Origin of the sequence: Allorhizobium ampelinum S4 (assembly GCF_000016285.1) — a bacterium.
In the GTDB taxonomy this organism is placed as follows: Bacteria; Pseudomonadota; Alphaproteobacteria; order Rhizobiales; family Rhizobiaceae; genus Allorhizobium; species Allorhizobium ampelinum.
On record NC_011989.1, the window covers coordinates 235,663 to 348,645 of the forward strand.

General features: G+C 58.8%; 109 protein-coding genes and 1 pseudogene (2 of these 110 cut by a window edge). 54 read left to right on the forward strand and 56 right to left on the reverse strand.

The features are described 5' to 3' along the window. From AVI_RS01130 to AVI_RS01185, 12 genes are all read left to right on the forward strand, one after another. Positions 1-20, forward strand: the end of a protein-coding gene (locus AVI_RS01130) for an alpha-D-ribose 1-methylphosphonate 5-phosphate C-P-lyase PhnJ (protein WP_012654705.1). Its footprint begins 889 nt before the window's first position; the window shows 20 of its 909 coding nt (coding positions 890-909); its start codon lies beyond the left edge, outside the window; it ends in the stop codon at positions 18-20. Next, positions 17-793 (forward strand): phosphonate C-P lyase system protein PhnK, encoded by a 777-nt coding sequence (gene phnK / locus AVI_RS01135; protein ID WP_012654706.1) that lies wholly within the window; start codon positions 17-19, stop codon positions 791-793. The genes AVI_RS01130 and phnK overlap by 4 nt, the downstream gene beginning before the upstream one ends. A 12-nt stretch (positions 794-805) precedes the next feature. Next, positions 806-1,534: a phosphonate C-P lyase system protein PhnL gene (gene phnL / locus AVI_RS01140; protein ID WP_012654707.1), complete on the forward strand. Its 729-nt coding sequence runs from the start codon at positions 806-808 to the stop codon at positions 1,532-1,534. A gap of 75 nt (positions 1,535-1,609) precedes the next feature. Beyond that, positions 1,610-2,233, forward strand: coding sequence for a DapH/DapD/GlmU-related protein (locus AVI_RS01145; RefSeq protein ID WP_012654708.1), 624 nt, complete (start codon positions 1,610-1,612; stop codon positions 2,231-2,233). 116 nt (positions 2,234-2,349) lie between these two features. Beyond that, positions 2,350-3,189, forward strand: coding sequence for a phosphonate ABC transporter ATP-binding protein (gene phnC, locus AVI_RS01150; protein ID WP_012654709.1), 840 nt, complete (start codon positions 2,350-2,352; stop codon positions 3,187-3,189). 156 nt (positions 3,190-3,345) lie between these two features. Continuing rightward, a complete protein-coding gene (gene phnD / locus AVI_RS01155) occupies positions 3,346-4,254 on the forward strand; it encodes a phosphonate ABC transporter substrate-binding protein (RefSeq protein WP_012654710.1) in 909 nt (302 codons plus the stop codon). Between the two features lie 76 nt (positions 4,255-4,330). After that, entirely contained in the window at positions 4,331-5,293 is a 963-nt protein-coding gene (gene phnE, locus AVI_RS01160) for a phosphonate ABC transporter, permease protein PhnE (RefSeq protein ID WP_012654711.1), read from the forward strand. Between the two features lie 9 nt (positions 5,294-5,302). Then, complete coding sequence (gene phnE, locus AVI_RS01165; protein WP_012654712.1) at positions 5,303-6,802, forward strand: phosphonate ABC transporter, permease protein PhnE; 1,500 nt, start codon at positions 5,303-5,305, stop codon at positions 6,800-6,802. A 112-nt stretch (positions 6,803-6,914) separates the two neighbouring features. Beyond that, on the forward strand, positions 6,915-7,616 hold the full coding sequence (locus AVI_RS01170) for a DUF1045 domain-containing protein (RefSeq protein WP_012654713.1): 702 nt from the start codon (positions 6,915-6,917) through the stop codon (positions 7,614-7,616). Next, entirely contained in the window at positions 7,616-8,767 is a 1,152-nt protein-coding gene (locus tag AVI_RS01175; protein ID WP_012654714.1) for an alpha-D-ribose 1-methylphosphonate 5-triphosphate diphosphatase, read from the forward strand. The genes AVI_RS01170 and AVI_RS01175 overlap by 1 nt, the downstream gene beginning before the upstream one ends. Further along, the gene (gene phnN, locus AVI_RS01180; protein WP_049777116.1) at positions 8,767-9,378 is read left to right on the forward strand and encodes a phosphonate metabolism protein/1,5-bisphosphokinase (PRPP-forming) PhnN; all 612 of its coding nucleotides are present in this window, start codon (positions 8,767-8,769) and stop codon (positions 9,376-9,378) included. Before AVI_RS01175 ends, phnN begins: the two co-directional genes overlap by 1 nt. 204 nt (positions 9,379-9,582) lie before the next feature. Continuing rightward, entirely contained in the window at positions 9,583-10,212 is a 630-nt protein-coding gene (locus AVI_RS01185) for a LysE family translocator (protein ID WP_012654716.1), read from the forward strand. An 83-nt stretch (positions 10,213-10,295) separates the two neighbouring features. Here the strand turns inward: AVI_RS01185 and AVI_RS01190 are convergent. Continuing rightward, positions 10,296-11,117, reverse strand: a pseudogene (locus AVI_RS01190) (tetratricopeptide repeat protein); the annotation flags it as partial. Between the two features lie 274 nt (positions 11,118-11,391). Between AVI_RS01190 and AVI_RS01200 the strand changes: the two are divergent. From AVI_RS01200 to AVI_RS01220, 5 genes are all read left to right on the forward strand, one after another. Then, positions 11,392-12,780 (forward strand): leucyl aminopeptidase, encoded by a 1,389-nt coding sequence (locus AVI_RS01200; protein WP_012654718.1) that lies wholly within the window; start codon positions 11,392-11,394, stop codon positions 12,778-12,780. A gap of 648 nt (positions 12,781-13,428) precedes the next feature. Further along, complete coding sequence (locus AVI_RS01205) at positions 13,429-14,076, forward strand: YceI family protein (protein ID WP_049777117.1); 648 nt, start codon at positions 13,429-13,431, stop codon at positions 14,074-14,076. Between the two features lie 187 nt (positions 14,077-14,263). Further along, a complete protein-coding gene (locus tag AVI_RS01210) occupies positions 14,264-15,637 on the forward strand; it encodes a YceI family protein (protein WP_041696103.1) in 1,374 nt (457 codons plus the stop codon). A 90-nt stretch (positions 15,638-15,727) separates the two neighbouring features. Continuing rightward, positions 15,728-16,078, forward strand: a complete 351-nt coding sequence (locus tag AVI_RS01215) for a MarR family winged helix-turn-helix transcriptional regulator (protein WP_012654721.1) — start codon at positions 15,728-15,730, stop codon at positions 16,076-16,078. Positions 16,079-16,080: 2 nt separating this feature from the next. Beyond that, positions 16,081-16,941, forward strand: coding sequence for a C40 family peptidase (locus tag AVI_RS01220; RefSeq protein WP_012654722.1), 861 nt, complete (start codon positions 16,081-16,083; stop codon positions 16,939-16,941). A gap of 125 nt (positions 16,942-17,066) precedes the next feature. Here AVI_RS01220 and polA read toward each other — a convergent pair whose 3' ends face one another. Then, complete coding sequence (gene polA / locus AVI_RS01225; protein WP_012654723.1) at positions 17,067-20,045, reverse strand: DNA polymerase I; 2,979 nt, start codon at positions 20,043-20,045, stop codon at positions 17,067-17,069. A gap of 386 nt (positions 20,046-20,431) precedes the next feature. Between polA and AVI_RS01230 the strand changes: the two genes are divergently transcribed. From AVI_RS01230 to AVI_RS01240, 4 genes are all read left to right on the forward strand, one after another. Next, entirely contained in the window at positions 20,432-20,881 is a 450-nt protein-coding gene (locus AVI_RS01230; RefSeq protein WP_012654724.1) for a MarR family winged helix-turn-helix transcriptional regulator, read from the forward strand. A 72-nt stretch (positions 20,882-20,953) separates the two neighbouring features. Further along, a complete protein-coding gene (locus tag AVI_RS01235) occupies positions 20,954-22,342 on the forward strand; it encodes a dipeptidase (RefSeq protein WP_012654725.1) in 1,389 nt (462 codons plus the stop codon). Between the two features lie 65 nt (positions 22,343-22,407). Then, positions 22,408-22,572 (forward strand): hypothetical protein, encoded by a 165-nt coding sequence (locus tag AVI_RS30925; protein WP_156554009.1) that lies wholly within the window; start codon positions 22,408-22,410, stop codon positions 22,570-22,572. 230 nt (positions 22,573-22,802) lie between these two features. Then, entirely contained in the window at positions 22,803-23,261 is a 459-nt protein-coding gene (locus AVI_RS01240; protein WP_012654726.1) for a YbaK/EbsC family protein, read from the forward strand. Between the two features lie 128 nt (positions 23,262-23,389). On the opposite strand, the gene AVI_RS01245 is transcribed toward AVI_RS01240, so the two are convergent. Beyond that, positions 23,390-23,713, reverse strand: coding sequence for a hypothetical protein (locus AVI_RS01245; RefSeq protein ID WP_012654727.1), 324 nt, complete (start codon positions 23,711-23,713; stop codon positions 23,390-23,392). 214 nt (positions 23,714-23,927) lie between these two features. Here AVI_RS01245 and AVI_RS01250 point away from each other — a divergent pair, with 214 nt between their 5' ends. The 4 genes from AVI_RS01250 to dnaJ all read left to right on the forward strand — a co-directional run bounded on the left by AVI_RS01250 (position 23,928) and on the right by dnaJ (position 30,275). Beyond that, on the forward strand, positions 23,928-26,429 hold the full coding sequence (locus AVI_RS01250) for a transglycosylase domain-containing protein (RefSeq protein WP_012654728.1): 2,502 nt from the start codon (positions 23,928-23,930) through the stop codon (positions 26,427-26,429). A gap of 321 nt (positions 26,430-26,750) precedes the next feature. Then, entirely contained in the window at positions 26,751-28,667 is a 1,917-nt protein-coding gene (gene dnaK / locus AVI_RS01255; RefSeq protein ID WP_012654729.1) for a molecular chaperone DnaK, read from the forward strand. Then, entirely contained in the window at positions 28,667-29,128 is a 462-nt protein-coding gene (locus AVI_RS01260) for a hypothetical protein (RefSeq protein WP_012654730.1), read from the forward strand. Before dnaK ends, AVI_RS01260 begins: the two co-directional genes overlap by 1 nt. 4 nt (positions 29,129-29,132) lie before the next feature. After that, positions 29,133-30,275, forward strand: a complete 1,143-nt coding sequence (dnaJ, locus tag AVI_RS01265) for a molecular chaperone DnaJ (protein WP_012654731.1) — start codon at positions 29,133-29,135, stop codon at positions 30,273-30,275. Positions 30,276-30,316: 41 nt separating this feature from the next. Here dnaJ and AVI_RS01270 read toward each other — a convergent pair whose 3' ends face one another. Further along, positions 30,317-30,541: a SlyX family protein gene (locus AVI_RS01270; protein ID WP_012654732.1), complete on the reverse strand. Its 225-nt coding sequence runs from the start codon at positions 30,539-30,541 to the stop codon at positions 30,317-30,319. 162 nt (positions 30,542-30,703) lie between these two features. Here AVI_RS01270 and recF point away from each other — a divergent pair, with 162 nt between their 5' ends. The 3 genes from recF to AVI_RS01285 are packed head-to-tail and all read left to right on the forward strand — an operon-like array spanning position 30,704 to position 33,153. Continuing rightward, complete coding sequence (gene recF / locus AVI_RS01275; RefSeq protein ID WP_012654733.1) at positions 30,704-31,828, forward strand: DNA replication/repair protein RecF; 1,125 nt, start codon at positions 30,704-30,706, stop codon at positions 31,826-31,828. A 20-nt stretch (positions 31,829-31,848) separates the two neighbouring features. Further along, positions 31,849-32,634: a molybdopterin-synthase adenylyltransferase MoeB gene (locus tag AVI_RS01280; protein ID WP_409065465.1), complete on the forward strand. Its 786-nt coding sequence runs from the start codon at positions 31,849-31,851 to the stop codon at positions 32,632-32,634. A 42-nt stretch (positions 32,635-32,676) separates the two neighbouring features. Further along, positions 32,677-33,153 carry a GNAT family N-acetyltransferase gene (locus AVI_RS01285; RefSeq protein ID WP_012654735.1) on the forward strand — a complete coding sequence of 159 codons (477 nt, stop codon included), beginning with the start codon at positions 32,677-32,679 and terminating at the stop codon, positions 33,151-33,153. A gap of 78 nt (positions 33,154-33,231) precedes the next feature. Here AVI_RS01285 and AVI_RS01290 read toward each other — a convergent pair whose 3' ends face one another. Beyond that, the gene (locus tag AVI_RS01290) at positions 33,232-34,236 is read right to left on the reverse strand and encodes a 2-hydroxyacid dehydrogenase (RefSeq protein ID WP_012654736.1); all 1,005 of its coding nucleotides are present in this window, start codon (positions 34,234-34,236) and stop codon (positions 33,232-33,234) included. 288 nt (positions 34,237-34,524) lie between these two features. On the opposite strand from AVI_RS01290, the gene AVI_RS01295 reads away from it, so the two are divergent. Then, the gene (locus tag AVI_RS01295; RefSeq protein ID WP_012654737.1) at positions 34,525-35,064 is read left to right on the forward strand and encodes an SH3 domain-containing protein; all 540 of its coding nucleotides are present in this window, start codon (positions 34,525-34,527) and stop codon (positions 35,062-35,064) included. Positions 35,065-35,107: 43 nt separating this feature from the next. Here the strand turns inward: AVI_RS01295 and AVI_RS01300 are convergent, their stop codons facing one another. The 4 genes from AVI_RS01300 to AVI_RS01315 all read right to left on the reverse strand — a co-directional run bounded on the left by AVI_RS01300 (position 35,108) and on the right by AVI_RS01315 (position 42,106). Next, complete coding sequence (locus AVI_RS01300) at positions 35,108-36,100, reverse strand: adenosine kinase (protein ID WP_012654738.1); 993 nt, start codon at positions 36,098-36,100, stop codon at positions 35,108-35,110. Positions 36,101-36,211: 111 nt separating this feature from the next. Then, complete coding sequence (locus AVI_RS01305) at positions 36,212-37,774, reverse strand: putative bifunctional diguanylate cyclase/phosphodiesterase (RefSeq protein WP_156762461.1); 1,563 nt, start codon at positions 37,772-37,774, stop codon at positions 36,212-36,214. Positions 37,775-38,088: 314 nt separating this feature from the next. After that, complete coding sequence (locus AVI_RS01310) at positions 38,089-40,515, reverse strand: YbcC family protein (protein WP_012654740.1); 2,427 nt, start codon at positions 40,513-40,515, stop codon at positions 38,089-38,091. Positions 40,516-40,534: 19 nt separating this feature from the next. Next, entirely contained in the window at positions 40,535-42,106 is a 1,572-nt protein-coding gene (locus AVI_RS01315) for a proton-conducting transporter transmembrane domain-containing protein (protein ID WP_012654741.1), read from the reverse strand. Positions 42,107-42,215: 109 nt separating this feature from the next. Here AVI_RS01315 and AVI_RS01320 point away from each other — a divergent pair, with 109 nt between their 5' ends. Continuing rightward, positions 42,216-43,100 (forward strand): LysR family transcriptional regulator, encoded by an 885-nt coding sequence (locus AVI_RS01320; RefSeq protein WP_012654742.1) that lies wholly within the window; start codon positions 42,216-42,218, stop codon positions 43,098-43,100. Between the two features lie 39 nt (positions 43,101-43,139). On the opposite strand, the gene AVI_RS01325 is transcribed toward AVI_RS01320, so the two are convergent. Continuing rightward, positions 43,140-44,255: a lipocalin-like domain-containing protein gene (locus AVI_RS01325; protein ID WP_139192439.1), complete on the reverse strand. Its 1,116-nt coding sequence runs from the start codon at positions 44,253-44,255 to the stop codon at positions 43,140-43,142. A 43-nt stretch (positions 44,256-44,298) separates the two neighbouring features. Next, on the reverse strand, positions 44,299-44,511 hold the full coding sequence (locus AVI_RS30410) for a hypothetical protein (RefSeq protein WP_139192440.1): 213 nt from the start codon (positions 44,509-44,511) through the stop codon (positions 44,299-44,301). A 162-nt stretch (positions 44,512-44,673) separates the two neighbouring features. Between AVI_RS30410 and AVI_RS01335 the strand changes: the two genes are divergently transcribed. Beyond that, positions 44,674-45,360, forward strand: coding sequence for a TetR/AcrR family transcriptional regulator (locus tag AVI_RS01335; RefSeq protein WP_197436511.1), 687 nt, complete (start codon positions 44,674-44,676; stop codon positions 45,358-45,360). Between the two features lie 157 nt (positions 45,361-45,517). On the opposite strand, the gene guaA is transcribed toward AVI_RS01335, so the two are convergent. The 13 genes from guaA to AVI_RS01400 form a co-directional block, all read right to left on the reverse strand. Continuing rightward, complete coding sequence (gene guaA / locus AVI_RS01340) at positions 45,518-47,080, reverse strand: glutamine-hydrolyzing GMP synthase (RefSeq protein ID WP_012654745.1); 1,563 nt, start codon at positions 47,078-47,080, stop codon at positions 45,518-45,520. Between the two features lie 84 nt (positions 47,081-47,164). Continuing rightward, positions 47,165-47,803 (reverse strand): 5'-methylthioadenosine/S-adenosylhomocysteine nucleosidase, encoded by a 639-nt coding sequence (locus tag AVI_RS01345; RefSeq protein ID WP_012654746.1) that lies wholly within the window; start codon positions 47,801-47,803, stop codon positions 47,165-47,167. Then, complete coding sequence (locus AVI_RS01350) at positions 47,800-48,237, reverse strand: PaaI family thioesterase (protein ID WP_012654747.1); 438 nt, start codon at positions 48,235-48,237, stop codon at positions 47,800-47,802. Before AVI_RS01350 ends, AVI_RS01345 begins: the two co-directional genes overlap by 4 nt. A 123-nt stretch (positions 48,238-48,360) precedes the next feature. Continuing rightward, positions 48,361-48,825 (reverse strand): TspO/MBR family protein, encoded by a 465-nt coding sequence (locus AVI_RS01355; RefSeq protein WP_012654748.1) that lies wholly within the window; start codon positions 48,823-48,825, stop codon positions 48,361-48,363. A 48-nt stretch (positions 48,826-48,873) separates the two neighbouring features. Further along, positions 48,874-49,947, reverse strand: coding sequence for a DUF1513 domain-containing protein (locus tag AVI_RS01360; protein WP_012654749.1), 1,074 nt, complete (start codon positions 49,945-49,947; stop codon positions 48,874-48,876). Between the two features lie 5 nt (positions 49,948-49,952). After that, complete coding sequence (locus AVI_RS01365; RefSeq protein WP_012654750.1) at positions 49,953-51,077, reverse strand: imelysin family protein; 1,125 nt, start codon at positions 51,075-51,077, stop codon at positions 49,953-49,955. Further along, positions 51,077-52,663, reverse strand: a complete 1,587-nt coding sequence (locus AVI_RS01370; protein ID WP_012654751.1) for a di-heme oxidoreductase family protein — start codon at positions 52,661-52,663, stop codon at positions 51,077-51,079. The genes AVI_RS01365 and AVI_RS01370 overlap by 1 nt, the downstream gene beginning before the upstream one ends. 17 nt (positions 52,664-52,680) lie before the next feature. Beyond that, positions 52,681-53,958: an imelysin family protein gene (locus AVI_RS01375; RefSeq protein ID WP_012654752.1), complete on the reverse strand. Its 1,278-nt coding sequence runs from the start codon at positions 53,956-53,958 to the stop codon at positions 52,681-52,683. Positions 53,959-54,075: 117 nt separating this feature from the next. Beyond that, positions 54,076-55,362, reverse strand: coding sequence for an RsmB/NOP family class I SAM-dependent RNA methyltransferase (locus tag AVI_RS01380; protein WP_012654753.1), 1,287 nt, complete (start codon positions 55,360-55,362; stop codon positions 54,076-54,078). 309 nt (positions 55,363-55,671) lie between these two features. Beyond that, positions 55,672-56,007, reverse strand: coding sequence for a septal ring lytic transglycosylase RlpA family protein (locus AVI_RS01385; RefSeq protein WP_409065484.1), 336 nt, complete (start codon positions 56,005-56,007; stop codon positions 55,672-55,674). Between the two features lie 373 nt (positions 56,008-56,380). Further along, on the reverse strand, positions 56,381-57,253 hold the full coding sequence (locus AVI_RS01390) for an SDR family oxidoreductase (RefSeq protein ID WP_041696112.1): 873 nt from the start codon (positions 57,251-57,253) through the stop codon (positions 56,381-56,383). Continuing rightward, on the reverse strand, positions 57,250-58,422 hold the full coding sequence (gene queG / locus AVI_RS01395) for a tRNA epoxyqueuosine(34) reductase QueG (protein WP_012654756.1): 1,173 nt from the start codon (positions 58,420-58,422) through the stop codon (positions 57,250-57,252). The genes AVI_RS01390 and queG overlap by 4 nt, the downstream gene beginning before the upstream one ends. 11 nt (positions 58,423-58,433) lie before the next feature. Beyond that, positions 58,434-59,126, reverse strand: coding sequence for a glutathione S-transferase family protein (locus AVI_RS01400; RefSeq protein ID WP_012654757.1), 693 nt, complete (start codon positions 59,124-59,126; stop codon positions 58,434-58,436). A gap of 173 nt (positions 59,127-59,299) precedes the next feature. Here AVI_RS01400 and AVI_RS01405 point away from each other — a divergent pair, with 173 nt between their 5' ends. After that, positions 59,300-60,106: an undecaprenyl-diphosphate phosphatase gene (locus tag AVI_RS01405; RefSeq protein ID WP_012654758.1), complete on the forward strand. Its 807-nt coding sequence runs from the start codon at positions 59,300-59,302 to the stop codon at positions 60,104-60,106. 735 nt (positions 60,107-60,841) lie between these two features. Here AVI_RS01405 and AVI_RS01410 read toward each other — a convergent pair. Together AVI_RS01410 and AVI_RS01415 are read right to left on the reverse strand one after the other, a co-directional pair. Beyond that, positions 60,842-61,819: a complex I NDUFA9 subunit family protein gene (locus AVI_RS01410; protein ID WP_012654759.1), complete on the reverse strand. Its 978-nt coding sequence runs from the start codon at positions 61,817-61,819 to the stop codon at positions 60,842-60,844. A 134-nt stretch (positions 61,820-61,953) separates the two neighbouring features. Further along, positions 61,954-62,244: a DUF1330 domain-containing protein gene (locus AVI_RS01415; protein ID WP_012654760.1), complete on the reverse strand. Its 291-nt coding sequence runs from the start codon at positions 62,242-62,244 to the stop codon at positions 61,954-61,956. A gap of 219 nt (positions 62,245-62,463) precedes the next feature. On the opposite strand from AVI_RS01415, the gene AVI_RS01425 reads away from it, so the two are divergent. Further along, on the forward strand, positions 62,464-63,648 hold the full coding sequence (locus AVI_RS01425; protein WP_049777118.1) for a right-handed parallel beta-helix repeat-containing protein: 1,185 nt from the start codon (positions 62,464-62,466) through the stop codon (positions 63,646-63,648). Positions 63,649-63,667: 19 nt separating this feature from the next. On the opposite strand, the gene pyrF is transcribed toward AVI_RS01425, so the two are convergent. The 4 genes from pyrF to dnaN all read right to left on the reverse strand — a co-directional run bounded on the left by pyrF (position 63,668) and on the right by dnaN (position 66,918). Further along, a complete protein-coding gene (gene pyrF / locus AVI_RS01430; RefSeq protein ID WP_012654762.1) occupies positions 63,668-64,363 on the reverse strand; it encodes an orotidine-5'-phosphate decarboxylase in 696 nt (231 codons plus the stop codon). After that, positions 64,363-64,950, reverse strand: coding sequence for a histidine phosphatase family protein (locus AVI_RS01435; protein WP_012654763.1), 588 nt, complete (start codon positions 64,948-64,950; stop codon positions 64,363-64,365). Before AVI_RS01435 ends, pyrF begins: the two co-directional genes overlap by 1 nt. A 13-nt stretch (positions 64,951-64,963) precedes the next feature. Then, the gene (gene pmtA / locus AVI_RS01440; protein ID WP_012654764.1) at positions 64,964-65,557 is read right to left on the reverse strand and encodes a phospholipid N-methyltransferase PmtA; all 594 of its coding nucleotides are present in this window, start codon (positions 65,555-65,557) and stop codon (positions 64,964-64,966) included. A 242-nt stretch (positions 65,558-65,799) separates the two neighbouring features. After that, a complete protein-coding gene (gene dnaN / locus AVI_RS01445) occupies positions 65,800-66,918 on the reverse strand; it encodes a DNA polymerase III subunit beta (RefSeq protein ID WP_041697382.1) in 1,119 nt (372 codons plus the stop codon). A gap of 299 nt (positions 66,919-67,217) precedes the next feature. Here dnaN and rsmI point away from each other — a divergent pair, with 299 nt between their 5' ends. The 9 genes from rsmI to AVI_RS01490 all read left to right on the forward strand — a co-directional run bounded on the left by rsmI (position 67,218) and on the right by AVI_RS01490 (position 76,553). Further along, complete coding sequence (gene rsmI / locus AVI_RS01450; RefSeq protein WP_012654766.1) at positions 67,218-68,138, forward strand: 16S rRNA (cytidine(1402)-2'-O)-methyltransferase; 921 nt, start codon at positions 67,218-67,220, stop codon at positions 68,136-68,138. After that, positions 68,135-68,521, forward strand: a complete 387-nt coding sequence (locus tag AVI_RS01455; RefSeq protein WP_012654767.1) for a YraN family protein — start codon at positions 68,135-68,137, stop codon at positions 68,519-68,521. Before rsmI ends, AVI_RS01455 begins: the two co-directional genes overlap by 4 nt. Positions 68,522-68,668: 147 nt before the next feature. Continuing rightward, positions 68,669-69,967, forward strand: a complete 1,299-nt coding sequence (locus AVI_RS01460; protein WP_012654768.1) for an extracellular solute-binding protein — start codon at positions 68,669-68,671, stop codon at positions 69,965-69,967. Between the two features lie 75 nt (positions 69,968-70,042). After that, on the forward strand, positions 70,043-70,924 hold the full coding sequence (locus tag AVI_RS01465) for an ABC transporter permease subunit (protein ID WP_012654769.1): 882 nt from the start codon (positions 70,043-70,045) through the stop codon (positions 70,922-70,924). 10 nt (positions 70,925-70,934) lie between these two features. Continuing rightward, positions 70,935-71,777, forward strand: coding sequence for a sn-glycerol-3-phosphate ABC transporter permease UgpE (gene ugpE, locus AVI_RS01470; RefSeq protein WP_012654770.1), 843 nt, complete (start codon positions 70,935-70,937; stop codon positions 71,775-71,777). Between the two features lie 11 nt (positions 71,778-71,788). Then, the gene (locus AVI_RS01475; protein ID WP_012654771.1) at positions 71,789-72,895 is read left to right on the forward strand and encodes a sn-glycerol-3-phosphate import ATP-binding protein UgpC; all 1,107 of its coding nucleotides are present in this window, start codon (positions 71,789-71,791) and stop codon (positions 72,893-72,895) included. Between the two features lie 151 nt (positions 72,896-73,046). Next, positions 73,047-73,538 carry a cupin domain-containing protein gene (locus AVI_RS01480; protein WP_012654772.1) on the forward strand — a complete coding sequence of 164 codons (492 nt, stop codon included), beginning with the start codon at positions 73,047-73,049 and terminating at the stop codon, positions 73,536-73,538. 86 nt (positions 73,539-73,624) lie between these two features. Then, a complete protein-coding gene (gshB, locus tag AVI_RS01485; RefSeq protein ID WP_012654773.1) occupies positions 73,625-74,572 on the forward strand; it encodes a glutathione synthase in 948 nt (315 codons plus the stop codon). Positions 74,573-75,020: 448 nt separating this feature from the next. Continuing rightward, positions 75,021-76,553: a YifB family Mg chelatase-like AAA ATPase gene (locus AVI_RS01490; RefSeq protein ID WP_012654774.1), complete on the forward strand. Its 1,533-nt coding sequence runs from the start codon at positions 75,021-75,023 to the stop codon at positions 76,551-76,553. A gap of 283 nt (positions 76,554-76,836) precedes the next feature. On the opposite strand, the gene cysK is transcribed toward AVI_RS01490, so the two are convergent. Together cysK and AVI_RS01500 are read right to left on the reverse strand one after the other, a co-directional pair. Then, entirely contained in the window at positions 76,837-77,805 is a 969-nt protein-coding gene (cysK, locus tag AVI_RS01495) for a cysteine synthase A (protein WP_012654775.1), read from the reverse strand. Between the two features lie 135 nt (positions 77,806-77,940). Further along, positions 77,941-78,558 carry a LysE family translocator gene (locus tag AVI_RS01500; RefSeq protein ID WP_012654776.1) on the reverse strand — a complete coding sequence of 206 codons (618 nt, stop codon included), beginning with the start codon at positions 78,556-78,558 and terminating at the stop codon, positions 77,941-77,943. Positions 78,559-78,688: 130 nt separating this feature from the next. Between AVI_RS01500 and AVI_RS01505 the strand changes: the two genes are divergently transcribed. After that, on the forward strand, positions 78,689-79,321 hold the full coding sequence (locus AVI_RS01505) for a LysE family translocator (protein ID WP_012654777.1): 633 nt from the start codon (positions 78,689-78,691) through the stop codon (positions 79,319-79,321). Between the two features lie 2 nt (positions 79,322-79,323). On the opposite strand, the gene AVI_RS01510 is transcribed toward AVI_RS01505, so the two are convergent. Further along, positions 79,324-80,214, reverse strand: a complete 891-nt coding sequence (locus AVI_RS01510; RefSeq protein ID WP_012654778.1) for a GNAT family N-acetyltransferase — start codon at positions 80,212-80,214, stop codon at positions 79,324-79,326. An 8-nt stretch (positions 80,215-80,222) separates the two neighbouring features. Further along, a complete protein-coding gene (gene dut / locus AVI_RS01515) occupies positions 80,223-80,687 on the reverse strand; it encodes a dUTP diphosphatase (protein ID WP_012654779.1) in 465 nt (154 codons plus the stop codon). 84 nt (positions 80,688-80,771) lie between these two features. On the opposite strand from dut, the gene AVI_RS01520 reads away from it, so the two are divergent. Beyond that, entirely contained in the window at positions 80,772-82,355 is a 1,584-nt protein-coding gene (locus AVI_RS01520; protein ID WP_012654780.1) for a peptide chain release factor 3, read from the forward strand. A gap of 65 nt (positions 82,356-82,420) precedes the next feature. On the opposite strand, the gene otsA is transcribed toward AVI_RS01520, so the two are convergent. Together otsA and otsB are read right to left on the reverse strand one after the other, a co-directional pair. Then, positions 82,421-83,824, reverse strand: a complete 1,404-nt coding sequence (gene otsA / locus AVI_RS01525; RefSeq protein ID WP_012654781.1) for an alpha,alpha-trehalose-phosphate synthase (UDP-forming) — start codon at positions 83,822-83,824, stop codon at positions 82,421-82,423. Positions 83,825-83,853: 29 nt separating this feature from the next. After that, positions 83,854-84,654 (reverse strand): trehalose-phosphatase, encoded by an 801-nt coding sequence (otsB, locus tag AVI_RS01530; protein ID WP_012654782.1) that lies wholly within the window; start codon positions 84,652-84,654, stop codon positions 83,854-83,856. Between the two features lie 212 nt (positions 84,655-84,866). Between otsB and thiD the strand changes: the two genes are divergently transcribed. Next, positions 84,867-85,724, forward strand: coding sequence for a bifunctional hydroxymethylpyrimidine kinase/phosphomethylpyrimidine kinase (gene thiD, locus AVI_RS01535; protein ID WP_012654783.1), 858 nt, complete (start codon positions 84,867-84,869; stop codon positions 85,722-85,724). Positions 85,725-85,735: 11 nt separating this feature from the next. On the opposite strand, the gene AVI_RS01540 is transcribed toward thiD, so the two are convergent. The 3 genes from AVI_RS01540 to AVI_RS01550 all read right to left on the reverse strand — a co-directional run bounded on the left by AVI_RS01540 (position 85,736) and on the right by AVI_RS01550 (position 87,898). Beyond that, positions 85,736-86,140, reverse strand: coding sequence for a GFA family protein (locus AVI_RS01540; protein ID WP_012654784.1), 405 nt, complete (start codon positions 86,138-86,140; stop codon positions 85,736-85,738). A 152-nt stretch (positions 86,141-86,292) separates the two neighbouring features. Next, a complete protein-coding gene (locus AVI_RS01545; RefSeq protein ID WP_012654785.1) occupies positions 86,293-86,868 on the reverse strand; it encodes a tyrosine-protein phosphatase in 576 nt (191 codons plus the stop codon). Positions 86,869-86,986: 118 nt separating this feature from the next. Then, on the reverse strand, positions 86,987-87,898 hold the full coding sequence (locus tag AVI_RS01550) for a pirin family protein (protein ID WP_012654786.1): 912 nt from the start codon (positions 87,896-87,898) through the stop codon (positions 86,987-86,989). Between the two features lie 276 nt (positions 87,899-88,174). Between AVI_RS01550 and AVI_RS01555 the strand changes: the two genes are divergently transcribed. After that, positions 88,175-88,990, forward strand: coding sequence for a class II glutamine amidotransferase (locus AVI_RS01555; RefSeq protein ID WP_012654787.1), 816 nt, complete (start codon positions 88,175-88,177; stop codon positions 88,988-88,990). Between the two features lie 137 nt (positions 88,991-89,127). Here the strand turns inward: AVI_RS01555 and AVI_RS01560 are convergent, their stop codons facing one another. Continuing rightward, positions 89,128-90,057 carry a LysR family transcriptional regulator gene (locus tag AVI_RS01560; protein WP_012654788.1) on the reverse strand — a complete coding sequence of 310 codons (930 nt, stop codon included), beginning with the start codon at positions 90,055-90,057 and terminating at the stop codon, positions 89,128-89,130. A 96-nt stretch (positions 90,058-90,153) separates the two neighbouring features. Here AVI_RS01560 and AVI_RS01565 point away from each other — a divergent pair, with 96 nt between their 5' ends. Both AVI_RS01565 and AVI_RS01570 read left to right on the forward strand, forming a co-directional pair. Further along, on the forward strand, positions 90,154-90,747 hold the full coding sequence (locus AVI_RS01565) for a chromate transporter (protein WP_139192441.1): 594 nt from the start codon (positions 90,154-90,156) through the stop codon (positions 90,745-90,747). Then, positions 90,744-91,265 (forward strand): chromate transporter, encoded by a 522-nt coding sequence (locus AVI_RS01570; RefSeq protein ID WP_012654790.1) that lies wholly within the window; start codon positions 90,744-90,746, stop codon positions 91,263-91,265. The genes AVI_RS01565 and AVI_RS01570 overlap by 4 nt, the downstream gene beginning before the upstream one ends. Here the strand turns inward: AVI_RS01570 and coaBC are convergent. The 6 genes from coaBC to ubiE form a co-directional block, all read right to left on the reverse strand. After that, positions 91,262-92,479 (reverse strand): bifunctional phosphopantothenoylcysteine decarboxylase/phosphopantothenate--cysteine ligase CoaBC, encoded by a 1,218-nt coding sequence (coaBC, locus tag AVI_RS01575; RefSeq protein ID WP_012654791.1) that lies wholly within the window; start codon positions 92,477-92,479, stop codon positions 91,262-91,264. The genes AVI_RS01570 and coaBC overlap by 4 nt on opposite strands. A 94-nt stretch (positions 92,480-92,573) precedes the next feature. Continuing rightward, positions 92,574-93,608 carry a sensor histidine kinase gene (locus tag AVI_RS01580; protein ID WP_012654792.1) on the reverse strand — a complete coding sequence of 345 codons (1,035 nt, stop codon included), beginning with the start codon at positions 93,606-93,608 and terminating at the stop codon, positions 92,574-92,576. A gap of 15 nt (positions 93,609-93,623) precedes the next feature. After that, positions 93,624-94,061 carry a response regulator gene (locus AVI_RS01585; protein WP_012654793.1) on the reverse strand — a complete coding sequence of 146 codons (438 nt, stop codon included), beginning with the start codon at positions 94,059-94,061 and terminating at the stop codon, positions 93,624-93,626. A gap of 2 nt (positions 94,062-94,063) precedes the next feature. Beyond that, on the reverse strand, positions 94,064-95,551 hold the full coding sequence (locus AVI_RS01590; RefSeq protein ID WP_012654794.1) for a sensor histidine kinase: 1,488 nt from the start codon (positions 95,549-95,551) through the stop codon (positions 94,064-94,066). 6 nt (positions 95,552-95,557) lie between these two features. Then, positions 95,558-97,141 (reverse strand): 2-polyprenylphenol 6-hydroxylase, encoded by a 1,584-nt coding sequence (gene ubiB / locus AVI_RS01595; protein WP_012654795.1) that lies wholly within the window; start codon positions 97,139-97,141, stop codon positions 95,558-95,560. 41 nt (positions 97,142-97,182) lie between these two features. Then, positions 97,183-97,959, reverse strand: a complete 777-nt coding sequence (ubiE, locus tag AVI_RS01600) for a bifunctional demethylmenaquinone methyltransferase/2-methoxy-6-polyprenyl-1,4-benzoquinol methylase UbiE (RefSeq protein WP_012654796.1) — start codon at positions 97,957-97,959, stop codon at positions 97,183-97,185. A gap of 190 nt (positions 97,960-98,149) precedes the next feature. Here ubiE and mutM point away from each other — a divergent pair, with 190 nt between their 5' ends. Beyond that, positions 98,150-99,043: a bifunctional DNA-formamidopyrimidine glycosylase/DNA-(apurinic or apyrimidinic site) lyase gene (gene mutM / locus AVI_RS01605; RefSeq protein WP_012654797.1), complete on the forward strand. Its 894-nt coding sequence runs from the start codon at positions 98,150-98,152 to the stop codon at positions 99,041-99,043. A 225-nt stretch (positions 99,044-99,268) separates the two neighbouring features. After that, positions 99,269-99,535: a 30S ribosomal protein S20 gene (gene rpsT / locus AVI_RS01610; protein ID WP_012654798.1), complete on the forward strand. Its 267-nt coding sequence runs from the start codon at positions 99,269-99,271 to the stop codon at positions 99,533-99,535. Positions 99,536-99,891: 356 nt separating this feature from the next. On the opposite strand, the gene AVI_RS30930 is transcribed toward rpsT, so the two are convergent. Beyond that, complete coding sequence (locus AVI_RS30930; RefSeq protein ID WP_156537843.1) at positions 99,892-100,041, reverse strand: hypothetical protein; 150 nt, start codon at positions 100,039-100,041, stop codon at positions 99,892-99,894. Between the two features lie 427 nt (positions 100,042-100,468). Between AVI_RS30930 and dnaA the strand changes: the two genes are divergently transcribed. Both dnaA and AVI_RS01620 read left to right on the forward strand, forming a co-directional pair. Beyond that, positions 100,469-102,043, forward strand: a complete 1,575-nt coding sequence (gene dnaA, locus AVI_RS01615; protein ID WP_012654799.1) for a chromosomal replication initiator protein DnaA — start codon at positions 100,469-100,471, stop codon at positions 102,041-102,043. 196 nt (positions 102,044-102,239) lie between these two features. Next, a complete protein-coding gene (locus AVI_RS01620; RefSeq protein ID WP_234895210.1) occupies positions 102,240-103,157 on the forward strand; it encodes a DMT family transporter in 918 nt (305 codons plus the stop codon). Between the two features lie 19 nt (positions 103,158-103,176). Here AVI_RS01620 and AVI_RS01625 read toward each other — a convergent pair whose 3' ends face one another. From AVI_RS01625 to rph, 5 genes are read right to left on the reverse strand one after another with little or no spacing between them, the layout of a single operon-like run. After that, the gene (locus tag AVI_RS01625) at positions 103,177-103,917 is read right to left on the reverse strand and encodes a class I SAM-dependent methyltransferase (RefSeq protein WP_012654801.1); all 741 of its coding nucleotides are present in this window, start codon (positions 103,915-103,917) and stop codon (positions 103,177-103,179) included. Positions 103,918-103,957: 40 nt separating this feature from the next. Next, the gene (gene hemW / locus AVI_RS01630) at positions 103,958-105,139 is read right to left on the reverse strand and encodes a radical SAM family heme chaperone HemW (RefSeq protein ID WP_012654802.1); all 1,182 of its coding nucleotides are present in this window, start codon (positions 105,137-105,139) and stop codon (positions 103,958-103,960) included. A 6-nt stretch (positions 105,140-105,145) separates the two neighbouring features. Further along, entirely contained in the window at positions 105,146-105,790 is a 645-nt protein-coding gene (gene rdgB / locus AVI_RS01635; RefSeq protein ID WP_012654803.1) for an RdgB/HAM1 family non-canonical purine NTP pyrophosphatase, read from the reverse strand. 9 nt (positions 105,791-105,799) lie between these two features. Beyond that, positions 105,800-106,216, reverse strand: a complete 417-nt coding sequence (locus AVI_RS01640; protein ID WP_012654804.1) for a VOC family protein — start codon at positions 106,214-106,216, stop codon at positions 105,800-105,802. A 13-nt stretch (positions 106,217-106,229) separates the two neighbouring features. After that, positions 106,230-106,949, reverse strand: coding sequence for a ribonuclease PH (gene rph / locus AVI_RS01645; protein WP_012654805.1), 720 nt, complete (start codon positions 106,947-106,949; stop codon positions 106,230-106,232). Between the two features lie 287 nt (positions 106,950-107,236). Here rph and hrcA point away from each other — a divergent pair, with 287 nt between their 5' ends. Together hrcA and grpE are read left to right on the forward strand one after the other, a co-directional pair. Next, a complete protein-coding gene (hrcA, locus tag AVI_RS01650) occupies positions 107,237-108,319 on the forward strand; it encodes a heat-inducible transcriptional repressor HrcA (RefSeq protein ID WP_012654806.1) in 1,083 nt (360 codons plus the stop codon). A 99-nt stretch (positions 108,320-108,418) separates the two neighbouring features. Continuing rightward, positions 108,419-109,033 (forward strand): nucleotide exchange factor GrpE, encoded by a 615-nt coding sequence (grpE, locus tag AVI_RS01655; protein WP_012654807.1) that lies wholly within the window; start codon positions 108,419-108,421, stop codon positions 109,031-109,033. 149 nt (positions 109,034-109,182) lie between these two features. On the opposite strand, the gene ptsN is transcribed toward grpE, so the two are convergent. The 4 genes from ptsN to lptB all read right to left on the reverse strand — a co-directional run. Beyond that, positions 109,183-109,647, reverse strand: coding sequence for a PTS IIA-like nitrogen regulatory protein PtsN (gene ptsN, locus AVI_RS01660; protein WP_012654808.1), 465 nt, complete (start codon positions 109,645-109,647; stop codon positions 109,183-109,185). A gap of 72 nt (positions 109,648-109,719) precedes the next feature. Continuing rightward, positions 109,720-110,286 (reverse strand): ribosome hibernation-promoting factor, HPF/YfiA family, encoded by a 567-nt coding sequence (gene hpf / locus AVI_RS01665; RefSeq protein ID WP_012654809.1) that lies wholly within the window; start codon positions 110,284-110,286, stop codon positions 109,720-109,722. A 334-nt stretch (positions 110,287-110,620) separates the two neighbouring features. Continuing rightward, positions 110,621-112,210 carry an RNA polymerase factor sigma-54 gene (gene rpoN, locus AVI_RS01670; protein ID WP_041696119.1) on the reverse strand — a complete coding sequence of 530 codons (1,590 nt, stop codon included), beginning with the start codon at positions 112,208-112,210 and terminating at the stop codon, positions 110,621-110,623. Between the two features lie 208 nt (positions 112,211-112,418). After that, on the reverse strand, positions 112,419-112,983 hold the 3' portion of the coding sequence (gene lptB, locus AVI_RS01675) for an LPS export ABC transporter ATP-binding protein (protein WP_085946582.1). Its footprint extends 227 nt past the window's final position; the window shows 565 of its 792 coding nt (coding positions 228-792); its start codon lies beyond the right edge, outside the window; the stop codon is at positions 112,419-112,421.

Consider the following 112,983-nt stretch of genomic DNA (forward strand, 5'->3'; position numbering starts at 1 on the left):
AGGGGGAGGCCGCCCAATGACCCAGCAACCGCTTTTGAAGGTCCGCGACCTGTCGAAATTCTACGGACGGCGGATCGGCTGCGCCAATGTTTCCTTCGATCTCTGGCCGGGTGAAGTGCTGGCTGTGGTCGGTGAATCCGGTTCCGGCAAGACGACGCTGTTGTCCTGCCTGTCCACCCGGCTGATGCCGACCACCGGCAGTGTCGATTACCGGATGCGCGACGGCGCTTACCGCGAGCTTTATCACATGAGCGAGGCCGAGCGGCGCTTTCTGATGCGCACCGACTGGGGCTTCGTTCACCAGAACCCCGCCGATGGCCTGCGCATGACCGTTTCAGCCGGGGCCAATGTCGGTGAGCGGCTGATGGCGGTGGGCGAACGGCATTATGGCAATATCCGCGCCACCGCCACCGATTGGCTGGACCGGGTGGAAATTGCCGCCGACCGGATTGACGACCAGCCGCGTGCTTTTTCCGGCGGCATGCGTCAGCGCTTGCAGATCGCCCGCAATCTCGTCACCAATCCGCGTCTGGTGTTCATGGACGAGCCGACCGGCGGGTTGGATGTCTCGGTCCAGGCCCGGTTGCTGGATCTGGTGCGTGGGTTGGTGGCTGATCTTGGTCTTTCCGTCATCGTCGTCACCCATGACCTGGCTGTTGCAAGGCTTTTGTCACACCGGATGATGGTGATGAAGGATGGTCATGTGATCGAGCAGGGCCTGACCGACCGGGTGCTGGACGATCCACGCGAGCCGTACACGCAATTGCTCGTCTCCTCGATTCTTCAAGTGTGATTGGATCATCAGATGCCCACACCTCTTATCGTTTCCGATGTTGCCAAAAGCTTCACCATGCATCTGCGCGACGGGCTTGTCTTGCCGGTGGTGCGCAATGTCAGCTTTTCCGTCAACAGTGGCTCCTGCTCCGTGCTGGGCGGTCCGTCCGGCATTGGCAAAAGCTCAATCCTGAAAATGCTCTACGGCAATTACGCCGTCGATAGCGGCCAGATCCTGGTGCGCCATCACGATACGGTGGTGGATCTGGCGTCCGCCATGCCGCGCATGGTGCTGGATATCCGCCGCGATACGATGGGCTATGTCAGCCAGTTCCTGCGCACGGTTCCAAGGGTGTCGGCGCTGGATGTCGTGGCCCAACCGCTGACGGCGCGCGGTGTGGGTATCGACGAGGCAAGATCGGTGGCAAGTGATCTGCTGGCTAGACTGAACCTGCCCAAGGCACTCTGGCAATTGCCGCCCGCCACCTTTTCCGGCGGCGAGCAGCAGCGTGTCAACATCGCCCGCGGCTTCATCACCGACCATAAAATCCTGCTGTTGGATGAGCCGACGGCCTCGCTCGACGCGCAAAATCGTGCCGTGGTCATCGAGTTGATTGCTGGCAAAAAGGCTGAGGGCGTCGCCATGCTCGGCATTTTCCACGACGAGGAAGTGCGCGAAGCGGTTGCCGACACCATTCTCGATGTCTCGCAATTCTCACCTAGAGGCCGTCAGGTTCAGATTGAACCAGCCATCCTCTAGCTTTCTTGTTTTCGTTTGTCTTTTCGGGAAAACCGGTACCCACTTTTCCCTGACAAACTCTAGGAGCATCGCCGCATGAGCACCCGTCTTGGGCTTGAGCCCCAAATCAACCCGACCGCCAGCGTCACGAACAGCACGCTTGGGCGCTACACCGAAGTGGCCGAGCGCTGCCGTCTCGATGAGGTTGAGATGGGGGACTATTCCTATGTGATGCAGGATGTTTCCATCTGGTGCGCCACCATCGGCAAATTTGCCAATATCGCCGCCAGTGTCCGCATCAATGCCCCCAATCATCCGACATGGCGCGCTACGCTGCATCATTTCACCTACCGCGCCGTCGATTATTTCGAAGGGGCGGATCTGGAGACGGATTTCTTCGACTGGCGGCGGGAAAACCGAGTGGTGATCGGTCATGATGTCTGGATCGGCCATGGTGCTACCATCCTGCCCGGCGTCACCATCGGCAATGGCGCGGTCGTCGGCGCAGGCGCGGTCGTTTCCAAGCCGGTGGAACCCTATACCATTGTCGGCGGGGTGCCAGCCAAGCCGATCAAGCCCCGGTTTGGACCAGGTATCGGCGCGCGCATGGACAGACTTGCCTGGTGGGATTGGCAGCATGAGCGGCTTCACGCGGCCCTTGCCGACTTCCGCACGCTTTCCGCCGAAGATTTTCTGGCCCGACATGAAGTCTTAGCCTGAAGTATAGGCTCTGCTACCCTCTGATTTTAACAGAAATGTCATGAAACTGACATGGGCGCTTCACCGACCTGAACTATAGCTCGCTCTGGATTTGGACATGATATTGGAAGACGCGCATGAATTTCGAACTGACCGAGGTGACACGGCGTTTTGGCAAGAAGATTGCCGTGGAAGCCGTGACCCTGTCCATTCCGCATGGGCAGATGGTCGGCATTATCGGTCGGTCCGGTGCGGGGAAATCCACTTTGCTGCGAATGATCAACCGCTTGGCCGATCCGACATCCGGGTCGATGCGGTTCGGCGATCAGGAGGTGACGCGCCTCAAGGGATCGGCTTTGCGCAGCTGGCAGCGCGATTGCGCGATGATTTTCCAGCAGTTCAACCTGGTTCCGCGTCTGGATGTTCTGACCAATGTCATGCTGGGGCGTCTCAATCATCGCTCCACGGCGCTGAGCATCCTCAATATTTTTACGCGCGAAGAGCGGATCATGGCGATTGCCGCTTTGGAGCGGCTGGGCATCGAGCAGACGGCGCTGCAGCCGGCTGGCACACTGTCCGGTGGTCAGCAGCAGCGGGTGGCCATTGCCCGCGCGCTGATGCAGGCGCCGAAAATGCTGCTGGCCGACGAGCCGATTGCCTCGCTCGACCCTTTGAACGCCAAGATCGTCATGGATGCGCTGCGCGACATCAACGAGCGCGAAGGCATCACCGTGATCACCAATCTGCACACGCTGGATACGGCGCGGGCCTATTGCGAGCGGATCATCGGCATGGCGGCGGGCAAGGTGGTGTTCGATGGGCCGCCGGATGCGCTGACAGCGCAGGCGGTGCAGGCGATCTATGGCACTGGCCAGGATGGCAATGGCATTGACGAGAGCATGACATCGACCGCGATCCGTTTGCCGAAGTCGGACTTGGCCCTGTCTGTGCCGATGGTGGCGGCCACGGCAGGCTGAGCCCGCAATCCATGACCTGAAAAAATAGCATTTCTGTCGCGGCATCCAGCCCGATGGCAGCGCCTTCGCTTGCCCGCGTCAAAGGCACCTTTCTTACGTTCATGAGACAGATCCGGTCCCTCGGGAAAACCAGACCGGAAAACCAGGAGAGAGACCATGTTGAAGAAAATTCTGCTTGCCTCCGTGACGCTTCTGTCGCTGGCCGGCGTGGCTGCTGCCGAAGACCTGAAGGAATTCCGCATCGGTATTCTTGGCGGCGAGAACGAAGCCGACCGGTTGCGCAATTACAACTGCCTGTCCGATCACCTGAAGAAGGAATTCGGCTTCACCAAGGTTTCGCTGTTCCCGGCCTCGGACTATGACGGCGTTATCCAGGGTCTTCTGGGTGGCACGCTTGATTATGCCGAGCTTGGCGCTTCCGGCTATGCCAAGGCCTATCTGGCTAACCCGAAGGCAGTCGAGCCGATCCTGACCACGGTGCAGACCGATGGCTCGATGGGCTATTACTCGATCATGGTGGCCCGCAAGGACAGCGGCATGACCAAAGTCACCGACATCAAGGGCAAGAAGCTCGGTTTTGCCGATCCTGACAGCACATCCGGCTACCTGATCCCGACCGTCACCCTGCCCGACGCGCTCGGCGGCAAGCCGGTCAAGGAATATGTCGGTTCCACTGGTTTTGGCGGCGGCCATGAAAACCTGGTTCTCGAAGTGCTGAAGGGCACGTTCGATGCTGGCACCACCTTCGGCTCCGGCGTTGGCAATTTCAAGGACGGCTACACGTCCGGCAACCTGCGCAAGATGGTCGATAAGGGCGTCCTCAACATGGACGACCTGGTGGAATTGTGGAAGTCGCCGCTGATCCCGAACGGCCCGATCGTCATCCGCTCCTCGATGAACGAGGACATGAAGACCAAGGTCAAGGCCTTCATGATGGATCTGCCGAAGACCGACGCCGCCTGCTTCTCCGCCATCGAAGGCGGCGATTTCAAGGGCTTTGCGGCTGTGAATGTCGATTTCTACAAGCCGGTCATCGACGCCCGCAAGGCAACCATCGGCGGCTGATCGCAGCTGGAAACATGAGAGCCGCCGGGATAAACGACCGGCGGCTTCCCCATTTGTCCATTTTGGAAAGTGCCAGATGAGCCATACCGCCAGATTGTCCTTGCTGAGCGAACAGGGGCGCGTGATCGAGAGCCATTGGAATGCGTTGGCCAAGACCCGCCGCCTTTACACGGTAGCCGGTCTTGCCGTGTTGTTTCTGGCGCTGGCGGGGTCGCTGTGGTTTGCCAATGATACCAATTCGGGCAAGTTTTTCGACCGTCTGCCACATCTGTTCGATTTCGTCGAAACGCTCATTCCCCGCGATGGCAATGAGATCTGGCGGGCGATGTTCGACCTGCCATCGCCCTATGATGATGGCAGCCTGAAATACAATTATCCGGAAGGGCGCTACTATCTCACCCAGACGCTTTATATCCCGGAATATTTCTACAAGATGATCGAGACGCTGAACATCGCGCTGGTCTCGACCCTGCTGGGCGGCATGCTGGGCTTTTGTTTTTCCTTCATGGCGGCACGCAACATGATGCCGAACAGGTTCATTCGCTGGCCGGTGCGCCGTTTTATGGAGTTGCTCAGGGCGTTCCCGGAAGTGGTGCTGGCCGGATTTTTCCTCGCCATCCTCTCCATTGGCCCGATCCCGGCGATGATTGCGGTTTCCGTCCATACGGTCGGCGCACTCGGCAAGCTGTTTTTCGAAGTGGTGGAAAATGCCGATATGAAGCCGGACGAAGGCCTGCGCGCCGTTGGCGGCAATTGGCTGGAGCGGCTGTGGTTCGGCATGGTGCCGCAGGTCATGCCGAATTTCATCAGTTATGCCCTGCTGCGCATGGAAATCAATGTGCGCGCGTCGACAATTATCGGCGCGGTCGGCGGTGGCGGCATTGGCGAACCCTTGCGCCTGTCGATCAGCCAGGGCCATGCGGCAAAAACCGTTGCCATCGTCATCCTGCTGCTGACCACGGTGATTGCCGTCGATCAATTTTCGGCCTGGTTGCGCCGCAAACTGGTCGGTGAGCAAGCCTTTCATGCTGTTTCCTGAGGTCCGGCCATGACACATCTCGACGCCACCCAAATGGACCTGATCGCCGCCCGTCATCCAGACATCTTCCGCCGCAGCCTGTGGCAGCGCTACCGCGTGCCGCTGACCATTGTCCTGCTTGCGCTGTATTTCACCTTTTCCTGGTGGTTCTTTGCGGTTGGAAAAGTGGTCTCCACCGCCAGCTGGGGCATTGCCGGCAATTATCTGGCCGATTGGGTTTCCTATGAGATCCGGCCGGAAATCAATATTGCCCCCGATGGGGCGATTTCCATCGCCTATTCGCGCTTCGACCCGATTGGTCCCAACCCCAACCCGGATTGGCTGGTGACGAAGCAAGAAATGATGACGCGCACGAGTGGCGTAGCCGATGCGCCCGCGCCAGTGACGTCAGCGCCAAAAGCCTCGAGCTTCAATTTCATGGCAGCAGCCCCGCAACAGGCACCGGTCGCGGCGCAAGCGGCACCCGTCACGCGCCAGGAACAGGTGATAAGAGAGGCCGATGTCAATCTCGGCTCCAGCGCATCGCTGCTGGTTAGCCCAGAAAGCGTGGTGCTGAACCGGGGCGCTGAGCGCGTTACCCTGATGCTTGACCGCAAGGCGGGCACCGTGATTGCCGATGGCACGCTGCCAGCCTGGGTCGAGCAACGCGAACGTGGCGGCAGGGTCATGGCCTATTTCGGCCTGCAGGGTTGGGCTGATATCAGCGCCGACCGGGTCAGGGTGCGCAACCGGTTTTTCGGCTGGGCCAATTTCCTGTTCGATACCAATTCCGCGTTTTTCGGCAGGTCCGCAACTGAAGTGGTCAGCCTGATCGCCACCGGTCCAAGGCTCGATCCACAACAGTCCAATCTGTCGCTGGCCTGGAACGACATTCTCTACAATCCGTCCTGGCAGCATCTGGATGTCTGGACCAAGCTGGCGCAAACGCTCGTTATGGCCTTTGTCGGCACGGTGTTTGCATCGCTGATCGCTTTTCCGTTGTCCTTCATCGCGGCGCGCAACATTACCCGCAACCGTCCGGTCAACCAGTTGACCAAGCGGTTCTTCGATTTCCTGCGCTCGGTGGATATGCTGATCTGGGCGCTGTTTTTCACCCGTGCCTTCGGGCCGGGGCCGTTGGCCGGGATCTCGGCGATTTTCTTCACTGACACAGGTACGCTCGGTAAGCTCTATTCCGAAGCGCTGGAGAATATTGACGACAAGCAGCGCGAAGGGGTGAAGTCGGTTGGTGCTTCGCCGCTTGCCGTACAGCGCTTCGGCGTGTTGCCACAGGTTTTGCCGGTCTTTGCATCGCAGGCTTTGTATTTCTGGGAATCCAACACCCGCTCAGCCACCATTATCGGCGCGGTCGGGGCAGGTGGTATTGGCCTGAAGCTTTGGGAAGCGATGCGCACCAACCAGAATTGGGAAAATGTCTGTTATATGGTGCTGTTGATCTTGCTGGTGGTGTTTATCTTCGATGCCGTGTCCAACCTGCTGCGCTCAAAACTGATCGGCGGGCAAAAATGAACCTCGTCTGGTGCAGTTTCGGTGTCGCCGCCTGTCAGACAAAGCTTGCTTCCATCGCTTGAGACGGGTCAGATACAGGCTCTTCCAAGCTGATTCCCGCGATAGGATTGCTGTGCGTTACGCCCTTTATTTTACACCGCCCAAAGACGATCCCTTGTCTCTTGCCGCTGCACTTTGGCTTGGCCGCGATGCTTTCACCGGCGCGGATCTTGACCGGCAGCCGGTGGAAGGGTTTTCAGACGATGAGATCACCGCCTTGACCGCCGATCCCCGTCGCTACGGCTTTCATGCCACGCTGAAAGCACCGTTTTCGCTAAAGGAAGGTGAGAGCGAAGCAGCACTGCTGGAGATGTTTTCGCGGTTTTGCAAGGCGACACCTGCCTTTGAGATCCCGAAGGTCGTGGTCAATCAGCTCGGGCCGTTCTTTGCCGTGGTTCCCGACGCTGTCCATCAACCCTTGCAGGATTTTGCCGCTTCGGTCGTTGAGGCTTTCGAGCCGTTTCGCGCGCCCTTGAGCGAGGCCGATATTATCAGGCGCAAGCCTGAAAAGCTGTCCGAGCGCAAGCGTGCCCTGCTGGACACCTGGGGCTATCCCTATGTCATGGAGGAATTCCGGTTTCACATGACCTTGACCGGACCTGTTGATGCCGACCGCAGCGATGCGATGCGCGCTGTGCTGGAGAGCCGGTTTGCTGATTTTACCAACCGGGCGCTGCCGATTGGCGGGCTTGGCCTGTTTGTCGAGCCGAGCCGCAATGCGCCCTTTACCGTTCACCGCTGGTTGCCCCTTGCCGGGTCTGAAGGAAGTCTGTGATGTCGAATGAAACCGTGCTGTCCAATGCGACTGTGGTGCTGGAAAGTGGGCTGCTTCTGAAGGGGGCTGTGGTCATTCGTGATGGCCTGATTGCTGAAATTTCAGAAGGCAACAGCCGCATCGGCGAGGATTTCGGCGGCGATTATCTGATCCCCGGGCTGGTCGAGCTGCATACCGATCATCTGGAATCGCATTATTCGCCACGCCCCGGTGTGCGCTGGAACAAGACCGCAGCCATTCAGGCCCATGATGCCCAGGTCGTCACCTCAGGCATTACCACCGTGTTCGATTGCCTGCGGATGGGGTCGGACGAGGATGGCGGGTTTGAGAAGGGTGAAATGCGCGATATGGCCGACGCCATCCAGGCCGCCGAAAAGGATGACCGTCTCCGCGCCGAGCACCTGCTGCATCTGCGCTGTGAAGTCGCATCCGACAATGTTCTCGACCATTTCGCCGATTTCGAGCAGGACCCGCATGTGCGGCTGGTGTCGCTGATGGACCACTCCCCGGGCCAGCGGCAGTTCCAGACCATGGACCAGTATACGCTCTATTATAAGACCAAGAAGGGCTTGAGCGAGGAAGCCTTCGCTCGTTTCGTTGAAAAGCGTTTAGAGGCATCAGCGGCCTATTCTTCCCAGCATCGTGATACGCTGGCCCGCCTCTGCGCCGTGCGCGGCATTACCGTTGCCAGCCATGACGATGCAACGCTTGCTCATGTGGAAGAGGCCAAGGGCCATGGCGTGCGTCTGGCCGAGTTTCCGACCAGTCTTGAGGCCGCCGATGCCTCGCATCAGGCGGGGATGAGCGTGCTGATGGGCGCGCCGAACGTGGTGCGCGGCGGCTCCCATTCCGGCAATATTGCCGCCACGGATCTGGCCGAGCGCGGTGTGCTCGACGTGCTGTCTTCCGATTATATCCCGCTCAGCCTGCTGCACGCGCCTTTCGTGCTCGCCCATCGCTATGAGGCGATCAGCCTGCCGCAGGCATTGGCCATGGTGACATCGACGCCTGCCCGCACCGTCGGGCTGGAAGACCGGGGCCGGATTGCCCCTGGCCTGCGCGCCGATCTGGTGCGGGTGCGCTACAGCGAAAATCACGGTGGCGTGCCGGTGGTGCGCTCCGTCTGGCGCCAGGGTAGAAGGGTGGCATAATGGTGCCGCATTCCATCATGCCTGATGATCCGGGCGACACGTCTGGGGATAAGGGCCGGATGATCGTCGTTGTCGGCCCAAGCGGAGCGGGCAAGGATAGTCTGATTGCCTATGCCAAGCGGCATTTTACCGAACAGACTGACGCTGAGCGCTGCCCTGTGCATTTCGTCCAGCGGGTCATTACCCGGGCCGCCGATGCAGGCGGAGAGGATCATCGCCCGGCCAGTCCTTCCGAGTTCGACGATCTCAAGGCCGCTGGCGGTTTTGCGGTCGATTGGGATGCGCATGGTCTAAGCTACGGCATTCCTGAAAATGTGCATCGCTGGCTATCGAGTGGCAATGTGGTGATCGCCAACGGCTCACGCTCGGTACTTCCCCGGTTTGCACAGGTCTTTCCGCAAATGCTGGTGGTGAATGTCACCGCCCGTCCCGAGGTTCTGGCCGACCGGCTGGAAGCGAGGGGCCGGGAAAGCCGCGAGGACATTCTGCAACGGCTTCAACGCAGCCCGCCTGACATTCGCGGCGACTACCCTGTCGTGACCATCGACAATTCCGGCGCACTGGACGAGGCGGGCAGGCATTTCATCGAGACGATTGAAGCCGCGCTATAAAATGTGTTAAACAACTTATCCGCGTTACTGGCGATAAGAGTATAGCCGGCAGTATGCCAATGCAAAGGATTGCGGCAACTGTCTTGTGCTCTTGAAGGTGGATCACCATCGGGAAGCGCGGTGCTTATCTTTCTGGAGATGAGCGATCAGCGGATCATCCGCGCCGTGCGCCTGGGCAATTTCCTTTCACTTTGGAGATGCCGCATGACGATGTTTGCCCCTTTATTTGCCATAGCCTTCGCCTTGTTGATTGGCGCGGCCAGTCCCGGTCCAAGTTTTCTTTTGGTCAGCCACACATCCATGACCCGCTCCAGAGCCGCCGGTTTGGTAACGGCGCTCGGCATGGGGACCGGCGGGTTGATCTTCGCCGTTCTGGCCCTTGCCGGATTGGCTGCCCTGATAACCCAGTTTGCCTGGCTTCATAGGGTTTTGCAGGTCGCGGGTGGCCTCTACCTCGCTTATATCGCATGGAAACTCTGGCGGGGTGCGGCCCAACCGGTCAATATGGACCAGACCGGTGTTGCGCCAAAATCTTTCAGCAGGATTTATCTCAGCGCCTTTTTAACACAGGTCAGCAATCCAAAAACCGCGATTGTCTATGCCAGTATTTTCGCGGCTCTGCTGCCACCCCGGCCCGATAGCCTGCTCTTCATCATGCTGCCAGGCGTGGTCTTTCTGGTGGAAGCGGGCTGGTATTCACTGGTGGCGCTGGTCTTTTCCGCGCCGATACCCCGGCGCGTCTATCTCTCAGCCAAGAAACCGCTGGATCGTCTGGCCGCTTTGGTTCTGGGTGGACTTGGACTTCGCCTTGTGTTCGAGGGCGCGCGGCCCTGACACCTTTACCGAAGAGGGGTTGCCGCCAGGCTCGTATCCTTGACGGGCGTCTGATCCTTAGCAGGGGTCTGGGCAGGTTTCCTGGCCGGATTCTGAGCTGTATCCTTGGACGCCAATTGTTTCCAGGTGTTCTGCTGGTTCAACATGGTGCGCAGATAGGCCACATTCGCCTCAGCCTGGTCGGGTGAAAGTTCGGCTCTGGCAATCCTGTCGGCCTCGTCGAAGCGGCCTTGAAGGCCGACGACAAGGGCCAGGTTCTGGCGAACCCGGCTATCGGCGCCGGGTTGCTGGGATGCGCTGCGCAGGTAGGTTTCAGCGGTTTTCAGGTCGCCGCCGAGCAGATAGGACATGCCCATATTCGACAGGATCGAAGGCTCGTTGGGCTGGATCTGCAAAGCCTGCTGATAGGCGGCACGCGCCTCCTGGGTGCGTCCAAGCTGGTCGAGAACCGCGCCCTGGGCCGAATAAAGCCGCCAATCGGGCCGATCCGGGGTCTGGGCACGGCCAATCGTCGTCAAGGCCTGTTCCAGCTGGCCGGCAGCGGCCTGCGCCTTGCCGTAGGCGGCGAGAACCTGGCGGTCATTTGGATTGGCAATCACCACCTGCTGCATGACAGACAAAGCCTGCGGCGCGCGGCCGCCCATCTGCAACAGATTGGCATAGGCCACTCCGACCTGCGCGTTCTTGCGATTTTTCTCGTAGGCCCGGCCCATGCTGTCCGTTGCCATGGCAATTTCGCCGGGCGTCATCTGATCAACGGGCTTGGTCATGCTCGGGATCGAGCTGGTCGACATTTTGTCGGTATTGGAGGTGGTGGCGCAGCCCGTTAGCGCCAGCGCCAGTGCCAACACTGAAAGAGCGGGCAGTGCCGCGCAAATCTGAATGGATGAACGCCAAACAGCCATCACTCTATCCCCATAGCCCTGAATTCACAGGCAGACGAATCACCGTCATCAGCCCTGCAACCATGGAAAAGCAATAATCTGTTAACCCTAATGGAATGTTAAAATGCCTTTGGTCTGCGAGAACGCCCGGCGTTTGACATTTTCGTCAGCCATATATTTTCGAGAAAATTCGAGCCCGGTCCTCTTGAAAGATAAAACCTTCACGAAGGAACCGATTCTAAGGAATTTTGCGGTAAAGCTGACCGCGAAGTGATGGAGCAGCAAAAGGGCAATCATGGCACCCTATCAATATATTGAAAGACCCACCCCGTTTCTGACCAAGGGCGGCAAGTCCCTGCCGATTTTCGCGGTGACGCCCGCCCATATCGAAACCGGTGCGATTGATCCTCTTGCGCTCGATTGGGCGAAGAAGGCAGGCTACAAGGCGGATGTTGGTTCGCTGCTGCTGATCCCCACCAGCGATGGACAATTGGGCGGAGCGCTGTTTGGTCTGGGCAGCGCGCCAGGAGAAAATCCGTTTCTGGCGGGCAAGCTGGCGCGGGCATTGCCGGCTGGCGACTGGCATATCGAGACCGCACCATTGACGGCCAACCGGTTGGTTCTGGGCTACGGTCTGGGCAGCTATCGTTTCGAGCGCTATAAGGCCGACCGCTCGGATCATCCCAAACTGCTGATGCCTCAGGATGCGGATGCCAGCGACATTGCCCGTCAGCTGGCCGGCGTTTTCCTGGCTCGCGACCTGATCAACACGCCCACCAATGACATGGGACCGGCAGATCTGGAAAAAACCTTCCGGGCGCTGGCTGACCATTATAAGGCAGAGGTCAGCGTGGTGATCGGCGATGAACTGCTGCACCGGAATTTTCCTCTGGTTCACACCGTAGGCCGGGCCAGCGCCCAGGCGCCGAGGCTTCTGGAAATGCGTTGGGGCAAGAAGGGCCACAAGAAGATCACCCTGGTCGGCAAGGGAGTTTGTTTTGATACCGGCGGGTTGGATATCAAGCCGTCTTCATCCATGTTGCTGATGAAAAAGGACATGGGCGGGGCTGCCAATGTGCTGGGCCTTGCCCTGATGATCATGGATGCCAAGCTGAAAGTGGACCTGCGCGTCATCGTGCCTGCCGTGGAAAATTCCATAGCCGGCAATGCGTTCCGGCCTGGTGACATTTATACAAGCCGTCAGGGCCTGACCGTTCAGATCGACAATACCGATGCCGAGGGACGGTTGATCCTGGCCGATGCCCTGACCTATGCCGATGAAGAGGAACCGGATCTGCTGATCGATATGGCGACGCTGACGGGGGCTGCCCGTGTGGCGCTCGGTCCGGATGTGCCGGCCTTCTTCTCCAATGACGATGCGCTTGCCTATGAGCTGACAGATTCAAGCCTTGAAACTGACGACCCGATCTGGCGCCTGCCGCTTTTCCCCGGTTACGAAAAAATGGTCCGCTCGCAGATTGCCGACCTCACCAACGCACCTGCGGGCGGCATGGCGGGGGCAATCACCGCTGCCCTGTTCCTGAAGCGCTTTGTCACCCGAACGACAAGCTGGGCGCATTTCGACATTTTCGGCTGGGCGTCGCAAGAGCGGCCCCATAGCCCCGTTGGTGGTGAGGCGCAGGCAATTCGCGCCCTCTACCGCTATATCGCCGCGCTCAAATAAGCGAAGGCGTTGACGATGCTGTCTTTATCCTCGAGAGGTTTGAAAATCTCTCGAGGATAAAGGTGTGCCGAGATCTGAAATCCGGCAGTCTCTCTTCAATGGTCGTTCCTTAAAGCCGCTGTCCCCATCATTTCTCATTTGCAGGAGCTGATGCCGATTGGGGCTACCAGGCCTTGGTACTACCGTGACGTTTGACAGACTGTTCAATATTTGTTGACGACATGGAGACTATCGTTCATTTTTTATTTTGACTATGATGGTCGTGTTTTGAGCTCCAAGAGCCGGATATTTCTTAAGGCCAGCTGTAAGATCTCCTTCCTGTTGACGCCGAGCTGTCATCAGGGAAACGCAGTCTAGTAATAGAAAAATTATTTATTTACAATGAATTGCAGGATTTCTGGAGGCAGCTGATGTCGCACCAAAGCGCAAACGAGACAGGGGTTGAAGCGATTTTTATATGAATTAAAATAATTATTCGGCATTTCAATTTTTGCGTGTTAAATTTCAAGAGTTAGAAAATTCAAATTTTTTTTATTTTACATTGGCATCTCCGCTCCACACGTTTCGGGCGCATGGAACGGAAAAAAGGAGATTGATTTAATGAATTTTAATGTGAGAAAAATCGTTATAAATTCAGCATTTATAGGAATGGCAACGGGCTTTGGCGGCCTGACCATTGGCGGCGTGTCAACGGCTTCGGCGCAGGATGCCCAGACGGCCCCACCCGCCGGGGTCTACAAGCTGGATCCGACCCATGCGAACCTGACATGGACGGTCAAGCACAATACGATTTCCAACTACACCGCTCGCTTTGGCAAGCTGGAAGCCACGCTTTCTCTCGACCCAGCGAAAATCGAAGCCTCCAAGATCGAGGTGACGATTGATCCGACATCGGTGGATGTGCCCTATCCCGCCGATTATAAGGCCACCCACGCCAAATCGCCTTATGCGACCTGGCCTGAGGAAATCAGCAAGGATCCAAAAAAACTCAACAGTGACGCTTTCCCGAAGATCACCTTCACATCGACCAGCGTGAAGAAGACCGGTGACAAGACGGCCGAAATCCTCGGCAATTTGACATTCCTGGGTGTCACCAAGCCGGTGACGCTGAATGCAACGCTGAACGGGTCCATTGACAGCCATCCATTTGCAGGTGTTCCGGCCATTGGATTTGCCGCGGAAGGGACGTTTGACAGAACGGCGTTTGGCCAACCTGTCGGTTATGTCGGCAAGGATGTGACGATCCGCTTTGACGGTGAGTTCATCCAGGACCCGGCAGCGTCTCCATCCAAGTGATGGTGGATTTGACGTGATGCTGAAAGCAGCGCATGAGGCACAGGCCTCTGCGTAAAATGCCTTTGGGCCGATTGGGTTTGGACGCGATATCAGCACCCTTAATCGGCCCAGAGCCTGCGCCGCAGCGGGCATTCGGCTCGCAGAGTTTTCCGAATTTTATCATTGATAAATATAGGTTTAAAGAGCCATGAACACGGCGTTTCAGCACCAGACAGTACCGCGGGCTGCGGTACGCTATACCGGCGTTGCCATCGCGCTGCATTGGGCGATCGCGCTGATGATCCTGTCGATGATCCCGATGGGGTGGTGGATGGTGCGGGCCTTGAAAAAGCCTGAGACCCAGCAACTGGCCTATCAACTGTTTCAGATCCACAAATCCATCGGCTTTGCCATTCTGGCTTTGACCGTGCTGCGCATCGTCTGGCGGGCAACCCATAAGCCGCCCGTCTTGCCATCCGGCATGAAGCTCTGGGAACGGTTTCTGGCCAATGCCACGCATATCGCTTTCTACGGCATGATGTTGATCCTGCCATTGACTGGTTGGATCTACGTGTCTTCCGGCTGGGCGATTGCTACAGATCGCCCGCTGGATGTGGCCACCTCCTGGTTTGGCCTGTTTCTAATCCCGCACCTTCCGGGTCTTGAGGGAAATCGCAGCCTCGCCTTCGGCGCGATGGGTGCCCATAGCTATATGGCTTACGGCGGTGCGGCGCTGATCGTTCTGCATGTCGCAGCGGCCTTGAAGCATCACTTTATCGAGCGGGATGGTGTCTTAGTGCAGATGGTGCCTTTCCTGCGGACCGGTAAAGTCGCGCACAGCGCGTCTGGCAAAGGGAAGACCAGTGGCCTGTCGCATGGTTTCGGCTTGGCGCTTGTGGTTATGGCTGCTGCTATCGGTTGGGTCATGCATATGCCGCCGCCGCTTGCCGAGCAGCCATCGGCGGTGGAGGCGCAAGCTGAACCGCCTGCGGTGGCGCCTCAGTCATCCGCAAATGTCAGCCAGGCCAATCCTGCACAAACCACGTCTGCCCAAGCCGCGCCAGTCCAGGCGGCAACCGCCCCTGTCTGGGCAATCGATATGGCATCGTCCAGCATCGGCTTTGGTGGCACCCATGCTGGCAATGCCTTCAATGGCCGGTTTGAAGAGTGGAGTGGCGATATTCGTTTTGATCCTGCCAATCTTGCTGGTTCGAAAGCGGTGATCCTGGTGAAAACGGCCTCTGCCAAAACCGGCGATGCGACCCAGGAAGGCTCGTTGAAGAATGGCGAATGGCTCAATTCCACCCGGTTTCCAGAGGCCAAGTTCGAAACCACGGAATTTCGCGCCTTGGGAGGCGATCGCTACGAGGCGCGGGGCACCCTGAGCATCAAGAACAAGCCTCTGCCGGTTGTCCTGCCCTTCAGCTTGAAAATGGAAGGCAACAAGGCGCAGGTGGAAGGCGCATTGGAACTGGATCGCGCCGCGCTCAATCTTGGGATGTTTTCCGACCCATCGGCGGAATGGGTGTCGAAATCCATCAATGTGAACATTGTGGTGAATGCGACGAAGACCGGCTCCTGATCGTATCCATCCATCACAGGTCCGGCCTCTTGCAGTGCCGGGCTTTGTCATGTGATATATAACGGGTGCGAAACGAGAGCGGAGCAGACGATGAGCCTGGAACTGACCGCAACGGCAGCGCTAGGGCTTTGGCATCACGTGACTTTGCGACAGGTGCAGGAGGATGGCCGCGACCTGACGCTTCGCCAGCTCTCCATCCTGCTGCATATCTATCTGGTTCCGCCGCCGCATACCGTGCGGGGGCTTGCCGCCACCCTCAAGGTTACCAAGCCGGTCATTACCCGCGCACTCGATACCATGGGCGGCATGGGGTTTGTTGATCGGGTGCGCGATGATATGGACAAGCGCAATGTCATCATCAAGCGCACTGTGGCAGGCGCGCTTTATCTGGAAAAATTCGGCGACCTGATCATTGAGCAGGCGCGTGGCATGAGGACGTGAACATGCAACTGGATCGCCGGCTGAACGCCTATCGACCTGATCTGGCCGATTCGGCCCTGCGTGGCCAGGTGGAGGCCGAGCGTTATGTCAGCGGAACCCCGGCGCGCATTGCCGTGCCGGTTATCGCCTTGCGCCCGCGCCCGGATTTTGCCTGCGGAATCGATACGGAGGTGCTGCTGGGCGAAGAGGTTACGGTGTTTGATCGGGCCGATGGCTGGGCCTGGGTAAAGGCCGATCTGGATGGCTATGTCGGTTATCTGCCGGAAACGGCGATTGCCGCCATCGAAGCGCCGCCCACGCATTGGATAACAGTGCCACGCAGTTTCCTCTATACCGGCCCGGATCTGCGCTATCCCAATGCGCGGACCATCTCGATGGGGAGCCGGGTAACGGTCACCAGCGAGGCCGAGACCCGTGGCACCCGCTACTTTCTGCTAAGTGACGGTCATGCGGTGATTGCCGATCATTGCCGCTCCCTCGGCACGCCAGCGGGCGAGGATTATGTGGCCATCGCCGCCCGTTTTCTGGAAACACCCTATCTCTGGGGCGGACGCAGCGGGCTTGGCATTGATTGCTCCGGCCTCGTCCAGCTCTCCATGCAGATGTGCGGGCTGAGCGCTCCGCGCGACAGCGACATGCAGGCGGCAGGCCTCGGCAGCCCGATTGACCGGAGCGAGTTGCGCCGGGGTGACCTGATCTTCTGGAAAGGCCATGCTGGCATCATGGAAGATGAGCGCACCCTGCTGCATGCCAATGGCCACACGATGAGCGTTGCCCGCGAAGACGTGGATGCCGCCATCGCCCGGATCGGCTGGCTCTATGAGCAGCCGACCGGCTATCGCCGACCGGAACGGATCGCCTAGAGCATTTCCAGCAAAAGTGTGTAGCGGTTTTGCGTCTGGAAATGCGTTAAAACAAAGAGTTAGAGTATTTATGCGTTTCTATGAAACGCGGAAATGCTCTAGCCAATCCAATCAGGAGAAGCCTGTCAATGCGCTTCGTCCCAATTATCGGCGGCGCGGGCATCGACTTTGAGTGGGACGCGCATGGCGATGGCGGGCATGGCGGCATTTTCCATGGTGGAGACGATCACCGGCAAGGCAGCCTCGATGGCCTCATCCTCGACTTCGAAGATCAGTTCGTCATGCACCTGGAGCAACATCCGGGTTTTCTCGCCAAGCCCGGCCTTGGCCAGCGCCGGTTCCACCTGCACCATGGCGCGGCGGATGACATCGGCGGCGGAACCCTGGATCGGCGCGTTGATGGCTGCCCGCTCGTTGAAGGCCCGCATTGACGGGTTTGAGGATTTGATCTCCGGGTAATGGGCGCGCCGTCCGAAAATGGTTTCCACATAGCCATGCTCACGCACGAAAGCCTTGGTGCTTTCCATATAGTCCTTGATGCCGGGGAAGCGCTCGAAATATTTCTTGATGTATTCGCCCGCTTCCGCCCGCTCAATGCTGAGCTGGTTGGCAAGACCGAAGGCGGAAATACCGTAGATGATTCCGAAATTGATCGCCTTGGCGCGGCGGCGGACTTCAGACGGCATGCCATCCACAGGCACGCCGAACATTTCAGAGGCCGTCATCGCATGAATATCGACCCCATCGGCAAAGGCCTGACGCAATTGCGGAATATCCGCCACATGCGCCAGTACCCTGAGCTCGATCTGGCTATAGTCGGCAGACAGTAGCTTATGGCCTGGGGTGGAAATGAAGGCGGTGCGGATCTTGCGGCCTTCTGCCGTGCGCACCGGAATATTTTGCAGGTTCGGCTCGGATGACGACAGGCGACCGGTGGTGGTGGCCGCCATCGAATAGGATGTGTGGACCCGCTTGGTCTGCGGGTGGACATAGCCGGGCAGGGCGTCGGTATAGGTGGATTTCAGCTTGGTCAGCTGGCGCCAATCGACGATCTTGCGGGGCAGGGGCTCACCCTGGGCGGCCAGATCTTCCAGCACCTGCGCGGACGTCGACCATTGGCCGGTCTTGGTTTTTGAGCCGCCGGGCAGGTTCATTCTGCCAAACAGGATATCGCCCAGCTGTTTGGGCGAGCCGACATTGAAGCGCTCGCCAGCCAATTCGTAAATTTCATCCTCAAAGGCGGCGGCCTTCTGTGCCAACTCGCCAGACAGCCGCGAGAGGATCTGTCGGTCGATGGTAATGCCGCGCTCTTCCATATCAGCCAGAACCGGCACCAGGGGCCGTTCCAGCCGCTCATAGACGCGGGCCAGACCGACGGCGGCAAGCCGTGGTTTCAGCACCAGCCAGAGACGCAGCGTGACGTCCGCATCTTCTGCGGCGTAGGCGGTGGCCTTGTCGATATCGACGAGATCGAAGGTGACAAGCGATTTGCCGGAGCCAGCGACCTCCTTATAGGGGATGGGCGTATGTCCGAGCCACCGCTCCGACAGGCTGTCCATGCCATGCGCGCCGACGCCAGCTTCCAGCACATAGGACAGCAGCATCGTATCGTCGAAGCCCCTGATAACAATGCCGTGCCGCTTCATGACAAGGTAATCGTATTTCAGGTTCTGCGCCACTTTTAGAACCGAAGCATCTTCCAGTAGGCCCTTCAAGGCGGTAAGCGCCGCATCCATCGGGATCTGGTTTTCCGCCAGTTTCAGGCCGTCGCTGAACAGGTCATCTCGCCCGGTCTTGTGGCCAAGCGGCACATAGGCGGCGCGAATGGTTGCTGCGCCCGGCGAGGCCGCATTATCCTGAAGGGCCAGCGACACACCGACCAGATCAGCCTGCATCGGGTCAAGCGAGGTGGTTTCCGTATCGAAGGCGACAAAACCGGCCTCCCGCGCCGCGGCAATCCAGCCTTCCAGGGTGGGAAGATCGCGAATGGTCACGTAGGCGGATCGGTCGATGGGCTGGCCACCAAAGGCCGATTGCCGGGCCGCGGCAAGATCGGCAGGCGTCGCGCCCTCGGCCTTGGCGGATTGTGCCGTGGGTCCGGCTTCTTGGCCGGAGGCGGGCGTTTGAGCTGCGGCACCGGCATCGAGATCCGGGCCACGGGCCGAGGCACCCCATTCCACCGAGATCGTGGCGGGCTCGATGGCGCCAGCATCACAATCGCAATTGTCGGCGACGCGCCGTGTCAGCGAGGTGAATTCCATGGCCTTCAGGAAGGCGACCAGCTTTGGTCCATCCTGCTTTTCCAGCATCAGCGCATCCAGCGGCATGTCCAGCGGCACGTCGGTGCGCAGCGTTACCAATTGCCGCGACAGCTTGACCAGTTCGGCACCTGCCAGAATGTTTTCGCGCCGCTTGTTCTGCTTGATTTCGGAGGCCCGAGCCATCAGCGTGTCCAGATCGCCATATTCCTCCAGCAATTGCGCCGCCGTCTTCGGGCCGATGCCGGGAATGCCGGGAATATTATCGGTGCTGTCGCCGGTCAGCGATTGCAGGTCGATCATCTTTTCCGGCGGCACACCCCATTTCTCGATGACATCGGGAATGCCGATCTGCTTGTCCTTCATGCTGTCATACATATGGACATTGGCAGTCACCAACTGCATCAGGTCCTTGTCGGAAGAGACGATTGTGACATCCGCTCCGATGGCTTCGGCGGCCCGCGCATAGGTGGCGATAATGTCATCGGCCTCGAAGCCTTCGGTTTCGATGCAGGGCAGGTTGAAGGCCCGCGTCGCCTGGCGGATCAGTCCGAATTGTGGCACGAGATCTTCCGGCGGGGCGGAGCGATTGGCCTTGTATTCGGGATAGAGATCCTTGCGGAAGGTTTTTGACGAATAGTCGAAAATCACAGCAAGGTGGGTGGGTGTGACGCCGACTGACGTGTCGCGTGCTTCGGTCAGCAGCTTCCACATCATATTGCAAAAGCCCGAGACCGCGCCGACCGGCAGCCCGTCCGATTTGCGGGTCAGCGCCGGAAGCGCATGGAAGGCCCGGAAGATGAAGCCGGAGCCGTCGACAAGAAAGAGATGATCGCCTTTTTTCATGCGCCAAGGGATAGCGCGGCGGCTCAAAAAGGTCCATGCCACATCACGCCAAAACCGTTTACAGAGTGAAGTGACGATTTTTCTGTGTCATCACGAAAAGCTTACCGCTTTGTAATCATTCCTTCCCTTGAAAAAACACATTTGGCCGCGCATTTACTAGTCAGCGGCGCATGATTAGCACCGCAGTCTGAAAGTTGGCTCGTCCCCCGCCGCTTCAGACTTCAGGACAAAGGCCTTATCCCCCCTCTCCGGGCCTTTGTCCCCTGTTACGAAAAGTCGTCACGGCGCCGCCTCCAGCCGTGACGACTTTTTTGTTTGTGCCTGGCATTTCTGCTATAAAGGTGGCCACATTGCCTCGGCTTTGAAACCGGCCTATCATCGCCACCATGCTGTTTGATCGTCGGCAATCGCCAACCTATCTCGTGAGCCAGCTCGCCAAGGAATTTGCCCGTGCCTTACAGGTTCGGGCCGAAGGGCTCGGCTTTTCCGCCGGTCAGTTTCCAATCCTGCTGGAGCTTTGGGAAGAGCAAGGCCTGACCCAGAAGCAATTGCTGGAGCGGGTGGCTGTGGAACAGGCGACCATGGCCAATACCCTGTCTCGCATGGAGCGCGACGGATTGATCGAGCGAAAGCCCCATCCGAGCGATCGACGTGCGCAACTGGTTTTCCTGACCGCCAAGGGGGAGGGGTTGCGGGATCAGGCTATTTCCGCAGCCTGCGAGGCGGATGACGCTCTTTTCCATGGGTTTCGGCGTTTCGAGAAGGAATTGATGCTGGAATTCATTCGTCAGGCCCTGGAAAATGCCCGCAGCAGCGACAAAAGCTCAAATATTTGACGCTGTTTGTCTCGAAACTGTCGGGCTCATGGTCTATCGTCCCGGCTGATTTGAACAGTCCAGGACATGCCCATGACCGATCTAGCCCCCATTCTCGCCGAGGCCGACAAGGCGCTGCCACAAAGCCTTGATCGGCTTTTCGACCTTGTGCGTATTGCCTCGATTTCCACCGACCCGGCCTATAAGGCCGATTGCCGTAAGGCAGCGGAATGGCTGGCGCAGGAGCTGAAGGGTCTAGGCTTCAATGCCTCCGTGCGCGACACGCCCGGTCACCCGATGGTCGTTGGCCATCACGATGCTGACCGCCCGGATGCGCCACATGTGCTGTTTTACGGCCATTACGATGTGCAGCCGGTCGATCCGCTCGATCTCTGGGAAAACGATCCGTTCGAGCCTGCCATCAAGGAGATCGAGCCGGGCCGCAAGGTGATCACCGGACGCGGCACCTCCGATGACAAGGGCCAATTGATGACCTTTGTCGAGGCCTGCCGGGCCTATAAAGCCGTGCATGGCGGCCTGCCCATCAAGATCACCATCCTGTTCGAGGGCGAGGAAGAATCCGGTTCGCCTTCGCTGAAGCCATTTCTTGCGGCCAATGAAGACGAGCTGAAATGCGATTTCGCCCTGGTCTGCGACACCGGGATGTGGGACCGCGAGACTCCGGCGATTGCGGCAGCCCTGCGCGGCCTGGTTGGCGAGGAAGTGACCGTGACGGCGGCGGATCGTGATCTGCATTCCGGCCTGTTCGGCGGGGCTGCGGCCAATCCGATCCATATTCTCGCTAAGGTGCTGGCCGACCTGCATGACGAGACGGGCCGGGTCACCATTGATGGTTTCTACGAGGGTGTCGAGGAAACACCAGTCAACATCAAGGCCTCCTGGGAAAAGCTGGGCCGCACTGCCGACAAATTTCTCAATGATGTCGGCCTGTCGATCCCATCAGGCGAAACAGGCCGCAGCGTCCTGGAATTGACCTGGGCGCGTCCGACCGCCGAAGTCAACGGCATTACCGGTGGCTATACCGGCGAAGGCTTCAAAACCGTGATCGCCTCCAAGGCGTCAGCGAAAGTGTCTTTCCGTCTGGTCGGTGAGCAGGACCCGGCGAAAATCCGCGAAAACTTCCGGGCTTTCGTCAAGGCGCGCATTCCCGGCGACTGCTCGGTTGAATTTCACGAGCATGGGGCATCGCCAGCCATCCAGCTTCCCTATGATTCGCCCTTCCTGACCAAGGCTAAATCCGCTCTTTCGGATGAATGGCCAAAGCCCGCTGAAGTGATCGGCATGGGCGGCTCTATCCCGATAGTCGGGGATTTCCAGACCATGCTCGGCATGGATTCGCTGCTGGTCGGCTTTGGCCTGGTGGATGACCGCATCCACTCGCCTAATGAGAAATACGAGCTGGAATCTTTCCACAAGGGTATCCGGTCCTGGATCCGTATTCTGGACGCGCTGGCGCACTGATACCAAACACGCGATTGCGACGACGCCCGGACGAACTCCGGGCGTTTTCATTTGGATCGCGTATCGTGGCGTGGAAAAATGATAAGGGGCCAGAAAAGCAAAAAGGCCGGGGAGTAAACCCGACCTTTCCAAAACTCGCTCTTATCGTTGCCAGTACATCCGTGGTCAACGAAGCGCGAGGCTTCAACCTGAAGGAGGACCGGGTTTTCACCCTGTTTGCTGCGTTTTAATGAGTATCGCGCCAAATGCCTAAACTTGTATTAAGCATCGTCAGCGACCTCGGCAGCAATGCCCCGTCCTTCACGTCTTCAACATAAATGGCATCTCATTGAGGCTTTTCAAGGGCTCCAGTTGATTTTCTTGCCAGTTATTTTCTTGATCATCCCGATGCGATGTCTGGAAGATCATCCGATGTCTGCAAGCTCTTGCAGGTTGGCGCTTGTCCTTTTATGAAAAGACCATGAGCCTTACATCCGTTCAAGATTTCTTTTCGGCCCACGCGCCGGATATCACCGTGATTGAAACCGAGCAAAGCTCGGCCACCGTGCCTTTGGCCGCCCTGGCGCATGGTGTCGAGCCGGACCAGATCGCCAAGACCCTTTGTTTGCGGGTTGGGGACGTCATCATGCTGGTGGTTGCCGCAGGCGAGCGAAGGCTAGACAACAAGAAATTCAAGGAGCGGTTCGGGGGCAAGCCCCGTATGCTGGGAGCGGAAGAGGTCGTGGCGCTGACCGGCCATCCAGTGGGTGGCGTTTGTCCTTTCGGGCTGGCCACCCCGCTTCCTGTGTTTTGCGATACGTCGTTGCAGCGTTTCGACATTGTTGTCCCTGCCGCCGGAGCCACCAATTCCGCCGTCAAGATTGCGCCGCAACGCATAGTCGATCTGACCGGGGCGGAATGGGTCGATGTCTGCCAATAAGATAAAGGGTCATTGATATCAGTGATCGAATACAAAAAAGGCGGCGCAGGATGCGCCGCCTTTCCTCCTCGCCATAAAACGACGAATGCCTGTTTTCCGAAACTGCATAGCAGTTTCAGATCAGTGCCTTAGTACCAACGACGGCGGGGTTCTGGCGTGGACTGGCTTGCCACCAGATAACCAATGAACGCACCCACCAGAGCAATGCCGAGCAGAGCGGTCGATGTTGCAGTCGGATGCTCGCGCACGATACCAGCAACCGATGTTGCCTCATCCTTGGCATAGCGTGCCACGTCCTGCGCGCTGCGGGCAGCGTTGCTCAGCGCATGAGATGTGGTTCCGCGAACCTGATCGGCCACAGAATGACCCTGCTCAGCCAACTTGTCCTTCAATTGCGCGATCTGAGCCTGAAGCTCACGCATTTCAGCTTGCATACGCGTCGTATCAGCCATGGGTAACTCCCTGTTGTGTTTTCGGGAAAATAACGGTTCCATGCCGCTTTGGTTCCATTCGGTTCTCGAAAAGAACGCAATGGGATGGAATCAACGGATAGACATTGCCCATCCCATCCGTCTTCCATCCATGCCCAAGACATTATAAGCAGGGGATTGAAGCAGCCCCTATGATTACCTTTCTGGCACCCTTCTGGAGAACGGCCCTCGCGCCATGGCAGGCATGAAAAAGTCACGAAACCGCATTGAGCCCAGGCTTGGCGACGCTGAGAATGAGGATGGTGACGAGATCAGGCTCGACAGCAATGATCGCGTGCTCGGCGGACGCTCGGCCTCGGGTGGGAAAAAAATGCCGGCCACCAGTTCCAAACGGTCGAGAGAGGTTGCCGATCCGCGCCCGAAACGTGAGAAAGTCCAGTCCGGTGGCCTTTTTGGGGGTATCCGCAGGCTGTTCTACTGGTGCGTTGTGCTGGGCATATGGGGAACGATCGGCGTCGTTGGCCTGGTCATCTATTTTGCCGCCCAGATGCCAAGCGCCAGTTCCTGGACCGTGCCGGCCCGCGCGCCGAATATCAAGATTGTCTCTGTCGATGGCGCATTGATCGCCAATCGCGGTGTCACCGGTGGCGAAGCCTTGTCCATCGATGAAATGTCGCCCTATCTGCCGGAAGCGATCGTGGCGATTGAGGACAAACGGTTTTACCACCATTTCGGTGTCGATTTCATCGGGGTCGGCCGCGCCTTCGTCACCAATATTCTGCTGGGCCATAAGGCTCAGGGCGGATCGACCATCACCCAGCAATTGGCCCGAAACCTGTTTCTGTCGCCCAAGAAGACGTTTGAGCGCAAAGTGCAGGAGGTGCTGCTATCGCTGTGGCTTGAGCAGAAATATACCAAGGATCAGATCCTGGCCATGTATCTGAACCGGGTCTATTTTGGCGACAATGCCTATGGCGTCGAAGCGGCATCGCGGCGCTATTTCAATACCTCTGCGCGTGACGTCAATCTGGGCGAAGCGGCGCTTTTGGCCGGGTTGGTTCAGGCGCCGTCGCGGCTGTCGCCGGTCAACGATCCAAAGCCAGCCCAGGATCGGGCCAAGGTCGTGCTGGGCGCCATGCGCGAACAGGGCTACATCACGGACAGCGACTTCGACCGCGCCATGAAACAGTCCCCGGACCACGCCAAGCGGCAGGCCGATGGTGCAGGCCAATATGTGGCCGACATGGTGGCGGGCCAGTTGAAAGGGCTGATCGGCGAGGTCAAACAGGACATTGTCGTCACCACGACGATCGATCCGACGCTGGAGGATGCGGCGCAGGCCGCAATTGCTGCCACGCTGGACAAGGACGGCAAGAAATCCAATGCCTCGCAAGCGGCTCTTGTCGCCATTGATGGCAATGGCGCGGTGCGTGCTTTGGTCGGCGGTCGGGATTATGCGACCAGTCAGTTCAATCGAGCCGTAACCGCCAAACGGCAGCCGGGTTCGGCTTTCAAGCCTTTCGTTTATGCCGCTGCCATGGAAATCGGCGATACGCCCAGCACTGTCCGCAATGACGGTCCGGTGAAGATTGGCAACTGGACCCCTGAAAACTACGAGCAAAAATACAATGGACCGGTGACGCTTTCCTACGCGCTCGCCCATTCGCTCAACACTGTGGCCGCCCAGTTGGTGATGGAGGTTGGCCCGGATCAGGTGATCAAACTTGCCCACCGGCTCGGTGTCGAATCGGATCTGCAAAGCAATGCGTCGATTGCGCTCGGCACCTCGGAAGTCTCACTGCTGGAGCTGACGGCAGCCTATGCGCCCTTCATGAATGGCGGCTACAAGGCAACCCCGCATGTGATCAGCCAGATTGCCGATGCCGATGGCAAGGTGCTTTATACAGCCGATTACGGCGAGCCCCCGCGAGTGCTCAATCAGCAGGTTGTTGGGCAGATGACCCGGATGATGGAATCTGTGATGACCGAGGGCACCGGCAAGGCGGCCAAGCTCAAGAACTGGCAAGCAGCTGGCAAGACCGGAACGACACAGTCGTTCCGCGACGCGCTGTTTGTCGGCTTTACCAGCAATCTCACCACCGGCGTCTGGTTCGGCAATGACGACGGGGCGCCGATGAAGAAGGTGACCGGCGGCGGTCTTCCTGCCAAGACCTGGAAGGATTTCATGACGGTTGCCCATAAAGGTCTGACACCGGTGCCGTTGTTTGGCGATCCGACGCCACAGACCGAGGAAAGTCCGTCGCTGACGACGATGATCCAGCAGGTCCTGTCCGGCACGCCGTCCACGCCTGCCCCTGCCGATCAGGAAAACAGCTATCCACCGGCGCCACCAGCGCCTGCCAATACGCCGGGTCCGCTGTCCGGCAATGCGCCCGGCATTCAGCCTGGTGATGCCAATCCGGCTTATCCACCTCAGGCGCGCCAGATGCCAAACCAGAATCCGGGTCAACTGCCGGGCCAGGCCCCATTACAGCCGCGCCCGCCGGTCAATCCACGCGATGGCGCCGTTCTGGAAGGCCGGGTTCCGCCGGGGGCTTTGCGCAGCAACAATCCGATGCCTGAGGATGGCTATCCGGGTGAAGATCCCGACAGTAATCCTTATGGTGCTGATGGCGGCTATGCGCCTCCGGCCGATGTCGGTGAAGGACAACAGCCCCGCGCGCAGAGCCATGGCGATGGAAAGACCACGCTGCTGGATGTGATCATGGGACGGTAACGGCTGGATTTTATATGTGCTATGACGCCTTGATCGTGCCGTAGGCTCCAGGCAAGCAATGCCTGCCACATCTGATGGGATTTGGCTCCCGGTTGTATGGCTTGTTCACCTTGGCACCATCCGCAATACCTTGTTTTGCGGGAAATGCGTAAACTTGGTGGTCGGCGTGAATTTGGTGCCTTGCAGTCGTAAATTTCGGTTCTTATATAGCCCGCATAAGGCAGCGTCGCTGCGCAATCCCGTAGACCACAATCCACGTCGAGGGGCTGTCACTGGAATGCCTGTCGGGGTTCGGACAGCCTGCTTCAAGGAGAGAATAAAATGGCAAAAGTAATCGGTATCGACCTTGGAACGACCAATTCCTGCGTTTCTGTCATGGACGGCAAGGATGCGAAGGTCATTGAAAATTCAGAGGGCGCGCGTACCACGCCGTCCATGGTGGCTTTTTCGGACGATGGTGAGCGCCTTGTCGGCCAGCCGGCTAAGCGCCAGGCGGTGACAAACCCCACCAACACGCTCTTCGCTGTCAAGCGCCTGATTGGCCGCCGCTACGAAGATCCGACCGTTGAAAAGGACAAGGGCCTCGTGCCTTTCCCGATCATCAAGGGCGACAATGGTGATGCTTGGGTCGAAGCTCAGGGCAAAGGCTATTCGCCAGCCCAGATCTCTGCGATGATCCTGCAGAAGATGAAGGAAACCGCAGAAGCCTATCTCGGCGAAAAGGTCGAAAAGGCCGTTATCACCGTTCCCGCTTACTTCAATGACGCTCAGCGTCAGGCAACCAAGGATGCAGGCCGCATCGCTGGTCTTGAAGTGCTGCGCATCATCAACGAGCCAACGGCTGCTGCTTTGGCCTATGGCCTCGACAAGACCGAAGGCAAGACCATTGCCGTTTACGACTTGGGCGGTGGTACATTCGATATTTCCGTTCTGGAAATCGGCGATGGCGTGTTTGAAGTGAAGTCCACCAACGGTGACACCTTCCTCGGTGGTGAAGACTTCGACATGCGTCTGGTCGAATATTTGGCTGCTGAGTTCAAGAAGGAACAGGGCATTGAGCTGAAGAACGACAAGCTCGCTCTGCAGCGCCTGAAGGAGGCTGCTGAAAAGGCCAAGATCGAACTGTCCTCGTCGCAGCAGACCGAAATCAACCTGCCGTTCATCACGGCTGACGCTTCTGGTCCAAAGCATTTGACCATGAAGCTGACCCGCGCCAAGTTTGAAAACCTGGTGGACGATCTGGTTCAGCGCACTGTTGCACCGTGCAAGGCAGCCCTCAAGGACGCTGGCGTCACCGCCGCTGACATTGATGAAGTTGTTCTGGTTGGCGGCATGAGCCGCATGCCAAAGGTGCAGGAAGTTGTGAAGCAGCTGTTCGGCAAGGAACCACACAAGGGTGTGAACCCGGACGAAGTGGTTGCCATGGGTGCTGCCATTCAGGCTGGCGTTCTGCAGGGCGACGTTAAGGACGTTCTGCTGCTCGACGTCACCCCGCTGTCGCTCGGCATTGAAACCCTCGGCGGTGTCTTCACTCGTCTGATCGACCGTAACACGACGATTCCGACCAAGAAGAGCCAGGTGTTCTCGACCGCTGACGACAACCAGCAGGCTGTGACCATCCGCGTGTCGCAGGGCGAGCGCGAAATGGCGCAGGACAACAAGCTGCTCGGCCAGTTCGACCTGGTTGGTCTGCCACCATCACCCCGCGGCGTTCCGCAGATCGAAGTGACCTTCGATATCGACGCCAACGGTATTGTGCAGGTTTCGGCCAAGGACAAGGGCACTGGCAAGGAACAGCAGATCCGCATTCAGGCCTCCGGTGGTCTGTCGGATGCTGATATTGAGAAGATGGTCAAGGACGCTGAAGCCAATGCTGAGGCCGACAAGAACCGTCGCGCTGTGGTCGAAGCCAAGAACCAGGCTGAAAGCTTGATCCATTCCACCGAGAAGTCGGTGAAGGATTATGGCGACAAGGTCTCCGCAGACGACCGGAAGGCGATCGAGGATGCTATTGCTGCCCTGAAGTCTTCGATTGAAACCTCGGAACCGAATGCCGAGGACATTCAGGCCAAGACCCAGACCTTGATGGAAGTGTCCATGAAGCTTGGTCAGGCGATTTACGAGTCCCAGCAGGCTGAAGGCGGTGCCGAGGGTGGGCCAAGTGGTCACCATGATGACGGCATCGTCGATGCCGACTATGAAGAAGTGAAGGACGACAACACGAAGAAGTCTGCTTGATGCGGAATTCGCGGCGTCATACCTTTGTGAGATGGCTGGCCTTCGGGCCAGCCGCGTTTGCTTTGGCAGGGTGCCTAGCCGCGCATGCGGCAGCGGGCGCCGATGTTCACCAGAAAGTCAGTGCTGCCGAAGCGTCTATCCTCCAGGCGATTGCCAAACGGGATACGGCGCTTTTGCGGCGAACCGTTGGTGGTCTCGGTCCGCTGATCGAGGATGCCTTGAAGCGCAAGAAGTCCGGTGGGCAGGTCTCTTCCTGCGATCTGGCGGCCCACTCCCTGGGCTTTGCCGGCATGTCGCTGTCGGAGGCGGTCACGCAAAAAGGTGCTGCGCGAAAAATGCTGATGGATGATGCCCGCCAGGCGGCGGCAGATTTTAACAGGGACATGTCTGCCTGCGACGCGCAGGTGGGACAGAAGACAAGCAACCACGCGGGTGTGGAAAAAGCTTTGAGAGCTTTGTAGGACGATGGCAAAAGCAGATTTCTACGAGACCCTCGGTGTCTCCAAAACCGCAGATGAAAAAGAGCTGAAAAGCGCCTTCCGCAAGCTGGCGATGAAGTTTCACCCGGACAAAAATCCTGGTGATGCCGAATCCGAGCGGAAGTTCAAGGAAATAAACGAGGCCTATGAAACGCTGAAGGACCCGCAAAAACGGGCTGCCTATGATCGTTTCGGCCACGCTGCCTTTGAGCAGGGTGGCATGGGCAGCGCTGGCGGCGGCGGTGGTTTTGCTGGCGGCGGCTTCTCGGATATTTTCGAGGACATCTTTGGCGAGATGATGGGCGGCGGGCGTGGCGGCAATGCGCGTGGACGCTCCACCGGTGGCCGTGAACGTGGTGCCGACCTGCGCTACAATATGGAAATTTCGCTGGAGGAAGCCTTTACCGGCAAGACGGCGCAGATCCGGGTTCCGACTTCGATTACCTGCGAAGTCTGTTCCGGTTCGGGCGCCAAGCCCGGCACCAAGCCGACCACCTGCGCCACCTGCCAGGGGTCTGGACGGGTGCGGGCTGCCCAGGGCTTCTTTTCCATTGAGCGGACCTGCCCGACCTGTCAGGGCCGGGGCCAGACGATCAGCGATCCCTGCGGCAAATGCCATGGCCAGGGCCGCGTCACGGAAGAGCGTCAGCTGTCCGTTTCCATTCCGTCCGGCATCGAAGATGGGACACGCATTCGTCTTCAGGGCGAGGGCGAAGCGGGCTTGCGAGGCGGGCCGTCAGGCGATCTCTATATTTTCCTGTCGGTCAAGCCGCACCAGTTCTTCCAGCGCGAAGGTGCCGATCTCTACTGCTCCGTGCCGATCTCGATGACAACCGCTGCACTCGGCGGCACGTTCGACGTGACCACGCTGGATGGAACCAAGTCGCGGGTCACCGTGCCGGAAGGTACGCAACCCGGCAAGCAGTTCCGTTTGAAGGGCAAGGGCATGCCGGTGCTGCGCTCGGCGCAGATGGGTGATCTCTACATCCAGATCCAGATCGAGACGCCGCAGAAGCTCACCAAGCGCCAACGCGAGTTGCTGCAGGAATTCGACCAGATCTCGTCCAAGGAGAACAATCCAGAATCGACTGGATTTTTCGCCCGGATGAAAGAGTTCTTCGAGGGTTGATGAAAAAAGGCCGGTGCGCTTCGCATCGGCCTTTTCCACGGTCAATAATGTGGAGGCTTGGTGATCGGTACACTGTCCGCTGCTTGTTCTTCGAGGCTGAGAAACCGTTCCGTCAGCCGATCAAGCTTGGCCCGCGTCTGCTCCACCACTTTCCACTGCTCGGTCAACTGATCTGAAAGCTCTTCGATGGTCTTGGCCTGATAGGCAACCGTTTCCTCAAGCCGGATCAGGCGGTCTTCTGCGTCGGCGTCTTTCGCGCTAGCCATGCTGTACTCCTGCCATTGTCTTCGTCAGGACGAGCTACTGCATAATTGCCGGAAACGGAATTGCTTTGGGCTTGATGCGGACAATAAAATGATACAGCTTTTTTCGTGTCTTACATATGACACTACAGCTTTGTCCCGTGAGACGATTTGATATGGGAATGCATGGCTGAAAAAACCTTCATCAACCGGCTGCAGCTGACAGATTTCCGCAATTACGGCTCCGCCTCCTTGCGGCTCGATGGCCGCCATGTGGTGCTGACCGGCAATAATGGTTCCGGCAAGACCAATTTGATGGAAGCGGTTTCCTTTCTGTCGCCGGGGCGCGGGCTGCGCCGTGCGGTGCTGTCCGATGTGGCGCGGGCCGGTGCGGCAAGCGGATTTTCGATTTTTGCCAGCCTGGAGGGCATGGCCGGAGACGTGGAGCTTGGCACCGGTTCGGAGGTTCTGGACGAGACGGCGGTGCGGCGTCTGCGCATCAATGGCGCCTCGGTGCGCTCCGTCGATGAATTGACCGATCATCTGCGCGTTCTCTGGCTGACGCCCGCCATGGACGGTCTCTTCACCGGCTCCTCTTCCGAGCGGCGCCGGTTTCTGGATCGGCTGGTCCTGTCGATCGATCCACAGCATGGCCGTCGCGCCAGCGACTTCGAGCGCGCCATGCGCAGCCGCAACAAGCTGCTCTCTGAAGGTCGTTTCGATGCCAGTTGGCTTGCCGGGATAGAGCAGCAGATGGCGGCGCTCGGCATTGCCATGGCGCTCGCCCGTCAGGAAATGATGCGGTTGCTGGCCGCTCTTATCGAGCAGCGACGGGAGCCTGAAACTTTTCCGGGGGCAGACCTGATGCTGTCGGGCTTCATGGATGAGCATGCTGGCACGGCGGCTATCGATCTCGAAGACACCTATCGCGACAGTCTGGCAGGCTCCAGGGGCAGGGATGCGGCGGCGGGCCGCACGCTGGAGGGGCCGCATCGCAGCGATCTTCTGGTCCGTCACCGGGAAAAGGACATGGAAGCCGAGCGCTGTTCGACCGGCGAGCAGAAGGCTCTGCTGATCGGCCTGATCCTTGCCCATGCCGAACTGGTGGCGACGATGACCGGTTTTGCGCCGATCCTGCTTTTGGATGAAATTGCCGCCCATCTCGACGAGGGCCGTCGCGCTGCCCTGTTCGACCGGATCGACGTGCTCGGCGGCCAGGCTTTCATGACCGGTACCGATGCGCAGATGTTTGCAAGTCTGGGCGATCGGGCACAATTCGTCACTGTGGATGACGGCCATCTGTCATTGTGACTATTCGGAAAGCCAAAGACATGCAACAACAGGCCATGGAGACGCTTTCATCCGAAGAAATCCAGCGTTATCAACGCCACATCCTGTTGCCGGAAATCGGCGGGGCAGGCCAGCAGAAGCTGAAAGCCGCCCGCGTGCTGGTGATTGGCGCAGGCGGGCTTGGCGCGCCCGTGCTGCAATATCTGGCCGCAGCCGGTATCGGCACGCTGGGTATTGCCGATGACGACCACGTCTCGCTCTCCAACCTGCAACGGCAGGTGATCCATGACAGCGGCACGCTGCACGACCTGAAGACGGAAAGCGCGGCAAAGGCCATTGCCAGACTCAATCCACATGTGCGCGTGATGCGGTTCGAGCAACGCTTCGATGCGGATTTCGCGGCAACGCATCTGCCCGGGTTCGATCTGCTGATCGACGGTTCAGACAATTTCGACAGCCGCTATGCTGCCGCCGATGCCGGACAACAGCATTGCCGCCCATTGGTGACCGGTGCTGTGGGGCGTTTTGAAGGCTCGCTGACAGTGCTGAAACCCTATGAGACCGGACCGGATGGGGTGCTCTATCCTGGTTACCGCGATCTTTTTCCGGAAAAGCCGCCTGCCGGTCTCATTCCCACCTGCGCCGAGACCGGCATTATCGGTGCGCTGACCGGGGTGATCGGCACCTTGATGGCCATGGAAGCGATCAAACTTATTACCGGCATTGGGGAACCGTTAGTAGGACGTCTGCTAATGTATGATGCCCTGTCCGCTCGGTTCGACACGGTGCGCTACCGGCGTCGTGACAGCAACAGGTCCGCGCCATGACAAAACAGGCCAGAGCGATGACAGGAACAGGAAAGGCTGACCATGGTCGAGATCATTCAGATCGACGAGCATTTTGAAAATTGGGATGATCTTCTGGCCCTAGTGCTGGAAGCTTTCGACTACATGCATCCGCTGATCGATCCGCCGTCTTCGGCGTTGAAGCTGACGGCGGAAGCCCTGAAAGCCAAGGCGCATGAGGAAATCGGCTATGCCGCCCTGATCGATGGCAAGCTGGTCGGCTGTCTGTTCTGCCGCCAGAGCGAGGCAGATCGGCTCTATGTCGGCAAGGTCGCCGTACTTCCCGGCCTTCAGGGGCAAGGGATTGGCCGCGCCATGCTGAAAGCGGCAGAAGGTGTTGCTCATGCCTGTGGTGTCAGGCACTTGCAATTGGAAACCCGTATCGAGCTTGATAACAATCACAAGCGCTTCGAAAAATGGGGCTTCCATGTTGTCGGGGAAAAAAGCCATCCCGGTTATGACCGGGCAACGTTCGTGCTGATGGAAAAGCCACTCCTCTGATGATAAGAACAGCCATTGAAAATGGCTGTTCTTATTTCAGTTTCGAACATCTCAAGCCTTTTATGAAAGTATCTGTGATCAGTCGCGCCCCGGCAAAACCCGGTTCGGTGGCCTGTGGCCATCGAAATAGGTGCGGATATTGATGATCACCTTGTCCCCCATATCGATCCGGCCCTCAATGGTTGCTGATCCCATATGCGGCAGCAAGACGACCTTGCCGTCTTCCGCCAGCTTCAACAGCTTCGGATTGACTGCCGGTTCATTCTCGAACACATCCAGACCTGCGCCCGCGATCTTGCCGTCACGGATGCATTGAATGAGGGCACTCTCGTCGATAATGCCGCCCCGGGCGGTATTGACGATATAGCTGGTCGGCTGCATCAACGCCAAACGCCGCGCCGAAAGCAGATGGTAGGTGGCCGGTGTGGATGGACAATTGACCGAGACAATATCAACCCGGGCCAGCATCTGGTCCAGACTGTCCCAATAGGTTGCCTCCAGCTCATCTTCCGTCTGCGGGCTGACCCGTTTGCGGTTGTGATAGTGGATAGCAAGTCCGAACGCCTTGGCCCGCCTGGCGACCGCGGTGCCGATCCGGCCCATGCCGACAATGCCGATTCGCTTGCCCCAGATCCGCCGTCCCAGCATCCAGGTTGGCGACCATCCGGCCCATTCGCCGGGCTGGTCGGTCAGAATGCGTGAGCCTTCCGCCAGGCGCCGCGGACCGGCGAGAATCAGCGCCATGGTCATGTCGGCGGTATCTTCGCTCAGCACATTCGGCGTATTGGTCACGGTAATGCCCTTGCGGGCCGCGGCATCGACATCGATATGGTCGGTGCCGTTGGAAAAACTGGCAATCAGTTTCAGTTGCGGGCCAGCCGCCTCGATCAATCCGGCATCGATTCGGTCGGTCACGGTCGGCACCAGAACATCACAGGTTTTCACCGCATCCATCAGGGCGTCCCGGCTGCGCGGCGTGTCGTCAATGTTCAACTCTGCCTCGAACAATTCCCGCATGCGGGTTTCTACTGCGTCCGGCAGTTTGCGCGTGATGTAAACCTTGGTCTTTTTCCGCTGGGTCATGAAGACTTTCGATGCTTTGTAAACAGGTCCTTAACCAACACAGGCGATGATTCCGGCCAGTCGTCGCGCGTCGCTGGCGCGGGACGGATGTTTCAAGAGGTTTCGCCAGCTCCGCACTATTATTCTCGAGCCATTACGGTCGAGAGAGATATTGCGCAGTCCGGCTTATTTCTATCAAACCTGTTCGGGAAGACAATTATATCTTCGCCGTTAAGGATCACATACAAGCGACGGAACCGCTGGCGGGGGCTTCGGGTTTCGTTTTATCGATCGATCAACGGAAATGCCATGCCCAACGGGTTCAAACGCTCCTGTCTCATTCCTTTCATCGCCGCTCTCTGTGTCATATGGGCAGGCGCCGCCGTCGCGCAAGGTCCAACCAAGGGCATGAGCGGCCTGCCGCTGCCGCGTTTCGTGACGTTGAAATCGGCGCGGGTCAATCTGCGAATCGGTCCCAGCACGGATTATGCCACGTCCTGGATGTATACGCGTGCAGGTTTGCCGGTTGAAATCATTCAGGAATATGACAATTGGCGGCGTATTCGCGATGCCGATGGTACCGAGGGCTGGGTAAACCAGACATTGCTGTCCGGTGAACGCAGCGCCCTTGCAGCCCCGTGGATGAAGGGCAAGGGCGACAATATCTATGTGAATATGCGCCGTGAAGGGCAGGCAGGAGCGGGCGTGGTCGCCAAGCTTCAACCCGGCGTGCTGATAAAGCTACTGGAATGCAATGGCAATTGGTGCCGCGCCGAAGTCGACGGCACCAAAGGATGGGTCGCCCAGGGGGAAATCTGGGGCGCTTATCCCGGCGAAGCCTTCAAATAAGGGGAGCCTCTAGATAACGGAAGGCTTCCCATAATCGGGCCTTTTAAATAAGCCCTGCTTCCGCCGCTGCCTCTTGCAGCGAGGCCAGCGGTCGGGGTCCCATCTGCTGGATGACCAGACCGGCTGCCAGGCAACCGAGCTTGCCACACTCTTCCAGAGTCCGCCCCTGCGTATAGCCATAAAGAAAACCGGAGGCGAACAGATCGCCAGCACCGGTCGTGTCGACCAGTTCGGCGATGGTTGTGGCAGGCACATGGATGCGCTCGCTGCCGCGGATGATCATCGCTCCCTCTTCGCTCATGGTCACGGCGGCCAGTTTGCAATCCTTGGCGATCTGGTCCAGTGCTGCGTCGAAATCCTCTGTTTCATAGAGGGCAAGCGCTTCCTGCCGATTGGCAAACACGATGTCGACGGTGCCTGAGCGCATCAGGTCGAGGAATTCGGCGCGGTAGCGATGCACGCAGAAACTGTCGGACAGGGTCATCGACATCTCCCGTCCATGCTCATGGGCAATGCGGGCGCAATCGACGATCGCCTGCTTGGCACGCGGCGGGTCCCAGAGATAGCCTTCGAAATAGGTGACCTTGGCCTGTTTCACCACCTCCGGCTCGACGTCTTCAGGACCGAACTCCACGCAGGCGCCGAGATAGGTGTTCATCGAGCGCTCGCCGTCTTCGGTGACGAAAATCATGCAGCGAGCGGTTGGCGGATGCTGGCCCTTGGCCATTGTCTGGTAATGAACGCCCTGGGCGCGAATGTCATGGGCGAAAATCTCACCCAATTCGTCTTCGGCGACCTTGCCGAAATAAGCGGCCTTACCGCCGAAACTCGCAATGCCTGCTGCCGTATTGCCCGCACTGCCGCCTGAGGCCTCGATGGCTGGCCCCATCAGGCTGTAAAGCCGTGTGGCGCGTTCCGCATCGATCAGGTTCATGGCACCTTTGACGATGCCGTTTTCTTCCAGGAACTGATCCTCACAGCGGGAGATGATGTCAACGATAGCGTTGCCGATGGTGAGCACGTCAAATTGCGTCATGGGAGGCTGAATCCGTCCATTGATATTACGATAAGCTCTTAGCGAATTTTGGCGTTCAGGAAAGATAAAATTGCCGGCCTGAATGGCCCCGCCTGCTATCGAGCTCAGTTTCTATCGTGCCACGGTTGCCGAATCTGGCTTTATTGTGGCATCCCTGGTCGTTAATGAGAGCGCCTCTTCTGCTGGCAGCGCCTTGCTGAACAAAAAGCCCTGGCCGAAATCGCAGCCGATGCTTTTCAGAAATGCCAACTGATTCTCATCCTCGATACCCTCGGCGGTAGTGGCAATGCCAAGACCCTGGCCGAGGCCCAGAATGGCGCGCATGATATCTTCCTGTTTTTTGTCAACATCGTAGCTCATGACAAAACTCCGATCGATCTTGATCTTGTCGAAGGTGAATTTCGACAATTGCGACAGGCTGGAATAGCCCGTGCCGAAATCGTCCAAGGCAATCCGGATGCCGCTCTGCCGGAGGTCGGCCAGGATCTGGGTTGCCAGTTCGATATCATGCACCAGCGCCGTCTCGGTGATCTCGATCTCTAGCCGGCTGGGTGGAAATCCTGTCTCCATCAGGATCGACATGATCCGCAGGCTCAACTGGCGGTCGATGAATTGCGTTGGCGAGATGTTGAAGGCTAGCCGTACAGTGTCGGGCCATTGCAGCGCGTCAAGACAAGCCTGGCGAAACAGACTATCCGACAGCTCGACAATCAGCCCGGCAGTCTCCGCCAATTCGATGAAATCACTGGGGGGAACGTAATGGTTAGGGCCGGTCTTCCATCGTGCCAACGCCTCGAATCCACGCAATTCACCGGACTTGAGATCGATCAATGGCTGGTAATAGGGAACGATCAGGTTGTCACGGATCGCACGCTTCAGCGCCATTTCGGTTTCGGCCCGCCGCATGACCCGGTCTTCCATGATTCGCTCGAAGCCATAGACGCTGTTCTGCCCGGCTTTCTTGGCGACATACATCGCCACATCGGCGCAGTGCGTGGCATCCTTGAAGTCGTCGCTGTCTTCCGGAAACAGCGCAAAACCAACACTGGCACCGATTTCGCTGGTCATGCCGCCAATATCGTAAGGATTGCACAAAAGCCTGGCGATATGCTGGCCCGCATGGCGATAATCCATATTCGTCGGGCGAGGGCTGACCAACAGGAATTCATCGCCGCCCATCCGGTAGACATCGGCATTGGGCAGCGCATGCATCAAGCGCTGCGCCACTTCCCGCAAAAGCAGGTCGCCGCCCTGATGGCCCACGAGGTCGTTGACCTTCTTGAACCCGTCGAGATCTATGGAGTAGATCACCCAGTGGCGTCCATCCTGCAAGGCTTCCATCTCTGCCTGCCGATCGGACAGGGCCCGACGATTGGGCAGCCCGGTCAGGGCGTCGTGATGGGCCAGCCAGTCCATATTGTTTTCGGCGGCGTTTCTCAGCCGGATCTCTGCTTTCAGCTCGCCAATGCGCCTCGCGGCGAAGATCAGACTGAGCAGTCCGGTAATCGTCACGACGTTGAAAAATTCATCGAGTTGCCAGGCTTCATTGCGATGCAGGAAGGCATCGAGATGCTCATGGAAGTCGAATTGGATAGCAATGGCCCATATCGCAGCCCCGACGCTCAGCAATATAGCGCCGTCTTTTATTGGCTTGTTTCGAAATATAGATGCCATCTTCACGCTGTCGATCTCCCCGGCCACGGTCAACCCCGTTTGCCAGTCATGACGAAAGCACAATCACTGTGAAATAGCCGTTAAAAATATTCCTTAAATAGGAAATACGCAGATGTGATGGGCATAATTATGATGCCAGATTGGGATCATCGCAGACGGGATGCCCACCCCAGACCGCGCTCATTGGATTCCTGTTTTAGAGTTTGTCAGGGAAAAGTGGAACCCGGTTTTCCCGAAAAGACAAACGAAAACAAAAGAATCTAGAGTCTGTCTGGTTCAATCTGAACCTGACAGACTCTAGCCGCCAGTCCCGATTACACGGCAACCTTGAGCTTTGACCTCTGTTCGGCGTCCTCTGTGTCATCTATCGGCACCCATTGCAGACCGCCATTGTATCGCCAGGCTATGCTGCCCTCCTCATTGAGGGTAAAAAGATGTAGCCAGCCATTGTCAAACAGGGCCCGCACCCCGTCATGGCGGCCCAGTACCTCACTGATTGCCGCGACGGGTGCCTCAAGGCAGACCGACAGGCGCAGCGGTTCGTGCATATAATTCTGCCCGTCATGGACCGATTGCCAGGGAAGACCGGCCCGCAAAAGCCCGCCATTGCCTTCCACCACGCCGATACCGCCGGTGACATTGTGCAGAAGCTTGTTGCCACCACCGAAAGCCTCAGGTGCCACGGTCGAGCCGTAATATTGCAGGCTGATCCAGCTTGCAACGATGACCGGGGCTGTCAGGATCAGCTCCAACGTGCTGAAGCTCTTGTCCTGTGTCCAATCATAATCATGCAGGAAGGCTCGTCCTTCGAGGTTTTTAGTGGCGGTGCGTGATCTGGGAGCGGCGATAAAGGCCTTGCAGCCAGCCAGTGCCCATTCGGGCCGGGTCTCTGACCAGTCGCGGCTGCGTTTTGAGATGGATGTCTCATCTGCCGCGCGCGGCAGACGAAGCGCGCGTTCGCCCCTTGCAAGCCTGCCTGCATCGGCAAGCCAGGTTCTGGCCTGTGCGATATCGGCCTCATGGGTTTGGCAGGGATGATCATCCGCATAGAGCGTCACCCGGTCGGTGGTCGTATCATGCAGGGCCGCCAGGAACAGTGTATCCTGCGGGATCGCCATGCCGGTCTCGGTCAGTCCGGCCCTGACGTCGGGGTCATTCAGCAAGGCCGCCAGTAGGCGGGCATTGACCTCGCCTGAATAACCGCCGCAGGCACCGCAATGCAGGCCGCTAGCATGAGGATTGTTGACAGTATTGGCGCCATGCCCCGCTAAAAGCACCAGCCGCGCAAAGCCCGTGGTCAGCGACATGGCGCGTAGCACCGCCCCGGCTGCCTTGACCCGGCTCGCCAGATCGAGCGCCGGATCGAGTTGTGGTGCGGGGTCATTCGGGGCTGAAGCGTGGGGGAGGCCGAGTGCATCACTCAGCAGCTTGCCGACATAGATCGGCCCCGTCGCCTCGACGAAAGCGAAGGAAGAGACAGCCGCCAGCTTGAACCGGCCCCAGGCCCGCTTTGCCCGGGCCTTGATCCGCTGCGGCTCGGCATCCTCGGCCCTGTAAGGCCCGCCAGCGCGGGATTTGAGTGCAGGATTGAGCAGAACTGGAAACCGCGATTCCGCGACATCGGAGGCGAAACGGCGATGCGACGCGGCCAGACCGAAAAAGCCTGCAAAGCCGAGCGTCTGGATCTGTGGATTGAGGCTCTCAAGCGCACGGCGAAACACTTCGGAGCGCACATCGATGCAGAAGGCGGCCTGAACCAGAGGCCGGGTCTCGTGGATCTGCGGGGCGTTTCCTGCTAGAATCCGTGCCAGTTCTCGTTGTGCCGCACGTTCGGCTGCGTCCTGAAGGATGGCGTCGATCATCAGGTCGGGGGTCGCCACGACCGGTGCCGCATGGGCAACCCGCACATGCGCCCAGGCTTCGCCGATTTGGTCGCCATAGCGCAGAAACAGCGCCTCTTCCCAGATCAGCCGGATTGCCAGAAGGTCGGTGATCGTTTGGTCGGATCCACCGGCCAGTTCCGCCTGCCAGAGCTTGTAGCGTGCATATTGCCCCCAGCCACCCAATGACATCAGCATCTGGTGAAAATAGGTCTCCAGCGCCTCGACAGGCAAGTCGAGGCGAGTGCAGACACGGGCGATAACCGCCATTGCTGTTTCAGGTGCCTCCGAGACATGCCTTGCAAAACCGCGCAGACCGGCGATTTCCGGCGTCAGGTCATGGGTTGCCACGGCCCGCCAGGCACCGTAGGCGCTCTTGCCGCGGGGCGCGGCCCAAAGCGCCTGACCCTCATCGAAATAGCCCGCCATCCAGGCACCAAGCCGCTCGGTTAGCAGACCCGGCCAATCCACCCCGGAGGCCCGCGCCGCCAGATCCGCCACCGAGGCCAGTGCCTGTGGTCTTGGCGGGTTGAGAGCGGCGGCGGCCTTCAGGGCAGCGAGATCGATTGGCCGCAGATCGGCAGGCGCGCAGGCCAAGGCCGCGAGCAGATCCGCATCGGAAATCTCACCCGTGTCAATTTTCTGCTGGTACCAGTGGCGCGGCATGGTGATGGCGATGCCCGCCACGCGCGCCAGCCGGGCACCTGCCTTCGCAAGGGTTTCACCCGCTTGCCCCAGAAAAGGATTGACGGCGACACTCGACATCAGCGGCCAGACGGGGGGAATGGCCCGTGCGGCACGGTCTGCCGCCGCCTCGAAGATCATTGGATCGGCTTTGGTCGGGATAGGGCTATGCAACATGGTCAAAACTCCGATTTCATCAAGACAGGCTGCGGATCGACCAGCCACCGACCAGGCGGTCGAAGATGGCATTGACGTAGAAGCCGTTGGAAAGATGGACGCGCAGGCCCGCCGCTGCCGGATGATAGGCCCAGAGCGGGAACATCGCCTGCACCACGGCGACCAGCCCGAAGCTGACGACGGCCAGCGCGATCAGCGCCCATTCCAGCGGTTGCGGTGCAGGCGTGGCGGGCAGGACCCCTGATGTCATCAGGGTGGCAGCCATTTGCAGGGCGAAATAGCCGACCGAAGTGGTGATGGCATAGAGCGCCGTGCGCCGGGTCAATGCCTTGGGGGCCGCATCGGCAAAGCCCTGGGCGAGCATATAGGCGACACCGAAAATCAGGATGGCACCGAGCGCAATGGCCTGTGGCGATTTATGCGCCAGCCCGAAACACAAGCCCACGACACAGTAGATGGCAAGGGCCGACAGAAAGGCTCGCCCGACTGCGCCCGCATTGGGTATGGCCACCGGGCCGGGCCTGGGTATCGCGGCGACCCGTTCTACCGCACCACCGGAGGCGAGGAAGGAATGGGCTTTGTAGAGTGAATGCGCCACGATATGTAGCAGGGCCACCGCAAACAGCCCCAGGCCGCATTCGAAGATCATGAAGCCCATCTGCGCCACGGTAGACCAGGCGAGCGAGGTTTTGACCGCTGGTTGGGTCAGCATCACCAGACTGCCGAACAGGGCCGTGAAGCCGCCCAGTATGACCAGCGCCGCCAGCACGCCGGGGGCAAGCAGCATGACATCGGCAAAACGGATCAGCAGAAAGCCACCGGCGTTGATCACCCCCGCATGCAGCAGCGCTGAGACCGGCGTTGGCGTTTCCATCACTTCGGTCAGCCAGCCATGGGTGGGAAACTGCGCGGATTTAAGCGCGGCTGCCAGCGCCAGCAGGCTTGCTGCGGCAACAATAAGGCCTCCGCTCTGTCCTGCGTCATATCCGGCACGGGCAGCATTGAGAATTTCACCGATATCGGCGGTTCCATACGCCATTGCCAGCAAAGCGGCCGCAGCGGCCAGCGCTGCATCGCCGAGGCGGGCGGTGATGAATTTCTTGCGTGCGGCGCGCTGGGCCGCCACCCGCCCCGTATAAAACAGCAGCAATTTATGCAGAAACAGGCTGGTAGCGATCCAGGCGAGCACCAGTTGCAGCAGGTTGCCTGCCGTGACCAGCAACAGCACCGCAGCGAGGGTCAGGCAGAGCCAACCGGTAAACGCTCCCTGCCGGTCCTCGCCATCCAGATAGGTGGCGGCATAGCGTGTGACCACCCAGCCGATGAATGTCACCAGAACCAGCATGGTAGCGCTGACGGCATCCAGCCGAACCGATAGACCCACCGTGGCAAACCCGATCAACGGGCTGCTGCCGGGGCCTAGCAGGATCAGCGCGATAACTGCGGCCAGCGCGACTGCAAGTGCCAGCAGCGCTGCGGCCTGCGCCAGCCGAGGACTATATCTGGGCCTTTGCTGTTTTTGAGCAAAGCTGATGACGGCGCTTGCAAGCAGGGCAAGGGGCGCCAGCAAGGGCAGGAACTGGATGGACACGGGTGGTATTCCCTTCAGGCAGGATCGCTTCGGAGACCACTCTTATCCAAGCCCTGAGCCCAAGAAAAATTCATTGTTTTGTCGATATCGTTCGTTTTAAAAGAACGATATGAGAGATCTGAATTTTAATCATCTCCGCTATTTCTGGGCGGTCGCGCATGAAGGCAGCCTGACGCGGGCCGCACAGCATATGAACCTGTCGCAGTCAGCTTTGTCTGTGCAGATCCAGAAGCTCGAACACCAGATGGGTCATGCGCTGTTTGAGCGCGTCGGCAAGAAGCTCGTGCTGACAGAGGCCGGACAGATCGCGCTGGATTATGCCGATACGGTGTTCAAGGCCGGTGACGAATTGATGAGCACGCTCAGTGGCCGCCCGACCGCCAGCCGCCAAGTGCTGCGGGTCGGGGCGCTGACGACTCTGTCGCGCAACTTTCAGCTGGAATTCCTGCGCCCGCTGGTCGGTCGCTCCGACGTGGAACTGATTGTGCGTTCCGGCAATATGCGCGATCTCCTGGCTCAACTCGAAGCCCATGCCGTCGATGTGGTGCTGGCAAACAGCGCTGCCCCGCGTGATGCACGCTCACTGCTGCGCAATCATCTGCTGAACGAGCAGCCGGTCAGCCTGGTTGGACGCCCCCGGCCTGATGGGCAGAGTTTTAAATTTCCCGACGACCTGCGCACCGAGCCGTTGCTACTGCCCAGCCTCGACAGCGATATCCGCGTGGCCTTTGACCGGATTCTCGAAATGGCCGGAATACGACCCATCATTCTCGCCGAGGTCGATGATATGGCGATGCTTCGCCTTCTGGCACGTGAGCGCGAAGGGCTCACGCTGGTGCCGCCGATCGTCGTGCGCGACGAACTGGAGGCGGGAGTGCTCATCGAACACTGCCGCATTCCTGAAGTCATCGAAAGCTTTTATGCAATCATTCAGAAACGACGCTTTCCCAATACGATGCTGGCCGAACTGCTGGCCAGCGGTAGGGTGTTATGATCGCGGTCTGCACCGGCTATCGCCGCCTTGGAGCCTTTGTCAGAGGTCGATACCGCCAATAAGTTCCAGGATAGCCGGCTTGTTGACGATGTTCGCGCCGATTTTGCCCTTCACCAGGCAGAGTGACTGGCATCCGCTATGCCCTTGTCCTGGTTGATAGACAAATTCTGGTCGCTCAAGCATCGCTGTCAGCACAATGTCGAGATTGATTGCTGGCGCGGTTATATGCGCAACAGCAGGATAACGCTGCCCGGTATCGCTGCTTGTCCAGATACGATCGTATTCCACCTGCGCATCGACATTCATCTGCACCCCGTCCTCGCGTAAATAGGTCAGGAAGGTCGAGCGCTGGTTGGGTTCCATGACATCCCAGAATGAAATCGCGCATTTGTCTGATGCCCCGAACGTCAGTCCCAGCCACGTCCAGTGAGATTGATTGATCTGTTCAGCCTTTTTCGCCTGCTCTTGCGGGTCGGCGGCTTCCGACTTGGCCCATTGCCGATCAAACCACACCGATTTCGCATCGACTGGAAACACGTCGCCATCAATGGTCATCGATCCCTTGGCCCGCATGTTGGGGAAGGCAAACTCATAGGAATCAGAGCCGAGAAAGCGGAGAAGGCCGGTTGTGCCGTTATAGAGTTCCTCTCGCTGCGGCGTCAGCACCACGTCGACGGAGTTCTGTCCCGATCCGAGCTTGAGCTGAAACTGGGACCGGTCCCCCTTCAGCGTGCCGAGGCTTGAATAGACATGGCATTCCGTCGTTGCAGCGCCGACTTTATCCGATGCCGGTTCTGCGGCGACTTGCGGTCGCCAGATGCCGTCAGATCCGTTCATCAGCAGGAACTCGGTCATGCTGCCCTGTGGGGTGACGCTTTGATGCCATTCGAAACCGACAATCTTGCCCCGACTTTCGAAGGCCGCATTGACATACCAGGATTCCAGAACGGTCAAGGGATGAGAAGCCAGGTCCTTGACCGTATCGACAAACAGCGGCGTGCCGGATGTGGAGCGGGCCGTGCCGGTGGCGATGGGTGCGCCCAAGCCAGAGGTCGCTGTGAGACTGAAGGCCCCAAGCGCCAAGCCCCCGCCAAGCACCGCCCGTCTGCGGGCCTTTTGCGACAGAAGGGGGAAATCTTTGTTCAAATCGCTCATTTTGCTATCTTTCAATTTTTCAAGTCGAAGATGCTTCAGCATGTCAGAGACTTGGTAATAGTTGTGCTTGTGGAGAAATAACCCCTAAGGGCGTGCGCGGGCTGCGGTGTTCCGCAACGGGATCAGCCGCGCCAGTTCCCATCATTTCAATGCGGGTGAAGTCGGTCATGGTTTTTCCGTCGAAGGTGCCGGATATCGTCGCCACGCTTTCGTGTTTCGGTTCCGTGGGCGAGACGATTTCCTGCTCTACCGTCACAGCTGTGAGGCACCTCCCCACCGGATCGACCGTCTGCTTGCCGTTTGTGAGAGCGGAGGGAAACAGGTGTTGACGTTGTTCATCGTTTACAATTTCGCTATTGACCTATAGCGAAACTCATAAACCCAATTGCCTCCGCTATCAAGAGCGCGTATCGCGGCGATGCGTGTCGATATCGACAGGGAAGCTTTTAAGATGAGTATTGTGTTGAACTCTGACGATTCAAATTCACCGCAGCAGGGCCGGCCGCGCGATAAGAACCTTGATGATGCGCTTATTCGCGTCACGCTTGAGCTTCTCAGCCAGACGGGTCTTGAGGGTGTGACCATGGCCAAGGTCGGACGGCTGTCCGGTATTCCCGCGACCAGCATTTACAGACGCTATCCAGATGCAAAGAGCCTGATCGTTGCGGCGATTGAGGATGATCTCGCAAAGCTGCAATTGCACTTGGAAGACCATGGTTCTCTGCGTGCCGACCTGCTCGCGTTTTTGAAAACGCTTGCCGAAGCGCTTAATCCAGAGCGGGCGCGTATGCTCGCCGGCCTGCTATTGCCCATGCACCATGATCCGGAATTAGCAGCTCTGCTTTCCAGGAAACTCGAAGCAATCCGCAACGAAGGATGGCGTGGTGTCATTGATCGGGCTGTGCAAAGGGGAGCATTGCGGGCGCAGGCCCTGGATGCGGTGCCGCTCGACGATGTGGCGCAAACGATGATTTTCTATCAAGCGGTGGTGAAGCGCATGCCGGCTGACGAAGCTTTCCTCAACCGACTGCTGGATACGGTTTTGATGCCTGCGCTACAGCGCCTGGGGAGTGGCGAGCCAGAAGCAAACGTCGACGATGCTTGAAAATTGCTGCTCACGAAGGCCGGTCTGCCAGCCGTACATCCTTTTGCACGGCTGGTTCCGTCTTCGCCTGCATCATGAATGCGAGGCCTGACGGGACGGGCCGCATAAATCCAGCGGCATCATGCGGCGGCCTATATGCGCGCCTGATCGGCAAAAATCATTCCCACTCGATGGTGCCGGGCGGCTTGGATGTTACATCATAGACGACCCGGTTGATGCCGCGGACTTCGTTGATGATGCGGGTAGCGGCACGGCCGAGGAATTCCATGTCATAGTGGTAGAAATCCGCGGTCATGCCATCAACGGAGGTGACGGCGCGCAGTGCGCAGACGAATTCATAGGTACGGCCATCGCCCATCACGCCGACAGTCTGGACCGGCAGCAGCACGGCGAAGGCCTGCCAGATAGCATCGTAAAGACCGGCCTTGCGGATTTCGTCCAGATAGATGGCATCGGCTTCGCGCAGGATATCGAGCTTTTCGCGGGTCACGCCGCCGGGGCAGCGAATGGCAAGGCCGGGGCCGGGGAAGGGGTGCCGGCCAATGAATGAGTCGGGCAGGCCAAGCTCCTTGCCGAGAACGCGCACTTCGTCCTTGAACAGCTCGCGCAGCGGTTCCACCAGCTTCATGTTCATGCGGTCTGGCAGGCCGCCGACATTGTGGTGGCTCTTGATGGTGACAGACGGGCCGCCGGAGAAGGAGACGCTTTCGATGACGTCAGGATAGAGCGTGCCCTGGCCGAGGAAGTCTGCGCCACCAAGCTTCTTGGCTTCTTCCTCGAAGGTTTCGATGAACAGGCGACCAATGATCTTGCGCTTGGTTTCCGGGTCGGACACGCCTTCCAGCTCGCCGACGAAGCGGTCGATGGCATCGACATGGATCAGATGCAGATTGTAATGTTCCTTGAACATGGCAACGACATCCGCCGCCTCGTTCTTACGCATCAACCCGTGGTCAACCAGGATGCAGGTCAGCTGGTCGCCGACCGCCTCATGGATCAGCAGGGCTGCGACCGAACTATCGACGCCGCCGGACAAGGCGCAGATCACCCGCTTGTCACCGACCTGGGCGCGGATCTGTTCCACGGCTTTGGCGCGGTAGGCCGACATGCTCCAGTCGCCAGTAATGCCAGCGATATTATGGACGAAATTCTGGATCAGCTTGGCACCGTCAGGCGTATGCACCACTTCCGGGTGGAACTGCACGGCGTAATATTTGCGGGCCTCATCGGCAATGAAGGCGAAAGGCGCATTGGAGGAGGTGGCCAGAACCCGAAAGCCTGGCGGGATCGCGGTGACGCGGTCGCCATGCGACATCCAGACCTGATGGCGTGAACCAACCGACCAGAGACCTTCGAATAGCTTGCAATCCTGCTCGATCTCAAGGAAGGCGCGACCAAATTCGCGGTGATGCCCGGCTTCCACCTTGCCACCCAGCTGGGCGCAGATGGTTTGCTGGCCATAGCAGATGCCAAAGATTGGCAGGCCGCTGTCGAAAATCACCTGGGGAACGCGGGGGCTGCCTTCATCCAGTGCCGAGGCGGGGCTTCCAGACAGTATAACCGCTTTTGGCTTCAACCGTGCGAAGCCCTCTTCGGATGACTGGAAAGGGACGATTTCGCAGTACACGCCGGTTTCACGAACGCGCCGCGCAATCAGCTGCGTTACCTGGCTGCCGAAATCGATGATGAGAACGCTGTCGGGATGTGCTGTCTGGGTCATGTCGAGCCTTTAATGAAAAGCAGTGTCCGTGGCAATCCGGGAAATGCCGGCATGGCAAAAAATCTCGTGTTCGGCGCGGGCGGATCAGAACCAGAAGGTGCCGTCTTCCACTGCCTTGACCAGCGCGTCCACCGCTTGGGCCAGGTTGCGGTCAACGACATGCAGATACTCCGTCCAGTCGCCGACATGTTTCAGTTCCGCCTTGCCATCGGAAATACCGCGCAGGCCGATCAGCGGCAGGTTGAAGGCCTGACAGGCGCGCAGCACCGCATAGGTTTCCATGTCGACCATATCGGCGGCGATGCTGTCATAGACCGGGCCTGAGACGATATTGCCGCCGGTCGACAGGCTGGCCACGGCAACGCCGGGAATGCGCAGCGGCAGGTCCACCGTAGCAGGCAGATCGAGGAACGGCGTACAGCCTTTCTCGAAACCGAGCGGCGAGGCGTCCATATCCCGGTAGGCGACCGAGGAGACCTGGTAGACCTCGGTCTGTTCCAGCCGTGCCGAGCCTGCCGAACCGAGCGAGACGACGAGATCGGGAAGCGTCCCTGCTGCCTGGAGGTCTCTTAGGGCATTGGTGGTGGCGATGGCGCTTTCCACCGGGCCAACCCCGGTCATCAGCGGCTGGATGCGCAGGCGCAGGAGCGGGCCATATTCGGCATCGACTGCCATGACGAACAGAATGGACTTGCTGCAAACCGATTTCAGTTCAAATGTCATTCTCTGATATCCTCACGGCCCCGCATCACCATCAGTGTGCTGGTCATCGAGGCAATCAATTTGGCTGGGCCGTCGGAGATGGCATAGCCACGGCCATCGGCGACGATAATGGTGGAGCCAGGCTTGGTGATCTCGCCGCGAAACAGAAAACGGTCGCCGCGCCCGGGCGACATCATGTTGACCTTGAATTCGATGGTCAGCAGCGAGGTTTCCGGCGCGATCACCGTATAGGCGGCGTAGCTGCAAGCCGCGTCTAGGGCGGCGGAAATTACGCCTGCATGCAGGAAGCCATGTTGTTGGGTGAGCTTGTCGTGAAACGCCAGCTCGATTTCCACCATTTTATGGCTGATGCGGGTCAGTTCCGCGCCAATGGTGTGCATGGCGCCCTGCCGTGCAAAGCTTGCCGTGATCCGCTGCTGGATATCCGCGTCCATGTGGCTGCCGCCTCTTTCCCTCTCGTCTGCCTGCCATTTGGCATGACAGAACCGGTTCGGCAAGCCTGTTGATGAGGTTTGGCCTGTTGATGGGGGTTGGGCGCGACGGTTTTGCTGCGGTGTTCAATTCAGCAGGAAAAGCGCCGCGTTCAGCACGGTGGCAAAAGCAACCCAGACGGCATAGGGGATGAAGGAGAGCATTGCCACCCGGTCCAGGCGCCGGACCTGCCAGACAAAGGCAAGGATCAGCGCCAGCATCGGCAGAATGACGATCAGGGCGAGACCGGTGCTCTGTGCACCGAAGAACGCCGGAGACCACAGGAAATTCAGCAGCATCTGGCCAAACCACAGCGCCATGGCGCGCGATGCGCCCCGCGATTGCCGCGTCCGCTGCCAGATCCGAGCACCCGCAAGGCCGATCAGCACGTAAAGCACGGTCCAGACCGGCCCGAAGATCCAGCCCGGCGGATTGAAGAATGGCTTCTCCAACCCGTCATACCAGTCGCCCGGCAGATTGGTCAGCCCGATCATTGTGCCGATACCGGTGACGGCGGCCATGAAGATGAGATTGGTGAGAGCGTTACGCATGACGTGATTATCTATAGCATCAAGCCCTGGATGGAAGAGGATAAGCCATCATCCGATGCGGATGATGTGCTGGTCCCAGTTTACAGCCTCTGATCTGTCCAGGAACCGGCCATCATAGGAAGACGTGGCAAAGCCATGGGCGGCAGGCGCGATGCCCGCTGCCTCGCTCAGGCTGGCGGTTTTCAGCACCTTGCCGCTGTCGGTGTCCAGAGTGACCGAGAGACCGCCATTCGGGGAGGTGACGCCGACCAGTCCCTCGCGACGGTTGACGGCAATCGCTCCGACATAATTGGCAAGCCCACGGGTGATATCGGGCGGCAGGTCGAGCCAGTGCAGCGCTTCGCCCCGCCTGAAATGGCCGACCAGTGGCGGCAGGTCGCGACGGGGGCCTTCATATTGACAGGCAAACCAGATCCGGCCACGCGCATCGAGATCGATATGCCGGGTCGAAAGCTGGCGCAGGGCTTCGGGCAGCGCGTGTTTTTCGATCAATGCGCCGGTTTTGGCATCCGCCAGCACCAGAGATGGCTGCATATGGTCGAGATTGAGCTTGGTGCGGCCAAAATCGGGATTGGTCTCAATGCCACCATTGGCGATGATCAGCAGGCTGCCATCATCGCTGACGCTCATGTCATGGGTGCCGATGCCATGGGCTGAAAATTCGCCGATCCGGCGAAATCTGTCTGTTGCATCGTAAAGCCCGATCATGCCGCGATTGTTGTCAAAATCATTCTCGCTGGCATAGAGCAGCTTGCCATCGGGTGAAAAATGTCCGTGGCCGTAGAAATGGCGGCCCGCCGGGGCGTTGACGACCACAGGTGCCACCTGCTGTTGCCGATCGAAGATGAAGACGAATGTCCCGGGCCGCCTCGCAAAGGCAGCCACCTTACTGGCGCTGGCCGCAAGCCCATGGGCGCGACCTGGCAGGGCGACGCGCGCAACGATCCGGCCATCTTCACTGAGCAAAGCGGCGTCAAATGATCCATCCTGGGCGCGAAAGGCGGAGGCATAGACGGCATCGGTTGCCGTCAGGGTCGCTGCTTGCGCCGCTGTCAGCCCGGCCAGATAAACGGCACCTGCGGCTTTCAGAAAGTGTCGCCTGTCCATCAACGCGCCGCGCATCGGGATCAATCCCCGTCCGCGAAGGAAAAACCGGCGCTGAGGCCGACGCCGCCGCCCAGCCCATCGCTGAGATCGGTGATCATGCTGCGGCTGTCATCCAGCAGGCTGACCAGTTTCTTGCGGTTGTCGGGTTGGCCAACGGCCGCCTCCACATCCGGCGTCATGGATTGGGTGGTCTGGATCAGACGGTCGGCCAGCGTATTGATGGCGGGGATGACGCCCCGCTTGCCCTCCGGCAACAGGCTTGCTGTGCCGGTGTCGTTGAGAAGCTGTTTCAGACCGGTCAGGTTTTCCTGCATGCTGACAAAGGTCAGGCCGGAGCGCCAGAAAATCGCCTGCTTGGGGGCGATCCGCCCGCCTGCACCCTTGAAGAATGTCTCGATCCGCTCGTCGCGCACGGTCTCGGTTCCGTGGACGAGAATGCCGAGCAGGCCGGTGACGGCCTCCGATGGGGTGCGAAAGACATCATTGTCTGGGCCGGGCTGTTTCCAGGCGGTCTGGATGCCGCCGGGCGCTTCCCAGAGGCTGGAAAGTTCACCCGCCATGTTTTCAATATTGCCAGCAATCGCTGCGCCATAGCGGCAACGGAACGCACCGTCTGCCTGGTTCAATATGTCGGAGCCGGTGCCGTAGAGCACATATTCCAGCGCGCCAAGCCCCTGGATTGCCACGCTTTTCTCATGCAGGGCTTCGGGCTTTGTAAAGCTGTCGTCATTGGAAGCGATGGCACCCTGGATCTGCTTCAGTGCCAGCCCCTTGCGGTCCGGGTAAAACAGGATGTGCTCAAAGCGGTTTTCCTCGATCACCGGCCCAACCCGGACGATCTCGATCCGCGCCCAGGCGCGTAAGGCCTGCTCAAAGCCATTCTTCGCCGCTTTGACGGTTTGCTCGGAAGGGCTCGCGCATAGGGCATTCATCCCACTATGCAGGGCCTTGGCCTTGTCGAGAAAATTGCGATAGCCGGGGCGGATAAAGCCATCTACCGTCTTTGCCATCACGTCCGGCACCGCTGCGGTTTGCAGGGCTGTTGCATGGGGGGTGGCGTCCTGCGCCAAAACGGGCAAGGCCTGGAGCGGGAAGAGGGATAGTGCCAGGGCGAGGGTCAAAATCCGGCATCGAGCATTGGGCATCAGAGTGACTCCAGAAACGTAATCAACGCCTTGCGGTCGCCCGGCGTCATGGATGCAAAGGCGTTGCGGGCGTTTTCCGCCTCGCCGCCGTGCCAGAGAATGGCTTGCGGCAGGGAGGTGGCGCGCCCGTCATGCAGATAGGCCTGACGACCGCCGACTTTGGCTGTGAGACCGAGGCCCCAGAGCGGCGGCGTGCGCCATTGCTGGCCGCTGGCCAATCCCACCTGTTGCCCATCGGCCAGATCGGGACCCATATCATGCAGTAGGAAATCGGAATAGGGCCAGATCAGTTGGAAGGAAAGGGCCGGGTAGGCGGCATTGCGCCGCGTTACATATTTCGGCTGATGGCAGCTGGCGCAACCGGATGCATAAAACAGCGCCTTGCCTGCCAAAACTTCGGGTTTGGTCACGTCGCGGCGCTTGGGAGGGGCCAGCGTTTCGCTATAGAAGGTCATCAGATCCAGCACCGGCGGCGGTGCTTCGACCGAGCCAAGCCTTGCCTGCACGCCGTTCGGCATTGCCAGGCATTGGGGCTGGTTTGCCGTGCAATCGCCTGCATGGCGCGGATCGTCGGGAGAGGAAATGCCGATATCCCCGGCCAAGGCGCTCGCCGCCTGATCGCGCACCGTGGCGTTTTCCGCCTTCCAGCCGAAGCGTCCGATCCTGATGTCGCCAGTCAGGTGATCGCGCACCTTGGCAACGGTTCCCGAAATGCCGTCGCCCGCTTGGGCCTGCCGCTCGGCATTGGCCAGAATATCCTCGTCGGCAATCGCCTCGATCAGGCCCATGCCGATCATCGGATTGGCGATGCGGGGCGATAGCGTGGTGTCTGCTCCCATCGGACCATACCCGAGCGCGTCAATAGTGTAGGTGGGAACCCGCAGCGTCTCCGTTTCACCACCGGCAAGCGTCACGGTCTTCGGTTGATAGGTCACGGATAGCCGCCCCTCGGCGGCAAGACCGGGTACGGCGCGGTCCTGCAATTGCCGGCCATAGGTGTCATCGCCAAAATTCAGCGCCTTCAAGGCGGCAATCGCGGCCTTTTCCTTGTCGGTATGCGCGGGTCGAGCCAGCCTTAGAAACATCGAGGTGGCATCGCCATCCGGTCCGGGTGGATGGCCACGACCGCCGCGCTGATGGCAGCTTTCGCAGGAGCGGGCGTTGAACAGCGGCCCCAACCCGTCCGAGGCCTGGGTGGAGGAGGGAGCGGAGACCCAGAATTTCTGAAAAAGCGCTTCGCCGAGGGAAAATTGCTGTTGCTGCTCAAAGCTTAGGGTGGCGAGCGGATGGGTAAAGGCCTTGGCATCGGCGGGACCGGTAGAACTCGCAGCGCCTGCCGTCATCGCCTCGAAGGCTTCGGCTTTTGAAAAGTCGTTGGTGGGGACTGTAACGGCGTTGACCTTGATACGATCTGCCGGTGTGAGATCCGGGCGCAGCTCCGCTGCAAAGGCGCCCGCTATCAGGCTGCTTTTGAGCTGGCTTCCCATCAGGAGAGCGCCGCCCAGCAGGAGTATCGTCGCTGTCGTCAGCCGCACGTTCGGCATCCCCGTGATAATGGCCGCCGCCCGTTTGTGGGCAGCGGCCATTTGTTTTCAATCCGTTCTTACTTGAAGACGGCGCTGGGGTTGTCGAGGCTGTCGGAGCCTTCCAGCTTGACTTCGCCGAGATCAAGGGCGGCCACGACGCGCTGGATCGACTTGGTCTGGTCGATCAGACCGTCGATACCAGCCTGAACGGTGGCATTACCGTCCTTGTTGTTCTCGGCAATCATCTGGTCGTAATGCTCGACGGACTTGGCGCGCTTGACGAGAGCGGTCATCGCCTTCATCGTCGTGTTCAGCTTGGACTTCATTTCCTTGTCCAGCGCCTTGTCCTTGGCGGCAACCAGATCCGACAGGGACGGGCCGGTCATCTTGGTGCCATCGATACGGGTATATTTGCCGGTATAGGCCGAGCGGATGCCGAGTGCGTCGTAATAATGCGAATTATGGGTGTTGTCGGAGAAGCAGTCATGCTCTTCTTCCGGATCGTGCAGCAACAGCCCAAGCTTCATGCGCTCGCCAGCCAGTTCGCCGTAGGACAGCGAACCCATGCCGGTCAAAATAGCTTTGAGGCCGGAGGTCGGATCGGCCAGCAAGGTCTTGGTTGCTTCACCTTCCGGCTTCCAGGCATCGACCATTTCTTGAAGGTCGGAGACCAACAGGGTCGAGGCCGACTTCAGATATTGGGCGCGCCGGTCGCAATGACCGCCGGTGCAATTCTTCAGGTCGTAATCGGTAAAGGGACGGTTGCCGGCGCCTGGGCCGGTGCCGTTCAGGTCCTGGCCCCAGAGCAGGAATTCGATGGCATGGTAGCCGGTTGCCACATTGGCTTCGACGCCACCGGCTTCCTGGAGCTTGTTGGCCAGGAAATCCGGGGTCAGATTGGTGGCATCCACCTCTTCGCCATTGATCTTGATCTTGGTATTGGCAATCACATTGGCAGTGTACAGCGCATTGGTATCGCTTTCCGTGCCGTAGGATTTATCGACATAGTCGATCAGGCCTTCGTCCAGCGGCCAGGCATTGACCTTGCCTTCCCAGTCATCAACAATCTTGTTGCCGAAGCGATAGACTTCCGACTGCTGGTACGGCACACGCGCCTTGATCCAGGCGGAGCGGGCCTTGTTGAGGGTAGACTTGCTAGGCTTAGCGAGCAACGCGTCAACGGCGGCATCCAGCGTCTTGGCTGTGGTAAGTGAATCCTGGTATTTCGCTTCCGCCAGCTCTGCATAATGCTTCAGCACCGCATCTGCTTCCGGCGCTTTCGCTGCCGGAGCGGCAAAGCTGGTGGAAGCGATGAAAAGCGCCAGACCGGCGCCGATCATGAGTGATCGAGACATGCCCTCTCCTTTGACGCCTTTGGCGTCGCTTGTGATCTGTGGGCATGTCATGGAACAAAATTAAACTAGTGTCAAACAATCAGGAATAGCCCCAAATTTTTAGGGTGTATCCGGGTTTCAGGCTTTGACCATCCGGCAGAAGAAAAATCCGTCGGTATCGGTTGCAGCAGGGCTCAAGGTCAGGCTTTTGCCATGGGCGGAGATGGGCTTGGCGACTGAACCACCAAACAGCCCCGTCCAGCGCTCCAGCATCGGCATCGGCGAAAATTGCGGATGGGCGGCGGTGAAGGCTTCGATCTGCCGGTCATTTTCCTCTGGCAGCACCGAGCAGGTGACGTAGATCAGCTCGCCGCCGGACCGGACATAGGTAGCAGCCTCAGTCAGCGCTTGTTGCTGCTGTTCGATCCGCTCCTGCAAATTGCGGTCGGTTAGCCGCCATTTGGTGTCGGGCCTGCGACGCCAGGTGCCGGTGCCGGTGCAGGGGGCATCGACCAAGACCTTGTCGAACCGTCCAGTCAAAGATTGCAGGGCGGCAACCCGGTCATGGACCTGGATATTATGTGTGCCTGCCCGTTTCAGCCGCTCGATGATCGGCGCCAGCCGCTTGCGGTCGCTATCATAGGCATGCACCTGGCCCTTGTTGCCCATGGCGGCTGCCATGGCCAGCGTCTTGCCACCGCCGCCTGCACAGAAATCCAGCACCTGGTGACCTTCTCCCGGTTCGACCAGCGCCGAGACGATCTGCGATCCTTCGTCCTGAACCTCGAACCAGCCCTTCTGGAAGCCAAGCTCGGCGGTGACATTCGGCAGGCGCGACGGGCCTTCACCCGGCTCAATGCGGATGCCGATGGGAGAAATGGTGGCAGGTCTTGCCTGCGTATGCGACAGCGCCTTGAGGACCTTGTCGCGATTGGCCTTCAGCGTGTTGGCGCGCAGATCGAGGCTGGGACGCACGGCCAGCGCCTGCGCCTCGCGCAGCCAGTCGGCTCCGAACACGGCTTCGAAGGATGGAACCACCCATTCAGGAATATCACCCTGGACAAACTGCGGTGCGTCCTCCAGCGTTCGGCTGGAAAAGGCTGCCGACTGTGCCTGCGTCAACGGTGCCGGAGCAAAGCTGTCGCCATCAAGGTCCGCTGCAAGGCTTTCGGGGGCCATTCCCCATTGCCGCAGCAATACGGCATAGCCGAGGGCGGCAGGGCTGTCGTCATCCATGATATAGGCGTGGGAAAGCTTCATGCGCAAGGCGTCATAGACGATATTGCCTATGGCGGCGCGATCACCGGATCCGGCGAAGCGATGCGCCAGGCCCCAATCCTTCAGGGCGTCGGCCACTGGCCTGCGGCGTGTCTCGATATCGCTCAGAACTTCTATTGCCCCGGCTAGCCGTCCGCCCAAACGCATGGTCTTCTCCTTGGTGATCCATCAGACCTTGCGTGGTAGCGATGAAATGCCGTTGGGGCAAGCTGCGTTACTGAAGACTACCAAAAAGTGGGGGCAAATTTTCGATAGAAGCAATAGGCATCAGGATAACAGAACACCCTGGCATGGTTTAATCCATCCGCCGTGCTTAGGGTTTGTTGAGATTTAGGTCTGGGTGTGGCGAAAACGGTGATTTTCGAGAACCGGAGCGCAGTGTACTTGAGTACATGAGCACCGGAAGCGCAGAAAATTGCCGTTTGCAGCCCGACCAGGCCTGAATATCAACAAATCCTAGCCGATCAGCTCGTAGCAGACCTTGGCTGTGCCGCTGCCGACCATGCCGATATCGGCGGCGGCTGCCTTTGACAGATCGAGAACCCGGCCCTTGATGAACGGACCGCGATCATTGATCCGCACCACGACTGTCTTGCCGTTGTTGCGGTTGGTGACCTTGACCTTGGAGCCGAAGGGCAATGACTTATGAGCGGCTGTAAAGGTCGTAGGGTTCATCCGTTCGCCGGAAGCAGTGCGCGAGTATAGCGCATACCAGGAAGCGCCACCGCAACCATTTGCTGCAAAGGCCTGGAGAGGGCTGAAAGCAACAAGAGAGGTAATAGCTGCTGCGATGAGGACTGACCGACTGAGAGGCACCAAGTTTTCGTTTCCCTTTGCTATTTCTGAGATGAAATTTGCGTAGGGAGGCTTAAAGGTGGTCAAAAATGGCAAAAAAGTGCCTCAGTCGATCACGGAATGTTACGTTAAGATATATTCGTGATGATGAGGCGAAATTTACTTTTTGGTAGGAATTTAGAAAAACTGTTTAAAAACAGCCTAAAAACGCAATAATATTGCGAGCTATGTGATTTTGAATCGATCACAAAATATTTTTCCCTTGTCTCGAAAAATTACACATCAAACGCGGGGGTAAGTCGGCAAATATGGCGAAATTGGCGCAATTTTTGAGCGAAATAGGGCGCAATTCAGGAATGAATGTGCTTGCCTACCCCCGCCAGCGGCCTGAAGACCAGAGTTGGCTGAGAGAAACCCGGTAGTCGGGATAGGCAAAGGCAAAGCCCAGTGCCCGGACCTTGGCATTCATTACCCGCTTATTCTCACCGTAAAAGGACCGCGCCATCGGCGACAGCTCGGCTGTCTCGAAGGCCTGTTCCGGCGGCGGCTCGACCTCCATCAGCCGGGCAGCCTCTGCCACCACATCCTGTGGCGGGGCGGGTTCGTGGTCGGTGATATTGAAGATCCCCTGTTCGTTTCGCCCGGCCAGAAACCAGGTCGCGGCGGCAATATCTTCGACGCGGATCCGGTTGAACACCTGATCCTTTTTCACCAGACGCCGGGCCGTGCCTTCGGCCATGTTGACAAGACCATTGCGACCCGGCCCGTAAATGCCTGACAGCCGCAGTGTCGAGAGCGGCACACCTGCCGCAAGCGCGGCTCTTCCCCAGGCCTGTTCGGCTTCCACCCGCTCTTTGGAGCGCACCGAGACAGGTTTGCAGACCGTGTCTTCATCTACCCAAGCGCCCTGGTGGTCGCCATAGACGCCGACGGTCGATAGATAGGCCAGCCATTGCACTTTAGGCATCCATGTCTTCAGCGCGCCCTGCGTCAACCGCAGCAGCGGGTCGCCGTCGCTGCCAGGAGCAATCGACTGGACGACATGGGTGGCGCAGGCCATGGCCTGGATGATCTCGTCTGAAAGACGTTGGCCGTCGAAAACCAGCGGTTCGATGCCGAGATCGCTCAAAGCCTTGGCCTTGGCCGGTGAGCGCGTCGTGCCACTGACGGGAATGCCCTGCTGGATAAAATGCTGGCCAATTGCCTTGCCGGAATATCCGGCGCCAAAAATCATCAGTCTCATGGGGTCACTCCGGCTGCTATCCATTCCGCCCTGACATCGCTATCAGGCTCATTCTCTCTATAATGTGCGAGAGCGCCAAAGGCTTGCGGCTCCATCAGGCGCGATAACGCCCAGACTGCCATGCCACGCACATCCGGTGAGGCATCGGCGAGCAGGTCCAGGCAGGGCGTGATCAGCGTTGACAGTCCCGAATTGCCAGCCGCGATCAGCACATTGCGCACAAACCTGTCACGTCCGATCCGCTTGACCGGCGAGCCACTGAAATGGCTGCGGAAGCCTGGATCGTCAAGGGTGAGGAAAAAGGCGATGTCAGGTGCCATCAGGTCTTCGCGGGCCTGAAGCTTGATCTCCCGCGTCTGCGCTGCGAACTTGTTCCAGGGACAGGCGGCCAGACAATCGTCGCAGCCATAGATCCGGTTGCCGAAAGCCGGGCGCAGATCGCGATCGATCACGCCCTTATGCTCGATGGTGAGATAAGAGATGCAGCGGCGGGCATCGATCTGGTAGGGGGCCGGAAAGGCTGCTGTCGGGCAGGCGTCGAGACAGGCGCGGCAGGAGCCGCAATGGTCGCGCTCCGCTGCGTCCAGTTCCAACTCGGCCGTGGTGAACAGACTGCCGAGAAACAGCCAGGAGCCGTAATCGCGGCTGACCAGATTGGTATGCTTGCCCTGCCAGCCAAGCCCGGCAGCAGCGGCCAGCGGCTTTTCCATGACAGGGGCGGTATCGACAAAGACTTTTACATCCTCACCGGCCCGGGCGGCAAAGCGGGTGGCGATTTCCTTCAGCTTGCCCTTGATGATGTCGTGATAATCACGGTTGCGGGCGTAGACGGAAATCGCCGCCTTGTTGGGCTGCGCCTGTAGAGCGCGCGGATCGGTCTCAGGGCCGTAATTCAGGCCGAACATCACGATGGAGCGGACCTGCGGCCACAGCACTTTCGGATCGCCGCGCCGCTCGCGCGTTTCCTCCATCCAGGCCATGGTCCCGTGATAGCCAGCGTCCACGAACTCCATCAGCCGGGCAGGTGCCTGGGGAATGCTCTGCGGCCCGGTGATCCGACAGAGGTCAAAACCCTTGTCCGCTGCTTCCTGGCGGATAAAGGCGGAAAGCTTTGCGGCCCGCGCCTTGGCCTTTTCTGCCGTCCGCTCCGGGCTGCCTTCCTTTGCCATGGCTTTTTCCGTCAGAAATCCAGATCCGCATAGTGGGAAACAGGGGTGAGGCCACGCACCCGCTCGGCCAGCAGCGGTCGGAACGACGGGCGCGATTTCAGCCGCTGATACCAGTCCTTGGCAATCGGTGATTCCGCCCAGTCGATCTCGCCAAGGTAATCCAGCACCGATATCGCCGCACCGGCAGCAAGATCGCCATAGCTGAGCCGGTCACCCGCCAGCCAGGTGCGCGAGCCAGCCAGCCAGCTCAGATATTTCATGTGCTGGCGAATATTGCCACGGGCGGTGCGCAGCACCTTGGAATCCGGTGCGCCGCCACCAAGCCCGTTGGGGATCTGCAATTTGAATACCCGCTCACGGGCCAGTGGCCGGGTGACGTCCTGTTCCATCTTTTGCAGGAACCAGTCCACCAGCCGTCGGATTTCGGCGCGCTGGAAGGGGTCTTCGGCCAAAAGCCGACGGTCCCTCTTCAACACGCCATGGGTTTCGTCCAGGAATTCCGATATGACCGTGCAGCCACAGAGCGTACGCATATTGTCATCGACATAGACGGGCAGGGTGCCGGCGGGATTGAGGGTGAGAAATTCCCGGCGCTTTTCCCAGGTCTGTTCTTCGACCAGATCTGCCTGAAAACCGTATTCCGACAGGATCAATCGGACAAAGCGGGACGTGGTTGACATCGGATGGTGATACAAAGTGGGCATTGATGGGGCACTGTTCCGGTTGGGGGCGATGATCGGGGCTGTCTGGTTTCTCTTGGCTGGCCATTCCATCTGGCCATAACATCTGGCCAGGGGGCCAACCTTGCGTCTATAGGAATTTCATTCCGTCATACAAGCGAATCGCTTTCCTTGTCACGCCTATCAAAGGACAATCCATGGAAGATCAATCGATCGTCAGCGCCCTTCTTCTCGGTCTTATCGAGGGTCTAACGGAATTCATCCCGGTGTCTTCGACGGCGCATGTGCTGTTGGCCGGTCATTTTCTCGGCTTCAAATCGCCCGGAAACACCTTTGCAGTGCTGATTCAGCTCGGTGCCATTCTTGCTATTTTGGCTGTCTATATCCAGAAATTGCTGGGGATTGCGCTGTCTTTGCCCAGCAATCCTAAAAGCCGCCATTTCGTCCTGGCTGTGCTGGTGGCTTTCCTGCCCGCCGCCATCATTGGCGCGCTGGCCCACGACTTCATCAAGGCCGTGCTGTTTGAAACCCCGATGCTGATCTGCGTGATGCTGATCCTGGGCGGGGTGATTCTTCTGTGGGTTGATCGGATGACGTTCAAGCCCCGCTATACCGACGTGATGGATTATCCGCTGTCACTGGCTCTGAAGATCGGCCTGTTCCAGTGCCTGGCGATGATTCCCGGCACATCACGGTCGGGCGCAACCATTGTCGGCTCGCTGCTGATGGGCACAGATAAGCGTTCGGCCGCCGAATTTTCGTTTTTCCTGGCGATGCCGACCATGTTGGGGGCCTTCGTGCTGGATCTCTACAAGAACCGCAATGCGCTCAGCATGGATGACGGCCTGCTGATCGGCGTCGGCTTCCTTGCGGCGTTCATTTCGGCGCTGTTCGTGGTGCGTGGACTGCTCGATTTCGTCTCCCGCCGCGGCTATGCACCCTTTGCCTGGTGGCGGATAGCCGTCGGCGTCGTGGGCCTGATCGGCCTTCTGGTCTGGGGATAAGACAAACCCAAGGGGCCCCTTTGCTTTGAGGGGCCTGCCCATCCTGTGGCGCGTCGTCAAACGATTGGCGGCGTGACGCACACGAATTCCTACAGCGCCGCGTGTTTTATGAACGCACGGCGCTGTAGTGTTTTTCAGAGAAAAATGGAAACGCGCTTCCAGAAACGTAAACAAGAGAAACTATCTCTTTGTTTTACGCATACCCTGATGGAAAACCGCTTTTTACGGTTCCCGGAAAGGGTCTGTGACGGGGAACAGGATGACCCGCAGGTCTCAGCGGGCAATCGAGCCCGTGCTGCAAGGGTCAACACCGTAGGCGGGTGCGCAATTGCCCTTACGAGCTGCGACCGTCGAGGGAGCGACGAAGGAACCTGCGATGACAACCAATGCCGCACACGCAAAAAACAGTGCGATAGATTTGCCCATGAAATCAGTACCTCAGAAGAATGTGAAATGGCGGGTGCGAAGAACGCTGGCCCCATGCATTGATCCGTCTTTACGCATGGCCCACCTCAACATCAATAGCGGAATGTGCTGAATTGGCAGTTAATGAAACTAATTAATTTCTGCGTCTTTTGTGCAACGCCGACACAAAGCCAAAGCCGTTCTGGAGACAGAGTTTGTCGTCCCTTGAAAGCTGGATTCAGCTTCCCCCTGACCAACCCTAACCCGCCGTTCATGCGCCGGATGGAGCGCATGAACAATTCCCAAGAGTGATTCTCAATCCGATGCCGATCAGGCTGCCTTGCCGGAGCGGCTATATTGTCCATGCGGACGGAAATGGATGAGATAGGAGGGCAGCACGGCGGCAACGGCCGTTGGCGTAATGCCAAGGGCTGTGAGCGTCCGGCCTTCCTTCTTGGCGGCTTCGGAGACCACGTTATCACTTTTCAGCAGCGTCAGTTGATCGTTGGTCAGCGGCGGTGTGATCAGCGGAATAGCCGAGGCGACGGAGGCAAGCAGCGAAGCGATACCAAAGGGCAGCGACACCAGCGGATTAGTGCGGTCGATAACCCGCAGCATTTCCTCAAGACATTGCCGGAAGGTCAGAACTTCCGGTCCGCCCAGCTCAAAGAGACCGGCAGCCACCTTGCCGTCGACCGCTTTGGCCACGGCTTCGGCCACGTCTTCGACGAAGACCGGCTGGAATTTCGTCTTGCCGCCGCCGATCAAGGGTAGGACGGGCGACAGGCGGGCCATTGCTGCAAATTTGTTGAAGAAGCTGTCCTCAGGGCCGAAAACGATGGATGGCCGAAGGATGACCGCGCCCGGCGCGACCTGGCGGATGGCATCTTCGCCCCGGCCCTTGCTGGCTGCGTAGCTGGAGGCGGATTTCGCATCGGCGCCGATGGCCGAGATATGCACCAGCCTGGCACCTGCAGCGGTTGCTGCTTCAGCCACGGCACGGGCACCGAAATCCTGCACGGCGTCGAACTTGTTGCGGCCTGATTCCAGCAGGATGCCAACGCAATTGACGACAACCGACGCGCCTTCAACGGCCTTTGCGACGCTGTCGCGGTAGCGCAGATTGGCCTGGGACAGCGAAATCTGTCCGACATTGCCGAACGGCAGCACGAAACCCGCCAGATCGGGGCGGCGCACGGCGACGCGCACCCGGTAACCGCGTTGGGCCAGCACCCGCACCACATGCCTGCCCACGAATCCGGAGCCTCCGAAAACGGTAACGAGCGGCGGAAGATTTGCGAACGTCATAGAGTGCTCCTGCGGATCGGAATATCAGACCAATTCATCTGCTGTCTCATATCGCTAATGCGCTGCGAGGTGAAGCAGAATCATGCTGTTCGATGTCTGGGACCAGAGTTAATAGAACCGCTTTGAAACTGGGATCAAAGGTTGCCTTCGACCAGAACAATCTCGCCGTCGGCGACTTCCTGGCGGATCTTGACGGCGGCCTGATATTCCGGCGAGTGATAGCAATCATAAGCGGCCTGAAAGGACGGAAACTCGATGACCACGTTGCGGGCCCGGCTTTGGCCTTCCACGGCATCCGTCTTGCCGCCACGGGCCAGAAAGACCGCGCCGAAACGCTCAAAGGCCGGCTTTGCCGTCGAGACGTAATCCTTGTAGCGTTCCGCATCACGCACATCGACGCGCGCGATCCAATATCCCTTTGCCATCAAATCACCTCTTTCGGTTTCTCTTTGGTGATCGGCGAATTTTGCGGCAAGGTCAAGCCACCAGTATGGGCGGCCAGTATGGGCGGCCAATGGGCGAGCGGACGGAAAGGGTGCATGCGCGATGTCTTGGGGCCTTGGCTTTGGCCGCAAGAATGAGGCATTGTCAAATCCAGCGCGACAGCCAGCCCGTCTGGGTCGCCAATCGGAGACGGGGTCAAGGTGGGCAATATTAGCAACCTGATACGCAATGAAATGAGCAGGGAGATCAACAGGCTTCCAAAGCTCACGCCGGTCCTGTTGTTTTTCCTGTTGTCCGTTCCTTTGCTGCCGGTCCCCTTTACCACCGTCTCGCTGATGGAAGGCAGTGCGTTCGCGGCCTCCGCGCCTGCTGCCAGCCATGGCGCGCTTGCCAAACCCTGCGCTCCCTCGGTTTATGATGCGCTGCGCGACACGCCGCTTGAGGCCGAAAGCGTCTTGCGTTTGGCCTGCAAGGTCGAGTTGAGCCATGACGATCTGGTGATGCAAAACCTGGAATTGCTGGGGGCCGATGCCAGCGGTGTCAGTATCGATTGCCATGGCGGTGTTATCGGCCTTCCGGGAAGTGTGCCGAAGGGCGCGCCGCCCACCATCCGCATTGCCTCGCTGCGCAAGGATGATGGGAGCTGGAGCGTTCCGCACGACATCGTGATCCGCAATTGCAAGATATACGGTTCCATCCACATCATGGGGCTTGGCGCCAATGGCGAGGCGGAACTGGTGCGGCAATCCTCGCTCAATCGCAACCATACCGAATATGCCCAATCAGTCGCACCTTCAGGCATCGTGCTGGACACTCTGTCGATTGTCGCCGATGGCCCGATCCCGCTCTATGTCGCGCCCGGTGTCACCCATGTGACCCTCTCGCACTCAACCATCCAGGGGCAGACCAAGGGATCGGCGATCTATCTCGACGCGGAGACCGCGCATAACACCATTTCAGGCAATAGTTTCGAACTGGCGACGCGAAGCCGGGAAATGATTGCGGTCGATGGGTCTGCTCATAATGTCATCGAAGCCAATAGCTTCGCCAACGCGCAGCATGGCGGTATTTTTCTCTATCGCAATTGCGGCGAGGGCGGCACGATTCGCCATCAAACCCCGCAGCATAACCGGATCGCCGATAATAAATTCACCTACCAGGACGTTTTTCGCCCACGCCCGGCTATCTGGCTGAATGCCCGCGAGGCCTGGCGCAATCTCTATTGCTATCAGGACCCGCCAGCGCCCTTCGGCAGCGGTGCCGACAACCATAGCTTTGCCGATTTCAACACCGTCAGTGGCAACCAGATCATTGGTGGGGACGCCGACCTGATCCGCGACAATGGCCAAAACAATGTGCTGAGCGGCAATGGCATCAAGCCTTGAGGACAGCTCCTCATAGACATCAGGTGAAAGCGGCCTGCATTTCGGCGAGAATGACCTGGGTTGCTGCTCTCGGATCGTCTGCCTTGACGATCGGGCGGCCGACAACCAAATGGCTGGAACCGGCATGGATGGCGTCTGCCGGCGTCATCACCCGTTTCTGGTCACCGGCATCACTGCCAGCGGGGCGGATGCCGGGCGTGACAATGGCCATGTCGGAGCCGAGAATGGCGCGCACAGCCTGCGCTTCCTGCGCCGAGCAGACGATACCGCCCATGCCTTTTTCTTTTGCCTGGGCGGCCCGCTTCAAAACCAGCGACCGGGCATCGCCTTGATAACCGGCATCATTGAGATCCTGGTCATCCATCGAGGTTAAGACCGTCACGCCAAGCAGGCAGAGACCCGATCCCTGGGCTGCTTCCACGGCGGCTTGCATGGCTTTCGGATAGGCATGCAGCGTCAGCATGGTCATGCCCATCCTGACGATATTCTCCACTGCCGAGGCGACGGTATTGTCGATATCGAGCAGTTTCATATCCAGAAAGACCTTCTTGCCGCTTTGGGCGAGATCTCGGGCAAATTCCAGCCCGCCTGCAAAAGCCAGTTGATAGCCGATCTTGTAGAAAGTCACGTCTTCGGCCAGCGTCGAGACCAGTTTTTCCGCCTCAGTGACGGTGGCGACGTCAAGCCCCACGATCAAACGATTGCGCGCATCCATCAACGATCTCCCTGCCAGATTTCCATGGCGGTCCAGTCGCATGTGACGGTCAGATCCGCAAGAGTGAAGCAGAAGAGATTGCCGCCACCCGGTGGCTGATCGCCGCTTCGGTGGATCGGCTGGCCTTGCAGGTGGCATTTCAGCAGGGTTCCGACGCCGCCATGACCGATGAAAGCGATGGGAACCGTCGGATCGTGCTGGCCAAGAACATCCTGGATCGCCCCGACAATCCGGGCTTGCGCATCAATGGCCCGCTCCCAGCCGCAAAAACTGTCTTCAGGATGGGCAAAGAACCAGTCCGCCGCCTTTTCAAACTCCGATGGGGTCAGAAATCCGGTCGCGGAACGGTCGTTTTCATGCATGGTCTCGATCTGTTCGACACCAATATTGGCTGCACCCGCCAGGATCGCCGCTGTTTCTACTGCCTTGGTCTCGGCGCTGCTGACGATACGGCCAAGCTGGCGCACCCAAGCGGCTGTCGCCGTCCGGCGGGTCCGCTCCTGCCCCAGGTCGGACAGTCCCCATTGCGGTACCGGCACCTCCGGGTCGATCCGGACCTGCGGATGGGTGATGTAGACGGCAAACATGTCTGGGCTTTCTTCAGCGGCGGCGATAGATCCAGAGCTGGGCTGGCGGAATGTTGCGGACCACGAAATCGAAATGCTGGATGAAATAGCTGCCGCCCTTGGCAATGATCGGCGACATCGGCCCGTAGGAAATCTGCATGAAGGGCCGTCCATGCGGCATACGGTCCAAAAGGTCCTCTAGCAGCCGGATGCGTTCCTGCATCGGGAAGTTCAAAAGCGGCATGGCGGAAATCACGCAGTCGAACGACAGGCCGGACAGCGGGCCCAGCGTCTTTTCCAGGTTGAAGGCGTCACCATGGACGAAATTCACGCCCGGGATCGTCTCCGTCAGGTGCCGGTGGAAGTCGGCGGAATATTCGACCGAAACCAGTTTCTCTGGCTTGATGCCGCGCGCCAGGATCGCCTTGGTGATCACGCCCGTTCCCGGTCCCAGTTCCAGCACTGGCAGTCCGCTTTCCGGCGTGATGATGCTGGCCATGCGCCGGGCGGTAATGGTGGAGGTCGGCACGATGGCGCCCACCAGCTTCGGCCCTTGCATCATGCCCTTGAAGAAACGGATTTCCTCATCGAACTTCTTTTCCAGCCGCTGCTTCAGGTTGAGCTTCATTCGCCGTCATCTCCCAAAAAGATATGCTGCGCCGATCATGGGCGCATAATCGGCATGTTGATGCGATTTGTCGCGAAAACAAGACAAAATGGCGCACATGTGAAAATTTTGTGTCTCACCCAAGTCGGACGGTGTTGCAAAAGACGCAATTCAGCCAGCGCTTTCCGGGTCAGGTAAAACAGAAACGCCGCCCCGGCTTGCGCACGAGACGGCGTTATTGATTGATGGCAGAGACGGATGGTCTAAACGCGCATTGGCATCAGCACGTAAAGCGCATCGTCGCCAGCCGTATCGCGGATCAAGGTCGGCGATCCGGCATCGGCCAGAAGGAAAATCGCTTCTTCGCCGGACAGCTGAGCGGTGATGTCGAGCAGATATTTGGCGTTGAAGCCGATTTCCATCGCGTCGCTTTCGTAGCCGACGGCGACTTCCTCGGTGGCGCTGCCCGAATCCGGGTTGTTGACCGTCAGCATCAGATGGCCGTCGCCGATGGCGAGCTTCACCGCCCGGCCACGTTCCGACGAAATGGTGGAAACACGGTCAACTGCGCGGGCGAATGTCTGGCAATCCACCCGCATTTCCTTGTCATTGGCCTGGGGAATGACGCGCTGATAATCCGGGAAGGTGCCGTCGATCAGCTTCGAGGTCATGACGATCTCGCCAATATTGAAGCGGATCTTGGCGTCGGACACTTCGAGCGCCACGATCAGATCGGGATTATCGACCAGTTTCTGCAACTCGCCAACCGTCTTGCGCGGAATGATGATACCAGGCATGCCTTCCGAACCGGACGGCGCTTCCACGTCGGCGCGGGCCAGGCGGTGGCCATCGGTGGCGACGGCGCGCAGCTTCAACTTGCCATCGGCTTCAATGGTATGGAGGTAAATGCCGTTCAGGTAATAACGGGTTTCTTCCGTCGAGATCGCAAATTGGGTGCGATCGATCAGCATTTTCAGGTCCGAGGCCTTCAACTTGAAGGAATGGCTGAAGCTGCCAGTGGTCAGATCAGGGAAATCCTGCTCCGGCAGGCATTGCAACGAGAATTTCGACCGACCCGAGGCGACCGTCATGCTGGCACCATCCGGATTGGTCGAGAGCAGCACCTCAGCGCCGTCAGACAGCTTGCGGACGATTTCATACAGAAGATGGGCTGGAACCGTGGTCGCACCGGCCTGCTCGATATTGGCCGGGGTCGCTTCGGTGACTTCCAGATCGAGGTCGGTTGCCTTCATTGACAGGCTCTGGCCTTCGGCGCGCAGCAGCACGTTGGACAGGATCGGAATGGTATTGCGCCGCTCGACCACCCGATGAACATGGTTCAGGGACTTCAGAAGATTGGACCGTTCAAGAGTAATACGCATCGACGCTGCCACTTTCGACCTGTGCGATCCGGCATTCGGGATCGGCTTGCCTTGATCCGGGCGACGATGCCCGGCTTTATTCGGACGGGCAAAATGGCAGCAAAGACGATCAAAATGCAAGGGCCTGCCGTCTTTTGGCGGGCCTTGGCCGAGGCTTTCCACCACAGATCACGCTCCTTGGCGTGCAGGGACGCTTGCGGGGGCGGCCTGCCTCGCCCATAACAAGGGTTAGGCCATGCGTATCATGCGCCTGAGTGGACTGGTTCGGCCAAGGGCTGTCCGAATGAAAAGAGAATGGGATGAGTGCCGTGGCAGAGACTGTGAACACGCCGGATGACGGGCAGAAAAGCTTCCGGCTGCATGATCGCCCGATCACGGCCCGGCCAATCGAGCCGGCGCTCTATCTGGTGGCCACCCCGATCGGCAATCTCTCCGACATCACTTTGCGGGCTTTGGAAGTGCTGGCCGGGGCCGATGTTCTGGCCTGCGAAGATACCCGCGTCACCCGTGTGCTTCTGGATCGCTATGGCATCACCACCCGTCCCTATGCCTATCACGAATATAATGCCGAGGAGGTCGGGCCGAAGCTGATCGAGGCGCTGGCCTCTGGCAAATCCGTGGCGCTGGTTTCCGATGCGGGGACGCCGCTGGTGTCCGATCCGGGGTATCGGCTGGCGAAGCTTGCCATCGAGGCGGGGCTGCGGGTCGTGCCATTGCCGGGGCCGTCGGCGCCGCTTGCCGCCCTAGTCGGCTCCGGCCTGCCCAATGATGCCTTCCTGTTTGCGGGTTTCCTACCCACCAAGGACAAGGCCCGCCGCGACCGGCTGGCGCAATGGGCGGCAACACCGGCAACGTTGATTTTCTTTGAATCGCCGCATCGGATTGGCGCGACCCTTGCCGCGGCAGCCGAGGTGTTGGGCGCGGAGCGCAGCGCCTGCGTCTGCCGTGAACTGACCAAGACATTCGAGGAATTCCGGCGCGGCACTCTGGTAGAATTATCCGACTGGTATGATGACGAGCGCCAGGTCAAGGGTGAAATCGTGCTGGTGGTCGGGCCGCCGCTGCCCTCCGGTCCCCCGGATGCCGCCGATGTGGACCGGTTGCTGGTACAGCTCGCGCAAACCCTGCCGACGGCGGGGGCGGCTACTGAGGCCGCCCGCCAGACCGGCCTACCGCGCAAGGATCTTTATCAACGCCTGCTGGAGTTGAAGGCCGAGTGAGGGCTGACGAAAAAAAGCCGAGGGAAAAATCCGGCGCAGCGCGCAAGCGGGCCGAACGGCGTGGCCGTTGGTCGGAATATCTGGCGGCTGCCTATCTTCTATCGAAGGGCTATCGGATCGTCGCCCTGCGTTACAAAACCCGCTCAGGCGAAATCGACCTTATCGTTCGACGCGGCGATCTGGTCGTGCTGGTTGAGGTCAAGGCGCGTGCCACGCAACAATCCGCCGTCGATGCGGTGAGTTTTGAGAGCCAGCGCCGCATTCGCGCTGCCGGAGATCTCTGGCTGTGCCGCCAGCCGGATGCCAGCCGCCTGTCGATCCGCTGCGACATTGTTGCGGTACTGCCCTGGCGTTGGCCGAGACATTTTCCGGGTGCTTTTTGAGGACGCATTACCCCTAAAAATATTGGGTATTTTAGTCGGATTTCAGTTTCGCCGCCAATGTGACGGTGCTGTCATAAAACATTCAAGTCTCTGTCATCTTGGCTCACTAAGGGCATGCTCACCCCAGATTGGCGGAGAGGATCTACCATGTTCAAAAAGCTTTCGATGGCGGCGCTGGCCGTGACCGTATCGACCACATCATCATTTGCCGCAACCAACATCAGCTGGTGGCACGGCATGGGTGGCCGCAACGGCGAAGTCATCAATGAATTGTCGCAGAAGTTCAACGCTGCCCAAGGCGAATGCGTTTTGACGCCTGTTTCCAAGGGCTCCTACGAAGAAGCGCTGGCCGCTGGTATCGCTGCTTTCCGCTCGCACGATCAGCCCAACATTCTTCAGGTGTTTGATGCTGGTTCTGCCACGATCATCAATGCCAAGGGTGCCACTATTCCCGCAGAAGATCTGCTGTTGAAGGCCGGTTACAAGTTTGACCGCAGTGCCTTCATTGAAGGTGTGCGCTACTTCTACGCCGACAAGACCGGCAAGTTCGTCGGCATGCCGTTCAACTCGTCGGCGCCTATCCTCTACATCAACACCGAAGCCCTGAAAAAGGCTGGCGTTGAAGCACCAAAGACCTGGGAAGAGTTTGAAGCCATTGCCCCAAAGCTGAAGGCTGCCGGTTATATTCCGCTGGTTCAGTCGCAGTTGACCTGGGAATTCACCGAGAATTTCTTCTCGCGCAACAACATCCAGTTCGCCTCCAACAACAATGGTTATGACGGTCTGGCTGGCACCACCATCAATGTCACCGATCCAAACCACGTGATGATGTATGACAAGCTGAAGGCCTGGAAGGATGAAGGTTACTTCGCCTATTACGGTGCAGGCTGGAACGACAACCAGAAGCCTTTTGAAGAGGGCAAGGTTGCGCTGTGGGTTGGCTCTTCCGGCTCGTTCGGTGGTTTGCAGAAGACGGCTTCCATGCCATTTTCCGCTACCTTCCTGCCCTACTGGGGCTCCATCAAGGGTGCGGGCGTGCATAGCTTTATCGGCGGCGCTGCCCTTTATGCCATGTCCGGCAAGACGGAAGCTGAAAACAAGTGCACAGCCGCTTTCTTCAACTTCCTGACTCAGCCTGAAATCCAGAAATTCTACCATCAGGCCACCGGTTATGTTGCCATCACCACGGCGGCTTACGAACTGGCCAAGAAGGAAGGCTATTACGAAAAGGCTCCTGTTGCCGAAGTGGGCATCAAGCAGCTTCAGCTTCCCGGCGGCGAATGGGACAAGGGCTATCGCCTCGGCTTCTACCCGCAGATCCGCTCTGTGATGGAACGCGAATACAACAAGATCTTCTCTGGTGAAACCACGCCAAAGGCTGCGATGGAAACCATCAAGAAGGAAGCTGACGAAATCCTGGCACGCTTTGCCAAGACCGCAGGCTGAACCCTGACAATTGAGATCTGATCTCTCCCGGAGGCGATCTATCGCCTCCGGGACTTGCTTTGAAAGGTTGCCGCGATGAAGCGCGTTCAGTTCAACTCGCGATTTCTGCCTTATGTCTTTTTGGCTCCGCAATTGTGCATTGTGGCGATCTTCTTCTATTGGCCGGCGGTGCAGGCCATCCAGTCGTCCTTCTATATTGAGGACCCGTTCGGCTTTGGCTCAACCTTCGTGGGGCTGGCCAATTATGTCGATATGTTCAGCTCGTCTGAATATCGTAAGATCGCGCTGTTTACGCTGTGCTTCAGCGTGGTGGTGACGTTTTTGGTGCTGTCCATCGGAACCGTGCTCGCCGTCAAGGCTGATGCCGTGATCCGCGGACAATCGGCCTACAAGACCCTGCTGATCGTTGTCTACGCCATCGCGCCGCCTGTGGCTGGCCTGATCGGCATGATGTTCTTTGATCAACACATTGGTCCCTTCGTGAAATTCGTCGCCCTGTTTGGCTGGGACATGAAGGTGGGTCTGAACTATTTTGACACCGCCTTTGCCATGGTGACAATCGCGGTCTGGAACCAGATTCCCTACAATTTCATCTTCATTCTCTCAGGCCTTCAGGGCATTCCGGCCTCGGTGCGCGAAGCCGCCACGCTGGATTGCCGCTCCGGCACCCGCCGGTTCTGGACCGTGACCATGCCGCTTTTGACGCCGACCGCGTTTTTCCTGCTGGTGGTCAACATGACCTATTCGCTGTTCGATACGTTTGGTGTGATCGACGTGATCGTCAAGGATAAGCCCGCCGATAACCCGATCACCTTGGTTTACAAGGTTTATACCGATGGCTTCCGGGGCAATGACATCGGCTCTTCTTCCGCGCAGTCGGTGATCCTGATGGTCGTCGTGCTGGTTTTGACAATGATCCAGTTCCGCTTCATCGAGCGGCGCGTCCATTACGGTTGAGGAGAAGACCATGTATAAAACCAAACTCTTCGACCATGTGATCTTGCTGCTCGGTGTTCTTGTGATGCTTGGCCCGCTGGTTGTGGCCTTCACCACCTCATCGCATACGGCAGCCGAAATCCACCAAAAGGGCCTGATGCTCTCCATGGGCGGACATCTTGGCGAGACCTATAACAAGGTGCTGTTTGCCCAGACCGGCTTTAACGGCAAGGTCACGGGTCTCAGCATGCTGCTCAATTCGCTGATCCTCGGCCTTGGCTTTGCCATCGGCAAAATCGTGCTGTCGATGATGGCAGCCTATGCGATTGTCTATTTCCGCTTCCGCTTTGCCACGCTGGCCTTCTGGATCATCTTCACCACGCTGCTGTTGCCGCTGGAAGTGCGCATCATGCCGTCCTACAAGGTGGCGAGTGATCTGGGGCTTTTGAATTCCTATACCGGCCTGATCCTGCCGCTGCTGGCGTCTGCCACCGGCACTTTCTTTTTCCGGCAATTCTTTAAATCCGTGCCGGAAGAGCTGTTGGAAGCGGCCCGTATCGACGGTGCCGGTCCATTCAAGTTCCTGATTGATATTTTGATCCCGCTGTCGCGCACGATGATTGCGGCGGTGTTCATCATCATGTTCGTCTATGGTTGGAACCAGTATCTCTGGCCCATGCTGATGACCACGGATGAGAGCTTTTACACACTGATGCGCGGTATCAAGCAGATCCTTCAGGTCTGGGTGGGTGCGCAAATTCCCGATTATAACGAAGCCTTTGCCATGGCCGTGCTCGCTATTCTGCCCCCTGTCATCATCGTGGTGGTATTCCAGAGCTGGTTCATCAAGGGCCTCACCGAAACCGACAAGTAAAGGACAGTCCAATGGCTTCCATCGATATCAATCAGGTCTCGAAAATCTATGACGGCGGTGTGCGTGCGGTCAACAGCGTGGACATCCAGATCAACGACGGCGAATTCATCGTGCTGGTCGGCCCCTCCGGCTGTGGCAAATCGACATTGCTGCGCATGGTGGCCGGGTTGGAAAGCATATCCGAGGGCGTGGTGCGCATTGGTGATCGGGTGGTCAACACGGTTGAACCGGCGGACCGCGACATCGCCATGGTTTTCCAGAATTACGCGCTCTACCCGCATATGACGGTGCGGCAGAACCTGGCCTATGGCCTGAAAAACCGCAAAACCCCTAAGGACGAGATTGACGCACGCGTGGCCGAGGCCGCCCGGATGCTGGAACTGCAACCCTATCTGGACCGCAAGCCCAAGGCACTGTCCGGTGGCCAGCGCCAGCGCGTTGCCATGGGCCGTGCCATCGTGCGCAAGCCGGCCGTTTTCCTGTTTGACGAGCCGCTGTCCAATCTCGATGCCAAGCTGCGCGTCTCCATGCGCGTCGAGATCCGCAAGCTGCAACGCCGGCTTGGTACGACATCGATCTATGTCACGCACGACCAGCTGGAAGCGATGACGCTGGCCGACCGGCTGGTGGTGCTGAACGGTGGCCGGATCGAGCAGATCGGTACGCCGCTTGAAGTCTATCACGCGCCTGCCTCGACCTTCGTTGCCAGCTTCATCGGCTCCCCGGCCATGAACCTTGTCACCGGCCGCCTGGATGGCAATCGTCTGTCGCTTTGGCCGGTCAGCTTCACCTTCGAGGGCGAGACCGATTATCGCGGCGAAGTCACGATCGGCCTTCGGGCGGAGGATCTGACGGTTGCAGCCCCTGGTCAGCCCTATGTGCCATTCCGTGTCGATTATGTGGAAGAATTGGGTGCTGTCCGCCTCGTACATGGGTTTGTCGGCGATCAGGCTCTTTGCGCCTCGCTGCCGGTTTCGACGGTGCTGTCAAACGAGATGCGGCTGGGGGTCGATCCACAGAAATTCCACTTCTTCGACCGGGAAGGCCGCCGCCTTGCTCTGCCCTTTGCCACCGCACAGATGACCTTCGGGGCTCAGGCTGAGACGGTAGAGGCCTGAAAAGCCGGTCGGCTCACGCCATTGCCAGCGAGAGCCGATTGTCACGTTTCCCTTCACCGCTTTCTTGGGCAAACGCTAAAATGCATGTGACTGGATTAACCCGAATTTGATAGGGTTCCCATAAAATTCGGGGACATCATGGGGGACATCGATGCCAGTCAAGCTTTTGTTTGCAGCCATGGCCGGGGCCGCCATGGCTTTGCCACGGTTTAGAGCGGAAGACACGCCACCGCTGGTGGCCGCCAATGCCGATCATTTGAGCCTGCAACCAGCGCCAATCAATCCGGATTGGATTCTTGAGGGCGATCCGCAGGCCCGGCTGGCCAATCACTCACAAAGTCCTGATGAAGCAAGTTCGACAGCTGTCTGGGATTGTACCGCCGGTAGTTTCCGCTGGTATTTCGGCTGGGACGAGACCGTGGTGATCCAGGAGGGCGAAGTGCATGTGACCGCGCAGGATGGCACCGAACGGTTGCTGAAGACCGGTGACATCGCCTATTTCAAGGGTGGGACCTGGGCCACCTGGCGCATCGAGACCTATGTGCGCAAGATCGCATTTCTGCGTAAACCTTTTCCGGAGCCAATCGCGACGCTTTACCGGCTTCGAAATGCCCTGCGGAGCGGATCACGCGCGCCGATTTGAGCGGGTGAAAATTTGGCCTCTGCCGGACGTTGCGTTCGTGGTCGCCGCGTCCTAAATCTTCCTCCAAATGCAACGCGAGAAAGATTATGGCCCAGATCCGCAATGTCGCCGTCCAGATGGACCATGTATCCTCCATCAATATATCAGGGGATTCCACCTTCGCCATGAGCCTGGAGGCTCAGGCCCGGGGCTATAAGCTGTTCCACTATACACCTGATCGGCTGACCATGCGTGATGGCCGCGTCTATGCGACAGTGGAGCCGATGGAACTGCGTGATGTGAAGGGCGATCACTTCACCCTCGGCAGCCCGGAGCGCGTCGATCTGTCCACCATGGATGTGGTGCTGCTGCGCCAGGACCCGCCGTTTGACATGGCCTATATCACCGCCACGCATATGCTGGAGCGCATTCATCCGAAGACGCTTGTCGTCAACGATCCGGCCTGGGTGCGCAATTCGCCGGAAAAGATCTTCGTCACCGAATATGCCGACCTGATGCCGCCGACGCTGATCACCCGCGACCCGGCGGAAATTGCCGCTTTTCGGGCCGAACAGGGCGATATCATCCTGAAGCCGCTCTACGGCAATGGCGGGGCAGGGGTGTTCCACTCCACCCGCGACGACCGCAATTTCTCCTCGCTGATGGAAATGTTCGGCCAGATGTTCCGCGAACCCTTCATCGCCCAAGGCTATCTGCCTGCCGTGCGCAAGGGCGACAAGCGTATCATTCTGGTGGATGGCGAGCCCGTCGGCGCGATTAATCGGGTGCCTGCCGAACATGATGCGCGCTCCAACATGCATGCTGGTGGCAAGCCGGAACCGACGGAACTGACGACGCGCGAGCGCGAGATCTGCGCCCGGATCGGGCCTGCGTTGCGCGAACGCGGCTTCCTGCTGGTCGGCATTGACGTGATCGGCGATTACATGACCGAGATTAACGTCACCTCGCCAACCGGTATCCGCGAGGTGAAGAATTTCGGCGGCGCCGATATTGCCGGCCTGCTCTGGGACGCGATTGAGAAAAAGCGGTCCTGATCCTGTTCGACAATTGATCGGAGAGTGTTTTCTGCGCCCCGCCACGTTGGGTTTGCGAGAGTCTGTCAGATTCATATTGAACCAGACAGACTCTCGCTTCTTTTGTTTTCGTTTGTCTTTTCGGGAAAACCGGTTTCCACTTTTCCCTGACAAACTCTAAAACCTTTGGCGTTGCGGGGTGCCGGAAGCGTTCCCCTTTGTTCTGAAAGCGCAACCAAATACAACCATTTTGCCCTCGAAACGGGTCTTTGTTCATTTATTGTTCTTGTCGTCCTTTGTTTTTCATGCAAAACTATGGTTGCAGGAAATTGCAGCGTGCCCGTTAGGAGCTCCGCTCGATGACTTGATTTAATAAATTGATTTTAAACGCATTTTCTCTTTTTCGTCCGGCGAAATCCATGAAATTGCGTAGGGGCGGATGGACCGCTGCCGGCAAGGGGGCTGGGATATGGTTGCACGGGTTGGAACGGTTGCGTTTCAGGGGATTGATGGCGTGCCTGTCGATGTGCAGGTCATGGTCGCGCCCGGCAAGATCGGGGTGCAGATCGTCGGCCTGCCGGATAAGGCGGTGGCTGAAAGCCGGGAACGGGTTCAGGCGGCCCTGCATGCCTCCGGACTGGCACTGCCGCCCAAGCGGGTGACCATCAATCTGGCACCGGCGGACCTGCCCAAGGAAGGTTCTCATTTCGATCTGGCCATCGCCCTTGGTCTGATGGCGGCGCTGGGTGCCATTCCCGCCGATGTGCTGGGCGACTATCTTGTGGTCGGTGAGTTGAACCTGGATGGCACGATTGCCGCCGTTGCCGGTGCTCTTCCGGCGGCCATGGCTGCCAATGCGCTTGGCAAAGGGCTGATCTGCCCGGCGGATAGCGGCCCGGAGGCGGCCTGGGCGGGGGCGGACATGGATATTTTGGCTCCCCGCAGCCTGATCGCTTTGGCCAACCATTTTCGTGGTACCCAGGTCCTGACGCGCCCGAATCCGGCCAGCCGGGCGCTGCCGGGTAACCTGCCTGACCTCGCCGATATTCGCGGCCAGGAAAGCGCCAAGCGGGCGTTGGAAGTGGCTGCTGCCGGGGGCCACAACCTGCTGATGGTCGGCCCGCCAGGATCAGGCAAATCCATGCTGGCCGCCCGCCTGCCGTCCATCCTGCCGGTGTTGTCTGCACCGGAGCTTCTGGATGTGTCGATGATCCATTCCATCGCCGGGCAATTGGCCGGTGGCAAATTGTCAGACCGCAGACCATTTCGCACGCCGCATCATTCCGCCACCATGGCGGCGCTGGTTGGCGGCGGGTTGCGCGCCCGGCCGGGCGAAGCCTCGCTTGCCCATAACGGTGTGTTGTTTCTCGATGAATTTCCGGAATTTTCGCCGCAGGTGCTGGATGCCTTGCGCCAACCGCTGGAAAGCGGCGAATGCGTCATTGCCCGCGCCAATCACCGCGTCACCTATCCGGCCAGCTTCCAGTTGATTGCCGCGATGAACCCTTGCCGTTGCGGCATGGCGGGCGAACCCGGCCATACCTGCGCACGCGGCATTCGCTGCCTGACCGAATATCAGGGCCGGATTTCCGGTCCGCTGCTGGACCGGATCGATATTCGCATCGATGTCCCCGCCGTCTCAGCCATGGACCTGATCAAGCCAATGGCAGCCGAAAAAAGCGCCGATGTCGCCCGCCGCGTTGCCGTCGCCCGACAGCGGCAGACGGAACGGTTTATCGAGGCGGGCGTGCCTGAAATCCGCATGAATGCGCGGTGCTCGACGGCACTGATCGAAAAGCTGGCCGCACCGGATGCTGCTGGCTTGCAGTTATTGAGGGATGCGGCGGAGAAGTTCAAATTCTCGGCCCGCGCCTATCATCGGGTGTTAAAAGTGGCGAGGACCTTGGCCGATCTGGATGGCTCGGAGGCGCTTGGCCGGATTCATCTGGCCGAGGCGATTTCCTACCGTATTCCCTCGGAACGCCTGACGGCTGCGGCATAACGAAACAGGACTGCGCCTGCTGCTGTAGCCCTCAGACTGCTGACAAAGGCTGCATTTATCCTCGACGTCATGCTCGGCCTTGTGCCGAGTATCTACGCATGTCAATTTAAGTAACAACCTCAATGGCTTATTCAGCAACAACAGATCCTCGGGACAAGCCCGAGGATGACGAAATGCCGAGATCGGGGTTTGTCAACAAACTGAGGGCTACACCTTATGCTGTAGCCCTCGTCTTCATTGTTTGATGGGCACCAATCCCATGGGATCAGCGCATTGAATGCGATTATTCGCCAAGTCCTGCAAACAGCGCCGTCGAGAGATAGCGTTCGGCAAAGGAGGGAATGATCACCACGATGGTCTTTCCGGCATTCTCCGGGCGCTGTCCAACCTTGATGGCGGCGGTGAGGGCGGCACCTGAGGAAATGCCGACTGGCACGCCTTCCAGCCGGGCGACCAGCCGGGCCAGTTCAAATGCTTCGTCATTGGTAACGGTGACAACTTCGTCATAGATTCCGGTATCGAGGATCTTCGGGGCAAAACCGGCGCCGATGCCCTGGATCTTGTGGGGGCCGGGATTGCCGCCCGACAGAACCGGGCTGTCGGCGGGTTCCACGGCGATCACCTGAACAGACGGTTTCTTGGCCTTCAGCACCTGGCCGGTGCCGGTAATCGTGCCGCCAGTGCCGATGCCGGAAACGAAGATATCAACCTCGCCATTGGTATCGTTCCAGATTTCTTCTGCGGTGGTCTTGCGGTGGATTTCCGGATTGGCCGGGTTTTCAAACTGCTGCGGGATGATGGCGTCGGGAATGGTCGCGGCCAGTTCCTCGGCCTTGGCAATCGCGCCCTTCATGCCCTTGGGGCCTTCGGTCAGTACCAACTCGGCGCCCAACAGCGCCAGCATCTTGCGACGCTCGATGGACATGGTTTCCGGCATGGTCAGGATCAGGCGGTAGCCTTTGGCAGCAGCGGCAAAGGCCAGCGCAATGCCGGTATTGCCGGAGGTCGGCTCGACCAGAACGGTCTTGCCCGGTGTGATCGTTCCCTGGGTTTCCAGGCTCTCGATCATCGCCACACCGATGCGGTCCTTGACGGAGGCAATCGGGTTGAAGAATTCCAGCTTGGCCAGAAGATGCGCCTTGACGCCCTTTTCCTTCGCCAGCTTGTCCAGCCGCACGATGGGCGTATCGCCGATGGTCTCGGTGATCGAGCCATAGATGCGGCCACGGCCAGGCTTCTTTGCTTCAGACATGTGTGATCCTCCAGAATAACGCGCTTTGCAGCGACAATAGGATCAAATCACCCAAGCGACCAGAACCCTTTGCCTATCGCCGTGGTTCCGGGGAGAAAAAACCCGCTGCAAAACCAGCGAAAACAAATGTTTATTTCACGCCGCCTTTGTGGCGATATAGGCGGCGGTTCCGGCCAGAATGCTGGCGGCGGCCCGGTTGAGCAGTTTCAACGCGGAGGGCTGCTTCAGCAGCAGCCGCGCCTTGGCAGCCATAAGAATATAGGGAATGAGCACGGCCATCAGCACCACGAATGTCGTGCCGACCAATAGCCCGTAATCCGCCGGGCCAATGGCCTCGAGCGGAATGAGGGTCGGCACCAGGGCGACGTAGAACAGCATGGTCTTCGGGTTGCCGAGCGTCACGAACAGGCCGGACAGGAAGGATGCCATCACGCCCACACTTTTGCGCGCTTCGATATTTTGCGGCAAAAGCCCTGCCGTCCAGAGCTTCCAGGCGATATAAGCCAGGTAGAGCGTGCCTGCGAATTTGATGATCAGGAACGGCGTCACGAAGGTCTGGGCAATATAGGCAAGGCCCAGAATGACGGCGGTCAGATAGCAGAGATCACCCAGAATCAGTCCCAGCCCCATGAAAAAGGTCGGGCGAAAACCGGAGCCAAGCGCCCGCGCCACGATCGCCGTCATGCCGGGGCCGGGAATGGCGGCGGCAATGAACAGGGCTCCGGCATAGGCAAGCAGGCTGGCAAGGGTCATGGTGCATCTCCTTCAACGCCGTATTGCTAATCCTCCCGGCTGCAACTTGCAACGGTGACACGATTGAAATTGCCTGATGTCGGACTTTCTGGTCTTTTGGGGTTTATCGCCTCCCTGCCAAGGACATGTAATGCCCACCACAACGTCACTTCTTGCCTTTGCCCTGATCTGCCTTGGCATGGCGCTGACGCCCGGCCCGAATATGGTTTATCTCGTGTCACGCTCCATCTGTCAGGGGCCGATGGCCGGACTGATTTCGCTGGGTGGTGTCGCGCTGGGCTTCCTGATCTACATGCTGATGTCGGTGCTGGGGATTACGGTGTTGCTGATGGCCGTGCCCTATGCCTATGAGGCGCTGAAACTGGCCGGTGCAGCCTATCTCGCTTACCTGGCCTGGCAGGCGGTCAGGCCGGGCGGGCGTTCACCCTTTCAGGTGCGCGACCTGCCGAAGGACAGCCCGAGACGGCTGTTTGCCATGGGCCTCGTGACCAATCTCCTCAATCCGAAGGTGGCCGTTCTCTATCTGTCGTTGCTGCCGCAATTCATCGATCCGGCCAATGGCAGCGTTTTCATGCAATCACTATTGCTCGGCCTCACCCAGATCGCCATCGGCACCACGGTCAATGGGATAATCGCGCTGATGGCCGGCTCCATCGCCCTGTTTCTCAGCCGCCGTCCGCTATGGATCATGGTGCAGCGCTGGCTGATGGGGACCGTACTGGCCGTGCTGGCGGTGAGAATGGCGACACAGGCGCAGCGGTGAGGTTAAAAGTCGGCCATGGGCGACAGCATGAGCGGTTCTGCTGCTGCATCCAGCCCAAGGCCCGACATCATCAATGAACAGGAACTTTCGTAAGGTACTGGATGTCCTTCCCATGAGAGACGGTCGGGTGGGAAATAGGCTTCCACAGAGCGGGCTCGAACATTGAGATGCGATAAGATGGTGCTTAAAGGCGGAATGTCTTGAGTAACTATATCCAGAAGCTTGAAACTGCCGTCGTTGGCGTATTTCCATGCGATAACAGCCTTGAGAGAAGGCAATAGGCTCAATGTAATCGATGCATCGAAATGAGCATTGAGTAAAAACATCTCAGTCTGGCTGACAACGGCGAAGTGGTTGGAGACCGGCTGGCGACAGATGAGCATATCACGCAAGAGGGCAAGGTCCGCTTCCGATTTGAGGTTGAGTTGCCGTGCGTTGCTATTGGTGATTGGCTGAAAAGCCTGAGACGGCCCCCGAAATTTGCAATGCGGTACAATGCGAAAACCATAGGGCTGGTAGAGCGCAGGCTTGTCGGTCAGTAGAATTCCCGTTCGATATCCTGCGTGCTCTGCCCAGGCAAAGGCGCGCTGCATCAGGTCGCGATAAAGACCACGCCCCCGGAATTCCGGGCGGACTGCACCGGATTGATAGCCCGCAGCAGTCACCGTCGTCCCATTGATCATAAGGGGCATGGCGAAAGCTGAAAAATTAGCAATGCAGCGGCCGGACCGGTCAAAATATCCAAATGGCATGCATGTGGGATCGGGGCCGCCAAGTTGTTCCTGCGCACCGATATCGATACCGAAGACGTCATGCAGCAGATCGACAAGCCCTTGAAAAGCCGAGGGATCGTTGAAATATCCTTGTCGCAGTGTTAGCCCGTCCGGCGCCATGATGCCTCTCAGACCCCCGTCGAGCCAAATCCGCCCGTACCCCGCACCGTATCCGATGTTTCTGTTACCTCAATCACCTGCGCCTGCGTCACCGGCGCAATCACCATCTGGGCGATGCGCATGCCACGAGTGATGGTGAAATCCTCGGCGCCGAGATTGATCAGCAGCACTTTTACTTCTCCGCGGTAATCGCTGTCGATGGTGCCGGGGGTGTTGAGGCAGGTGATGCCGTTTTTGAAGGCGAGGCCGGAGCGGGGGCGGATCTGCGCTTCGAAACCTTGGGGGATTTCCATAATCAGCCCGGTTGGCACCAGAGCGCGTTTTCCGGGGGCAAGGGTCAGTGGCTCGGCCTCGGTTACGGCTGCGCGCAGGTCCATGCCAGCCGCACCCGCCGTCTCATAGGCGGGCAATTCCAGCCCTTCCCCATGGGGTAGACGTTTGAGATGAAGGCGTGGCGCGGACGTATCGTGCATGGAGGTATCCTTTGTTTGCCGGGGTCAATTGCATATTGAACGCCAAAACGCTAGATAACCGGCCAGTTAAAAGGAATTCCTCACATGGCCGAAACGCTCGCAGAGGCGGTCTCCCGCCGCCGCACCTTCGCTATTATCGCTCACCCGGATGCTGGTAAAACCACGCTGACCGAAAAGCTGCTGCTGTTCGGCGGCGCGATCCAGCTGGCCGGTGAGGTGAAAGCCAAGAAAGACCGGATACAGACCCGTTCGGACTGGATGAAGATCGAGCGTGAGCGCGGCATTTCCGTCGTCACCTCGGTGATGACCTTCGAATATGAGGGCAATGTCTTCAATATTCTCGATACGCCCGGCCATGAAGATTTCGCCGACGATACGTATCGCACGCTGACGGCGGTGGATGCTGCCGTCATGGTCATCGATGCTGCCAAGGGTATCGAGCCGCGCACGCTGAAATTGTTCGAAGTCTGCCGGATGCGCGATATTCCGATCATCACCTTCGTCAACAAGATGGACCGTGAAAGCCGGGATATTTTCGAGGTTCTGGATGAAGTAGAAGAAAAGCTGGCGCTGGACACCGCCCCGATTACCTGGCCGGTCGGTCGGTCGAAAAGCTTCTGCGGCTCCTATAATCTGGTCGATAACACCTTCCGTGGTTCCGACAAGCAGGTCGAGGCTTTGCCGGTCAACAGCCCGAAGAATGTCGCGGAAAACCTGCCGGAAAACGAGCGTCAGACCTTTATCGACGAGCTGGAGCTGGCGCAGGAAGCCTGCCGCCCCTTCGACCGGCAGGCCTTTCTCGAAGGCCATATGACCCCGGTGTTCTTCGGTTCGGCGCTCAGAAATTTTGGCGTGCGCGACCTGATCAATGCGCTGGGTGATTTTGCCCCGCCGCCGCGTGACCAGATGGCCGATATCCGCAAGGTGCATGCGGCGGAAGACAAGATGACCGCCTTCGTCTTCAAGATCCAGGCCAATATGGACCCCAATCACCGCGACCGCATTGCCTTTGCCCGGATCTGCTCTGGCAAGCTGGAGCGCGGCATGAAGGCGCGGCTGGCGCGCACCGGCAAGCTGATGGGCCTGACAGCGCCGCAATTCTTCTTCGCCTCGCAGCGACAATTGGCCGATACCGCCTTTGCCGGCGACGTGGTGGGCATTCCCAACCACGGCACGCTGCGCATTGGTGATACGCTGACCGAAGGCGAAGCGCTGGTGTTTCAGGGTGTGCCGAACTTTTCGCCGGAAATCCTGCGCCGCGTGCGGCTCGAAGATGCGATGAAGGCCAAGAAGCTGAAGGAAGCCTTGCAGCAAATGGCCGAAGAGGGCGTCGTGCAGCTGTTTTCGCCGGAAGACGGTTCGCCCGCCATTGTCGGCGTGGTCGGGGCCTTGCAGCTCGATGTGCTGAAAGAACGGCTTTCGGGTGAATATACCCTGCCGGTGTCGTTTGAAATGTCGCGCTTTTCCGTCTGCCGCTGGATTTCGTCAGATCAACCCGGCGAACTCGACAAGTTCATGACGGCGCGGCGCGGCGACATCTGCCGGGATCTGGACGGCGACCCGGTGTTCATGGCGCAGGATGCATTTTCGTTGCGCTATGAGGCAGAACGTTATCCGGCGATCAAGATGGTGGCCATCAAGGAATATCACGTCGCCAAGGCGGCGTGATCACTGTTGGAAAAGCTTGAGACCGCATCACGATTGAAAGATCGTGATGTGGTCTCATTCTGGTTTTACGCCGCTTCGGCAGTCTTTTCTGTTGGCATTTCCATCAGATCCGACAGGAACGTGTCACACCAATGGTTGACATCGTTGACCAGCAGATGGTCCATCATGCCCTTCCAGCGTTGCTGGCGCTCGGCAAGTGGCATATCGAGGGCGCGGGCAATGGCCTGGGCTGTGCCTTCCGTGTCGTATGGATTGACCAGTAAGGCCCCTTTCAGCTCGCGGGCGGCCCCGGCAAAGCGTGACAGGACGAGAACGCCGGGATCATCGGGGTCCTGGGCGGCAACATATTCCTTGGCAACCAGGTTCATGCCGTCACGCATCGGCGTCACCAGCCCGACCTTGGCCAGCCGATAGAGCCCAGCCAGCACCGGACGTGCCACCGAGCGGGTCATATAGCGGATCGGCACCCAATCCACCGTGCCCAGCGCGCCATTCACGCGCCCGGCCTGTTCGGCCACGGTGCGCTGCATGGCCTCATATTCCGGCACTTCAGAGCGGGATTTCGGGGTGATCTGCAAATAGGTCACCTTGCCCTGATAGTTCGGATTGGCATTGATGAAATGCTCATAGGCATCCAGCCGCTGGGTCAGGCCCTTGGAATAATCCAGCCGGTCGACGCCGATTACCAATGCCTTGCCTTCAATGCTTTGCGCGGCGCGCTTCACCATCACGTTGCGCACGGCGCGGCGCGCATAGGCGGCAAAGGCCGCTGTCTCAATGCCAATCGGATAGTGGCCCGCCTTAAACGTCCGGTCATGGGATTTGATCTTGTTGCCCGAGATCGCCTCGCCAATCCCCTCGCGTACAAGAGCTCCGACGAAATTGGCATGGTCGAAATCAGTCTGGAAGCCGACCAGATCGTAATGGGCCAGGCTTTCGATCAGTGTTTCATAGACCGGCATGGCAAACAGCACATCGGCGGGCGGAAGCGGGATGTGCAGGAAGAAACCGATCCGGTTCTTCACGCCCATCTGCCGCAATTCCTTGGCCAGCGGGATCAGATGATAATCCTGAACCCAGATCGTATCATCGGGCTTCAGCAGCGGCACGAGCCTCTCGGCAAAAAACCGGTTGACCCTGAAATAGCCGGTCATGTCCTTGCGGGCATAATCGGTCAGGTCAAGGCGGTAGTGAAACGTTGGCCACAGCACGCGGTTGGCAAAGCCGTGATAATATTCATCGACATCGCGGTCGGTTAGATCAGTCAGGGCGTAGGTGATCTTGCCATCCTCGATCATCGCAAGCTCACCGGCTTCTTCCTCGCCGCTGGAGACGCCCGACCAGCCCATCCAGATGCCGCCCTTGTCCTCAAGGGCAGCGCGCAACGCGACGGCCAAACCTCCCGCCGGCGCCTTATTGGTCTTGTCGGGTACGGGAACACGGTTGGAAACCACAACAAGTCTGCTCATATCATTGTCCTTCTTATCGTTGTTCAGCTTTAGCGGGCCAATCTGGCCAGCGTGTCACGCAGGAGCTGAGGGCTTGCCAGAGACTGGCTGGCCACGCTTCCTTCGAGATCGCCGACGCGGATCGACAGGCCGCCCAAGCGGTTGACGCATTCAAACATCGCCTCGTCGGTCACGTCGTCACCAATGGCGATGGCAACACGGTCGGTGAAAGGCGGCTCGGCCAGATAGGACTGCAAGGCCCGGCCCTTGTCGGCACTGTCAGGGCGGATTTCGACGACCATCTTGCCGCGTTGCAGCTCATAGCCGGGACCTGCCGCCTTAAAGGCATCCGCCATGGCTTTCTCCACCACGTCGGCGCAGGCGGGCGCCTGGCGATAGTGAACGGCGATGGCGGCACCCTTGTCCTCGACCAGCACGCCCGGCCAGGCCTGTTCGAGCTTCGGAAGCTCTTCCTTGACAGCCAGAAAAGCCGGGCTCGGCTCACTGCGGATGATGGTGCCTTCAACCGTTCGCCGCTCGGTGCCGTGTAATCCGGCAATCGGGAAGTGCTTTGGCGCAAACAGCCGGTCAGCATAGGCCAAGGCCCGCCCGGTCACGAGAGCAAGTGCCCCGCCCATGCGTCCTGACAGGGCGGCCAGATCGTCTGCCAGACCAACCGGCACACGGATACCATCCGGGCTCTCGGCAAGATCCAGCAAGGTACCATCAATATCGAGAAACAATGCGTAGCGGTGAGGCTCGGCCTGAAGAAGATCAAACAGCAGCGCTGCTGCGTCTTTTTGTTCGGTTCGCGCTGGCGATCGCTTGATTGCCGATTGCTGGTTTTCCATATCCCGCCTCGTTTCACACGACCTGTTGACGCCAGGATAACGACGGGTGTCCAGTTTGGTTCCCGCAAAATGCAGTTAATTGCGCAATGCAGCATAATTGGCGGGACCGTGACAGGGGCATGGAAAACTGCGATAGATCTGCACCGCCCGCCCACCTTTTCCATCAAAAGGAGCCGAGGTGTTGGAGACTATTGACTTCGACGAGGACGATCATGACCGTTCAAACAAACGATGAAACGCCTCTGCCTCGCATCGCCAATGTCTTGTCGATTGCCGGTTCCGATCCGTCTGGCGGAGCGGGTATTCAGGCGGACCTGAAGGTATTTTCGGCTTTGGGTGTCTATGGCATGGCGGCGCTGACGGCGCTGACGGCCCAGAATACCCAAGGGGTGGCAGCTGTCGAATTGCTGGATCCCATGTTCGTCGCAAGACAGGTTGAGACGGTTTTTGCCGATATCCGGGTCGATGCGGTGAAAATCGGCATGCTGGCCAATGCGGATATCGTCGGCGCGGTGGCCGCTGTGCTTTCAAGCCATCCGGCAGTGCCGGTTATCCTTGATCCGGTCATGGTTGCCAAGGGCGGGGCGGCGCTGCTGGATGACAAGGCAGTTGGCGCGCTGGTCGGGCAGCTCTTGCCGCGGGTCCGCCTGATCACCCCCAACCTGCCGGAGGCTGCCGCACTTCTGCGTGTGGCCGAGGCCGTGGACCGCGACGGCATGGAGGCACAGGCCAGGGCCTTGTTGGGACTGGGGGCCAAGGCGGTGCTTTTGAAGGGTGGGCATTTGCCCGGTAACGAGAGCCCCGATCTGCTGGTCACGCCAACGCTGACCCTGTGGCTGGAGGGCAAAAGGATTGCCACCGCCAACACTCATGGCACCGGTTGCTCGCTGTCCAGCGCGATTGCCGCCGAGCTTGCCAAGGCTGATGATAATAGGACAAACGAAGCGCTGGCGCACGCTGTTACTGTGGCAAAGGCCTGGCTGGCTGGCGCTGTTCGGTCGTCAGGGCAACTGACTGTTGGTTCCGGCCACGGGCCCGTTCATCATTTTTACCAGACATGGCCGAAATAGACGACAGAATGTTATTCCGTCTCTGACCCTGGGAGGGCGCCGATGCTGTCAAGCCAGAGGACGGAGGACCGGCGCCAGCTTTGATGTTTTGGCAGCAGGGCGTCCCGTTGGTTGATGCTACCCCAGCGGATGCCCCAGATATCGGCATCCGTGCCCTCGCCAGTCGTCAGTACGGGGGCGCCGCAGTCCGGGCAGAAGAACTGATGGCGCACGCGACCGTTGTCGCCGTATTTCACATAGGATTTCGGTGGACTTCCTGTAAAATGCAGTTTGTCGCGCGGGGTTGAAACCGTGACCCGGAATGGTGAACCTGTCAGGCGTTGGCAATCGGTGCAATGGCAAATGCCGACATTCTCAGGGTCGATTTCGGCATGATAGGTCACATTGCCACAATGGCACTGTCCATCAATCTGCATGTTCTGAGCCTCCCGCGATGCATTCTAAAGCGTGTTGCGGCTTATCAGCCTCAAGCAACACGCTTTAAGTTTTTGTTTTTACGCATGTCGTTACCGCAAAACCGCTGCACACTTTTGCGCGACATGCTCTAGGGGACTATAATGCATAAGGCTCAGCTTTCGATCCCCATGGCCTTTTCAAAATCCAGCCAACTGCGGTCCATGGCATAGGCCTTGGTGACATAGGGGATGCCAACATGGCCATAGATCACCGGCCAGAGTTGTTGCTCTGCTGTGTCCTCCTGCACGCCGGCGATCTGTTGCAGGTAGAGCACGGAGGCGAGACCGCTGCGGTCTGCACCGCCCTCGCAATGGATAAGGATGGGCTTTGGTGCGGATTTCAGCAGAGCAACCAGTTGCTCGGCCTTGTCGATGGTCAGGCCCTTGCCAGCCGACATGCGAAAATCGATGTGGCCGATGCCAAGTTCCCGGGCGGTTGCGACTTCCTGCGCATACCAGGGGGAAGGGGAGGGGCCGCGCAGATTGACGATGGTCTTGATACCGTAGCGCCCGGCATAGTCCTTGATATCGGCGGCACTCGGTTGGGCGGAGCGATAGAATTCACCAGGAATGACCTCGTGGAAATTGCCTGTCAGGCGGAGATAGCCAAGGTAAGCGCCACAGGACAGCAGACCGGTCAGGCAGGCAAGGGCGGTATAGCGGGTGGCTTTCGCCAGCAGGATGGACATGGGCTCACAGGGGTCGGATCAAATAACCATCCCCCTGTAAAACCCGAACCTGACATCGAACTGAAAGACGCGACCACCTGCCGCATCCTATCATCACAGTGTCGTCAATACGCAGTGATCAATGATCGGCCTTGATGAAGGTGCCGTTCTTCAATTCGCGCATGGCCTCCATCAGCTCTTCCCGGCTGTTCATGACGATTGGTCCATGCCAGGCGACCGGCTCCTTGATCGGCTTGCCGGTCACCAGCAGGAAGCGGATACCCTTTTCACCAGCCTGAACGGTGATTTCGTCGCCGGTATCAAAGACCACCAGCGTGCGATTGCCCGAGAGGTCACGGATATTCAGTTCTTCGCCCTGAAATTCTTTCTCGACTTTGACACCGAACGGCTTGGAGGCATCGCGGAACGAGCCGGAGCCCGCGAAAATATAGGCAAAGGCCGACCGATAGGTATCGACAGGAAAACGCTTGGTCTTGCCGGGTGGAACGGAGATATCGAGATAAACAGGCTCTGCGGCAATGCCATCGACCGGGCCGGATTTGCCCCAGAAATCGCCGCTGATCACCCGCACCGCCGTACCGTCGTCATCGACCACGACAGGAATGTCGGCGGATTTGATATCCTGATAGCGCGGCGCAGTCATTTTCAGCGAGGAGGGCAAGTTGGCCCAGAGCTGGAAGCCATGCATCTTGCCGGAAAAATCGCCCTTCGGCATTTCCTGATGCATGATGCCGCTACCTGCCGTCATCCACTGAAGGTCGCCTGCGCCAAGCTGGCCATGATTGCCGAGGCTGTCGCCATGGTCCACCGTTCCGGCCAGAACATAGGTGATGGTTTCGATACCGCGATGCGGATGCCAGGGAAAGCCGCGGATATAATCCTGCGGATCATCATTGCGAAAATCGTCCATCATCAGGAACGGATCAGTCATCGAGGGATCGCCGAAGCCGAAGACGCGGTGCAGCTTGACACCGGCCCCTTCCATGGTGGGCGTGGCGCGACTTTCGTGTTTGACGGGGCGAATGGACATCGGTCTGGCTCCTTTCGAGCGGAATATGATTTGCAGCCAATATAAGGCTTTTCAAACGCAGGCGAAGGGCATCAAGCGCAACGCAGTGTTCACAGAACGGTTCTTCACGGACCCCCGCTCTTCACAAAACACAATGCCGCACTGCGAAATGTGATTGCCGCTTTCGTCACGAATCTGACATGAAGAAAGCCGAGCTTTACGCTTCATTATACACCTTCCTTCAAGATTGGCTTTGCCGGGACAAATGAGGACCGGTCTTGCCGGAGCATGAATGCCATGTGTCGTTGGGCAGCCTATCGGGGAGAACCGCTCTTTATCGAGGAGTTGGTATCGTCACCCGCCCATTCGCTGATCGAGCAATCCGTCTGCGCCACCCGCGCCAAGACATCCACCAACGCGGACGGTTTTGGCCTTGCCTGGTACGGCGACCGGCCGGAGCCAGGCCGGTTTCGCGATGTTCTGCCTGCCTGGTCGGATTGTAACCTGAAAAGCATCGCTCGGCAGATCCGCTCGCCGCTGTTTCTGGCGCATGTGCGCGCCGCAACCCATGGCGCGACCCGGCGCGACAATTGCCACCCGTTTGTGTATGGTAACTGGTCTTTCATGCATAACGGCCAGATCGATCATTTCGACCGTATCCGCCGCGCCATGGAAAGCATGCTGGACGACGAATATTTCAACGCCCGCACTGGCTCGACGGATTCTGAGTTGTTGTTCCTACTGGCCATGCAATTCGGCATGAAGCATCGCCCGATTGCGGCGATGGCCGAGGCCATCGGTTTTGCCGAAAGGCTGAGCGCAGAGATCATTGGCACGACCCGGGTGCGTTTCACCGCCGCCTTCTCTGATGGCGAGGCGCTGTATGCGGTGCGCTATTCCACCGACGCTTTCGCCCCGACGCTGTATGCCGGGCCGATGGGACACAAGGGCGGGCATTGCCTGGTGTCCGAACCGCTCAATGATGACACGGAAACCTGGGTAGAGATCCCGCCGGGAAGCGCCGTGATCCTCAATGATGAGGGTCTGAACGTCATGGATTTCGAGCCGGAAATCGGCAACGCGCCTGCTCGGGTGACGGAAATGGCCGGCTAATCTAGAGTCTGTCAGGTTCAGATTGAACCAGACAGACTCTAGATTCTCTTGTTTTCGTTTGTCTTTTTGGGAAAACCGGATTCCACTTTTCCCTGACAAACTCTAGGTTTGCCCTGGATGCCAATAGGGCTGCGGCATCACGGTGTGCTGACTTGCCGCCTCACTTCCTCAACGAAGGTCTTCAGCGCACCACGATAGGAATCGCGGCGATAGGCAAGCGAAAGCGGTGCATCGAGGCCGGAGCCGGGCGCAAAACGACGATAGGCGACGCCGGAGGTTTCCAGCCGTGCCATGGACTGCGGAATGATCGACAGGCCAAGGCCCGCCGCCACCAGGCTGAGGGTGGAGACCAGTTTCGGTGCCTCCTGTGCGACATTCGGACTGAAGCCGGCGGCCTGGCAGGCGGCGATGATCCGGTCATACAGCCCTTGCGCCAGGGGGCGGCGATAGAGAACAAAAGTTTCTCCGGCCAGCGCGGCAAGCGCGACGGTATCCCTGTCGCCGTTTTGGCTGTGCAGGGCCAAAGGATGGGTGTCGGGCAGAGCCAGTACCATGTCTTCGATATCGACGGTCTCGATGCTGAGCGTTGGCCCCGATCCGGGCAAAGCACCTGCGGTGGCGCGGATGAAGGCCGCATCAAGCCTGCCGGCGGACAATTCACACAGAAGTTCCGTCGTAGAGCCTTCGTCCAACCGCAGTTTCAGCGACGGCGAGGAGAGCCGCATGGCCCGCACGATGCTAGGCACCAGCGGATGAAAGACTGCCGAGGTGGTAAAGCCGATGGCAAGCTCGCCGATTTCGCCGCGCGCCGCCCGTTGTGCGGCCTCAACGGCCATATCCACATCGGCAAGGATCTGTCGGGCGCGGGCGATAAACGCCACCCCCGCCTCGGTCAGCGCCATGCCGCGGGGCTGGCGGATAAACAGCGTCACCCCGACCTCTGTTTCCAGAGCCTTGATCTGCTGGCTGAGAGGTGGCTGTTGCAGGCCAAGTCGCTCCGCCGCACGGGTCAAATGGCCCTCTTCGGCGACGGTCACGGCATAGCGGAGGTGACGTAGTTCAATCATGCCATATCTTTAACATATGGAGAGTGGGTTATCCATATATTGGACATCAGGATTCGAGCGGCGTATGGAAGAGAAAAGACGAAGCGGACGATGGTCATGACGAAGACAGTTCAACGGGAGACAGTTCAGGCCGAGACAGGTCGGGCCGAGCCGCCGCTCCATCATCCCGGCATCGCCGAATTGTTTACGGGCTTTCTAGGCCTTGGCCTGATGGGGTTCGGCGGCGTATTGCCGATGGCGCGGCGGATGATGGTGGAGGACCGGCACTGGCTCTCCCCTGGCGAATTCATGGACCTGCTTGGCCTCTGTCAGTTCCTGCCGGGTGGCAATATCATCAATATGTCGGTGGCGGTTGGGTTGAAATTTCAGGGCTGGAAGGGTGCGCTGGCCGCCGCCTTCGGCCTGATTGCCGCACCGACGGCCATCGTCATCTGTCTCGGTTACATTTACGACCGTTACCGCGACAATCCGCAGGTCGAACATCTATTTGCGGGTCTGGCGGCTGCTGCATCGGGTCTGCTGATCTCGCTGGCCTGGAAAGTCCTGCAACCGCTGAAACACAAGCTCTGGGCGCTGGCCATCGTCGCCCTGTGTTTCATTGCCATTGCGGTTTTTCGATTGCCGCTGTTCGCCACCATGCTGGTTCTGGCGCCGGTCTCTATTGTTCTGAGCTGGAAATTGTCGAAATGATTGCCACCCTGATTTCTCTTGCCCTGATTTTTACGGAATTGTCGCTAATCGCCTTTGGTGGCGGCAATGCCATCCTGCCGGAAATGCAGCGCCGGGTGGTGGAGGTCCAGCATTGGATGAGCGCCAGCGAATTCAGCGCGCTGTTTGCGCTGGCCCAGGCGGCTCCCGGGCCGAATATGATGGTGGTGCCGCTGGTCGGCTGGCATGTGGCGGGCTTTGCTGGGGTGGTCGTCACCTCCATCGCCAAATTCGGTCCGTCCTCGCTGATCACCGCTGGAGCCGTGACGCTCTGGGAGCGCTTCAAGGACCGGCCCTGGCGGCGGATCGTCCAAGCCGGGCTTGCACCAATGACGGCAGGCCTCGTCACCTCCAGCGCCGCCGTGATCACCAAGGCCTCGGCAACCAGCCCAATTCTCATCGGCATTGCGACTGGCTGTGCGGTGCTGACCGCGATAACTAAGGTTCACCCGCTGATCGCGCTGGGCAGCGGCGCGCTGATTGGACTTATCTTTATTTAGGGAGATTTGAAGCCGAGCATCCCGGCAATGGTTTGGGCAAGCCGGTCGGCAACGGCATCCTTGTCCATATCCGGCCAGTCCTCGCTACGATCCTTGTAGATCAGGGTCACCCGGTTTCGGTCGCCGCCCATGATGCCGGTCTGTGGTGAAACATCGTTGGCGACGATCAGGTCTGCACCTTTACGCTCCAGCTTAGCACGGCCATTGTCCTCGACATTCTGGGTCTCCGCAGCAAAGCCGATAACCAGGGCCGGGCGTTTTTCATGGTGGCCAACCGTCTTCAGAATGTCTGGATTTTCGGTCAGCGTCAGCATCGGAGCGGCGTCGCCTGGCTGTTTCTTGATCTTGTGCTCTGATGCCATCTCGACCCGCCAGTCTGCCACCGCTGCGACCATCACGGCGATGTCGGCGGGCAGGTGGGCGAGCACAGCGTCGCGCATGTCCTCGGCTCGCTCGACATGGATCGTTTTGACGCCTGTCGGGTCTGCAAGGCTGACCGGACCTGATACCAGTGTCACCTCGGCACCCAGCCGAGCAAGAGCCCCGGCAATAGCATGGCCCTGCTTGCCGGAGGAGCGGTTGGCGATATAGCGCACGGGATCGATCGGCTCATGGGTCGGGCCTGAGGTGACAATGGCCTTTTTGCCTGCCAACGGCTTGAAGGAGTCGTCAAAACAGGCTTCGACCTTGGCGACGATCTCCAGCGGCTCGGCCATGCGGCCAAGACCTTTCTCGCCGCTTTCAGCCATTTCACCGGCCATCGGCCCGATGAACTGGATGCCATCGGCCTTGAGCTGCGCAACATTGCGCAGGGTGGCGGGATGCGCCCACATTTTCGGGTTCATGGCCGGTGCGATCAGCACGGGCCGGTCGGCGGCAAGCAGCACCGCCGAGGCCAGGTCATCAGCCAGCCCATGCGCCATTTTTGCCATCAGGTCGGCGGTCACGGGCGCAACGACGATCAGATCGCAATCACGGGCCAGCCGGATATGACCGACATCCTGTTCGTCCTCGCGAGAAAACAGGTCGGTATACACATGGGAGGCCGAAAGTGCGCCGACCGCGAGCGGCGTGATGAATTCCTGGGCGGCCCGCGTCATGATCGGGCGCACCGAGGCACCTCGCTCGCGCAGCCGCCGGATCAGCTCCAGGCTTTTATAGGCGGCAATGCCGCCGCTGATGATCAGGAGAATACGCTTATCCGTCAGCGTCATGAAAAGCCTGCCATGAAATTATCGGTGCGAACCGGACATTACCGCATAAGCGCCTGAAAGGAGAAACGATAAGATACGGAATCGATCCAATCCTCTATCGGGCTAGGTCTATCGGCACGCAGGCAATCGTTCCCGCCGCGATCTCCTGGTAGAAGAGCCCTTCGCCCAGCGTTGCGGCCATGGATTTGATGATCCGGCTGCCGAGGCCCGTGCCCTTCGGGGCAGCGCCAGGACTGATGCCGATGCCGTCATCCTCCACCGTCAACAGCGCATGGCCGGGCTGCGCATGACACAGCCGCACGCGGATTTCGCCGTCCTTGCGGTCGGGATAGGCATATTTGATCGCATTGGTCACCAGTTCGGTGACGATCATGCCGATGGAGACGGCGCGGTCAGCTGTGAGAGAAATCGGCTCGGCATCGACTGTCAGGGTGATCGGCTTGTCGGGATTGGCAAGCGAACCGCCGATTTCCCGCACCAGATTGGCGATATAAATGTCCATATCGACCCGGCTGACATCGTCTGACGTGTAGAGGCTGCGATGCATGCCGGCAATGGCGGTAATGCGAGCCTGGGTCTCTGTCAGCTCGGCCTTGACCTCATCGCTGCGGGCATTGGCGATCTGAAGCCGCAGTAGGCTTGCCACCAATGCCAGACTGTTGGCAACGCGGTGGTTGACCTCGCTGAGCAGCGCTTCCGCCCTTTCCTTGGCAAGGCGGATTTCCTCGTCCGCTTTGACCTTGGCTTCGCGCAGCCGGGCATTTTCGACCGATTGTCGGATGGCGCTTTCCAGCAGCGACAGGAAATCCTCGCTGGTCGTCTTGATGACGTAATCGGAGGCGCCTGCCTTGATCGCGTCGATGGCGATACGGGCTTCGTTGGAGCCGGTCACATAGACCACCGGCGTCATGATATGCCGTCCACGCAAATGCGCCAGCACATCGTGACCGGTCATATTGCTGAGATAATGATCGAGAACAATAACGTCGAAGTTTTCAGACGCCAGAAAGCCCAGCGCCCGCTCCAGATCTTCTGCATGGGTGACGGAATGTCCGTTGCGCCCGAGTGCTTTCTGCACCAGCCGCACGATGGCCGGGTCGTCATCGAGATAAAGAATTCGGACATTCATGGGGCGGTCGGCTCGTTACGGGATCTGCATCACGGAAAAAAACAGCCCGAGCTGACGAATGGCATTGGCGAAATTGTCATAATCCACCGGCTTGGTGATATAGACATTCGCACCAAGATCGTAGCAGCGCTGGATTTCCCGTTGATCATCCGTTGTGGTGAGAATGACGACCGGCAGCCGACGTGTGTGCTGATTGGTCTTAACTTGTTCGAGTATATCGGTGCCCGACATATCCGGCAAGTTAAGATCGAGTAAAATTAGCAGGTATCGATCTGCCGAGGTTTCGCCGGAACGGTCCGTACCCAGGATATAATCCAGCGCGTCGGTGCCATTGGTAAACGGCACGATCTCATTGTTGACCCCGGCCCGGCGGACATTTTTTTCGATCAGGCGTGCATGTCCCTCGTCGTCTTCGACCATGACGATGGTCACTTCCTTGGCCACTGCTTTCATGCTCAGGTCCCTACCAATTTCGAAAGGTCGCGCGGCAAGCGCAAAATAAATGTCGAGCCGACGCCGATCTTGGAGCGTACGGTAATTTCACCTCCCAGGTTGCGCGTCAACGAGCGCACATGGGCAAGGCCAATGCCTTCACCCACCTGGTTCTGCTGTCCCGAGCGGCGGAAAAGCTCGAAAATCCGTTCATGATCCTGCTCAGCGATGCCGCGGCCGTTATCCTCTATTTCCAGGCGAATGAAGTGCCGTCCATCCGAGACCGCCCGGATAGAAAGAACGACCGGGCGATCTGGGGACTTATATTTGATAGCGTTGTCAAAAAGGTTACCGAGAATTTGCTCCAGGGACAACCTGTCGGATATGATGCTGGCAACGTCGGTTGAAATTTCGGTATGCCCGCCGCTCTCGCTGATCTGGTGGTGGACGCTGGCGGCCGTTGTCTCGATCAGCGGCTTCAGATCCAGCTCTTCCGGCTTGAGCTGGCGGCGTCCGTCGCGTGAGATTTTCAGGATGGCGTTGATCAGCCCGTCCATCTTGCGGGTCGAGGAGCGGATGAAGGAAATCGCTTCCGGCAGGTCCTCGGAGGCGGCAAGCCGCGCATCCTCAATCTGTTGCGGCGTCAAGGGTTGTCCATCCGCCAGAACATAGGTCTTCAATATCTGGAGCGCGCTGTCCAGTTCGGCGGTAAAGCCCATGATATTGACGAGGGGTGCGCGCAGGTCGTGGGTGATGATATAGGCGAAGCGCTGGATTTCCTGGTTGGCCTGCATCAGGTCTTCGGTTCGCTCCTGCACACGTTCTTCCAGCCCCGCATTGAGGACCTCCACCTCCTGGCGGGCCTTCAACAGATCGCGCACGTGCTGGATGATGATCAGGATCGCGCCGCCGATCACGATCACGATGGCCACGGCCCCGCCGATGGTAAAGACCTGCAACCAGCCGATGGCCAGCAGCTGACTGGCAATTCCCTGGTCTATCCTGTTGTCGGATTCGTCGCGGACCTCGTCAAGTACGGTGCGGATCTGGTCCATCAGCTGCTTGCCGTAACCGGCCCGGACAAGTTCGTAGGCCTGGCGGATGTCGCCGCTGCGGGTCAGCTCGACGGTCCTGGCCAATTCTTCAAGCTTGGCCTTTACCAATTCGCGCAGCTTCTCGACATCCGGGGCATGCTCAGGGCGCGGCTCCAGCAGATGGACGAGACTGTCCATTTCCGTGGTCACATCGCCGATGGCCTGGCTGTATGGTGTCAGGAAAGCGACATCACGGGTAATCAGATAGCCTCTCTGCCCCGTTTCAGCATCAGTCAGCGTCTGCATCAGGTCGGCGCTGGCGCGTCGAATGACCCGCTCCTCGACAACAGTTCCGAAGGTGACGCGAGTCTTGCCGGTCAGCCACAGGGTCGAGCCGATCAGGCTGACCAGGAGGAGGCAGCCCAGGCCAAGCACAAACAGACTGGAGCGGATGAAACCTGCGTTTGTTGCCGACATGCAATCCTACCCGCCATGACCCAGTTGAAACGCAATGAACAGCAGGCAGAGCGCAATCACCCAGAGGGCCAGTCGGCCTGAGCGACTGTGGCGTGCCTGCGCCCTGCCGATGGCATCGGTGGTGCTCTCGTCGAAACGCAGTCCATGCTCGCTCATCTGCATCAATTCACTATGGAATTTCTCGGTTTTGGCTGCGATTTCCGGCAGGGCTTCCGCCACCCGCACTGCGGCGCGAATGCCGTCCTTCATGTCGGTGACGATGCGTTTTGGACCGAGATTGGCTTTGATCCAGTCCGCGACGACGGGCTCTGATGCCTTCCACATGTTGAACCGTGGATTGAGCATCCGCGAGACGCCTTCGACCACCACCATGGTTTTTTGAAGCATCACCAGTTCCGGCCGGGTCTGCATGTCGAACAGTTCGGTGACTTCAAACAGCAGCGTCAGCAACCGCGCCATGGAGATGGTTTCGGCAGGCTGGCCGTGAATGGGCTCGCCGATCGCCCGGATCGCCTGGGCAAAACTGGCCATATTGTGGTGGGAAGGCACATAGCCAGCCTCGAAATGCACTTCCGCTACCCGCATGTAATCGCGGGTGATGAAGCCATAGAGAATTTCCGCCAGAAACCGCCGCTCTTTCTTGCCGAGCCGCCCGCAAATGCCCATGTCCACGGCAACGATCATGCCTGCGGGATCGACGAACAGATTGCCCGGATGCATGTCGGCATGGAAGAAGCCATCGCGCAACGTATGGCGCAGGAAGGACTGGATCAACGTATCGGCCAGCGCATCGAGATCATGACCGGCGGCCTTCAGCGCCTCGACATCGGACATCTTGACGCCGTCGATCCATTCCATGGTGATGACGTCGCGGCCCGTGCGTTCCCAATCGACCTGCGGGACCCTGAAGCCGGGATCGCTGGCGGTGTTTTCGCCCAGTTCCGACAAAGCGGCGGCCTCGAGCCGCAAGTCCATTTCCACTTTTGTGGTCTGCTCAAGCGTTTTCGTCACCTCGACGGGGCGCAATCTGCGGGTCTGCGGCAGCAGCATTTCCTGCAAATGCGACACGAGATACATGACTTCGAGATCAGCAGCGAAACGGCGGCGCACGCCGGGACGGATGACCTTGACGGCAACCTGTTTCACGCCGACAGGCGTTTCCACCATGCAGGGATGCACCTGGGCGATGGAGGCAGCGGCAATCGGCTCGCCGAAACTGGCATAAAGCTCCTCGACCGGACGCCCAAGCGACAATTCAATCGATGCCTTGGCCTCTCCCGTTGGAAAGAACGCCATGCGGTCCTGCAATCCGGTTAGATCATCGGCGAGTTCGGCGCCGACCACATCCGGCCGGGTCGCCAGGAACTGGCCAATCTTGGCGTAGGACGGCCCCAGCCGCTCGACGGCTTGGGACAGGCGGTCGGACCGCAATGTGCCTCGGGCGCGCTTGCGCTCGAAGACTGCGGCGACTTTCTTTGCAAAGCCGACGCTCGGCGGCAGTCCTTCGGACGGCAGCGCCGAGACGACACCTTCGCGAACGAGAATCCAGCCGACACGGGCCAACCTGAAATAAGCGCTGACTGTGCTCATCAATCGATCTTCAATCCGGCGGTCTTTCGGTCAGGCATTGTTCAGATCTTCCAGCCGGAATGGAGGGCGGCAATGCCGCCAGTGTAGTTGGTGAAGGACACCTTGGAAAAGCCCGCCTTGGTGATCATCGCGGCAAAATCCTGCTGATTGGGGAATTTGCGGATCGATTCCACCAGATATTGATAGGGCTCGGCCTCACCGGTGATCATCTTGCCGAACCGTGGGATCGCCTTGAATGACCATTGATCGTAAAAGCGATCCAGCAGCGGCATCTGCACCTCGGAAAATTCCAGCACCAGAAGGCGCCCGCCGCGTTTCAGCACGCGGTAGGCCTCGCTCAGCGCGACATCGATGCGGGGCACGTTGCGAATACCAAAGGCGATCGTATAGGCGTCGAATTGGTTTGCTTCGAAGGGCAGGGCCTCGGCATTGGCCTCGACGAAGGTGAGATTGTCGGAGAGGCCTTTTTTCTGGGCTCGCTCCTGGCCGACACCCAGCATGGAGCCGTTGATATCGAGCACGGTGGCATGGGCAAGCCTGCGCGAGGCCTCGATGATGCGAAAGGCGATATCGCCCGTGCCGCCGGCCACGTCCAGCACCTTGTAGCCTGCATCCTTACGCGGGTTGAGCGCGGCAATCAGCGCATCCTTCCAAACCCGGTGCATGCCGGCCGACATCACGTCGTTCATGATGTCGTAGCGCTTGGCAACCTTGTGGAACACGTCGTTGACAAGACCTTGCTTTTCGCCTTCCGCCACATCGCGGAAGCCGTAGGAGGTTTCCATGCCGCCATCGGCGGAGGTGCGGCTTGCGACCATCGGCTCAACTCCATTCTCTCTAAAACAATACCAGCGACCTTGGCGAGGCCCGGTCCCTTGCACTATGTCTGCGGCACGATTGCAATAGCCCGTCGGAATATTGGCGGGATATTGGCAGGGCAATGCCATAACAGGCCGTCTGGTCCTTAAACCATGATGCGTGCCACTGAAATAGAAACATGGAGCCTTCATGCCGGAATTACCAGAGGTGGAAACCGTAAAACGGGGACTGGCGCCATCCATGGAGGGGCGGCGGCTGACCCGCCTGGAACTTCGGCGGACGGATCTGCGCTTTCCCTTGCCGGTCGATTTTGCGGCGAGGACGCAAGGCCGGCTTATCGTCTCTCTGTCGCGGCGAGCGAAATACCTGCTGATCGATCTCGATGACGGTGTCTCGATTGTCTCCCATCTTGGCATGTCCGGCTCCTATCGGATCGAAGCCGCAAATGAGACCGGCCTGCCGGGCCAGTTCCATATGGCGCGCTCCCGCGATGAAAAGCATGACCATGTGATCTTTCATCTGAGCGGGCCGGAGGGCGACCCATTGAGGGTGATCTATAATGACCCACGCCGCTTCGGCTTCATGGATATGGTCGAACGCCGTCACATGGATCGTCATGCCGCCTTTGCCGGGCTGGGGCCGGAGCCGGTCGGCAATGCGCTCGATGCCGACTATCTGGCCTTCCGGTTCAAGGGCAAGGCGCAGCCTTTAAAGACGGCTCTTCTCGATCAGAAGGTGATTGCTGGTCTTGGCAATATCTATGTCTGCGAAGCTTTGTGGCGGGCGCATTTGTCGCCGGAAACACCTGCGCGCGCGCTGGTTAATGCAGAAGGAAAGCCCGTGGCGGCACTGGAAGACCTGACGCAGGCCATTCGCACGGTCATCGCCGAGGCGATCGAGGCTGGCGGCTCCTCGCTGCGAGATCATATCCAGGCGGATGGCTCGCTCGGTTATTTCCAGCACAGTTTCAATGTCTATGACCGCGAAGGCGAAGCCTGCCGCACCCCCGGCTGCACAGGGACGGTCGAGCGCATGACCCAGGCGGGGCGGTCTACCTTCCATTGCCCTCAGTGTCAGAGATGAAGCGCCTTCGGGCCTCTGGCGAAAATGATGTGGCGGTTCGAAGGGCGCCTGCCGGCACAAAGGTTGAGAAAGCGCGTTGACGACGCCGTTCTTTCCCGCTATATGCCCGGCCACAGTTAGGAAAGCTTATCGCTTTCCACGATTGCTCCCGAATTGCTGGTATTGCAGGTCGCAACGACTTGGCGGCGAAGGTGGAGTTTTGGTTCGTATTCGAGAGAGGCATCCATGGCCAATACTACATCGGCGAAGAAGGCGACCCGCAAGATCGCTCGCCGCACCGCAATCAACAAGAGCCGCCGTACGCGCGTTCGTAACTTTGTTCGCAAGGTTGAAGAAGCCATCGCTTCTGGCGATCAGGCACTGGCTGCAGCCGCATTGAAGGCTGCCCAGCCTGAACTGCACCGCGCTGCTTCCAAGGGCGTTGTTCACGCCAATACCGCGTCGCGCAAGATTTCGCGTCTTGCCAGCCGCGTCAAGGCGCTCGCCGCCTAATTTTCGTCGAAAATTAACATTTTGATCAGCCTGGCTTTTTAGCCGGGCTTTTCGCGTTTTGATATTTTTTTCATTTCATCACTATTGCACGTTACGGTTTCATGTCACTCCAGTGACACGATATTCCTTTTTAGATCAATGGCTTGCCGGAGGTTCTCCCTCCTGATCGATCTTTCCTTTACGGCAGGACTGTGCGATTTTGAGTCAAGTGATTTTTTTATTTTCAGGCAATATCAGGGCTTGCAATGATGGAGCCCGCCAAACTCCTTGATTCAAAAGCGATTCTTTTTTGGCTTTTGTGCTCCGAGAAACTTCCGGGACGGAGTCAATGGCGCGCTGTTAATTTTAGGTAAAATTCATTGTTGATCTCGGCATTCGATCCTGCCTAAATGCATTTCAAGAGAGGTGCGGATCTTGGCTCCTGTCGGAAAGACACAAGCTGCAAAAGCTGGTTTTTCTGAAAATCCTCTCCGGGCGGAACGGCTCAGTTTCGTTTCATCATACATTGGTTCTCATACGGAACTCGTTTCCATTTCAGGAAACGAGAGTTGGAGTTTGTGTGTCCAGCTTAAGTTGGAAGCATCCTATTTAAATTTCGGAATAAGAGAGGGAAAGACTGGCCCGACATAAACGAGGATGAAGGGCCTTGAACGAAATACCTGTGTCATAACGGCATATGCTCATTCCCTGCTGCATTAAATTAGGCAATGCGGATTGAGGAGCTCCATTTGGCAGATATGATGATCAGCATGGTTTGCGTTCTTTAAGACGCATGCTGCTGTGAGAATGCATGATGGTGAATGCCTGACGAGACCGGTGTCCTTACGAGGGGACGTCGGTGTTGGAAGTCTCAGGCAGTCAAATGCAAGAACTTGAAGCGTCGGCCAGCAATGGCAACTGGCCGGCACATGTGGACAATTGGAAGGCGGCGAGATGCAGATGAAGATGGTAACGGCAAGTGCGGCAGCCAGTGGGGACGAGGCGCGCACGATAGATCAGGCCGTTAGCCCTGACGCGACAGGCGGCCCAAATGCGGTGGTAGACGATACGGTGGCAGGCGATGAAGTTCGATACGATGCGCTATTCGAGCGGTTCAGTGCCCGGCTGAGGGCTCAGGTCGGCCCGGATGTGTTTGCCAGCTGGTTTGGTCGGTTGAAACTGCATTCCTCTTCGAAGAGCGTTATCCGGCTCAGCGTGCCGACGACCTTCCTGAAGTCCTGGATCAACAATCGTTATCTCGACCTGATTACCTCGATATTCCAGGCGGAAGACGCCAGCATCCTTAAGATCGAAATCCTGGTGCGCAGCGCCAGCCGCAATAGCCGGGCGCCGGTTGTCGAAGACCGTGCCGTCGAACCCTCCCTGTCGTCTTCCCAGAAGCGTCAGGCGCCGCAAAGCATTGGCCAGATGGCACCTGCCATCGCCAATGCCGCAGCACCGCAGCGCGCTCCCGTACAGGGACCGTTGTTCGGCTCGCCGCTCGACAGCCGCTATACGTTCGATGGTTTCGTCGAAGGCGCCTCCAACCGGGTTGCCGTTGCTGCCGCCAAGACCATTGCGGAAGCTGGTGCAGGCGCTGTTCGCTTCAATCCGCTGTTCATTCATTCGTCGGTCGGTCTGGGCAAGACGCATTTGCTCCAGGCGATCGCCAATGCCGCCATCCATAGCCCTCGGGCGCCGCGCGTCGTCTATCTGACGGCGGAATATTTCATGTGGCGCTTTGCAACCGCCATCCGCGACAACGATGCCCTCACCCTGAAGGACTCGCTGCGCAATATCGACCTGCTGATCATCGACGACATGCAGTTCCTGCAGGGCAAGACCATCCAGCATGAATTCTGCCATTTGCTCAACATGCTGCTCGACAGCGCCAAGCAGGTTGTCGTGGCTGCTGACCGGGCGCCCTGGGAGCTGGAATCGCTTGACCAGCGCGTTCGCTCACGTCTGCAAGGCGGCGTTGCCATCGAGATGGAAGCGCCTGATTACGACATGCGCCTCGACATGCTGAAGACAAGGCTGGCGCTGGCCAAGAAAGAAGATCCGAGCCTGGAAATTCCAGCCGAGATCATCGCCCATGTCGCCCGCAATGTTGCCAGTTCAGGCCGTGATCTGGAAGGTGCGTTCAACCAGCTGCTGTTCCGCCGTTCGTTCGAAGCCAATATGACCATTGAGCGCGTCGATGAGCTGCTGGCCCATCTGGTCGGTGCTGCCGAGCAGAAGCGGGTTCGCATCGAAGACATTCAGCGTGTTGTTGCACGCCATTACAATGTCTCGCGCCAGGAATTGGTGTCCAACCGCCGTACCCGGGTCATCGTCAAGCCGCGCCAGATCGCCATGTATCTGTCCAAGACCCTGACGCCGCGGTCCTTCCCGGAAATCGGCCGTCGTTTCGGTGGCCGCGATCACACCACGGTACTGCATGCCGTGCGCAAGATCGAGGAACTGATCTCCGGCGACCAGAAATTGTCGCAGGAAATCGAGCTGCTGCGCCGCTTGATCAACGAGTAATCGGATCGCGGCCTCGCTTGGCCTCCTCCATGCTTTATTGTAGATCGCAGCGCCATTCGTCATCACTGACGAATGGCGCTGTTTTGTTGTGTTTGGCAGAGGGTCGGGGGTTGTAAATCCGCAAGAAACGGGTGGCGGGCCCGCTCCAAACGAGCAATAACCATCTTCGATAAACAGACATGGTGAGAGGCTGGTTATGCAAAAACAGATGGGTGCCCAGGAATGGGCGATGCTGCTGGTGCTCTCGGTGCTATGGGGTGGCTCCTTTCTGTTCATCGGCATTCTGGTGAAGGTCTGGCCGCCGCTGACCATCGTTACCGCCCGTGTGGCGCTTGCCGCGATGGCGCTGTGGATCATCGTCCGCCTATCGGGTCAGCCGGTGCCACGCAGGGCCGAGGTCTGGCTTGCCTTCCTCGGCATGGGCCTTCTCAACAATGTTATCCCCTTCACCCTGATCGTCTGGGGCCAGACCCATATTCCGGTCGGGCTGGCAGCGATTTTCAACGCGACGACGCCACTGTTCGGCGTGATCATCGCGCATTTTCTGACCGTCGATGAGAAGCTGACTGCCAACCGGCTGGCCGGTGTGCTGATCGGGGTTGCCGGTGTGGCGGTTATGATCGGTCCCGCCGTGCTTGGACATCTCGGCGCGGATCTCTGGGGCGAGCTGGCCGTAATGCTGGCGGCAGTTTCCTATGCCTTTGCCGGCCTGTTCGGGCGGCGCTTCAAGGCGATGGGATTAGCCCCTCTCTTGCCCGCTGCGGGCCAGGTGACGGCGGCAACGGTGGTGCTTCTGCCGATCACGTTGATGGTTGACGCGCCCTGGACCTTGCCCGTTCCCGGTCTCGACAGTATTGCAGCTCTGCTGGGATTGGCATTGCTGTCCACCGCTGTCGGCTATGTGCTGTTTTTCCGGATATTGTCGACGGCCGGTGCCACCAACCTGATGCTGGTCACCATCCTTATTCCGCCCAGCGCCATCCTGCTGGGTACTTTGGTGCTGGGAGATCAGGTCGCCCCACGCCATCTGGTCGGCATGGTCCTGATCGCGCTCGGGCTTGCCGCCATCGATGGCAGGCTATGGCGTCGGCTTCGCCGGCGGGCAGTCGCCTGACAATCCGGCCCATCCCGCCTCAGACGCTGGCGATGGCAATGATTTCCGGGCTGGTCGGGTCAAAGCTGCGGCCATCCCACCAGCCAAGCGTCTCGATGCTCTTGAACCCGGCTGCCTTGAACAGCTGTTCGACCTTGCCGCGACCAGGGAAACGTAGGCAACTGCGACTGATCCGCTTTTCACCTGTCTTAAGCAGCGTGAAAGTCGCGTCAAAGGTGACATGCTCCCCTTCGGTCCTGTCGACCTGATAGAAAACCTCGACCGGGCCGATACTAGGCACCTGCGCTGTGTTGCGGGTTTTGGCTTCGGTCCACCCTTCCCAGGCGCGCAACAATGGATTGCGACTCTCGATGATCATCTGTCCACCCGGCGCGAGATGGCGACGGGCATTGGTGAGCGCCAGAAGGGTTTCTTCATCATCGAGAAAGACCTGAAAGACATGGCCGGTCATGATGATCAGATCGAATTGCTCTCGCTCGAGATTGAGATCGAAGGCATTGGCGGCAATCCAGCGCACTAACCCTTCCTTGTCTTTGGCTTTTGCCATAGCCAACATGCCCGGCGCGGGATCGATCCCTGTCACCTGATGGCCGCGTCTTGCCAGCCGGAGCGTCACCGAGCCTGTGCCGCAGCCGATATCGAGAATTCGGCAGGGCGTTTTTGGATACGTCTCGTAAAAATCCCCGTCTTCTCCATGAATGTTGAAGCTGTCATAGAAAATGGCCATGTCATGCAGTGCAAAGGCATCATCTACGGGCATTGACGCTTCTCCCTCTATCCTTGCGTCTGTTTATGGTCCCTCAGCAGGCGAGATCCGCAACGACGGCATCCAGAACCAGCATGCCCTTCGGGGTGCAGCGCAGCCGGGAATTGCCGAGACGTTCGATAAATCCGTGTTCCAGTAAAAATTGTTCGCGGACCGGGTCCGGATCGCGGCCGGACAATTGCTGCCAGCGAGCGAGATCGACGCCTTCGCGTAGCCTGAGACCCATCAGCAGCAATTCGTCGGCCTGTTCTTCGGAACCCAGTGCGTCCTGGATGACCATGCCGTGGCCGTTCTGTTCGACCGCCGAAAGCCAGGTTTCCGGGTGCTTTTCCGTGGCGGTCGCCAGTTTTTCATGGCCGCGTGTCAGCCGTCCATGGGCGCCAGGGCCAATACCGGCATAATCGCCATAGCGCCAATAGGTCAGGTTGTGACGGCTCTCGGCGCCGGGCCGCGCATGGTTGGAAACCTCATAGGCGGGCAGGCCTTCGCGCTCGGTGATCTCCTGCGTCGCCTCATAGAGCTGGGCAGCATGTTCCTCATCCGGGGTAATGATCTTGCCAGCCTTGTGCAGGCCGAAGAACGGCGTGCCTTCTTCGATGGTCAGCTGATAGAGCGACAGATGGTCGACCGCATAGGAGATCGCCAGCTTCAGCTCGGCATCCCAATCGGCAATCGTCTGATTGGGGCGGGCATAGATCAGGTCGAAGGACATGCGCGGGAAAATCTCGCGTGCCAGCCGGACGGCTTTCAGGGCATCCTCGACCGAATGCATCCGACCCAGAAATTTCAGATCGGCATCATTGAGTGCCTGCACGCCAAGCGACACACGGTTGACGCCAGCCGACCGATAGCCGCGAAACCGTTCCGCTTCCACACTGGTCGGATTGGCTTCCATGGTGATCTCGATGCCGCGTGGCACGGTCCAATAGCGGGCGATTCCCTCCAGGATGGCGCCGACCGTGGCCGGGTCCATCAGCGAAGGCGTACCGCCGCCAAGGAAAATGCTGGTGACGGTCTTGGGGCCGCTCATGGCCCGCATCGTCTCCATTTCCTTCAGGAAGGCTTGCGTGAAGCGGGGCTGATCGATCTTCTGATGACGAACATGGCTGTTGAAGTCACAATAGGGGCATTTGGCCGCGCAGAACGGCCAGTGAATATAGATGCCAAAGCCCGGTTCGCCGGTGTCTGGAAGGAGAAGCGACGTTGGCTCGGCCATAAATCCTCAAGCGCCCAGGCAGGTTTCGACGAAAAGCTTGAAAGCGCGCGCCCGGTGCGACAGCGCTTGCGCGTTGCCCGGCTTCCATCCGTGTTTTTCTTCCGAGGTCATTTCGCCGAACGTGGTCGAAAACCCCTCTGGCTGGAAGATCGGATCGTATCCGAAGCCGGAGGTGCCGCGGGGCGGCCAGGCGACCACGCCTTCAACTTCACCCCGGAAAAACTCGGTATGGCCATCGGGCCAGCCCAGACACAGCACGCTGACAAAACGAGCCGTCCGGCTCTCCTGCGTCACCGCGCCTTTTTCCTGCAAGGCATGCTCGACCTTTTCCATTGCCATGGCAAAATCGCGGCTGCCATCCTCGCGCTCGGCCCAATTGGCGGTATAGACGCCCGGCGCACCATCCAGCGCATCGACAACCAGGCCGGAATCGTCCGACAGCGCTGGCAGGCCAGAGGCTTTCGCCGAAGCCAGCGCCTTGATGGCGGCGTTTTCCTCGAATGTCGTGCCGGTTTCGTCCGGCTCGATGAAGCCAAGCTCCTTGGCCGATTTGGCCGTAAAACCAAACGGGCCGATCAGGTCGGCGATTTCAGCGATCTTGCCGGCATTGTGGCTGGCGACGACAATGGTTCTGGTTTCGAGTTTGCGCATCATCCGATCCTATTCAATCTGCCAAAGCCTGGCTTCGGCGCATTCCAGACTATTGCCCGCTGGATCGCGGAAATAAATCGAACGCGCACCATTCGGCCAGAGAAAATCCGCCTCAATGGCGACGCCATGGCTCAACAGCCGTGACGCCATGCCATCCATTGCCGCACCGTCCATCCGAAAGCAGGCGTGACCTGGCCCGACGGCACCATGGGCAGGCACCGGCAGGGCGTCGGGCTCTGCGGGCTTGACGGTTTCGGCTGCATTAAACAGCAGCAGAACGCCCGGCCCACAGCGCAGGAACACATGACGCCCCGGCTGGCTGATGATCACCTCAAGGCCGAGCAGGCCGGCATAGAAACGCTCTGCTGCGTCGAGATCATCGACATACAGTGAGGTTTCCAGAATGCCTTCAATGCTTGTGGCCATGATGATGCTCTCTTTATCCGGCAATCGCCTGTTTTTGCAGGTCCACCAATTCGGCAATGCCTGTCTGGGCAAGGCCGAGAAGGGTCAGGAATTCTTCCTGGCTGAACGGCTTGCCTTCGGCGGTGCCCTGGATCTCGACAATGCCGCCTGTGCCGGTCATGACGAAATTGGCATCGGTTTCGGCGGCAGAGTCCTCCAGATAGTCCAGGTCGATCACTGGCTGGGCGGCGAAAATACCGCAGGAAATCGCCGCGACATGGTCCTTCAGCACCCGGTCCACCTTGATGATATTGCGCGATTCCATCCATTTCAGGCAATCGTGCAAGGCAATCCATGCGCCGGTAATCGAGGCTGTGCGGGTGCCGCCATCGGCCTGGATCACGTCGCAATCAAGCGAGATCTGCCGTTCGCCCAGGGCTTCCAGATCGACCACGGCGCGCAGTGAACGGCCGATCAGCCGCTGGATTTCCTGGGTACGGCCGCTCTGCTTGCCGGAGGACGCTTCACGTTTTATCCGCTCGCCGGTGGCGCGCGGCAACATGCCGTATTCCGCCGTCACCCAGCCCTTGCCGGTGTTGCGCAGCCAGGGCGGGGTGCGGTCTTCAAGGCTTGCCGTGCACAGGACATGGGTATCGCCAAACTTGACGAGACAAGAGCCTTCGGCGTGTTTGGAAAAATTGCGCTCGAACGATATCTTGCGCATCTGGTCGGTTTTTCTGCCTGAAGGTCGCATTTCCGTCTCCTCGGTCGAGCAGTCACTGGCTGGCACACCAACCTCTGTCCGCTTATTTTCGTTTCAATGCCCGTCTGGGCCGTTCTGGGCAGATCTGGCCCGGAAATCTGTCCGGGGCATTTCCAGTCCTGCTTGGCGTCCTGGCTGCCTTCTACGAGTGGTTTGACGGTTTTGCAAAGGAAAAGCCGGTATGGTCCGCTCAAACCGGCGCTTCCTCACCAAAAGCCGTTGTGATTGGTCAATCAGCAGCTATATTAAGGATAGGTGCAGCAGCAAACATGAGCGAAATGGGGAAAAACCCAATTACCGCAGGCGATGTGTCAATGGCACTGGATGAGCGATCCAGGGAGATCTTTCGTCGAATCGTCGAGACCTATCTGGAATCCGGTGAACCGCTTGGATCGCGCAATCTGTCGCGTATTCTGCCGATGTCGCTGTCGCCCGCCTCAGTGCGCAATGTGATGAGCGACCTGGAAGAGCTGGGCCTGATCTACTCCCCCCATATCAGCGCCGGGCGCTTGCCGACTCAGACGGGGTTGAGGTTCTTCGTCGATGCTTTCATGCAGGTCGGTCGCTTGTCGGAGCAAGATCGCGGCTCGATAGAGCGGCAGATGCGCTCCTCGGAAGACCAGCCGATGGAAACGCTCTACAACGAAGCCAGTCGTATGCTGTCTGGCCTGTCACGTGGTGCGGGCCTGGTGGTGGCGGCGAAATCCGATCCGGTGCTGAAACACGTCGAATTCATCCGACTGGAGCCGACCAAGGCGCTGGCAGTGCTGGTCGGTGAGTTTAACCAGGTCGAAAACCGGATCATCGAACTCCCGGCGGGCATCACAGCCTCGCAATTGACCGAGGCGGCCAATTTCCTCAATGCGCATCTGTCCGGCCAGACGCTGCATGAAGTGCGCGGCCAACTGGTCCAGTTGAAGGATCAGGTGGCCAGCGAGCTGGATGTTCTCTCCCAGGATCTCGTGCAGCGTGGGCTGGCGGTCTGGTCCGGCGGCGAGGGCGACAAACCGACCCGGTTGATCGTGCGTGGCCGCGCCAATCTGCTGGAAGGTCTGGCCGGCGTCGAGGATGTGGACCGGCTGCGGCTGCTGTTTGATGATCTGGAGCGTAAGGAAAGCCTGATCGAGATTCTCAACCTGGCCGAAAGCGGGCCTGGTGTCAGAATTTTCATTGGTTCGGAGAACAAGCTGTTTTCGCTCTCCGGGTCGTCACTGATCGTCGCGCCCTACCGCGACGGCGACGACCGCATTGTCGGGGCCGTCGGCGTGATTGGTCCGACCCGCCTCAACTATTCCCGTATCGTGCCGATGGTGGATTATACCGCCCAGGTGATGGCCAAGATGACCCGCAGCGGCCACTGACCTTTACAACACCACATGAGATCATCACTCGACCCTTGATTTTTTGCCGCCGAACCCTGATATCGGGGCCGGACGAGAAACAGTATTTCGGAGAACGTCATGACCGACGAAACAGCTAAAAACGGACCTGACGCTGCCGCAGACGCGCAGATTGAACCCCAGGTACAGGAAGAGACCAATTCGACCGCTGAGGATGCCGGGCAGGATAATAACCCGACAGCTGCCCTGCAGGCTGAAAATGCGGAGTTGCGTGATCGCTTCCTGCGTCTGGCGGCTGAAATGGACAATCTGCGCCGCCGCACCGAGCGCGATGTCAAGGATGCCAAGTCCTATGCGGTAACCGCTTTTGCCCGTGACATGCTGGCCGTGTCCGACAATCTGCGCCGCGCCATCGACGCTGTGCCTGCTGAGGCCAAGGAAGAGGCGCAAGCCGGTCTGACGGCATTGATCGAAGGTGTCGAGATGACCGAGCGGGCGATGTTGTCAACGCTCGAGCGCCATGGTGTCCGCAAGATCGAGCCGGAAGGCCAGAAATTCGATCCGAATTTCCATCAGGCGATGTTCGAAATTCCCAATCCGCAAGTGCCCAACAATACGGTCGTGCAGGTTGTTCAGCCCGGCTACACGATTGGCGACCGGGTGCTGCGTCCGGCTATGGTTGGCGTTGCCAAGGGTGGCCCCAAGGCAGAGACGGCGCAAGCTGCCGATGCCTAAAGTTTGTCAGGGAAAACTGGTGCCCATTTTTCCCGAAAAGACAAACGAAAACAAAACAATCAAAGCCTGACCTTTTTTACTGGAAAAGAAAAAGCGCTGCGCAGTGATGCGCGGCGCTTTTTGCGTAATACCTACGTAAATAGAAACGGTCAGGCGGCGTTCGAGGCCTGGTCCTGGTTCAGGAAGGTATAGATGGCGGTGGCGCTGTCGCTGGCGCGCAGCTTGGCAACCAGGTCCTGATCGCGAAGCACGCGGGCGATGCGCGACAAGGCTTTCAAATGATCGGCACCGGCCCCTTCGGGTGCCAGCAGCAGGAAGACCAGATCGACGGGCTGCTCGTCCAGCGCTTCAAAATCGATTGGCGTTTCCAGGCGGGCGAAGACGCCTTGAATGGTGGAAATGCTCGTCAGCTTGCCATGGGGAATGGCAATGCCATTGCCGACACCGGTAGAACCGAGCTTTTCCCGCTGCAAAATAACGTCAAAGATTTCCCGTTCGGGAATACCGATCAGTTTTGAGGCTTTGGCAGCCAGTTCCTGGAGAAGTTGTTTTTTGGAATTGACCCTGAGGACGGGCAATATCGCATCTTGCTGTAGCAAATCTGCCAAGGCCATTTCGAAAAATCCTTATACCCGCCGACGCATGAAAAGGAAAGCGGTGGTCGGCCACCGCTTTCCGAGGGCGTGTCAGCCCTTGATTGCGGCGGAATCGATCCAGCCAATATTACCGTCATTGCGGCGATAGACAATGTTCAGCTCGTCCTTGCCAGGGCTGCGGAACAGTACAATGGGCTCATCCGTCATATCCAGCGCCATGACGGCGGTGGCAACGGACATGGTTTTGACCTTCTTGGTGCTTTCGGCCACGATGGTCGGGGCAAAATCCTCCGGCACATCCTCGTCTTCTTCTGAAACCGGGTCCATGACCGTATAGCTGATTTCGAAGTTGTTGGTTGGGATATGGTGATCCTTCAGCTTGCGCTTGTAGCGCCGCAGGCGCTTTTCGATCCGCTCTGCGGCGGTGTCGAAGGCGACTTGCGGATCGACGGCTGTGCCGGTTGCATGCAGGTTTATACCGGTATCGAGGTGCAGGGCGCAGTCTGCGGAAAACCGCGAGGCTGATTTTGTCACCGTGACCTGACTGGAATACCCTCCGTCAAAGTATTTGCTTACGGCGTCAGTGATCTGGACTTCTATCCGTTGCCGGAAAGATTCGCCGATTTCCATATGTTTGCCGGTTACGCGTACACTCATGGAGTTTCCCTTCTTATCGTGATTTGCAGGGGGAGTTTACGCCAAGCGCGGGGCGCATCCAAGCGTTTCCATAGTCCAAGATAAAAGCTCGACCGAATGGCGGGGCAATTTATCCTATCGGGCCGGGCCAAAGCGGAGCGTCTGTCCGTTCAGGCCTGGAACAACCCGCATGTCAAGGGCGGACTGGGGTGAAAAAATTGCGCAGGATAAGACTAAGTCTCTGATTTTGTACATGTCACTATCCCAAAATCGTTCCCGTGTTTTGGCGGTATCCTCTAATTGGCGCGGGCGCCAATGTCAATGTTTTGTTAAGGATTATTGCAAAGAGCTGACATCAGCCCGGGTTCCGCGCCAGGGCGCGCTTTTCCCGGCGCCTCTGGACGGAGGAGGCGATGTTCATTGCTTCGCGATATTTGGCAACCGTGCGGCGGGCAAGCTCGACGCCGCCGTTTTTCAGGCTTTCGACAATATCGTCGTCTGAGAGGATATTCTCGGGGCTTTCTTGAGCAATCAACATGCGGATACGATGACGAACCGCCTCAGCTGAATGGCTGTCACCGCCTTCTGCCGAGCCGATGGAGACGCTGAAGAAATATTTCAGCTCGAACAGCCCACGTGGTGTCAGCATATATTTGTTGGATGTGACGCGGCTGACGGTGGACTCGTGCATTTTGATGGCGTCGGCCACCGTCTTCAGGTTCAGCGGACGCAGATGGTCGACCCCATGGCGCAGAAAGGCGTCCTGCTGGCGAATGATTTCGGTTGCCACCTTCATGATGGTTTTGGCGCGCTGATCGAGGCTGCGGGTCAGCCAATTGGCGGTTTGCAGGCAATCCGTCAAAAAGGCCTGCTCGCCCTCGGCCTTGCTCTGCCCGGTCTTGCTATTGCCACTTTGGCCATTGGCAGTCTTCATGGCGCCTTCTCGCAAGCTGCTGCGGCGGATCTCGGTGAAATAGGCATTGTTGACCAGCACACGCGGCAGGGTTTCCGCGTTCAGTTCCACCAGCCAGCCACCTTCGAGCGAGGGCGCCACCAGAATATCGGGCACAACTGTTTCCAGTGCATCGGTTTCGAAACCAGCGCCGGGCTTAGGATTGAGCTTGCGGATTTCCGCCAGCATGTCGAGCAGGTCTTCCTCATCCACGCCGCATAACCGCTTCAGGCTCGCAAAGTCACGCTTGGCCAGATAATCCAGATTGCCGATCAGGGCTGCCATGGCCGGGTCCAGCCGGTCGCGCTGGCGCAGCTGAATGGCCAGGCATTCGCCAAGGCTGCGCGCAAACAGGCCGGCGGGCTCCATGGTCTGAAGAGCTGCCAGAATCCGTTCCATATCGTCTCGTGACGCCCCCATCTGAGTGGCGACCTCATCCAGGTCGGCGCGCAGATATCCGGCCTCGTCCAGCTGGTCGATCAGGGCCAGCGCAATCATCCGATCCGATGCGGACGAGAGTACGAAAGGCAATTGCTGGCCGAGATGGTCGCGCAACGAAACCTTGCCAGCCACGAAATCATCCAGGTCATAGCCCTCGCCATCTCCCTGGGCGCCGGGCATCGATTTCCACTGGCCAAGCATTTCGGGTGCATCGGTCTTCGGGTTGGCGCCATCATCGGAAAAGGCCGTGCCAAAATTGGCGTCCAGCCGCTCGTTCAGATCGCCATCGCCACCATGTTCATACCAGTCACTCTGCAATGTATCGGAGGGGGCTGGTGCTGGCGGGGCTTCGCTATCCGTGCCTGGTTCGCTGCTGCCTGTTCCTTCGTCATTTGGCGCAAATTCAAGCAGTGGATTCTTCTCGACCTCTTGCGCAATGAATTGCACAAGCTCGAAATGGGTCATTTGGAGCAGCTGAATCGATTGCATCAGCTGCGGCGTCATCACCAGAGACTGGTTTTGGCGAAGGAAAAGATTGGCTGATAGGGCCATGGCGGACGAAAAACTCCCCTACTATTCCCTCTCGGACCCCTTTTGTTCCTGTTTTGGATTTTCCGAAGTTCCAAGTGGCCCAAAAATTGCTTTTTTATAAGGTTTGGTCAAGCCGCAGAGCGGCTTCCGACGCAAATAACCTGAAAACGCGAGGCTCTTTGCGGCACAGATGCCGTTTTCAATACGGCATCCCATCGAATTGCGCGTATTAGAGGCTGAATTTCTCGCCAAGATAGAGGCGTCGTACATCGGGATTGTTGACGATGTCGTCGGCCCGCCCGTGCGTCAGCACTTCACCGGCGTGGATGATATAGGCACGGTCGATCAGTCCGAGCGTTTCTCGAACGTTATGATCGGTGATCAGCACACCGATCCCGCGTGCCGTCAGATGCCGCACGAGGTTCTGGATATCAGACACGGAAATCGGGTCGACACCGGCGAAAGGCTCATCCAGAAGCATGAAGGTCGGATCGGTTGCCAGTGCCCGGGCGATTTCCAGGCGCCGCCGTTCGCCGCCCGACAAGGAGACGGCTGCCGCCTTGCGCAGTTTCTCGATGTTGAATTCGGCAAGCAGTTCGTTCAGCTTCTGCTCGCGCTTGGTCTTGTCGCTCTCGTGCAGTTCCAGAACGGCACGGATATTGTCCTCGACCGACAGGCCCCGGAAAATCGAGGCTTCCTGCGGTAGATAGCCGACGCCCAGCCGTGAGCGGCGGTACATCGGCATCGAGGTCACGTCATTGCCGTTAATGGCGATCGTGCCCATATCCACCGGC

What these genes read in the sequence shown, in the direction of transcription:
- phnK (WP_012654706.1), top strand. Translation starts at nt 17, where the DNA reads ATGACCCAGCAACCGCTTTTGAAGGTCCGCGACCTGTCGAAATTCTAC.
- phnL (WP_012654707.1), top strand. Translation starts at nt 806, where the DNA reads ATGCCCACACCTCTTATCGTTTCCGATGTTGCCAAAAGCTTCACCATG.
- AVI_RS01145 (WP_012654708.1), top strand. Translation starts at nt 1,610, where the DNA reads ATGAGCACCCGTCTTGGGCTTGAGCCCCAAATCAACCCGACCGCCAGC.
- phnC (WP_012654709.1), top strand. Translation starts at nt 2,350, where the DNA reads ATGAATTTCGAACTGACCGAGGTGACACGGCGTTTTGGCAAGAAGATT.
- phnD (WP_012654710.1), top strand. Translation starts at nt 3,346, where the DNA reads ATGTTGAAGAAAATTCTGCTTGCCTCCGTGACGCTTCTGTCGCTGGCC.
- phnE (WP_012654711.1), top strand. Translation starts at nt 4,331, where the DNA reads ATGAGCCATACCGCCAGATTGTCCTTGCTGAGCGAACAGGGGCGCGTG.
- phnE (WP_012654712.1), top strand. Translation starts at nt 5,303, where the DNA reads ATGACACATCTCGACGCCACCCAAATGGACCTGATCGCCGCCCGTCAT.
- AVI_RS01175 (WP_012654714.1), top strand. Translation starts at nt 7,616, where the DNA reads ATGTCGAATGAAACCGTGCTGTCCAATGCGACTGTGGTGCTGGAAAGT.
- phnN (WP_049777116.1), top strand. Translation starts at nt 8,767, where the DNA reads ATGGTGCCGCATTCCATCATGCCTGATGATCCGGGCGACACGTCTGGG.
- AVI_RS01185 (WP_012654716.1), top strand. Translation starts at nt 9,583, where the DNA reads ATGACGATGTTTGCCCCTTTATTTGCCATAGCCTTCGCCTTGTTGATT.
- AVI_RS01200 (WP_012654718.1), top strand. Translation starts at nt 11,392, where the DNA reads ATGGCACCCTATCAATATATTGAAAGACCCACCCCGTTTCTGACCAAG.
- AVI_RS01205 (WP_049777117.1), top strand. Translation starts at nt 13,429, where the DNA reads ATGGCAACGGGCTTTGGCGGCCTGACCATTGGCGGCGTGTCAACGGCT.
- AVI_RS01210 (WP_041696103.1), top strand. Translation starts at nt 14,264, where the DNA reads ATGAACACGGCGTTTCAGCACCAGACAGTACCGCGGGCTGCGGTACGC.
- AVI_RS01215 (WP_012654721.1), top strand. Translation starts at nt 15,728, where the DNA reads ATGAGCCTGGAACTGACCGCAACGGCAGCGCTAGGGCTTTGGCATCAC.
- AVI_RS01220 (WP_012654722.1), top strand. Translation starts at nt 16,081, where the DNA reads ATGCAACTGGATCGCCGGCTGAACGCCTATCGACCTGATCTGGCCGAT.
- polA (WP_012654723.1), bottom strand. Translation starts at nt 20,045, where the DNA reads ATGAAAAAAGGCGATCATCTCTTTCTTGTCGACGGCTCCGGCTTCATC.
- AVI_RS01230 (WP_012654724.1), top strand. Translation starts at nt 20,432, where the DNA reads ATGCTGTTTGATCGTCGGCAATCGCCAACCTATCTCGTGAGCCAGCTC.
- AVI_RS01235 (WP_012654725.1), top strand. Translation starts at nt 20,954, where the DNA reads ATGACCGATCTAGCCCCCATTCTCGCCGAGGCCGACAAGGCGCTGCCA.
- AVI_RS01240 (WP_012654726.1), top strand. Translation starts at nt 22,803, where the DNA reads ATGAGCCTTACATCCGTTCAAGATTTCTTTTCGGCCCACGCGCCGGAT.
- AVI_RS01245 (WP_012654727.1), bottom strand. Translation starts at nt 23,713, where the DNA reads ATGGCTGATACGACGCGTATGCAAGCTGAAATGCGTGAGCTTCAGGCT.
- AVI_RS01250 (WP_012654728.1), top strand. Translation starts at nt 23,928, where the DNA reads ATGGCAGGCATGAAAAAGTCACGAAACCGCATTGAGCCCAGGCTTGGC.
- dnaK (WP_012654729.1), top strand. Translation starts at nt 26,751, where the DNA reads ATGGCAAAAGTAATCGGTATCGACCTTGGAACGACCAATTCCTGCGTT.
- AVI_RS01260 (WP_012654730.1), top strand. Translation starts at nt 28,667, where the DNA reads ATGCGGAATTCGCGGCGTCATACCTTTGTGAGATGGCTGGCCTTCGGG.
- dnaJ (WP_012654731.1), top strand. Translation starts at nt 29,133, where the DNA reads ATGGCAAAAGCAGATTTCTACGAGACCCTCGGTGTCTCCAAAACCGCA.
- AVI_RS01270 (WP_012654732.1), bottom strand. Translation starts at nt 30,541, where the DNA reads ATGGCTAGCGCGAAAGACGCCGACGCAGAAGACCGCCTGATCCGGCTT.
- recF (WP_012654733.1), top strand. Translation starts at nt 30,704, where the DNA reads ATGGCTGAAAAAACCTTCATCAACCGGCTGCAGCTGACAGATTTCCGC.
- AVI_RS01280 (WP_409065465.1), top strand. Translation starts at nt 31,849, where the DNA reads ATGCAACAACAGGCCATGGAGACGCTTTCATCCGAAGAAATCCAGCGT.
- AVI_RS01285 (WP_012654735.1), top strand. Translation starts at nt 32,677, where the DNA reads ATGGTCGAGATCATTCAGATCGACGAGCATTTTGAAAATTGGGATGAT.
- AVI_RS01290 (WP_012654736.1), bottom strand. Translation starts at nt 34,236, where the DNA reads ATGACCCAGCGGAAAAAGACCAAGGTTTACATCACGCGCAAACTGCCG.
- AVI_RS01295 (WP_012654737.1), top strand. Translation starts at nt 34,525, where the DNA reads ATGCCCAACGGGTTCAAACGCTCCTGTCTCATTCCTTTCATCGCCGCT.
- AVI_RS01300 (WP_012654738.1), bottom strand. Translation starts at nt 36,100, where the DNA reads ATGACGCAATTTGACGTGCTCACCATCGGCAACGCTATCGTTGACATC.
- AVI_RS01305 (WP_156762461.1), bottom strand. Translation starts at nt 37,774, where the DNA reads ATGGCATCTATATTTCGAAACAAGCCAATAAAAGACGGCGCTATATTG.
- AVI_RS01310 (WP_012654740.1), bottom strand. Translation starts at nt 40,515, where the DNA reads ATGTTGCATAGCCCTATCCCGACCAAAGCCGATCCAATGATCTTCGAG.
- AVI_RS01320 (WP_012654742.1), top strand. Translation starts at nt 42,216, where the DNA reads ATGAGAGATCTGAATTTTAATCATCTCCGCTATTTCTGGGCGGTCGCG.
- AVI_RS01325 (WP_139192439.1), bottom strand. Translation starts at nt 44,255, where the DNA reads ATGAGCGATTTGAACAAAGATTTCCCCCTTCTGTCGCAAAAGGCCCGC.
- AVI_RS01335 (WP_197436511.1), top strand. Translation starts at nt 44,674, where the DNA reads ATGCGTGTCGATATCGACAGGGAAGCTTTTAAGATGAGTATTGTGTTG.
- guaA (WP_012654745.1), bottom strand. Translation starts at nt 47,080, where the DNA reads ATGACCCAGACAGCACATCCCGACAGCGTTCTCATCATCGATTTCGGC.
- AVI_RS01345 (WP_012654746.1), bottom strand. Translation starts at nt 47,803, where the DNA reads ATGACATTTGAACTGAAATCGGTTTGCAGCAAGTCCATTCTGTTCGTC.
- AVI_RS01350 (WP_012654747.1), bottom strand. Translation starts at nt 48,237, where the DNA reads ATGGACGCGGATATCCAGCAGCGGATCACGGCAAGCTTTGCACGGCAG.
- AVI_RS01355 (WP_012654748.1), bottom strand. Translation starts at nt 48,825, where the DNA reads ATGCGTAACGCTCTCACCAATCTCATCTTCATGGCCGCCGTCACCGGT.
- AVI_RS01360 (WP_012654749.1), bottom strand. Translation starts at nt 49,947, where the DNA reads ATGCGCGGCGCGTTGATGGACAGGCGACACTTTCTGAAAGCCGCAGGT.
- AVI_RS01365 (WP_012654750.1), bottom strand. Translation starts at nt 51,077, where the DNA reads ATGCCCAATGCTCGATGCCGGATTTTGACCCTCGCCCTGGCACTATCC.
- AVI_RS01370 (WP_012654751.1), bottom strand. Translation starts at nt 52,663, where the DNA reads ATGGCCGCTGCCCACAAACGGGCGGCGGCCATTATCACGGGGATGCCG.
- AVI_RS01375 (WP_012654752.1), bottom strand. Translation starts at nt 53,958, where the DNA reads ATGTCTCGATCACTCATGATCGGCGCCGGTCTGGCGCTTTTCATCGCT.
- AVI_RS01380 (WP_012654753.1), bottom strand. Translation starts at nt 55,362, where the DNA reads ATGCGTTTGGGCGGACGGCTAGCCGGGGCAATAGAAGTTCTGAGCGAT.
- AVI_RS01390 (WP_041696112.1), bottom strand. Translation starts at nt 57,253, where the DNA reads ATGAGACTGATGATTTTTGGCGCCGGATATTCCGGCAAGGCAATTGGC.
- queG (WP_012654756.1), bottom strand. Translation starts at nt 58,422, where the DNA reads ATGGCAAAGGAAGGCAGCCCGGAGCGGACGGCAGAAAAGGCCAAGGCG.
- AVI_RS01400 (WP_012654757.1), bottom strand. Translation starts at nt 59,126, where the DNA reads ATGCCCACTTTGTATCACCATCCGATGTCAACCACGTCCCGCTTTGTC.
- AVI_RS01405 (WP_012654758.1), top strand. Translation starts at nt 59,300, where the DNA reads ATGGAAGATCAATCGATCGTCAGCGCCCTTCTTCTCGGTCTTATCGAG.
- AVI_RS01410 (WP_012654759.1), bottom strand. Translation starts at nt 61,819, where the DNA reads ATGACGTTCGCAAATCTTCCGCCGCTCGTTACCGTTTTCGGAGGCTCC.
- AVI_RS01415 (WP_012654760.1), bottom strand. Translation starts at nt 62,244, where the DNA reads ATGGCAAAGGGATATTGGATCGCGCGCGTCGATGTGCGTGATGCGGAA.
- pyrF (WP_012654762.1), bottom strand. Translation starts at nt 64,363, where the DNA reads ATGGATGCGCGCAATCGTTTGATCGTGGGGCTTGACGTCGCCACCGTC.
- AVI_RS01435 (WP_012654763.1), bottom strand. Translation starts at nt 64,950, where the DNA reads ATGTTTGCCGTCTACATCACCCATCCGCAGGTCCGGATCGACCCGGAG.
- pmtA (WP_012654764.1), bottom strand. Translation starts at nt 65,557, where the DNA reads ATGAAGCTCAACCTGAAGCAGCGGCTGGAAAAGAAGTTCGATGAGGAA.
- dnaN (WP_041697382.1), bottom strand. Translation starts at nt 66,918, where the DNA reads ATGCGTATTACTCTTGAACGGTCCAATCTTCTGAAGTCCCTGAACCAT.
- rsmI (WP_012654766.1), top strand. Translation starts at nt 67,218, where the DNA reads ATGAGTGCCGTGGCAGAGACTGTGAACACGCCGGATGACGGGCAGAAA.
- AVI_RS01460 (WP_012654768.1), top strand. Translation starts at nt 68,669, where the DNA reads ATGTTCAAAAAGCTTTCGATGGCGGCGCTGGCCGTGACCGTATCGACC.
- AVI_RS01465 (WP_012654769.1), top strand. Translation starts at nt 70,043, where the DNA reads ATGAAGCGCGTTCAGTTCAACTCGCGATTTCTGCCTTATGTCTTTTTG.
- ugpE (WP_012654770.1), top strand. Translation starts at nt 70,935, where the DNA reads ATGTATAAAACCAAACTCTTCGACCATGTGATCTTGCTGCTCGGTGTT.
- AVI_RS01475 (WP_012654771.1), top strand. Translation starts at nt 71,789, where the DNA reads ATGGCTTCCATCGATATCAATCAGGTCTCGAAAATCTATGACGGCGGT.
- AVI_RS01480 (WP_012654772.1), top strand. Translation starts at nt 73,047, where the DNA reads ATGCCAGTCAAGCTTTTGTTTGCAGCCATGGCCGGGGCCGCCATGGCT.
- gshB (WP_012654773.1), top strand. Translation starts at nt 73,625, where the DNA reads ATGGCCCAGATCCGCAATGTCGCCGTCCAGATGGACCATGTATCCTCC.
- AVI_RS01490 (WP_012654774.1), top strand. Translation starts at nt 75,021, where the DNA reads ATGGTTGCACGGGTTGGAACGGTTGCGTTTCAGGGGATTGATGGCGTG.
- cysK (WP_012654775.1), bottom strand. Translation starts at nt 77,805, where the DNA reads ATGTCTGAAGCAAAGAAGCCTGGCCGTGGCCGCATCTATGGCTCGATC.
- AVI_RS01500 (WP_012654776.1), bottom strand. Translation starts at nt 78,558, where the DNA reads ATGACCCTTGCCAGCCTGCTTGCCTATGCCGGAGCCCTGTTCATTGCC.
- AVI_RS01505 (WP_012654777.1), top strand. Translation starts at nt 78,689, where the DNA reads ATGCCCACCACAACGTCACTTCTTGCCTTTGCCCTGATCTGCCTTGGC.
- AVI_RS01510 (WP_012654778.1), bottom strand. Translation starts at nt 80,214, where the DNA reads ATGGCGCCGGACGGGCTAACACTGCGACAAGGATATTTCAACGATCCC.
- dut (WP_012654779.1), bottom strand. Translation starts at nt 80,687, where the DNA reads ATGCACGATACGTCCGCGCCACGCCTTCATCTCAAACGTCTACCCCAT.
- AVI_RS01520 (WP_012654780.1), top strand. Translation starts at nt 80,772, where the DNA reads ATGGCCGAAACGCTCGCAGAGGCGGTCTCCCGCCGCCGCACCTTCGCT.
- otsA (WP_012654781.1), bottom strand. Translation starts at nt 83,824, where the DNA reads ATGAGCAGACTTGTTGTGGTTTCCAACCGTGTTCCCGTACCCGACAAG.
- otsB (WP_012654782.1), bottom strand. Translation starts at nt 84,654, where the DNA reads ATGGAAAACCAGCAATCGGCAATCAAGCGATCGCCAGCGCGAACCGAA.
- thiD (WP_012654783.1), top strand. Translation starts at nt 84,867, where the DNA reads ATGACCGTTCAAACAAACGATGAAACGCCTCTGCCTCGCATCGCCAAT.
- AVI_RS01540 (WP_012654784.1), bottom strand. Translation starts at nt 86,140, where the DNA reads ATGCAGATTGATGGACAGTGCCATTGTGGCAATGTGACCTATCATGCC.
- AVI_RS01545 (WP_012654785.1), bottom strand. Translation starts at nt 86,868, where the DNA reads ATGTCCATCCTGCTGGCGAAAGCCACCCGCTATACCGCCCTTGCCTGC.
- AVI_RS01550 (WP_012654786.1), bottom strand. Translation starts at nt 87,898, where the DNA reads ATGTCCATTCGCCCCGTCAAACACGAAAGTCGCGCCACGCCCACCATG.
- AVI_RS01555 (WP_012654787.1), top strand. Translation starts at nt 88,175, where the DNA reads ATGTGTCGTTGGGCAGCCTATCGGGGAGAACCGCTCTTTATCGAGGAG.
- AVI_RS01560 (WP_012654788.1), bottom strand. Translation starts at nt 90,057, where the DNA reads ATGATTGAACTACGTCACCTCCGCTATGCCGTGACCGTCGCCGAAGAG.
- AVI_RS01565 (WP_139192441.1), top strand. Translation starts at nt 90,154, where the DNA reads ATGACGAAGACAGTTCAACGGGAGACAGTTCAGGCCGAGACAGGTCGG.
- AVI_RS01570 (WP_012654790.1), top strand. Translation starts at nt 90,744, where the DNA reads ATGATTGCCACCCTGATTTCTCTTGCCCTGATTTTTACGGAATTGTCG.
- coaBC (WP_012654791.1), bottom strand. Translation starts at nt 92,479, where the DNA reads ATGACGCTGACGGATAAGCGTATTCTCCTGATCATCAGCGGCGGCATT.
- AVI_RS01580 (WP_012654792.1), bottom strand. Translation starts at nt 93,608, where the DNA reads ATGAATGTCCGAATTCTTTATCTCGATGACGACCCGGCCATCGTGCGG.
- AVI_RS01585 (WP_012654793.1), bottom strand. Translation starts at nt 94,061, where the DNA reads ATGAAAGCAGTGGCCAAGGAAGTGACCATCGTCATGGTCGAAGACGAC.
- AVI_RS01590 (WP_012654794.1), bottom strand. Translation starts at nt 95,551, where the DNA reads ATGTCGGCAACAAACGCAGGTTTCATCCGCTCCAGTCTGTTTGTGCTT.
- ubiB (WP_012654795.1), bottom strand. Translation starts at nt 97,141, where the DNA reads ATGAGCACAGTCAGCGCTTATTTCAGGTTGGCCCGTGTCGGCTGGATT.
- ubiE (WP_012654796.1), bottom strand. Translation starts at nt 97,959, where the DNA reads ATGGTCGCAAGCCGCACCTCCGCCGATGGCGGCATGGAAACCTCCTAC.
- mutM (WP_012654797.1), top strand. Translation starts at nt 98,150, where the DNA reads ATGCCGGAATTACCAGAGGTGGAAACCGTAAAACGGGGACTGGCGCCA.
- rpsT (WP_012654798.1), top strand. Translation starts at nt 99,269, where the DNA reads ATGGCCAATACTACATCGGCGAAGAAGGCGACCCGCAAGATCGCTCGC.
- AVI_RS30930 (WP_156537843.1), bottom strand. Translation starts at nt 100,041, where the DNA reads ATGTATGATGAAACGAAACTGAGCCGTTCCGCCCGGAGAGGATTTTCA.
- dnaA (WP_012654799.1), top strand. Translation starts at nt 100,469, where the DNA reads ATGCAGATGAAGATGGTAACGGCAAGTGCGGCAGCCAGTGGGGACGAG.
- AVI_RS01620 (WP_234895210.1), top strand. Translation starts at nt 102,240, where the DNA reads ATGCAAAAACAGATGGGTGCCCAGGAATGGGCGATGCTGCTGGTGCTC.
- AVI_RS01625 (WP_012654801.1), bottom strand. Translation starts at nt 103,917, where the DNA reads ATGCCCGTAGATGATGCCTTTGCACTGCATGACATGGCCATTTTCTAT.
- hemW (WP_012654802.1), bottom strand. Translation starts at nt 105,139, where the DNA reads ATGGCCGAGCCAACGTCGCTTCTCCTTCCAGACACCGGCGAACCGGGC.
- rdgB (WP_012654803.1), bottom strand. Translation starts at nt 105,790, where the DNA reads ATGCGCAAACTCGAAACCAGAACCATTGTCGTCGCCAGCCACAATGCC.
- AVI_RS01640 (WP_012654804.1), bottom strand. Translation starts at nt 106,216, where the DNA reads ATGGCCACAAGCATTGAAGGCATTCTGGAAACCTCACTGTATGTCGAT.
- rph (WP_012654805.1), bottom strand. Translation starts at nt 106,949, where the DNA reads ATGCGACCTTCAGGCAGAAAAACCGACCAGATGCGCAAGATATCGTTC.
- hrcA (WP_012654806.1), top strand. Translation starts at nt 107,237, where the DNA reads ATGGGGAAAAACCCAATTACCGCAGGCGATGTGTCAATGGCACTGGAT.
- grpE (WP_012654807.1), top strand. Translation starts at nt 108,419, where the DNA reads ATGACCGACGAAACAGCTAAAAACGGACCTGACGCTGCCGCAGACGCG.
- ptsN (WP_012654808.1), bottom strand. Translation starts at nt 109,647, where the DNA reads ATGGCCTTGGCAGATTTGCTACAGCAAGATGCGATATTGCCCGTCCTC.
- hpf (WP_012654809.1), bottom strand. Translation starts at nt 110,286, where the DNA reads ATGAGTGTACGCGTAACCGGCAAACATATGGAAATCGGCGAATCTTTC.
- rpoN (WP_041696119.1), bottom strand. Translation starts at nt 112,210, where the DNA reads ATGGCCCTATCAGCCAATCTTTTCCTTCGCCAAAACCAGTCTCTGGTG.